Origin of the sequence: Galbibacter orientalis DSM 19592 (genome assembly GCF_000260115.1) — a bacterium.
Lineage (GTDB): Bacteria > Bacteroidota > Bacteroidia > Flavobacteriales > Flavobacteriaceae > Galbibacter > Galbibacter orientalis.
Window position 1 is genome coordinate 2,968,466 of record NZ_JH651379.1, and the last position, 115,343, is coordinate 3,083,808.

105 protein-coding genes, 2 rRNA genes and 1 riboswitch (1 of these 108 cut by a window edge) are annotated in these 115,343 nt (G+C 32.8%); of the genes, 64 read left to right on the forward strand and 43 right to left on the reverse strand.

Annotated features, from left to right (window positions below):
- Positions 1-92 precede the first annotated feature (92 nt).
- From JOOMADRAFT_RS13010 to JOOMADRAFT_RS13045, 7 genes are all read left to right on the forward strand, one after another.
- Positions 93-2,926: ribosomal RNA gene (locus tag JOOMADRAFT_RS13010) — 23S ribosomal RNA — on the forward strand.
- A 209-nt stretch (positions 2,927-3,135) separates the two neighbouring features.
- Positions 3,136-3,245, forward strand: a 5S ribosomal RNA gene (rrf, locus tag JOOMADRAFT_RS13015).
- A 653-nt stretch (positions 3,246-3,898) separates the two neighbouring features.
- On the forward strand, positions 3,899-5,713 hold the full coding sequence (locus tag JOOMADRAFT_RS13025; protein ID WP_008614087.1) for a serine hydrolase domain-containing protein: 1,815 nt from the start codon (positions 3,899-3,901) through the stop codon (positions 5,711-5,713).
- Between the two features lie 99 nt (positions 5,714-5,812).
- On the forward strand, positions 5,813-7,564 hold the full coding sequence (locus tag JOOMADRAFT_RS13030) for a LamG domain-containing protein (protein WP_008614088.1): 1,752 nt from the start codon (positions 5,813-5,815) through the stop codon (positions 7,562-7,564).
- 92 nt (positions 7,565-7,656) lie between these two features.
- Positions 7,657-9,003, forward strand: coding sequence for a Gfo/Idh/MocA family protein (locus JOOMADRAFT_RS13035; RefSeq protein WP_008614089.1), 1,347 nt, complete (start codon positions 7,657-7,659; stop codon positions 9,001-9,003).
- A gap of 10 nt (positions 9,004-9,013) precedes the next feature.
- On the forward strand, positions 9,014-9,751 hold the full coding sequence (locus JOOMADRAFT_RS13040) for a 3-keto-disaccharide hydrolase (RefSeq protein WP_008614090.1): 738 nt from the start codon (positions 9,014-9,016) through the stop codon (positions 9,749-9,751).
- Positions 9,748-10,344, forward strand: a complete 597-nt coding sequence (locus tag JOOMADRAFT_RS13045) for a 3-keto-disaccharide hydrolase (protein ID WP_008614092.1) — start codon at positions 9,748-9,750, stop codon at positions 10,342-10,344. Before JOOMADRAFT_RS13040 ends, JOOMADRAFT_RS13045 begins: the two co-directional genes overlap by 4 nt.
- 106 nt (positions 10,345-10,450) lie before the next feature.
- Here the strand turns inward: JOOMADRAFT_RS13045 and JOOMADRAFT_RS13050 are convergent, their stop codons facing one another.
- The 5 genes from JOOMADRAFT_RS13050 to JOOMADRAFT_RS13070 form a co-directional block, all read right to left on the reverse strand.
- Positions 10,451-10,678: a DUF6095 family protein gene (locus JOOMADRAFT_RS13050; RefSeq protein ID WP_008614095.1), complete on the reverse strand. Its 228-nt coding sequence runs from the start codon at positions 10,676-10,678 to the stop codon at positions 10,451-10,453.
- Complete coding sequence (gene murQ, locus JOOMADRAFT_RS13055; RefSeq protein WP_008614097.1) at positions 10,662-11,486, reverse strand: N-acetylmuramic acid 6-phosphate etherase; 825 nt, start codon at positions 11,484-11,486, stop codon at positions 10,662-10,664. Before murQ ends, JOOMADRAFT_RS13050 begins: the two co-directional genes overlap by 17 nt.
- A gap of 19 nt (positions 11,487-11,505) precedes the next feature.
- Positions 11,506-12,312, reverse strand: coding sequence for a DUF4249 domain-containing protein (locus tag JOOMADRAFT_RS13060; RefSeq protein WP_008614098.1), 807 nt, complete (start codon positions 12,310-12,312; stop codon positions 11,506-11,508).
- Between the two features lie 3 nt (positions 12,313-12,315).
- Positions 12,316-14,688 (reverse strand): TonB-dependent receptor, encoded by a 2,373-nt coding sequence (locus JOOMADRAFT_RS13065; protein ID WP_008614100.1) that lies wholly within the window; start codon positions 14,686-14,688, stop codon positions 12,316-12,318.
- A 332-nt stretch (positions 14,689-15,020) separates the two neighbouring features.
- On the reverse strand, positions 15,021-17,246 hold the full coding sequence (locus JOOMADRAFT_RS13070) for an NADP-dependent isocitrate dehydrogenase (RefSeq protein WP_008614102.1): 2,226 nt from the start codon (positions 17,244-17,246) through the stop codon (positions 15,021-15,023).
- 457 nt (positions 17,247-17,703) lie between these two features.
- On the opposite strand from JOOMADRAFT_RS13070, the gene JOOMADRAFT_RS20555 reads away from it, so the two are divergent.
- From JOOMADRAFT_RS20555 to JOOMADRAFT_RS13085, 4 genes are read left to right on the forward strand one after another with little or no spacing between them, the layout of a single operon-like run.
- Complete coding sequence (locus tag JOOMADRAFT_RS20555) at positions 17,704-18,066, forward strand: HD domain-containing protein (protein WP_050989696.1); 363 nt, start codon at positions 17,704-17,706, stop codon at positions 18,064-18,066.
- Positions 18,066-18,875: a Pycsar system effector family protein gene (locus tag JOOMADRAFT_RS13075; RefSeq protein WP_050989697.1), complete on the forward strand. Its 810-nt coding sequence runs from the start codon at positions 18,066-18,068 to the stop codon at positions 18,873-18,875. The genes JOOMADRAFT_RS20555 and JOOMADRAFT_RS13075 overlap by 1 nt, the downstream gene beginning before the upstream one ends.
- A gap of 1 nt (position 18,876) precedes the next feature.
- Complete coding sequence (locus JOOMADRAFT_RS13080) at positions 18,877-21,222, forward strand: hypothetical protein (RefSeq protein ID WP_008614105.1); 2,346 nt, start codon at positions 18,877-18,879, stop codon at positions 21,220-21,222.
- 19 nt (positions 21,223-21,241) lie between these two features.
- Positions 21,242-24,907: a metallophosphoesterase gene (locus JOOMADRAFT_RS13085; protein ID WP_008614106.1), complete on the forward strand. Its 3,666-nt coding sequence runs from the start codon at positions 21,242-21,244 to the stop codon at positions 24,905-24,907.
- Between the two features lie 496 nt (positions 24,908-25,403).
- Here JOOMADRAFT_RS13085 and rplS read toward each other — a convergent pair whose 3' ends face one another.
- The 7 genes from rplS to JOOMADRAFT_RS13120 form a co-directional block, all read right to left on the reverse strand.
- Positions 25,404-25,754, reverse strand: coding sequence for a 50S ribosomal protein L19 (gene rplS, locus JOOMADRAFT_RS13090; protein ID WP_008614107.1), 351 nt, complete (start codon positions 25,752-25,754; stop codon positions 25,404-25,406).
- Between the two features lie 836 nt (positions 25,755-26,590).
- The gene (gene trmD, locus JOOMADRAFT_RS13095) at positions 26,591-27,268 is read right to left on the reverse strand and encodes a tRNA (guanosine(37)-N1)-methyltransferase TrmD (protein ID WP_008614108.1); all 678 of its coding nucleotides are present in this window, start codon (positions 27,266-27,268) and stop codon (positions 26,591-26,593) included.
- A gap of 15 nt (positions 27,269-27,283) precedes the next feature.
- Positions 27,284-28,357, reverse strand: a complete 1,074-nt coding sequence (locus tag JOOMADRAFT_RS13100) for a DUF748 domain-containing protein (protein WP_008614109.1) — start codon at positions 28,355-28,357, stop codon at positions 27,284-27,286.
- A gap of 106 nt (positions 28,358-28,463) precedes the next feature.
- A complete protein-coding gene (locus JOOMADRAFT_RS13105) occupies positions 28,464-29,078 on the reverse strand; it encodes a tRNA (guanine-N1)-methyltransferase (RefSeq protein WP_157136685.1) in 615 nt (204 codons plus the stop codon).
- A gap of 558 nt (positions 29,079-29,636) precedes the next feature.
- Positions 29,637-30,437 (reverse strand): DUF2490 domain-containing protein, encoded by an 801-nt coding sequence (locus tag JOOMADRAFT_RS13110; protein WP_008614111.1) that lies wholly within the window; start codon positions 30,435-30,437, stop codon positions 29,637-29,639.
- A gap of 101 nt (positions 30,438-30,538) precedes the next feature.
- Entirely contained in the window at positions 30,539-31,990 is a 1,452-nt protein-coding gene (locus JOOMADRAFT_RS13115; RefSeq protein ID WP_008614112.1) for a glyceraldehyde-3-phosphate dehydrogenase, read from the reverse strand.
- A gap of 220 nt (positions 31,991-32,210) precedes the next feature.
- The gene (locus tag JOOMADRAFT_RS13120; RefSeq protein ID WP_008614113.1) at positions 32,211-33,620 is read right to left on the reverse strand and encodes a S1C family serine protease; all 1,410 of its coding nucleotides are present in this window, start codon (positions 33,618-33,620) and stop codon (positions 32,211-32,213) included.
- 189 nt (positions 33,621-33,809) lie between these two features.
- Here JOOMADRAFT_RS13120 and dapF point away from each other — a divergent pair, with 189 nt between their 5' ends.
- The 4 genes from dapF (at position 33,810) to JOOMADRAFT_RS13140 (ending at position 36,917) form a co-directional block, all read left to right on the forward strand.
- The gene (gene dapF, locus JOOMADRAFT_RS13125; RefSeq protein WP_040879746.1) at positions 33,810-34,586 is read left to right on the forward strand and encodes a diaminopimelate epimerase; all 777 of its coding nucleotides are present in this window, start codon (positions 33,810-33,812) and stop codon (positions 34,584-34,586) included.
- Positions 34,586-35,110, forward strand: coding sequence for a GNAT family N-acetyltransferase (locus JOOMADRAFT_RS13130; protein WP_008614115.1), 525 nt, complete (start codon positions 34,586-34,588; stop codon positions 35,108-35,110). The genes dapF and JOOMADRAFT_RS13130 overlap by 1 nt, the downstream gene beginning before the upstream one ends.
- Entirely contained in the window at positions 35,110-36,153 is a 1,044-nt protein-coding gene (gene mltG / locus JOOMADRAFT_RS13135; protein ID WP_008614116.1) for an endolytic transglycosylase MltG, read from the forward strand. Before JOOMADRAFT_RS13130 ends, mltG begins: the two co-directional genes overlap by 1 nt.
- A gap of 119 nt (positions 36,154-36,272) precedes the next feature.
- Positions 36,273-36,917: a lysozyme family protein gene (locus JOOMADRAFT_RS13140; RefSeq protein ID WP_008614117.1), complete on the forward strand. Its 645-nt coding sequence runs from the start codon at positions 36,273-36,275 to the stop codon at positions 36,915-36,917.
- 76 nt (positions 36,918-36,993) lie between these two features.
- Here the strand turns inward: JOOMADRAFT_RS13140 and JOOMADRAFT_RS13145 are convergent, their stop codons facing one another.
- From JOOMADRAFT_RS13145 to dnaA, 3 genes are read right to left on the reverse strand one after another with little or no spacing between them, the layout of a single operon-like run.
- Positions 36,994-37,719 carry an SAM-dependent methyltransferase gene (locus JOOMADRAFT_RS13145; RefSeq protein ID WP_008614118.1) on the reverse strand — a complete coding sequence of 242 codons (726 nt, stop codon included), beginning with the start codon at positions 37,717-37,719 and terminating at the stop codon, positions 36,994-36,996.
- Between the two features lie 31 nt (positions 37,720-37,750).
- The gene (locus JOOMADRAFT_RS13150; RefSeq protein WP_008614119.1) at positions 37,751-38,212 is read right to left on the reverse strand and encodes a low molecular weight protein-tyrosine-phosphatase; all 462 of its coding nucleotides are present in this window, start codon (positions 38,210-38,212) and stop codon (positions 37,751-37,753) included.
- Positions 38,212-39,639, reverse strand: a complete 1,428-nt coding sequence (gene dnaA / locus JOOMADRAFT_RS13155; protein ID WP_008614121.1) for a chromosomal replication initiator protein DnaA — start codon at positions 39,637-39,639, stop codon at positions 38,212-38,214. The genes JOOMADRAFT_RS13150 and dnaA overlap by 1 nt, the downstream gene beginning before the upstream one ends.
- Positions 39,640-39,838: 199 nt before the next feature.
- On the opposite strand from dnaA, the gene JOOMADRAFT_RS13160 reads away from it, so the two are divergent.
- Positions 39,839-40,234, forward strand: coding sequence for an acyl-CoA thioesterase (locus JOOMADRAFT_RS13160; RefSeq protein ID WP_008614122.1), 396 nt, complete (start codon positions 39,839-39,841; stop codon positions 40,232-40,234).
- 6 nt (positions 40,235-40,240) lie between these two features.
- Here JOOMADRAFT_RS13160 and JOOMADRAFT_RS13165 read toward each other — a convergent pair whose 3' ends face one another.
- From JOOMADRAFT_RS13165 to ribD, 3 genes are all read right to left on the reverse strand, one after another.
- Positions 40,241-40,849 carry an IMPACT family protein gene (locus tag JOOMADRAFT_RS13165; RefSeq protein WP_008614123.1) on the reverse strand — a complete coding sequence of 203 codons (609 nt, stop codon included), beginning with the start codon at positions 40,847-40,849 and terminating at the stop codon, positions 40,241-40,243.
- Positions 40,850-40,918: 69 nt separating this feature from the next.
- Positions 40,919-41,566, reverse strand: a complete 648-nt coding sequence (locus tag JOOMADRAFT_RS13170; RefSeq protein WP_008614124.1) for an HAD family hydrolase — start codon at positions 41,564-41,566, stop codon at positions 40,919-40,921.
- A 1-nt stretch (position 41,567) separates the two neighbouring features.
- Positions 41,568-42,620, reverse strand: coding sequence for a bifunctional diaminohydroxyphosphoribosylaminopyrimidine deaminase/5-amino-6-(5-phosphoribosylamino)uracil reductase RibD (gene ribD / locus JOOMADRAFT_RS13175; protein ID WP_008614125.1), 1,053 nt, complete (start codon positions 42,618-42,620; stop codon positions 41,568-41,570).
- A 48-nt stretch (positions 42,621-42,668) separates the two neighbouring features.
- Between ribD and JOOMADRAFT_RS13180 the strand changes: the two genes are divergently transcribed.
- The 5 genes from JOOMADRAFT_RS13180 to JOOMADRAFT_RS13200 all read left to right on the forward strand — a co-directional run bounded on the left by JOOMADRAFT_RS13180 (position 42,669) and on the right by JOOMADRAFT_RS13200 (position 48,590).
- The gene (locus tag JOOMADRAFT_RS13180; protein ID WP_008614126.1) at positions 42,669-43,148 is read left to right on the forward strand and encodes a GNAT family N-acetyltransferase; all 480 of its coding nucleotides are present in this window, start codon (positions 42,669-42,671) and stop codon (positions 43,146-43,148) included.
- Positions 43,149-43,293: 145 nt separating this feature from the next.
- Positions 43,294-44,157: a peptide chain release factor N(5)-glutamine methyltransferase gene (prmC, locus tag JOOMADRAFT_RS13185; protein WP_008614127.1), complete on the forward strand. Its 864-nt coding sequence runs from the start codon at positions 43,294-43,296 to the stop codon at positions 44,155-44,157.
- A 57-nt stretch (positions 44,158-44,214) separates the two neighbouring features.
- A riboswitch (Fluoride riboswitch) is annotated at positions 44,215-44,278 on the forward strand.
- Positions 44,279-44,317: 39 nt separating this feature from the next.
- On the forward strand, positions 44,318-45,622 hold the full coding sequence (locus tag JOOMADRAFT_RS13190) for a voltage-gated chloride channel family protein (RefSeq protein ID WP_008614128.1): 1,305 nt from the start codon (positions 44,318-44,320) through the stop codon (positions 45,620-45,622).
- Between the two features lie 302 nt (positions 45,623-45,924).
- The gene (ligA, locus tag JOOMADRAFT_RS13195; protein ID WP_008614129.1) at positions 45,925-47,919 is read left to right on the forward strand and encodes an NAD-dependent DNA ligase LigA; all 1,995 of its coding nucleotides are present in this window, start codon (positions 45,925-45,927) and stop codon (positions 47,917-47,919) included.
- Entirely contained in the window at positions 47,916-48,590 is a 675-nt protein-coding gene (locus JOOMADRAFT_RS13200) for a lysoplasmalogenase family protein (RefSeq protein ID WP_008614130.1), read from the forward strand. The genes ligA and JOOMADRAFT_RS13200 overlap by 4 nt, the downstream gene beginning before the upstream one ends.
- Here JOOMADRAFT_RS13200 and JOOMADRAFT_RS13205 read toward each other — a convergent pair.
- Complete coding sequence (locus JOOMADRAFT_RS13205) at positions 48,574-49,479, reverse strand: bifunctional metallophosphatase/5'-nucleotidase (protein ID WP_008614131.1); 906 nt, start codon at positions 49,477-49,479, stop codon at positions 48,574-48,576. The genes JOOMADRAFT_RS13200 and JOOMADRAFT_RS13205 overlap by 17 nt on opposite strands.
- A gap of 3 nt (positions 49,480-49,482) precedes the next feature.
- Complete coding sequence (locus JOOMADRAFT_RS13210; protein ID WP_008614132.1) at positions 49,483-50,247, reverse strand: 5'-nucleotidase C-terminal domain-containing protein; 765 nt, start codon at positions 50,245-50,247, stop codon at positions 49,483-49,485.
- A 67-nt stretch (positions 50,248-50,314) separates the two neighbouring features.
- On the opposite strand from JOOMADRAFT_RS13210, the gene JOOMADRAFT_RS13215 reads away from it, so the two are divergent.
- The 16 genes from JOOMADRAFT_RS13215 to JOOMADRAFT_RS13290 all read left to right on the forward strand — a co-directional run bounded on the left by JOOMADRAFT_RS13215 (position 50,315) and on the right by JOOMADRAFT_RS13290 (position 68,482).
- Positions 50,315-50,836, forward strand: a complete 522-nt coding sequence (locus tag JOOMADRAFT_RS13215; protein WP_008614133.1) for a DUF6913 domain-containing protein — start codon at positions 50,315-50,317, stop codon at positions 50,834-50,836.
- 2 nt (positions 50,837-50,838) lie between these two features.
- Complete coding sequence (gene dapA / locus JOOMADRAFT_RS13220; protein WP_008614134.1) at positions 50,839-51,732, forward strand: 4-hydroxy-tetrahydrodipicolinate synthase; 894 nt, start codon at positions 50,839-50,841, stop codon at positions 51,730-51,732.
- Positions 51,725-52,642: an ion channel gene (locus JOOMADRAFT_RS13225; protein ID WP_008614135.1), complete on the forward strand. Its 918-nt coding sequence runs from the start codon at positions 51,725-51,727 to the stop codon at positions 52,640-52,642. Before dapA ends, JOOMADRAFT_RS13225 begins: the two co-directional genes overlap by 8 nt.
- 140 nt (positions 52,643-52,782) lie before the next feature.
- Positions 52,783-53,601 carry an outer membrane protein assembly factor BamD gene (locus JOOMADRAFT_RS13230; RefSeq protein ID WP_008614136.1) on the forward strand — a complete coding sequence of 273 codons (819 nt, stop codon included), beginning with the start codon at positions 52,783-52,785 and terminating at the stop codon, positions 53,599-53,601.
- A gap of 12 nt (positions 53,602-53,613) precedes the next feature.
- Entirely contained in the window at positions 53,614-53,937 is a 324-nt protein-coding gene (locus JOOMADRAFT_RS13235; protein ID WP_008614137.1) for a DNA-directed RNA polymerase subunit omega, read from the forward strand.
- Between the two features lie 3 nt (positions 53,938-53,940).
- The gene (gene coaBC, locus JOOMADRAFT_RS13240) at positions 53,941-55,152 is read left to right on the forward strand and encodes a bifunctional phosphopantothenoylcysteine decarboxylase/phosphopantothenate--cysteine ligase CoaBC (protein ID WP_008614138.1); all 1,212 of its coding nucleotides are present in this window, start codon (positions 53,941-53,943) and stop codon (positions 55,150-55,152) included.
- Entirely contained in the window at positions 55,145-56,035 is an 891-nt protein-coding gene (porD, locus tag JOOMADRAFT_RS13245; protein ID WP_008614139.1) for a type IX secretion system protein PorD, read from the forward strand. The genes coaBC and porD overlap by 8 nt, the downstream gene beginning before the upstream one ends.
- Positions 56,036-56,092: 57 nt before the next feature.
- Complete coding sequence (recN, locus tag JOOMADRAFT_RS13250) at positions 56,093-57,754, forward strand: DNA repair protein RecN (RefSeq protein ID WP_008614140.1); 1,662 nt, start codon at positions 56,093-56,095, stop codon at positions 57,752-57,754.
- Positions 57,755-57,857: 103 nt separating this feature from the next.
- Entirely contained in the window at positions 57,858-58,676 is an 819-nt protein-coding gene (locus tag JOOMADRAFT_RS13255) for an enoyl-ACP reductase FabI (protein ID WP_008614142.1), read from the forward strand.
- A 98-nt stretch (positions 58,677-58,774) separates the two neighbouring features.
- Complete coding sequence (locus JOOMADRAFT_RS13260; RefSeq protein WP_008614144.1) at positions 58,775-59,776, forward strand: glycosyltransferase; 1,002 nt, start codon at positions 58,775-58,777, stop codon at positions 59,774-59,776.
- Positions 59,776-60,738, forward strand: coding sequence for a CdaR family protein (locus JOOMADRAFT_RS13265; RefSeq protein WP_008614145.1), 963 nt, complete (start codon positions 59,776-59,778; stop codon positions 60,736-60,738). The genes JOOMADRAFT_RS13260 and JOOMADRAFT_RS13265 overlap by 1 nt, the downstream gene beginning before the upstream one ends.
- Positions 60,739-60,741: 3 nt before the next feature.
- Entirely contained in the window at positions 60,742-61,326 is a 585-nt protein-coding gene (gene coaE / locus JOOMADRAFT_RS13270; RefSeq protein ID WP_008614146.1) for a dephospho-CoA kinase, read from the forward strand.
- A 78-nt stretch (positions 61,327-61,404) separates the two neighbouring features.
- Positions 61,405-62,976, forward strand: a complete 1,572-nt coding sequence (locus tag JOOMADRAFT_RS13275) for a sensor histidine kinase (RefSeq protein ID WP_008614147.1) — start codon at positions 61,405-61,407, stop codon at positions 62,974-62,976.
- Positions 62,977-62,980: 4 nt separating this feature from the next.
- The gene (locus JOOMADRAFT_RS13280) at positions 62,981-63,697 is read left to right on the forward strand and encodes a response regulator transcription factor (RefSeq protein ID WP_008614148.1); all 717 of its coding nucleotides are present in this window, start codon (positions 62,981-62,983) and stop codon (positions 63,695-63,697) included.
- A 218-nt stretch (positions 63,698-63,915) separates the two neighbouring features.
- Positions 63,916-67,083, forward strand: a complete 3,168-nt coding sequence (locus tag JOOMADRAFT_RS13285) for a SusC/RagA family TonB-linked outer membrane protein (RefSeq protein WP_008614149.1) — start codon at positions 63,916-63,918, stop codon at positions 67,081-67,083.
- 10 nt (positions 67,084-67,093) lie between these two features.
- Positions 67,094-68,482: a SusD/RagB family nutrient-binding outer membrane lipoprotein gene (locus tag JOOMADRAFT_RS13290; protein ID WP_008614150.1), complete on the forward strand. Its 1,389-nt coding sequence runs from the start codon at positions 67,094-67,096 to the stop codon at positions 68,480-68,482.
- Between the two features lie 386 nt (positions 68,483-68,868).
- Here the strand turns inward: JOOMADRAFT_RS13290 and JOOMADRAFT_RS13295 are convergent, their stop codons facing one another.
- The 6 genes from JOOMADRAFT_RS13295 to JOOMADRAFT_RS13320 all read right to left on the reverse strand — a co-directional run bounded on the left by JOOMADRAFT_RS13295 (position 68,869) and on the right by JOOMADRAFT_RS13320 (position 74,827).
- A complete protein-coding gene (locus tag JOOMADRAFT_RS13295) occupies positions 68,869-69,924 on the reverse strand; it encodes a PLP-dependent aminotransferase family protein (RefSeq protein WP_008614151.1) in 1,056 nt (351 codons plus the stop codon).
- A gap of 1 nt (position 69,925) precedes the next feature.
- Positions 69,926-70,936, reverse strand: coding sequence for a dipeptide epimerase (locus JOOMADRAFT_RS13300; protein WP_008614152.1), 1,011 nt, complete (start codon positions 70,934-70,936; stop codon positions 69,926-69,928).
- A gap of 164 nt (positions 70,937-71,100) precedes the next feature.
- Positions 71,101-71,802, reverse strand: coding sequence for a head GIN domain-containing protein (locus tag JOOMADRAFT_RS13305; protein ID WP_008614153.1), 702 nt, complete (start codon positions 71,800-71,802; stop codon positions 71,101-71,103).
- Positions 71,803-71,847: 45 nt separating this feature from the next.
- Positions 71,848-73,527: a PspC domain-containing protein gene (locus JOOMADRAFT_RS13310; protein WP_008614154.1), complete on the reverse strand. Its 1,680-nt coding sequence runs from the start codon at positions 73,525-73,527 to the stop codon at positions 71,848-71,850.
- Between the two features lie 11 nt (positions 73,528-73,538).
- Positions 73,539-73,862, reverse strand: coding sequence for a PadR family transcriptional regulator (locus JOOMADRAFT_RS13315; RefSeq protein WP_008614155.1), 324 nt, complete (start codon positions 73,860-73,862; stop codon positions 73,539-73,541).
- A 494-nt stretch (positions 73,863-74,356) separates the two neighbouring features.
- Positions 74,357-74,827, reverse strand: a complete 471-nt coding sequence (locus JOOMADRAFT_RS13320; RefSeq protein ID WP_008614156.1) for a DUF4870 domain-containing protein — start codon at positions 74,825-74,827, stop codon at positions 74,357-74,359.
- A 194-nt stretch (positions 74,828-75,021) separates the two neighbouring features.
- Here JOOMADRAFT_RS13320 and JOOMADRAFT_RS13325 point away from each other — a divergent pair, with 194 nt between their 5' ends.
- From JOOMADRAFT_RS13325 to rocD, 3 genes are all read left to right on the forward strand, one after another.
- A complete protein-coding gene (locus tag JOOMADRAFT_RS13325) occupies positions 75,022-75,477 on the forward strand; it encodes a DUF4442 domain-containing protein (RefSeq protein ID WP_008614158.1) in 456 nt (151 codons plus the stop codon).
- 123 nt (positions 75,478-75,600) lie between these two features.
- Positions 75,601-76,401 (forward strand): TIGR00266 family protein, encoded by an 801-nt coding sequence (locus JOOMADRAFT_RS13330; protein ID WP_008614167.1) that lies wholly within the window; start codon positions 75,601-75,603, stop codon positions 76,399-76,401.
- Between the two features lie 354 nt (positions 76,402-76,755).
- Positions 76,756-78,000 (forward strand): ornithine--oxo-acid transaminase, encoded by a 1,245-nt coding sequence (rocD, locus tag JOOMADRAFT_RS13335; protein ID WP_008614168.1) that lies wholly within the window; start codon positions 76,756-76,758, stop codon positions 77,998-78,000.
- A gap of 179 nt (positions 78,001-78,179) precedes the next feature.
- Here the strand turns inward: rocD and JOOMADRAFT_RS13340 are convergent, their stop codons facing one another.
- Entirely contained in the window at positions 78,180-78,503 is a 324-nt protein-coding gene (locus tag JOOMADRAFT_RS13340; RefSeq protein WP_008614169.1) for a CCC motif membrane protein, read from the reverse strand.
- Positions 78,504-78,518: 15 nt separating this feature from the next.
- The gene (locus JOOMADRAFT_RS13345; RefSeq protein WP_394358996.1) at positions 78,519-78,749 is read right to left on the reverse strand and encodes a DUF2752 domain-containing protein; all 231 of its coding nucleotides are present in this window, start codon (positions 78,747-78,749) and stop codon (positions 78,519-78,521) included.
- A gap of 172 nt (positions 78,750-78,921) precedes the next feature.
- Between JOOMADRAFT_RS13345 and JOOMADRAFT_RS13350 the strand changes: the two genes are divergently transcribed.
- Both JOOMADRAFT_RS13350 and JOOMADRAFT_RS13355 read left to right on the forward strand, forming a co-directional pair.
- The gene (locus tag JOOMADRAFT_RS13350; protein ID WP_008614172.1) at positions 78,922-79,149 is read left to right on the forward strand and encodes a hypothetical protein; all 228 of its coding nucleotides are present in this window, start codon (positions 78,922-78,924) and stop codon (positions 79,147-79,149) included.
- Position 79,150: 1 nt separating this feature from the next.
- A complete protein-coding gene (locus JOOMADRAFT_RS13355; RefSeq protein ID WP_008614173.1) occupies positions 79,151-79,693 on the forward strand; it encodes a Smr/MutS family protein in 543 nt (180 codons plus the stop codon).
- Positions 79,694-79,825: 132 nt separating this feature from the next.
- Here the strand turns inward: JOOMADRAFT_RS13355 and JOOMADRAFT_RS13360 are convergent, their stop codons facing one another.
- Positions 79,826-80,734: a hypothetical protein gene (locus JOOMADRAFT_RS13360; protein ID WP_008614174.1), complete on the reverse strand. Its 909-nt coding sequence runs from the start codon at positions 80,732-80,734 to the stop codon at positions 79,826-79,828.
- Between the two features lie 92 nt (positions 80,735-80,826).
- Between JOOMADRAFT_RS13360 and JOOMADRAFT_RS13365 the strand changes: the two genes are divergently transcribed.
- A complete protein-coding gene (locus JOOMADRAFT_RS13365) occupies positions 80,827-81,975 on the forward strand; it encodes a cysteine desulfurase family protein (protein ID WP_008614175.1) in 1,149 nt (382 codons plus the stop codon).
- Between the two features lie 72 nt (positions 81,976-82,047).
- Here the strand turns inward: JOOMADRAFT_RS13365 and JOOMADRAFT_RS13370 are convergent, their stop codons facing one another.
- The 7 genes from JOOMADRAFT_RS13370 to JOOMADRAFT_RS19725 form a co-directional block, all read right to left on the reverse strand.
- Complete coding sequence (locus JOOMADRAFT_RS13370; RefSeq protein WP_008614176.1) at positions 82,048-83,106, reverse strand: nucleoid-associated protein; 1,059 nt, start codon at positions 83,104-83,106, stop codon at positions 82,048-82,050.
- Positions 83,107-83,209: 103 nt separating this feature from the next.
- On the reverse strand, positions 83,210-83,722 hold the full coding sequence (locus JOOMADRAFT_RS13375; RefSeq protein ID WP_008614177.1) for an IS1096 element passenger TnpR family protein: 513 nt from the start codon (positions 83,720-83,722) through the stop codon (positions 83,210-83,212).
- A 116-nt stretch (positions 83,723-83,838) separates the two neighbouring features.
- Complete coding sequence (locus tag JOOMADRAFT_RS13380; RefSeq protein WP_008614178.1) at positions 83,839-84,885, reverse strand: COX15/CtaA family protein; 1,047 nt, start codon at positions 84,883-84,885, stop codon at positions 83,839-83,841.
- Positions 84,886-85,135: 250 nt separating this feature from the next.
- On the reverse strand, positions 85,136-86,566 hold the full coding sequence (locus tag JOOMADRAFT_RS13385; protein ID WP_008614179.1) for a CCA tRNA nucleotidyltransferase: 1,431 nt from the start codon (positions 86,564-86,566) through the stop codon (positions 85,136-85,138).
- 40 nt (positions 86,567-86,606) lie between these two features.
- Positions 86,607-86,981, reverse strand: a complete 375-nt coding sequence (locus JOOMADRAFT_RS13390; protein ID WP_008614185.1) for a GxxExxY protein — start codon at positions 86,979-86,981, stop codon at positions 86,607-86,609.
- A gap of 69 nt (positions 86,982-87,050) precedes the next feature.
- Entirely contained in the window at positions 87,051-87,611 is a 561-nt protein-coding gene (locus tag JOOMADRAFT_RS13395) for an L-threonylcarbamoyladenylate synthase (protein WP_008614207.1), read from the reverse strand.
- Between the two features lie 24 nt (positions 87,612-87,635).
- Positions 87,636-88,394, reverse strand: coding sequence for a glycosyltransferase family 32 protein (locus JOOMADRAFT_RS19725; RefSeq protein ID WP_008614208.1), 759 nt, complete (start codon positions 88,392-88,394; stop codon positions 87,636-87,638).
- Between the two features lie 82 nt (positions 88,395-88,476).
- On the opposite strand from JOOMADRAFT_RS19725, the gene JOOMADRAFT_RS13405 reads away from it, so the two are divergent.
- Both JOOMADRAFT_RS13405 and JOOMADRAFT_RS13410 read left to right on the forward strand, forming a co-directional pair.
- Positions 88,477-89,220, forward strand: coding sequence for a glycosyltransferase family 2 protein (locus tag JOOMADRAFT_RS13405; RefSeq protein WP_008614209.1), 744 nt, complete (start codon positions 88,477-88,479; stop codon positions 89,218-89,220).
- Entirely contained in the window at positions 89,220-90,161 is a 942-nt protein-coding gene (locus tag JOOMADRAFT_RS13410) for an NAD-dependent epimerase/dehydratase family protein (RefSeq protein ID WP_008614215.1), read from the forward strand. The genes JOOMADRAFT_RS13405 and JOOMADRAFT_RS13410 overlap by 1 nt, the downstream gene beginning before the upstream one ends.
- A gap of 4 nt (positions 90,162-90,165) precedes the next feature.
- Here the strand turns inward: JOOMADRAFT_RS13410 and JOOMADRAFT_RS13415 are convergent, their stop codons facing one another.
- Both JOOMADRAFT_RS13415 and JOOMADRAFT_RS13420 read right to left on the reverse strand, forming a co-directional pair.
- Complete coding sequence (locus tag JOOMADRAFT_RS13415) at positions 90,166-90,927, reverse strand: glycosyltransferase family 2 protein (RefSeq protein WP_008614225.1); 762 nt, start codon at positions 90,925-90,927, stop codon at positions 90,166-90,168.
- Positions 90,928-91,117: 190 nt separating this feature from the next.
- Positions 91,118-91,933, reverse strand: a complete 816-nt coding sequence (locus JOOMADRAFT_RS13420; RefSeq protein WP_008614226.1) for a 2,3,4,5-tetrahydropyridine-2,6-dicarboxylate N-succinyltransferase — start codon at positions 91,931-91,933, stop codon at positions 91,118-91,120.
- Between the two features lie 508 nt (positions 91,934-92,441).
- Between JOOMADRAFT_RS13420 and ruvX the strand changes: the two genes are divergently transcribed.
- The 12 genes from ruvX to JOOMADRAFT_RS13480 all read left to right on the forward strand — a co-directional run bounded on the left by ruvX (position 92,442) and on the right by JOOMADRAFT_RS13480 (position 100,660).
- The gene (gene ruvX / locus JOOMADRAFT_RS13425; protein WP_008614229.1) at positions 92,442-92,852 is read left to right on the forward strand and encodes a Holliday junction resolvase RuvX; all 411 of its coding nucleotides are present in this window, start codon (positions 92,442-92,444) and stop codon (positions 92,850-92,852) included.
- Between the two features lie 200 nt (positions 92,853-93,052).
- Positions 93,053-93,472 carry a T9SS type A sorting domain-containing protein gene (locus JOOMADRAFT_RS13430; RefSeq protein WP_008614231.1) on the forward strand — a complete coding sequence of 140 codons (420 nt, stop codon included), beginning with the start codon at positions 93,053-93,055 and terminating at the stop codon, positions 93,470-93,472.
- Between the two features lie 102 nt (positions 93,473-93,574).
- Positions 93,575-94,165 (forward strand): peptide deformylase, encoded by a 591-nt coding sequence (def, locus tag JOOMADRAFT_RS13435; protein ID WP_008614233.1) that lies wholly within the window; start codon positions 93,575-93,577, stop codon positions 94,163-94,165.
- A gap of 57 nt (positions 94,166-94,222) precedes the next feature.
- Positions 94,223-94,669: a DUF5606 family protein gene (locus JOOMADRAFT_RS13440; protein WP_008614235.1), complete on the forward strand. Its 447-nt coding sequence runs from the start codon at positions 94,223-94,225 to the stop codon at positions 94,667-94,669.
- Between the two features lie 126 nt (positions 94,670-94,795).
- On the forward strand, positions 94,796-95,305 hold the full coding sequence (locus JOOMADRAFT_RS13445; protein WP_008614249.1) for a hypothetical protein: 510 nt from the start codon (positions 94,796-94,798) through the stop codon (positions 95,303-95,305).
- Positions 95,293-95,985 (forward strand): NRDE family protein, encoded by a 693-nt coding sequence (locus JOOMADRAFT_RS13450; RefSeq protein WP_008614251.1) that lies wholly within the window; start codon positions 95,293-95,295, stop codon positions 95,983-95,985. Before JOOMADRAFT_RS13445 ends, JOOMADRAFT_RS13450 begins: the two co-directional genes overlap by 13 nt.
- A 42-nt stretch (positions 95,986-96,027) precedes the next feature.
- Positions 96,028-96,417, forward strand: coding sequence for a DoxX family protein (locus tag JOOMADRAFT_RS13455; RefSeq protein ID WP_008614266.1), 390 nt, complete (start codon positions 96,028-96,030; stop codon positions 96,415-96,417).
- A complete protein-coding gene (locus JOOMADRAFT_RS13460; protein ID WP_008614268.1) occupies positions 96,414-97,451 on the forward strand; it encodes an ATP-grasp domain-containing protein in 1,038 nt (345 codons plus the stop codon). Before JOOMADRAFT_RS13455 ends, JOOMADRAFT_RS13460 begins: the two co-directional genes overlap by 4 nt.
- Before the next feature lie 33 nt (positions 97,452-97,484).
- Positions 97,485-98,258 carry a nucleoside triphosphate pyrophosphohydrolase gene (gene mazG / locus JOOMADRAFT_RS13465; protein ID WP_008614271.1) on the forward strand — a complete coding sequence of 258 codons (774 nt, stop codon included), beginning with the start codon at positions 97,485-97,487 and terminating at the stop codon, positions 98,256-98,258.
- Positions 98,259-98,426: 168 nt separating this feature from the next.
- Entirely contained in the window at positions 98,427-99,806 is a 1,380-nt protein-coding gene (locus tag JOOMADRAFT_RS13470; protein ID WP_008614274.1) for an MATE family efflux transporter, read from the forward strand.
- Positions 99,807-99,859: 53 nt separating this feature from the next.
- Complete coding sequence (locus tag JOOMADRAFT_RS13475; protein ID WP_008614275.1) at positions 99,860-100,090, forward strand: hypothetical protein; 231 nt, start codon at positions 99,860-99,862, stop codon at positions 100,088-100,090.
- A gap of 3 nt (positions 100,091-100,093) precedes the next feature.
- Complete coding sequence (locus JOOMADRAFT_RS13480; RefSeq protein ID WP_008614278.1) at positions 100,094-100,660, forward strand: phosphatase PAP2 family protein; 567 nt, start codon at positions 100,094-100,096, stop codon at positions 100,658-100,660.
- 212 nt (positions 100,661-100,872) lie between these two features.
- Here JOOMADRAFT_RS13480 and msrB read toward each other — a convergent pair whose 3' ends face one another.
- The gene (msrB, locus tag JOOMADRAFT_RS13485; protein ID WP_008614280.1) at positions 100,873-101,370 is read right to left on the reverse strand and encodes a peptide-methionine (R)-S-oxide reductase MsrB; all 498 of its coding nucleotides are present in this window, start codon (positions 101,368-101,370) and stop codon (positions 100,873-100,875) included.
- A gap of 71 nt (positions 101,371-101,441) precedes the next feature.
- On the opposite strand from msrB, the gene JOOMADRAFT_RS13490 reads away from it, so the two are divergent.
- Positions 101,442-101,960, forward strand: coding sequence for a hypothetical protein (locus JOOMADRAFT_RS13490; protein ID WP_008614282.1), 519 nt, complete (start codon positions 101,442-101,444; stop codon positions 101,958-101,960).
- Positions 101,961-102,014: 54 nt separating this feature from the next.
- Here the strand turns inward: JOOMADRAFT_RS13490 and JOOMADRAFT_RS13495 are convergent, their stop codons facing one another.
- Together JOOMADRAFT_RS13495 and JOOMADRAFT_RS13500 are read right to left on the reverse strand one after the other, a co-directional pair.
- On the reverse strand, positions 102,015-102,518 hold the full coding sequence (locus tag JOOMADRAFT_RS13495; RefSeq protein WP_008614284.1) for a hypothetical protein: 504 nt from the start codon (positions 102,516-102,518) through the stop codon (positions 102,015-102,017).
- 310 nt (positions 102,519-102,828) lie between these two features.
- Positions 102,829-103,698 carry an alpha/beta hydrolase gene (locus JOOMADRAFT_RS13500; protein WP_008614292.1) on the reverse strand — a complete coding sequence of 290 codons (870 nt, stop codon included), beginning with the start codon at positions 103,696-103,698 and terminating at the stop codon, positions 102,829-102,831.
- Positions 103,699-103,843: 145 nt separating this feature from the next.
- Here JOOMADRAFT_RS13500 and glgB point away from each other — a divergent pair, with 145 nt between their 5' ends.
- The 4 genes from glgB to JOOMADRAFT_RS13520 all read left to right on the forward strand — a co-directional run bounded on the left by glgB (position 103,844) and on the right by JOOMADRAFT_RS13520 (position 110,613).
- A complete protein-coding gene (gene glgB / locus JOOMADRAFT_RS13505; protein ID WP_008614295.1) occupies positions 103,844-105,754 on the forward strand; it encodes a 1,4-alpha-glucan branching protein GlgB in 1,911 nt (636 codons plus the stop codon).
- A gap of 27 nt (positions 105,755-105,781) precedes the next feature.
- On the forward strand, positions 105,782-108,181 hold the full coding sequence (locus JOOMADRAFT_RS13510; RefSeq protein ID WP_008614297.1) for a glycoside hydrolase family 31 protein: 2,400 nt from the start codon (positions 105,782-105,784) through the stop codon (positions 108,179-108,181).
- Between the two features lie 79 nt (positions 108,182-108,260).
- Positions 108,261-109,079 (forward strand): M48 family metallopeptidase, encoded by an 819-nt coding sequence (locus tag JOOMADRAFT_RS13515; protein WP_008614299.1) that lies wholly within the window; start codon positions 108,261-108,263, stop codon positions 109,077-109,079.
- A 205-nt stretch (positions 109,080-109,284) separates the two neighbouring features.
- Positions 109,285-110,613: an MFS transporter gene (locus JOOMADRAFT_RS13520; RefSeq protein ID WP_008614301.1), complete on the forward strand. Its 1,329-nt coding sequence runs from the start codon at positions 109,285-109,287 to the stop codon at positions 110,611-110,613.
- Positions 110,614-110,950: 337 nt separating this feature from the next.
- Here JOOMADRAFT_RS13520 and JOOMADRAFT_RS13525 read toward each other — a convergent pair whose 3' ends face one another.
- Both JOOMADRAFT_RS13525 and clpB read right to left on the reverse strand, forming a co-directional pair.
- The gene (locus tag JOOMADRAFT_RS13525) at positions 110,951-111,544 is read right to left on the reverse strand and encodes a TetR/AcrR family transcriptional regulator (protein ID WP_008614303.1); all 594 of its coding nucleotides are present in this window, start codon (positions 111,542-111,544) and stop codon (positions 110,951-110,953) included.
- A gap of 375 nt (positions 111,545-111,919) precedes the next feature.
- Positions 111,920-114,526 carry an ATP-dependent chaperone ClpB gene (gene clpB / locus JOOMADRAFT_RS13530; RefSeq protein WP_008614305.1) on the reverse strand — a complete coding sequence of 869 codons (2,607 nt, stop codon included), beginning with the start codon at positions 114,524-114,526 and terminating at the stop codon, positions 111,920-111,922.
- A gap of 147 nt (positions 114,527-114,673) precedes the next feature.
- Between clpB and ytxJ the strand changes: the two genes are divergently transcribed.
- Both ytxJ and JOOMADRAFT_RS13540 read left to right on the forward strand, forming a co-directional pair.
- Positions 114,674-115,060 (forward strand): bacillithiol system redox-active protein YtxJ, encoded by a 387-nt coding sequence (gene ytxJ, locus JOOMADRAFT_RS13535; RefSeq protein WP_008614306.1) that lies wholly within the window; start codon positions 114,674-114,676, stop codon positions 115,058-115,060.
- A gap of 192 nt (positions 115,061-115,252) precedes the next feature.
- Positions 115,253-115,343, forward strand: partial view of a GNAT family N-acetyltransferase gene (locus JOOMADRAFT_RS13540; protein ID WP_008614307.1) — the beginning only. Its footprint extends 362 nt past the window's final position; 91 of the gene's 453 nt are visible here — the first part of the coding sequence; it begins with the start codon at positions 115,253-115,255; the stop codon falls past the right edge of the window.

A 115,343-nucleotide genomic window follows, 5' to 3' on the forward strand; every position in this document is an offset into this window, starting at 1 on the left:
AGTAGACTATAGAGAAAAGAATCTTATTATATAATTGATTGCACGATTGATTATATAAAAAAAATAGAATAGAATAAAAGAGCAAAAAGTACAATAAGCTATGTAAGGGCGTATGGGGAATGCCTAGGCTCTCAGAGGCGATGAAGGACGTGATAAGCTGCGAAAAGCTATGGGGAGTGGCACACACACAATGATCCATAGATATCCGAATGGGGCAACCCACTATACTGAAGGTATAGTACTCCGTAAGGAGGGTAAACCCGCTGAACTGAAACATCTAAGTAGGCGGAGGAGAAGAAAACAACAGTGATTCCGATAGTAGCGGCGAGCGAACTCGGATTAGCCCAAACCAAACTTGTTACGGCAATTTTGGGGTTGTAGGACTGCGATATTTGATGCGTTATGAATTAGAATTGTTTGGAAAGACAAACCATAGAGGGTGATAGTCCCGTATAAGTAAAGACCGTTATTGATAGCAGTATCCTGAGTAGTGCGGGGCACGTGAAACCCTGTATGAATCTGGCGGGACCATCCGCCAAGGCTAAATACTCCTGAGAGACCGATAGTGAACCAGTACCGTGAGGGAAAGGTGAAAAGTACCCTGAATAAGGGAGTGAAAAAGATCCTGAAACCATACGCTTACAAGCGGTCGGAGCCCTTTTTGGGTGACGGCGTGCCTTTTGCATAATGAGCCTACGAGTTACTTTTACTAGCGAGGTTAAGTGATTCAGTCACGCAGCCGTAGCGAAAGCGAGTCTGAATAGGGCGTTTTAGTTAGTAGTAGTAGACGCGAAACCGTGTGATCTACCCATGGGCAGGGTGAAGCTGTGGTAACACATAGTGGAGGCCCGAACCCGTTGACGTTGAAAAGTCTTGGGATGACCTGTGGGTAGGGGTGAAAGGCCAATCAAACTCGGAAATAGCTCGTACTCCCCGAAATGCATTTAGGTGCAGCGTTGGTTTATAGTTTTATAGAGGTAGAGCTACTGATTGGATGCGGGGGCTTCACCGCCTACCAATTCCTGACAAACTCCGAATGCTATAAAATGTTTACTGGCAGTGAGGGCATGGGTGCTAAGGTCCATGTCCGAAAGGGAAAGAACCCGGACCATCAGCTAAGGTCCCCAAGTGTATACTAAGTTGAAAAAACGCGGTTTGATTGCTTAGACAGCTAGGATGTTGGCTTGGAAGCAGCCATTCATTTAAAGAGTGCGTAACAGCTCACTAGTCGAGCGATCGAGCATGGATAATAATCGGGCATAAGTATACCACCGAAGCTATGGATTTGTACTTGGTACAAGTGGTAGGGGAGCATTCTAAACTGGGTAGAAGGTGATCTGTGAGGATTGCTGGACTGTTTAGAAAAGAAAATGTAGGCATAAGTAACGATAATGCGGGCGAGAAACCCGCACGCCGAAAAACCAAGGTTTCCTCAGCTATGCTAATCAGCTGAGGGTTAGTCAGGGCCTAACGCGAACCCGAAGGGGGTAGTGGATGGACAACAGGTTAATATTCCTGTACTTGCATATAGATAAAAGTGACGGAGGCGAATAGTTGGTGCGTGCTGACGGAATAGCACGTTGAAGGAGCTGGTAACACTCCGATAGTACACTAAGGCTTCGGCTGCGGTGATAATCCAGCGAATCGACTTCCAAGAAAAGCGACATATGCAACCTGTACCGTAAACCGACACAGGTGGTTGGGATGAGTATTCTAAGGCGCTCGAGAGATTCATGGCTAAGGAACTAGGCAAAATAGACCCGTAACTTCGGGAGAAGGGTCGCCCTTAATTTATTAAGGGCCGCAGTGAAAAGGTCCAGGCGACTGTTTATCAAAAACACAGGGCTCTGCTAAATCGAAAGATGATGTATAGGGCCTGACACCTGCCCGGTGCTGGAAGGTTAAGGGGAGATGTTAGCTTCGGCGACGCATTGAACTGAAGCCCCAGTAAACGGCGGCCGTAACTATAACGGTCCTAAGGTAGCGAAATTCCTTGTCGGGTAAGTTCCGACCTGCACGAATGGTGTAACGATCTGGACACTGTCTCGGCCATGAGCTCGGTGAAATTGTAGTATCGGTGAAGATGCCGATTACCCGCTGTGGGACGAAAAGACCCCGTGCACCTTTACTATAGCTTCGTATTGACTTTGGATAAGTGATGTGTAGGATAGGTGGGAGACTTTGATCATGTATCGCCAGGTATGTGTGAGTCATTGTTGAAATACCACCCTTTACTTATTTGAAGCCTAACTTCTTTCTAAGAAGGACAATGCGTGGTGGGTAGTTTGACTGGGGTGGTCGCCTCCAAAAGAGTAACGGAGGCTTCTAAAGGTTCCCTCAGCACGCTTGGTAACCGTGCGTAGAGTGCAATGGCACAAGGGAGCTTGACTGAGAGACCTACAAGTCGATCAGGTACGAAAGTAGAGCATAGTGATCCGGTGGTTCCGCATGGAAGGGCCATCGCTCAAAGGATAAAAGGTACGCCGGGGATAACAGGCTGATCTCCCCCAAGAGCTCACATCGACGGGGGGGTTTGGCACCTCGATGTCGGCTCGTCACATCCTGGGGCTGGAGAAGGTCCCAAGGGTTGGGCTGTTCGCCCATTAAAGTGGCACGCGAGCTGGGTTCAGAACGTCGTGAGACAGTTCGGTCTCTATCTACAGTGGGCGTTAGAAATTTGAGTGGATCTGACTCTAGTACGAGAGGACCGAGTTGGACTAACCGCTGGTGTAGCTGTTGTTCCGCCAGGAGCACTGCAGCGTAGCTATGTTGGGAAGGGATAAGCGCTGAAAGCATATAAGCGCGAAACCCGCCACAAGATGAGATTTCTTTAAAGGGTCGTGAGAGACGATCACGTTGATAGGCTATAGGTGTAAAGGCAGTAATGTCATAGCCGAGTAGTACTAATAACCCGTAAGCTTATGTACAGTAGTCCTCTTGCTTTTGCAAAGAGCAAGAGGGCGCAAACTCTTTTTACTTCTATCTTTCTTTTTTTTAGAATCTATGATCTAGTATTTTTTTATCTCCATATGTTAACTTATTAAAAGCCCCACCTAACCTCCCCTTTGGGGAGGGACAATGGGCAACATTAACCTAGCCCCCTCTTTGGAGGGGGTTGGGGGAGGCTTTAAGATTTAAGGTGGTTATAGCGACGGGGCTCACCTCTTCCCATTCCGAACAGAGCAGTTAAGCCCGCCAGCGCCGATGGTACTACGTTTTCGTGGGAGAGTAGGTCGCCGCCTTCTTTAGAATCCTCATCATTTATTTGATGAGGATTTTTTTTTGCCTTTTTTTAAGGAAGTACATTGAAAATTGAAGGATTGAAAGATTGAAGGATTGAAGGATTTTATCACTTTGCCACTTTGAAAAAAACCGTCTACCGTCTACCGCCTAATGCTTACTGCATATAGCTTCTTTGAACCTTTGAACCTTTTGAGTTAAAAAGTTATGCTGTTATGGAGTTACGATGTTACAAAGAAAAAATCGCCTACTGCCTACCGCATAATGCTTACTGCCCTTTGCCACTTTGATGGATTGAAGAATTCGGAAGTCGGAAGACATAATGCAATGTTCAGTAAGCGTACATTTTCAATCAAGAGTCAGGAATCAAGAGTCAAGAATGCAAAAAAAAAAAGTATTCTTATTCTTTTGAAAATCTTGTAAACTACAAACCATAAACAATAAACCAAAAACCTACTGCTTATTGAAGGATTGAAGAAAAAAACTGCCTACCGCCTATAGCCTAATGCTTACTGCCCTTTGAAACTGCTTACTGCATATAGCTTAAAGCATAAAGCCGTTCTGCTCCCCACTAACCCTAAAAACATCAGACAATCTATCAAGCTTTTATCAAATCTGAGGATATTATTTATTAAATTGCTTTTTCAAATTTTAATACATGAATATAAAGCATATACTTTCCTTTTTTTTAGCTGTTTTTTCTTTTTATATATTACACGCTCAAGATGAAAATGATTCTGATTCTTCTGCAACTCTTGTAAAGAATATTAATAATACTATACCTATTAAATCTCTCGATGTAAACAATATAGGGTTTATTAATCTCGATGCTGATAAATCTGAATTTAATACGGATGATTTTTTATTAAAGCTTAATCAGTACACTAGAATAAGTCGTGTTGAGAATTCTTTAAATGAATCTATTATAGGAGAAGTACAAGAACGCGATATAATTATAGCTGCTATTTCTTCTAAGAATATACATTGGAATACTTTATATAAACTTTCTAGTTTACTCTCAAAAACTAAATTAATTTTAGTTTCTTTTTTACCTCTTAAAGAAATTTCCTTTAACAATTATGTATTTAATGCTACTACAATAATTCAATTTCAATCTTACAATACAATAAATTCAGAAAGTGCTGCTGAAATTATATTTGGTGCTAAAACAACTAATGCTGTTTTAGAGGAGGATGTAAATAATAACTTTAAAAGTGGTTCAGGAATTTTATTAAACAAGACAATAAGAATGGGGTATACTTCTCCGTCTCAGGAAGGATTGGATGAGGATTTTATTAATCGGAAAGTAGATTCTATCATGAAAGAAGGGATTGAGCAACATGCTTTTCCTGGAGCTCAATTATTGGTTGCTAAAAATAATAATATCATTTACCATAAGTCTTTTGGTTACCATACATATGATAATATACAAAAAGTTTCAAACTATGATTTATATGATTTAGCTTCCGTTACAAAAGTTACGGGTCCCCTTCCTGTTATCATGCAGTTGGTAGATAAAGGAATTATAGATATTGATGAAAAGTTTAGTACTTATTGGAAGCCTTGGCGTAATGTTAAAAATAAAAAAGATCTTACTTTTAGGGAGATTCTTGCGCATCAAGCGGGTTTAGAGCCTTATTATATTTTTTTAAACGAAATTATAAAGAACAGAAAATTTGTTTCCAGATTTGTAAGTAATACTGAAAGTAATAAGTATTCAGTCAAAATATATAAAGATCTTTACCTAAACAAGCGTTTTGTGAAAAAGATGTATCGAATTATTAATCGAACAGAGGTTTCAGAGATTAAAAAGTATAAGTACTCTGGGCTTAGTTTTTTAATTTATCCTGAAATGATAAAACAGCTTACAGGGATTAATTATGAAAAATATGTAAGAGATAGTATATATAGGCCTTTGGGAGCTACTAATTTAATATTTAATCCAATTGGTAAATATCCTGAATCTTTAATTGTTCCAACAGAGCTAGATACAATTTATAGAAATGCATATGTAAAAGGATGGGTGCATGATGAGAATGCGAGTTTATTGGGTGGTGTATCAGGAAACGCAGGTTTGTTTGGAACGGCAAACGATTTAGCAAAATTGATTAAGATGTATCAAAATTTAGGAGAATATGGAGGGAAAAGATACATCTCTGAAAAAACAATGAAAGAATTTACACGTGTTCAGTATCCTGAAAATAATAATAAAAGAGGGCTAGGTTTTGATAAACCTTTATTAAATAATGCTACATTAGATATTTCTCATGCCTCTCCAGCTCCTGAAGTAAGTGCTCAAAGTTTTGGTCATGGTGGGTTTACTGGGACTTATGTGTGGGCAGATCCTGTTAATAATTTGATGTTTATATTTCTATCCAATAGAGTGTACCCTACTCGTAATAATAGAAATTTATATAATTTAAACATTAGGCCTTCCCTACAGCAGGTATTTTATCAGGCTAATCTTAACTAAAATACTGTTGTGATTTAATTTAAAGTGATGAAAAGCTTATAAAAGATAGTTTGTTCATTTGTTTTTTTTATTTTAGATGCATATGATTTTCCTAAGATTATGAATGCTAAAGTTTTTTTCGTCTTATTGATATTTTTATGTAGCAATATTATTATTGCTCAGGGATATGATATTATGGAGGAAAAACATTCTGTTACTGTAGAGATTGGGGGAAAAGCTTTAGAAGATGTAAAGTGGAAAGAAAACCCTGATCTTATTACAACAGGGGTTTTTGAAACAGGAAGTCTTAAATTATCTCCTCAAAAAAGAGGCTATAGATTTTCTCCAGATATTTTTAATTTTGATGATTATAACTCGAATACTCCAAAAATTTTTAGAGCATACAAATATAATCTCACAGACCGATTAAAGCTTTATTTACCATTTCAGAAGGAATTTATTTCTACAAAAGTCAATAATGAAAAGATAAATCAAATAGAAGTAACCTATCAAGAAAGTGGTAAAGGTGAAACTGCTTATTTTAATGGAGTATCTAGTTATATTGATTTTGGTTCCGATAATACTAATTTTAATGAACTAACAGTTGCAGTATGGTTAAAGCCAGAAAAGGTATCTGGAAGTAACAGTATAATAGGGAAAGGAGAAGTTTTTTCAGCTAAAATTTTTGATGGAAATCTTCAGTTTACAACTCCGGGAATAAAAGATCATATAAGTAATGTATTGTATGTGAATCCGAATGAGTGGGTGCATGTTGCTTTTGTTTTTATGCCGAATGATCAATTATTTTTCTATATGAATGGAACTTTAATAGATCAAATCAAAGCTTCAACCATAGCTAATACTGACCATTCTATTTTGATAGGGAGTAATTTGTGGGGACAATATTACAAAGGATTTATGAAAGATTTTGCTCTTTGGAATCGTGCATTGAGTAACGATGAAGTGTTTGAGGTCTATCAAGATGGCGTATTATTAAAAACAGAGAAACCAAAAGAGGCTTTTTTATGGTGGTGGCTCTTACTCTTAATTCCATTAGGAGGGATATTTTACTTTTTTTATGGATATAAAAGAGTGCTAAATAAAGTGTATGTTTCTGAAAGTTCAAAGTCTGTTGAAATAGTTAAGGATTATAATATTCGCTTTCTAGGCGGTTTTACTTTAATAGATACTGAAGGAAAAGAGTTTACCCATTTGCTTTCTCCAAAACGCAGGGAATTATTTTTACTTCTTTTTCTTTATACGATAAAAAATGGCGGAATTTCTTCCAAAAAAATGGGTGATATTCTGTGGCCTAATTTTAGTTATGAGAGCACTAAAAATAATAGAAGTACACAAATAAAAGAGCTCAGAAAAGTTTTTGAAGGAAGACTCCCTCTAGAAATTAATTTTATTGAGAAAAAATGGAAATTAAGTATTCCAGAATCAATATATACCGATGTAACACAATTAAATGAGTCAATTCCTCAACTGTTTTCTGGAAAACAAATTCACACGGAGAATAAATCGCATATTCAAATAGCGCAAATTGTTAAGAATGGAGCTCTTTTACCTCAAATAGAATTAGAATGGTTGGATAGTTTTAAGTCTGATTATGGAAATGCTATTTTGGATATTCTTACTCCATGTATAGATAAAGAACAGGAAGAACAATTTTCTAAAGATGAATTAATTTTGATTTGTGATGCAATTTTAGAGATAGATCCATTGTATGAGAATGCAGTTAGAACTAAATATTATTTGTTTACAAATGCAGGAAAGCATATGACTGCACAAAAATTAATTGAAAATTATAAACGGCTGTATGAGGCATTTTATAAGGAAGGTTATGATATAAATTCACTTCAAGTTTAATTTTTTTATTCTATTACCCCATTTATTACCCCTCTTAGTACATCCTAAATACTTAGATTAGAGCTATTAATAAACTAATACTAATTTTATTTATGGAAGAAAATAAAAGGAGAGGTTTCTTAAAGAAATTAGGAGTAACTGGTGTAGCAGCAGCAGTTTCTCCAATGGTCTTTGCTGAAGAAACTAAATCTCTTCATTACCTAAAAAGAGTTAACCCAACAATTAATTTAAGTACCATTAAAATTGCCTTAATCGGTGCAGGAGGAATGGGAACTGCAGATACAGAAACAGCATTACTTAACCCAAATATAGAGTTAGTTGCTGTATGCGATTTATATGATGCAAGAATAGAAAGTGCAAAAGAAAAATGGGGGAGTAATATATATACCACTAAAGACTACACCAAAATTCTTAGTAGAAAAGATGTTGATGCTGTAATTATAGGAACTCCAGATCATTGGCATAAACAGATAGGGATTGATGCCTTAAATGCAGGGAAGCATGTATATTGTGAAAAACCAATGGTACATTCTGTATCAGAGGGGAAAAGCCTAATAGATGCTTGGAAAAAATCTGGAAAGATATTTATGGTAGGTAGTCAAGGTTTATCTTCTTTAGGAAATGAAAAGGCTAAAGAACTTTTGGCAGCTGGAGCTATTGGAGATATTAATTATGCTGAAGGTTTTTGGGCGAGAAACTCTCCTCTTGGAGCATGGCAGTATCCAATTCCAAATGATGCTTCTACTAATACTGTTGATTGGAATCGTTATATAGCGAATACTAAAAAAAGAGATTTTGATCCTCTTCGATTTTTTAGATGGAGAAATTATTTAGATTACGGAACAGGAATGTCTGGAGATTTGTTTGTGCATTTATTTTCAAGTCTTCATTTTATAACGAATTCTTATGGTCCTAATAAAGTTTCTGCTACTGGCGGATTGAGATATTGGAAAGATGAACGTGAAGTTCCTGACGTTTTATTAGGAATGTTTGATTATCCTGAGTCCGATCAGCATCCAGGATTTAATTTATCGCTTCGTTGCAATTTTGTAGATGGTACCAGTGGAAGTACATATCTTAAAATAGTAGGAAGCAAAGGCTCTATGGATGTTAAATGGGAAGAAGTTGTTCTTAAGCGCAACGCCAATTCTTTTGATGACGATCCTTTTTTAGCTGAAAAAATGAAAGGGCAAAATGCACAATCTGATAGAAAAAGAATTGTAGCTCCATTAGAAACCGTATATACAGCAGAAAAAGGGTATAAAGGGGCTCATTACGACCATTTTGCAAACTTTTTCAATGCTATTAGAACAAATGGTAGCGTTGTAGAAGATCCTGAATTTGCATTTAGAGCCGCAGCTCCAGCTTTACTATGTAACGATAGCTATCAGCAGAATAAATTTATGGAGTGGGATCCAGTAAACATGAACCTTATTTAAAATAAAGAAAATGAAGAAAATATATTTTTTGGCTACAGCACTATTAATGGTGGTAGCTTGTAAATCTGAAGGGAAAAAGACCGAAACAGAAAAGGTTGAAAAAGAAGTTGTAATAGCTCAAGAGAAAAGTAACGATTGGATTTATTTATTCGATGGAACTTCTACTGATGGATGGAGAAGTTACAACGGAACTTCTTTGCCAGATGGATGGGTTTTAGAAGGAGATATGTTGAAATCTCTAGGAAAAGGCGGAGATATAGGTGGTGATATTATTTACAGCGAAGAGAAGTTTGGAGAATTTGAGCTTTCTATAGATTGGAAAATTTCTGAGGGAGGTAATAGTGGAGTATTCTACCATGTAGTTGAAGGCGAAAAATATGATGCACCGTATTATAATGCTCCAGAATACCAAATGATTGATCAGATAGGGTTTCCTCAAAAGTTAGAGCCTTGGCAGTCTTTAGGAGCAGATTATGGAATGTATAACCCAGATTATGAAGGAGCTATTAAAAAAGCAGGGGAGTGGAATAATACCCGAATTGTTTTTACAAATGATACTGTTGAATACTGGTTAAATGGAAAGAAAACAGTTTCGTTTGTTCCATGGAGTGAAGATTGGCAAAAAAGAAAAGAGGAAGGAAAATGGAAGGACTATCCAGATTATGGAGTAGCCAAAACAGGATACATCGGACTTCAAGATCATGGAAGCTTTATTTGGTTTAAAAATATAAAAGTTAGAAAATTATGAGATCATTATATTTTGGAATATTAACTGTTTTATTTCTTTGTGTAGGTTGTGGTTCTTCAACAGCATTATATAATGGGAAAGATCTTACAGGTTGGGATATTTATGGTACCGAAAAATGGTACGTAAATGATAAGGGTTTACTTATATCTGAAAGTGGGCCTGATGAGCAATATGGATATTTGGCTACAGAAAAGACCTATAAAGATTTTGAATTAACAGTTCAGTTTAAACAAGAAGCTAATGGAAACAGTGGTATTTTTTTTAGATCTGATATTGAAGGAACAAAAATTAGTGGTTGGCAAGCAGAAGTAGCTCCTCCAGGGCATGATACAGGAGGAATTTATGAGTCTTACGGCAGAGGGTGGCTTATAAAACCTGAACCAGCAAAAGATGCGTATTTAAAATTTGGAGAATGGAATAAAATGAAGGTACGTGTTGTAGGAAATCATGTTACTACTTGGTTAAATGGACAAGAGATGATAAGTTTTACAGACAGTAAAATAGGGGAGGCAACAGGTAAAATAGCTTTGCAAATTCATGACGGAGGCGGAATTAAAGTCTATTGGAAAAATATAAATATTAAAGAATTATAACCTAGTTTCTGTTTAGAAAGTAGATTGAAAATTCAATTTGTTAATTAATGCGACGGAGTCGGCTAGAAAGTCCCACACTTTTTATGTCGACTCTTTAGTTTTATAATTAGTTTTCTCCAAAGAAAGACTTCATTAGTACTCTTAGGCTATAAAACCCCATTATAATGGCGCTAATAGCTAATAAAATTCCAACTATTAAGACTGGCCAATACCAAGGGTGGGTTTGGTTTTTAAAAGCTTGATATATTACTGTGGGAGCCATAAACATAAGTGCTACTGTAAATGCAAAGTATTTAAGGCTTTTTAGGAGGAGTTCTCTATCCGTTCTTTTCATTATAATAAGCATTTACAGCATTACGAACACTTCCGTGTTTTTTTAATAATTCGGAGGCTTTATTATTTTCTACTGGAATTTCATCCATTATCATTCTAATTCCTCTATCAACAAGCTTTACATTGCTTAATTGCATGTCTACCATTTTGTTTCCTTGAACCTTTCCTAGGCGAATCATAGTAGCAGTAGAAATCATGTTAAGCACTAGTTTTTGTGCAGTACCAGCTTTCATTCTAGAACTTCCAGTAACAAATTCTGGACCTACAACAACTTCAATTGGATATTGTGCTTCTTTGGCAAGTGGACTATTTTTATTACAAGTAATACAGCCAGTAATGATATTGTTTTTATTACATTCTTTCAATGCGCCAATAACATAAGGTGTAGTTCCAGAAGCAGCAATTCCAATTACAATATCTTTATCGGAAATAATATACTCCTGTAAATCTTTCCATCCTTGTTCGGTACTGTCTTCTGCGTATTCAACGGCTTTTCTAATAGCAGTTTCCCCACCAGCAATAATACCAACTACTAGGTCGTGTGGAACCCCAAAAGTAGGAGGGCATTCTGAAGCATCTACAACGCCAAGTCTACCGCTTGTTCCGGCTCCCATATAGAAAAGTCGCCCTCCTTGTTCCAATTTAGGAACAATAACGTTTATTAAAGCCTCTATAGAAGCTATTTCGTTTCCTACGGCAGTTGGAACGGTATTATCTTCTTTATTTATATTAGTGAGTAGCTCTTTTACAGTCATCTTTTCAAGATGATTATAGTTAGACGCTTGCTCTGTAGTTCTTGTAAAATCCATGTGTCAAAAGTAAAAAATATTACTCAATAGTAAAGGTATAAGTATCGGTTTCTGAGAGTCTAAAATACCCAAAGGCAAAATTCTCTGGATTTGTAGTATTCACTATGTTTCCTCTAACGGTTGCGGGTTGCGTTTCAAAGGGGCCACCGCTTTCTCCAGTTTGAGAAAGTAAGGTATTTATATAGGTGAAATATCTTTTAGAAACACCATATAAATTGATTTCTACTTCATCGCCAGGTTTTAATTCTTCACTATTGAAATAAGCAAACATTTCATTTCCATTCACCAGTCTGTCTTCTTGTACATTTATAGTAGTATCATTTTCAGCATAAAAAGAATAGAAATAATAGTTCTCTTCCTCTACAGGATCATTAAAATAAGCTTTAATTTCAATATACTCTTCAGAAAAAATCTCACCGTTTTGCTGACTTACATATTCTAAATCGGAAACGGGAAGTAAAGTCTCTTCGGCAGTGTAGGTTTCTCCTTCAGTAATAACAGTTAAGTAGTAGGTTTTGTTTAACTGCGGAATAAAATTTTGGGTATAATAAAAACCAGAGTTTCCATCTTCTATAAAATCAAATTGATTTCCTTCGTCATCAGTAATAAAAACTTCAGCATTATTTACTGGCGGAATTTCTGTATCAAAATAGGGAGCAGTTGTAGAGAGTCTAACGAATTGTGACTGTCCTGAAGTTTCTTTTATCCAATTGATAGATGCTTCTATGACTAATCTTGGAGGGGCATCATCCAGATCAACCTCAATAACTTCTTCACAGGAAGTAAAGAAGAAAACAAGCAGACATATATTGATAATTTTTTTCATTTTTTAAAATTTAAAGTTGTACGTAATGGAAGGGATAATGCCATAAATAGATAATTTTACGGCTTCATTTCTCATTTCTTCGGTGTTTTCTCTAAAGCTTACCGAAGCAGCATTTTTCCGATTGTAAACATTATAGATACTAAAAACCCATTCGCTTTGCCATCCTTTAGTTTTCTTTGGTTTTGGGGTGTAGGTAGCAGATATATCTAATCGGTTGTAAGAAGGGAGTCTACTGTTATTTCTTTCGCCATAACTAGGAATAGTAATTCCTTCATATTCATATTGTCCATCTGGATAAGAGGCGGGTCTCCCAGTTTGGAAGATAAAATTCCCTCCAAAATTCCATTTTGGCGTTAAAGTGTAGGAAGCAGTTACAGAAATATCGTGGGTTTTATCATAGGGAGTATAATACCATTTTCCGTTATTAATTCCGGGTTCATCAGGAGTTCTTCCAGGGGTACGTTGTTTAGATTCTGATAAGGTATACGATAACCAGCCTTGAAGTTTTCCTTCATTTTTTCTGAATAAAACTTCCATTCCATAAGCTTTAGCCTCTCCATTTAAAACAACTTGTTCAATAGCATCATTGGCAATTAAATCTGCCCCATCGATATAATCAATTCTATTTTTTATGTTTTTGAAGAAGAGTTCTGTTTCTAATGAATACTTATTATCACTAATATTTTTAAAATAACCCACCGCATATTGATCGAGTAGTTGTGGCTTGATGAACGAACCGCTAGGCGCCCAAACATCTAATGGGGTGGGAGAGCTTGTATTGGTAATGAGATGTAAATATTGCGACATACGGTTGTAGCTAGCTTTAATAGACTGTGTTTCGTCTAATATATAGGAAGCAGCAATACGTGGCTCTAAGTTTGTATATGATTTAATAGACTTGCTTCTGCTGGCGCTAATAGTGTCTATTGGAGTAGCTTTTTCATAAATGCCGAGATCTGGATTGTAAACTACAGGGGTATTGTTTTGATAAACGTTAATTTCGTCTTGTCCAAACCTATCAAATCTACTAAGTCGCAAACCGTATTCAATAGCTAATTTGTTGGTAATTTGATGTTCAATATCTATGTATGCAGCCGCTTCATTAGCATATTTATCGGTGAGTTTAAAATAATTAATTCCAGAATCATCTCCTTCAGGTTCAATCTCTCCTGGATTAAATTTATAATACACATTATTTATTCCGTACTGCAATTTAAATTTATTGGAAATGTAATGTTTAAAATCGTATTTTAAATTGAAGTTGTTTATCCCACTATTCCAGTTAAAGCCTACAAAATTAAGAGTTAAACCATAGTAATAATCGCTATAAATTAGGGAGAGGTTGGAGAATAATTTATCTGAAAATAAATGATTCCATCTTAAGTTAACTACTGAATTTCCGTAGACATTATTAAAGCTATCGTTTATATCGAATACATCACGTCCAAAATATCCTGAAAAGTAAAGGTTGTTATTTTCATTTAACTTATAAGAAAGCTTTGTGTTTAAATCGTAAAAATATGCGGAGTTGTCATTATCGGTTAGTTTTAGAAATAAGTGGGCATAGGAGCTTCTACCACCAATAAGAAAAGAACCTTTGTTTTTAACAATAGGACCTTCAGCCAGAATTCTACTAGAAACAACCCCAATACCCCCCGTCATATGAAAGTTTTTGCTATTACCATCTTTTTGGTAAATGTCTAATACAGAAGAAATTCTACCTCCATATCTAGAAGGAATTCCTCCTTTATATAATTTTAAGTTTTTAATGGCATCTGGATTAAATACAGAAAAGAAACCGAAGAGATGAGAGGAGTTAAAAATAATGGCTTCGTCTAAGAGGATTAAATTTTGATCGGCAGATCCTCCTCGCACATTAAATCCAGACGAGGCTTCTCCTGCATTACTAACACCTGGTAATAATAAAATAGATTTTATAACATCGGCCTCTCCTAGAACCACGGGTATTTTTTTTATGGTAGCAGCGCTCATACTATTCACACTCATTTCGGGCTTTTTGATATTTATTCTCTCTATATCTTGTTCTACCACAACTTCATCAAGTTCTTCTGAGGAAGCTTTTAAACTGAAATCTTGTTTGGAACTTGTAGAGAGCTCTATCTGTTTGCTAATAGTATTAAATCCCAAATAACTTATTTGAACGGTATAATTTCCTTCTGGGATAGTTATTGAATAAAAGCCATATTCGTTGGTAGTTGTTCCAGTTTTAAGTTCAGGAAAGATAACATTTACTCCAATAAGTGTTTCGTTACTAGAAGCGTCTGTTATTGTTCCGCTTAAGGTTACTTGTTCTTGGGCAAAGGAAAATGAGATTCCGAAGAGAAGAAATAAGCATAACTTTAAAAAGTTGTTCATTCTTTTTTTTATTAAAAATAAAAGTAATTTTACTGTTATAGATAAAAAAAAGTAAGAACTTCTATAAAAATACAAGACCACTTCACAATAAGAACAAAGAACAAAGACTAAATATTAACTATCAGAAATAAGTTCTTTAAAGGAGTAACATTACTTAAACCCTCTTTTTATCATTTTTATTAATAGCAAGGGGTCTGTTTTGAAAACCTCATTTAAACCTTGGTATAAATTGAATCCAATAAATTCTGTTAACTTTTATTGGACTACAATAATAAAAAAATAAAGCCTTCTAAAAAAGAAGGCTTTATATATAAAAAGGTATGGTTGTAAACTTATATTTTAGCTAAAATGCTATTAAATGTTGCACTAGGCTGCATAGCTTGTTTTGTTTTCTCAACATTTGGCATGTAGTACCCATCTATATTGACAGGTTTTCCTTGTGCCTCGTTAAGCTCTTTAATAATAAGAGTTTCTTTTTCTGTAAGCTCAGCTGCAATAGGAGTGAAGGCTTCTTTTAATTCAGCATCTTCAGTTTGTTTTGCTAAGGCTTGAGCCCAATATAGCCCTAAATAAAAGTGACTACCTCTACTGTCTAATTCTCCTACTTTTCTAGAAGGCGATTTATCTTCTTCTAAAAACTTACCTGTAGCTTCATCTAAAGTGGTAGCTAATACCTTAGCTTTACTGTTATTATTAACATTTCCGTAGTGCTCTAGAGAAACGGCTAATGCTAAGAACTCTCCTAAAGAATCCCAACGTAAATGACCTTCTTCTAAAAATTGCTCAACGTGCTTTGGAGCAGAACCTCCAGCACCAGTTTCAAATAAACCTCCCCCATTCATTAAAGGAACAATAGAAAGCATTTTAGCACTAGTACCTACTTCTAAAATAGGGAAAAGGTCTGTTAAATAATCTCTTAAAACATTTCCGGTAACAGAAATAGTATCTTCTCCTTTTTTAATTCTAGCTAGTGTATAGTGAGTAGCTTCTTCTGGAGACATTATTTTTATTTCTAAGCCACTAGTATCGTGGTCTTTTAGATATAAATTTACCTTTTTGATTAACTCAGCATCATGAGCTCTATTTTTATCTAACCAAAAAATGGCTGGAGTATTAGTAGCTCTTGCGCGAGAAACAGCAAGTTTAACCCAGTCTTGAATAGGAAGGTCTTTTGCTTGGCACATTCTCCAAATATCTCCTTCTTCAACTTTATGCTCTATTATAACATTTCCTTCACCATTTAAAACTTGAACAACCCCATTTCCTGAGATTTCAAAAGTTTTATCATGAGAACCGTATTCTTCTGCTTTTTGAGCCATTAATCCTACATTAGGAACTGTTCCCATAGTAGTTGGATCAAAAGCTCCATTTTCTTTACAAAAATCTATAGTAGCTTGGTAAACACTAGAGTAGCTACTGTCTGGAATAACCGCTTTAGTATCTTGACTCTTACCTTCTGCATTCCACATTTGTCCTGAGTTACGAATCATTGCAGGCATAGAAGCATCAATAATTACATCACTAGGAACATGTAAGTTGGTAATTCCTTTGTCAGAATTTACCATAGCCAAATCTGGTTGTTCGTTTAAGATACTTTGAATGGTAGCTTTTACTTCTTGCTTTTCAGTTTCAGGTAACTCGTCAACTTTTTCTAATAAATCTCCAAGACCATTATTCTCTTCAACATTTATTTTTTCTAATAAAGCACCATGTTTATCAAACAACTCTTTAAAGAACACTTTTACGGTGTGGCCAAATATAATTGGATCCGACACTTTCATCATTGTGGCTTTTAAGTGTACAGAAAAGAGAACGTCTTTTTCTTTAGCGTCTTTAACTTCTTTTTCAAGGAAACTAACCAATGCTTTTTTACTTAAAACAGTAGCATCAATTACTTCTTTATCAATAACTTTTACTTGCTCTTTTAAAACTTCTTTATTTCCGTTATTGTCAACAAATTGAATTTTTAAACTTTGAGCGTTATCAATGGTTAATGATTTTTCGTTGGAACGAAAATCACCCTGATCCATGGTTGCAACATGAGATTTTGATGATGCACTCCATGCCCCCATTGAATGCGGATTTTTCTTTGCGTAATTTTTAACCGCTTTTGGAGCTCTTCTGTCAGAATTACCTTCTCTTAATACTGGGTTAACAGCACTTCCTTTAATACCGTCGTAACGGGTTTTAATTTCTTTTTCTGCATCTGTTTTTGGCTCATGCGGATAATCTGGAATATTAAACCCTTTAGCTTGCAATTCTTCAATAGCATTTTCTAATTGAGGAATTGACGCACTAATATTTGGAAGCTTTATAATATTTGCCTCTGGCGTTTTAGCTATTTCTCCAAGTTCTAATAAATCGTTAGGAACTTGTTGTTCTTTGGTAAGCATATCTGGAAATACTGCCAGAATTCTAGCAGCAAGAGAGATGTCTTTTGTTTCAATATCTATATTAGATGTTGCAGTGTATGCTTTAACAATAGAAAGCCAAGAATAAGTGGCTAATGCTGGAGCTTCGTCTGTTTTGGTATAAAGAATTTTAGGTTTATGTGACATTTATTTGAAGAACTATTTTTTAATTAAACTTCGCAAATATACAATTTTAAACATTTTTTCGGCAATAGAAAGCTAACCATTTAAGAGAAAATAGTTATAAATACTAATGTAGTAATAGTAGTTATGACCATTTTAGGTTTTTTTAATGCCTAATAGAGGATTTAATTTCCAAGAGATTGTTCTAAATTTGCCGATGAATTTTGCATCGAAATGAACTAAAATAGTGGATTACATACTATCTGCTCTTTAAGAAAAGAGAAATTAAATTTAACCGTAGTAGAAACATTCTCTTTGTTGTTAAAATTGATTTAAAATAAACTGAATAAAATTGATTTTACTTGAAAGTTTTATAAGACATATAAGACAGAGGTATGTGTTTAATTAAAATTGGATAGGCTAGCACCAATAACTCCTATTAATTCTTTATTTTTATATAATATTTAACAAAGCATTTCCTATGGAAGAGATTATCTTACAACAAGCAGCAACATTTGTTACTGACTTATTTGAAAATAAATTATCTCCAAAAAATTTATATCATAACATAGCACATACAGAAAGAGTTTTAGAGAATGTAACAAAGATTTCTAAACATGAAAATTGTAATGCGCATGACATTTTTTTGCTAAAATTGGCTGCATGGTTTCATGATACAGGTTATACTGTAGTTGAAGATGTGGGTCATGAATTTAAAAGTGTCGAAATAATAAAGCAGTTTTTTGACCAAATATCAATTTCAGAAGAAGATAAATTATTGGTAGAAAAATTAATATTGGTAACACAATCTAACTTACCCCTAAAACACATTTGGAGCAAATAATGAAAGATGCAGATTGTGCGCATGTTGCTTCAAACGATTTTTTTGATATTTCAGAACAACTTCGGTTGGAATTAATTTATAAAAAAGAGGAAGAAATTTTAGAGTTAGACTGGTTTTTAAAAAACAAACAGTTTCTAGAAAAGCATTCGTTTTATACAACATATGCAATTCAAAAACTTCAACCTCAAAAAGAAATTAATGAGTATCATTTAAATCAAAAGATTACTAAACTAGAAGAAAAGAGAGCTAATAAAAGTGCCAATAAAAAAACGGGGAGAGGTGTAGAAACGCTCTTTAGAGTTCAGTTAAAAAACCATATCGAGTTAAGTGCAATTGCAGATACTAAAGCCAATATTTTATTATCTGTAAACGCAATTATTATTTCGGTGGTGCTATCTAACTTGGTACCTAAGCTTGATAACGAATCGAATTTATTTTTAGTCTACCCAACTCTTATCCTATTAACTTTTAGTGTTATTTCTATTGTTTTGTCAGTGATATCTACTAGACCAAACATATCTAATGTTACAGTAACAAAAGAAATGATAGTAAATAATAGGACGAATATTCTGTTTTTTGGAAATTTCTATAAGATGAATTTGAAAGATTTTGAGTGGGGAATCGACTATTTAATTAGCAATGAAGACACGTTGTATAATTCGCTTACTAAAGATTTATATTATTTAGGACTTGTTTTAGAACGAAAATATAGATTGTTAAGAATTACTTACACAGTATTTATGATTGGGATAGTAATTTCGGCAATATCTTTTGTGGTAAGCTATAATTTTTTCATTAATATTTTTTAGCATGAAAAGGCATATCCCTACAGGGCCATTTAAACCTATTATTTCATTTAAAGTTTTGGCAGCAAAGCTTAAAGACTTATTGGCTTCATCTAATAGTATAGAGAGGTTTCAGGCGGAGCAAATCTTGGCTATTTTGGATAAAACTCCAGATTTAGTTAATGGAATGAGAGATTATAAGGTTTTTAACTCTTATAAAGAAGAAGTAGCACAATTAATGAGTGTTTTGTTTCCTTCAGCATTAAGTGGAAATGAAATTAAAGCAGCTGTTTTTCCGTTTTCAAATCAGTTTTTTTACGCATCTAAACGGTTTTTAGATATTTCTAAACAAACAACTACAGATATTGAAGAAGTTTTTAGAAAGCTATATCAGAAGAATGAAAATGTGGTGAATTTAAATCCATATGCTATTATTCTTAATCAATATTATGGGTATAATGTAGATTTTGAAAGACCAAAACATATAAAGTTAGAAGGCGTTAACGGAAAAACAAGAACATATAGAGTAGCTTTTAATGCCGACTTTATAGGGATGTATCCAAATGAAAATGCAATAGAGATTACACCTGAAATTCTTGATATTCTGCTTTCAAATGCAGACGATGAAGAGGTATGGCAAAGTTATTTTCCAAACGATTCTTGGATCATAGAAGGTTTTGGAATTTTAAATATGATAGATGTAACTCTAGACGATCAAATAGATACTTTTAAAACACATTTAATCCAGCCAAATAATAAGAGTTTTAAATATTTGTTAGAAGATATTCGAGCAATTTTTAATATTCCAAATTTACGCTTAGGGAGCTATAAAGTGGATCATAATAAAATTATTCCACCGTACGATAAAAATTTTGAGATGCTTACCTTGTCTTCAGAAGAAATTATTGAGACCTCCAATTATGCTTGTACGGAGATGAATAATCTATTGTTTGATGAGTGTAAACCAGCCATTATTGCAAATGTAGAAAACTACCATAAAAAAAATAATGGCAATAGATTGAGTAAGGCATTACTAGAACGCGGATTAAAAAGTGCCGCTTTATTGCCTATTTCTATTGAAGGAAAACTAAGTTTTATTATTGAATTAGCAACTCCTGAAATTAATCAGATCAATGCTATAAACATGGTAAAACTAGATAGTATTATTCCATTTATACTGAGTTATTCAAAGCGTTCTGTAAATGAATTTCAGAATGAAGTAAGTGCAGTAATTCAGCAGGAATGTACCTCTATCCATCCATCTGTAGAATGGCGATTTGAAGAAGAAGCTGCTCGGTATATTTATAGACGTAACATGGGGGAATCACCTTCATTTAAAGAAATTGCTTTTAAAGATGTGTATCCTTTATACGGGCAAGTGGATATTGTGGGGTCTTCTATAGCAAGGAATGAAGCTATTCGTGAAGATTTAACAAATCAATTAATGCAAAGTAGCGTATTGTTAGAGGCAAGAGTAAAGCATGATAAGCTTCCTTTTTACGAACAATTAATTTTTCAGATAGCTAAATATCTCAAAGAGCTTAATGAGAATTTTAATGCAAGCACAGAACAAGAGATAACTATCTTTTTTGAAAATCAATTATATCCATTATTTAAACACATACAAGCGTCTAAAAAAGCCTCTAAAGATATAGATGCATTTTTAGCACTGTTAGAAGAAGAGAATAAAACTTTCTATATAGCTCGAAAAGCTTATGATACTGCTGTAGATGCTATTAATAAACTCTTTTCAAATTTTATGGATAAGAAGCAGAAAGAAGCTCAGCAAATGTTTCCACATTATTTTGAAAAGTATAAAACTGATGGGCTAGAGCATAATATGTATGTAGGACAATCAATTGTGAAGCATTTAACGTATCATGACACTGTATTGTATAACCTACGTTTGTGGCAATTACAGGTTACTTGTGAGATGGAAGCAATGTATTATCAGCAACAAAAAGACTTCCCGTTGCCTTTAGAAGTAGCATCTCTTATACTAGCTTATGACATACCAATTACAATACAATATAGAATTGATGAAAAACATTTTGATGTAGATGGTGCGTACAATGTACGGTATGAAATGATTAAAAAGCGAATAGATAAAGCGCATATAAAAGGTACAAATGAGCGTTTAACACAACCTCATAAATTATGTGTAGTATTTTCTAGTACAGCAATAGAACGAGAATATTTGGCTTATTTTGAGTTTTTAAAATCTAAAAATTACATTGGAGAACATATAGAGATTTTAGAATTAGAGGAACTGCAAGGTGCAAGTGGAATAAAAGCTCTTAGAGCAGAATTAAATCCTAATTTACAAAAGGTTTCAGATGTTTTTACGGTGAAAGATTTGCAATCCGTTTAATTGTTTAAAAAAATAATTAATGATAAAAAAACTACCAATTAAATATTTATTCCTTTTAGTTTTCTTTACAGCCTGTGCTACTTTAGAATATGAAACTAATAAAGAGAATAATGCTGTTTTAAGCGGAATTAATAAAGAGACTATAAATGTTTTTTTAATTGGAGATGCTGGGAAATTAGGGGTTAATAATACTACTCCCAAAGCATTAGTAGCATTGCAAGAACAATTTAAAGAAGCAGATGCTAATGATATGTTATTTTTTTTAGGAGATAATATTTATCCATTAGGATTGCCTTCAGAAAAAAAGAAAGGTTATAAAGCGGCTAAACAAAACTTAGATGCACAATTAAAAGTTGCTAAGTCTTTTCCTGGGAGTGTTTATGTTATTCCAGGGAATCACGATTGGTATCATGGAATAAAAGGACTCAAGCGCCAAGAAAAATTGGTAGAAGAGGCGCTTGGTAAAAATACTTTTCAGCCAGAGGATGGATGTGGAATTGAAAAAATTAATATCAATGATGATACCGTATTGTTGCTTGTAGACTCGCAATGGTATATAACCGATTGGGACAAACAACCAACTATAAATGATGATTGTGAAATTAAAACCCGAGATCAATTTTTAGAAGAATTTCGTAGTGAAATTAAAAAAGCTAGAGGTAAAACAACACTTGTGGCTATTCATCATCCAATGTTTAGTAACGGCTCTCATGCTGGGCAATACACCATCAAAAGTAATATGAGTCCGCTGCCAGTTTTAGGAACCATAAAAAATGTTTTAAGAACTACAAGCGGAGCTTCTAATGCAGATATGTCGAATTGGTATTATAATGATTTAAGAAAAAAATTAATAGCTGCCGCACAAGAAAATAATAATGTGGTTTTTTTATCAGGGCACGAGCATAATTTACAGTTTATTCAATCAGATAATTTAACTCAAATAATAAGTGGATCAGGCTCTAAAATAACAGGAGTGCGTAAAAGAAATGGAAACGTTTTTGGAGCAAGTACAAATGGTTTTGCAGTGTTAAACATCAACAAAGACAAAACTTCGGATGTTCAATTTTTTGACGCAGCAACCAATAAGGTTATTTTTCGTTCAAAAGTTAATACAGAAAAAGGGAAATCTTTTATCAACTATCCTTCTCAGTTTCCAGATTCTATATCGGCTTCGGTTTATACTTTAGACGAAACAACCAAAAGCGGATTTTATAGTTGGTTATGGGGAGCGCGTTATCGAGACTATTTTAGCAAGCCTGTTTTGGCAAAAACCGTTAATCTGGACACATTATACGGCGGATTAAAACCTGTAAGAAAGGGGGGAGGAACTCAATCTAGATCTTTGCGTTTAGAAGCCAAAAATGGAGCACAGTATGTTATGCGAGCCGTTAAAAAAAGTGCAACGCAATACATACAAGCTTCGTTGTTTGACGATCAATATGTTGACGATCAGTTTGATGAAACTGCAGCCGAAGCTTTGTTAAAAGATGTTTTTACTGGCTCGCATCCATATGCTCCCTTGGCTATTGGAGAATTGTCTGATGCTGCAGGCGTATATCATTTAAATCCAAAGTTATATTACATACCAAAGCAAAATGCTTTGATGGGCTACAATAATGAGTTTGGAAATGAATTGTATTTATTAGAAGAGCATGCCTCAGAAGGACATCCAAGTTTAGCTGGCAAAAATTTTACAGGAGATATTGTTAGTACGTTAGATGTTATAGAAGAAATTCATTCAGATGAAGATGTAGTAATTGATCAAGAAAATTATGTACGTGCTAGATTATTTGATATGCTAATAGGCGATTGGGATCGGCATCAAGATCAATGGCGTTGGTTAGAATTTAAAGAGAACGGAAAAAAAGTATATCGTGCTTTACCAAGAGACCGAGATCAAGCATTTTCTAAAATGTCTGATGGCGCTATTTTGACTGCTGCAATAAATTTGTTGCCCGCTGCTAGAATTTTAAGACAGTATGATGAAGATTTGAAAGATGTAAAAGGGATTAATGTAGAGCCCTTTCCTTTGGATAAAACTTTTATTATAGATGTTGATAAATCTGTATGGGATGCACAAGTAAGATATATTCAACAGCATGTTACTGACGATGTTATTGATAAAGCTTTTGCTGAAATGCCTAAGGAAGTCCAAGATGAATCTATTGATAGGATAAAATATTTATTAAAATCTCGACGCAAAAATTTGCAAGATATTTCCGATCGATACTATAAGGTTGTTAATAAATTAGCTATAGTTACAGGAACCAATAAAGATGATTATTTTTCTATAAAAGCCTATAAAGATGGGAGTGTTAAAGTGTCCACTCTTAGAAAGAAAGATGATACTATTAAAGATCAATTTCATCATAGGGTATACAATCCAAAAGAGACGAAAGAGATATGGATTTATGGTTTAGATGATACCGATACTTTTGAGATGTTTAATAAAAGTAGGAAAATAAAAATCAAACTTATAGGAGGACAAAATAATGATGAATACATTATACCACATGGTAAGAATGTAGTTATTTATGATTATAAGTCAAAGAAAAACACACTTGATAATGTAAAATCTGCCAATATTAAGCTCACAGATAGGTATAAAACAAATGTTTACAATTATAAAAAGTTCAAAAATAACACCAATCAGATAATTCCAGTTATAGGAGCAAATCCAGATGATGGTTTGAAAATAGGCGTTTCAAATACATATACAACTTATGGTTTTGAGAGAAATCCGTTTACAACGCAGCATCATATAAATGCGGCTTATTATTTTGCTACCAACGGATATGAGGTATTATATCAAGGAGAGTTTGCCAATGTAATTGGAGGGTTGAACTTTCGTTTGGAAGCAGGGTTTCAAAGTCCAAATTACTCTTTAAACTTTTTTGGCTACGGAAATAAAACAGCAAATAATGATGATGATTTAGGTCTTGATTACAATAGAGTAAAAGTTCGAAGTGTTGGTATTGCTCCAAGTATGGTATGGAAATCAAGGAGAAGCTCAGTAACTTTTGGAGCTTATTATGAGTCGGTAGAAGTAAATGATACCGATAACAGATTTGTTCAGGAGAACAATAATATTTTGCCTAGTTATGTTTTTGATGAGGTACAGTTTGCTGGCGTAAAAACGTCGTTTAGTTATTCTAATTACGATAATAAGGCTTATCCAACGGTAGGGTTAAGATTTTCTATGCTTGCTGGGTATAGTGCTAATTTAGATATTAATAGTCGCCAATATGGTTATTTTATTCCAGCCTTGGGGATTGCGCATAAATTAAATCATTCTGGGCGCTTAGTTTTAGCTTCAAACATAAAAGCCCATTTAAATATAGGAGATGATTATGAATTTTATCAGGCTGCAACAATAGGAGGGATAGGTGGACTCCGAGGATTTAGAAATCAGCGTTTTACAGGGAAAACTTCTTTCTATCAAAATACAGATCTGCGTTATAGTTTTTCAAATATTAAGACACCTTTAATTCCTATAAAATTAGGGTTGTATGGAAGTTTTGATTATGGGCGCGTATGGTTTACAGAAAATGAAGGGAGTAAGTGGCACAACTCTTATGGAGGAGGAATGTTTATTAATGGCGCTGAATTAATTTCTGCTAATTTGGGAGTTTTTGATTCGGTAGACGGGATACGTGTTGCCTTTGGTTTAGGTTTTGGATTTTAAGAGTAAAAATTCTTTAAAAACAAAAGCCATATCAATACATTATATGTTTTGATATGGCTTTCTTAGAAATAGGTACTTAAATTTTCGTATTTTCTATAAAAGAACGCTACTACTAATAGTTCGCTATTTCTATGAAACATCTAGTTTTCTCAATAATTTAATCAAGACCTAACTTTAATGCTTCAAATTTGTTTTTAATTCCTAATTGAATTTCAGTATAAAACTTCCACTCTTTTGGCAATGATTTAGTATGATCTACTAAATTCAAACTTTCTCTTTGATTTAACTTTTTAAATTAAATAGTGAAGAGACTCATTAAGAACAAATGTTTTAAGAATTAATCTTTCTTAAAACTCTATTGTAAATATAAGGTAAATGTATGCTGATTACAATTTTTTAACACATTATTAATCAACACTTTATAAACATGACTTATTAACAATTGTTCATAAAAAAAGCCTGCATATAGCAGGCTTTTTGTGTTATGGTAAATAGGTTAAGATCTAACCTCTTTAATTCTTGCTTTTTTACCAGTAAGACCTCTAAAGTAGTATATACGTGATCTACGTACTTTACCTTTTTTGTTGATCTCTACTTTTTGTAATGCAGGCATGTTGATTGGGAAAATTCTTTCTACCCCAACAGTTCCAGACATTTTTCTAATAGTAAACGTTTCTGAAGAACCTGTTCCTCTTCTTTGGATAACTACTCCTCTAAAGAACTGAGTACGTGTTTTTTCTCCCTCTTTAATTTCATAGTATACAGTAATTGTATCTCCTGCTGAAAACTCAGGGAACTCTTTTCTTTCTACAAACTCGTCTTGTACAAATTTTACTAAAGCTTCCATTGTGCTATATTTATAATGTGTTGATTCAGAGTAACATTCACGATTATCGTCAGAGGTTAATCCGAATTTGGGTGCAAAAATAATTATTATTAATTAAAATACAACCTTTTACAGTTTATTTTTTGTTATAATTATATTATTGTCCGATAAAAGCAGACAATGTTTATTGCATTCTACATATATCAAGGGTTAATAGAGTTTTTTAAAATAGCCTCCTTGCTATTAAGAAAAATGAATAAAAAGAGGAGCTTAGTAATGTTGTTTCTTTAAGCTACTCATGTTGTAATAGTTAAGATTTAGTCTTTGTTCTTTTCTCTTGCAGCGAAGCGGTCTTGTATTTTTACTCGGACATAAATGTTATAATTATATTATTGTCCGATAAAAGCAGACAATGTTTATTGCATTCTACATATATCAAGGGTTAATAGAGTTTTTTAAAATAGCCCCCTTGCTATTAATAAAAATGAATAAAAAGAGGAGCTTAGTAATATTGTTTCTTTAAGCTGCTCATGTTGTAATAGTTAAGATTTAGTCTTTGTTCTTTTCTCTTGCAGCGAAGCGGTCTTGTATTTTTACTCGGACATAAATGTTATAATTATATTATTGTCCGATAAAAGCAGACAATGTTTATTGCATTCTACATATATCAAGGGTTAATAGAGTTTTTTAAAATAGCCTCCTTGCTATTAATAAAAATGAATAAAAAGAGGAGCTTAGTAATATTGTTTCTTTAAGCTGCTCATGTTGTAATAGTTAAGATTTAGTCTTTGTTCTTTTCTCTTGCAGCGAAGCGGTCTTGTATTTTTACTCGGACACTAATGTTATAATTACTAGATTTATTCATCTAATAAATCAGGTCTGCGCTCTTTTGTTCTCTTATAAGCCTGTTCTTCACGCCATTTTTCAATTTTAGGAAAATTACCACTCAATAAAATTTCAGGTACTTTATGTCCGTTATAATCTGAGGGTCTAGTATAAACTGGTGGCGCCAATAAATCGTCTTGAAAGGAATCGGTTAGGGCAGAGGTTTCATCATTTAAAACACCTGGAATAAGGCGGATAATAGAATCGCATAGTACAGCGGCTCCCAACTCTCCTCCAGAAAGTACATAATCTCCTATTGATATTTCTTTGGTTACAAAAATATCACGTACCCGTTGATCTACTCCTTTATAATGGCCACATAAAATAATAAGATTCCTTTTTAATGAAAGCTGATTTGCAATGCCTTGATTGAGGGTTTCCCCATCTGGAGTCATATAAATAACTTCATCATAGCTTCTCTCTGCTTTTAATCCGCTAATACATTTATCAATGGGTTCAATCATCATTACCATTCCAGCTCCGCCACCAAATTGATAATCATCTACAGTTTTGTAATTATTTGTAGTATAATCTCTTAAATTATGTAAATGTATTTCTACATGCCCTTTATCAATTGCTCTTTTTAAAATAGAAGCTTCAAAAGGACTTGTAAGTAGCTCTGGTAGTACTGTAATTATATCTATCCGCATTTTATAAATAGAATTTTATTCTTCTTTTTTAGCATCTTTAAACATTACCGACTCATCTATTTCTCCTTTATAGGCTTTTATAAATGCATTTTTAAAGATTCCTGCAATAGTACTAAAAATGTTTGAATCTACATTGTTAAGGTCGCCTTCAATAGGGATTTTAGTAGCTAAAGAGTCTTGTTTTTGATTTTTAAAGATAAATTTAAAAAATCCAACAAATCCTTCCCATGCTTTTTTAAAGATACTACTGTTTTCTTTGCCAAAAGAATCTACAATTTTTACATCCGTTAAAATAGGCTTAAAATATCCTTTTAAATAACCATTGTTTATTACAAGCTCACTAAAAAGGTCAAAATTTCCTTTTTCAAAGTCTATTCCTACATAAGCAAGGGTGAATGAGTTTAGAGCTTTGACAGCTGCTTTTTCAAGTGAAAAATTAAAATCAACATCTGGAATTTGTTGTACTAAATCCATTTCTCCATCAAGTTTTACATTTCCGCCACCAATGCTAACTCCTGTTAAATGAAGTGAGGAAGGGAGCTTTTGTTCTTTGTTTTCTACATTTCTTAAATTGGTGGCTACTAACTCTATTTGGTCAATATATAAATCTACATCGGGACTCTTATTAAATTCAATAAATCCTACTTTTCCTTCAGTAATTGTAAGTTTATTAATGTCTATGGGAACAAGATCTGTTAGTGCTTTACTCCAATCGTTGTTAGAAGTTTTTACAGAATCATTTACTTGTTCTTCAAAAATATAAGTGATTTTAGGTCTGTATAAGTCGATTTTGCTTACAATTTCTCCGTCAAAAAGCGATTTCCATTGAATGGAGATGTCGGATTTCTCAAAATTTAAAAAAGGAATGCTACTTTCTCCATTCATCTTATCTAATTTTAATTGATGAATAACATAAGCACCTCGGTACAAATTAATGTCTATATCTTCTACATGTCCCCAATAGCTTGGTATTTCTTGTAAAGTATTGTTTACATATCTCTTTACAATAGTGGGAAGTAATAACCGTACTATAACTAATAAAAGTATAATAACTACAACTATGTAAGTTGCTTTTTTTCTTTTTGACATGGATGGTTTTTAATTGGTAAGATAAAAAAACTCCCCTTAAGGGGAGTTTAATAGAATCATAATTTATCCCCATAAATGGGATTTATATCTTAAAAAAGTTAAAACCTTACTTAGTTTTAGTAAGTTTTTGCTTATTTATTTCGTCTTGTAATTGTCTTCTAGCTTTCTGCTCTCGCTCTAAAGCTTTTCTGCGGTGTTCTTCATATTCTTCTTCCAATTCCGCTAAAGATTTTTGAGCTTCTTGAGTTACTGTATTGGCATTTTTAAATTTATAAACAAAGAAACCTAGAATTAAAGCTAGGATAGCAACAATTCCCCACATAATACCTTTGTAGGCAGGTTTGTTAATAAGGGCTCCAAAAAAAGAAATGCTATCCTTCTCTTCAGTAACTGTTGCAAGTTGTTGATTTGTAGAAGCTAATTCTTTGTTTAAATTATCAATTTTTGATTTCTGTGTACTCGTTAGTTGCTCCGATGTTGCAAGCTCTTTTTCTAACCTAGCTACAGAATCTAGCGTGTTTTTCTTTAGAAGTAAAAGCCAGTTTTTCTTTACTACTTTATAATCTTGATAATTGTTGGCCTTTTGAAAGATGTATTCAAACTGATTGTCGATACTCCCTTCTGTTAAAGACAATTCTTTTTTATCACTTTCTTGTGCAATGACAGTGAAAATTGAAAATAGAATTAAGGATGTTGCTGTTAATAGGTTCTTTCTCGTCATCTTCATTCGTTAAAATGTTAATTCCACTACGTGGTTTTAATTCCTCGATTCTTACTTCGATTCTTTATCGAAATCCATTTAGCTAGAACCGAAGTAGGTTAATTATTCGTTTTAATTTCTCATAAAGAGTTTAATCCATTGACAATATATGTCAAAATGAATTAATTTATTCTTTTTGAATATCACATATTTAGGCTTAAAGCAGATGGATGATTCAAAAAAATCTATGTAGTAGCAATATTTAGGGTTGCAAAGTTACGTTTTTACTGCAAACGATTACAATATTAAGTTATTGTTTTCATTTAATAAAAAAGTTTTACATTTTATTATATTGTTGTCCAATAAAAGTTTAACGGAATTTATTGGACTCCATTTATATGATAGTTCAAATGGGGTTTTCAAAATGGAAGCTTTGCTATTAATAAGAATGAATGAAAAAAGGATTTTAGTAATGCGTTTTCTTTAAACTACTTATTTTGTGGTATTTAAGATTTAGTTTTGTCCTTTATTCTTATAGCGAAGCGATCTAGTATTTTTACTCGGACATTAATAATTTTATTATAATTCATGTGGGTCTTTAACTAAGCGTAAAGGAAATGTTTTGTATACTCTTAATTGAAAGATAATATCATTAGTTCGAACTAAGTTTTCAAATTCTTGTTTAGTGTAATGATAACCAATGCTGAATTGTGCTTTAAAACTAGGATTGAATACATAGCCTATTCCAGGAGTGATTCTAATAACATCGTTAATTTGTTTAGATTTTTTAATATTGAAGAAAAACTCAACATCAGCAGGGATGTAAAAGCCTTTTGACTTATCCGCAAATAAGTCTGACAAATTAATAATACCAGATATTTTATATCGTAATCGTAATCCAAAAGAGCTGTTTTCTTCTCTGAAAAGATTGGTAAAACGTTCTTCTAAACGAAGGTATTGATTAAATTTTGTTCTTTTGGTAAAGTTAAAACCAAGACTATATCCTTGGTATATCCTATATTCAAATGCGTTAACGGCATTAAAATTATTGATATAAAAATACCCGATACCTCCAGTTACCGCATGGTTAAATTTTAAATTCTTTAGATTGAGTTGTTTTAATTGGTATTGGATTTCAGCTTTGGAGACAAATCTTTCTCCATTTTTTGGTTCGTTAGTTCTATAGCTAATATCTGTATTTAGACGGGTGCGTTCACTCAATTTCCAAGATGGTTTTAATTCAAACCATAATTGTCTGGTAAAATCATGATCCGCAATACTGTCATTTTGAGAGTAGCTGAATGAAAAATTCAAAAAAATAAAAATAACAATAACAAGAATTACCTTAAAGGAAGCATATTCTTTGTTAGGTATTTCCATGAGTTATTTAATATGAGTTAAATAACTAAAATAGTTAATAATTGTGAAATTAAAAAAGCCTTATTCTTAATTATGAGTCAAGAATAAGGCTTATTTTATTATTAATAGTAAGTAAAACGTCTAACTTTAGCAATATACTTTGCAAGTCTCATTACTTGGTGGCTATAGCCGTACTCATTGTCATACCAAATATATAAAACAACGTTTTTTCCGTCTGGAGAAACAATAGTAGCATTACTATCGTAAATAGAAGGGGCGGAGGTGCCTATAATGTCCGAGGAAACCAATTCGTTATTTAAGGAATATTTTATTTGCTCTACCAAATCTCCTTCTAATGCATATTTTTTTATAATGGTATTAATGCCTGCTTTTGTTGTTCCTTTTTCAATATCTAAATTTAAAACAACTAGGGAGCCATTTGGAACAGGAACTCTAATGGCATTGGAGGTTAATTTTCCTTCTAAATTAGGGAGCGCTTTTGCTACAGCTTTTCCTGCTCCAGTTTCGGTAATAACCATATTTAATGCTGCAGCCCTTCCTCTTCTATATTTTCCATGCATATTATCCACCAAATTTTGGTCGTTTGTATAGGCATGAATAGTTTCTAGGTGTCCTTTTATAATCCCTAAAGAGTCTTCAATAGCTTTGAGAATTGGTGTAATAGCATTTGTGGTGCAGGATGCGGCAGAAAATATAGTTTCTTTATCAGGATTGTATTCTTTGTGGTTTACACCATATACAATATTAGGAATGTTTTTTCCTGGAGCTGTAAGAAGTACTTTTTTTACACCTTTCGATTTTAAATGACGTGCTAGCTCTTTATCATCTCTATAAACCCCTGTGTTATCTATTACTAACGCATCTTTAATTCCGTAGGCAGTATAATCAATGTTTTCTGGATTGGATGCATTAATTAAATAAACAGTAGTTCCATTTATTATTAATGCTTTTTTCTCCACATCAATAGCAACTGTTCCTGAAAAGAAACCATGAATAGAATCGTTTTCTAATAATGAAGCTCTTTTTTTTAGAACTTCTTCTGTAATTTCACCTCTGGTAACAATTGCTCTTAATCTAAGTTGTGATCCAACTCCAGTTTTTGCCATTAATTCTCTAGCTAAGAGCCTACCAATTCTTCCAAACCCGTATAAAATAACGTCTTTAGGTTTTATCCCATTTGTTTTATTAGCATCTTTTAATTTATTGATAACAAATGAAGCGGTATCTGTATGCTGAGAATCTTCTACATGAAACTCATAGGTAAGTTTTCCTATGTCGATTTTTGAAGGAGGTAGATTCATATTTTTTATGGCATTTGCAATGTCTACCGAATCGAAAATTGATATTGGTTTCTGTACAAATTCTCCTGCATATTTGTGTAAGTTCATTATTTCACTAACACTTTTGTCTATCAACTGATTTCTAAAAAGTACTAGTTCAACGGAGTTATCATACCAAAGATCACTTACAATTTTAATAAACTCTACGGTTGCTCTTCTTCTGTCTGCCTGAAAAGCAAGTTCTTTCTCATAGGTTTCATTTGTTACTTTCATTCTTGTGTTGTTTTGTTTGTAGTGCTTTTTTAATCCCCTATTAGGGTTTTGTTTTTTTGAGGCTACCCTCTTTTTTAAAATATTTTTAACTTCTCCTTCATTTATTATCTACTGAAGGTTTTTTTTCGCAAAAGTATATATTTCAAACGTTTTCGTGAAGCTTTTTTGATAAAAAAAAGAGCTTCATTTCGAAGCTCTTTTAAGTGTGCATTATACGCTTTTAATTTCTGAAAACTAAACGCTCTCTTTCACCATGTTCATTTAAAATAACAAGACTCATCATTCCATATTCTTTAGCTTTTGCAACGGCTTTTTTAGCATCATCAATAGTTTCTATTTTATCGTCGTTGATGCCAACTAATAATTTTCCATCTAAACCTAATCTTCTATTGTAGTCGTTAGTACTATATATTACAACACCTTCTTGATTGTTGTATCTATCTTTATCCGACTTTGTTTGTGCTTGGATGGAAATTCCAACTTCTTCAATAGTATATGTGTAGGAGGTATTATCTATTAATGTTACAGGAAGTTCCATATTTTCATCATCTCTTAGGATGGTTAAATTAACCAAATCATTAGGTCTTTTACTTCTTAAATAGCCTGTTAAATCAGAAAACTTAGATATTTTAATATTATCAATTTTTTTAATGATATCTCCCGATTTTAGTCCAGCTTTATATGCCCCCGATTTTTTAAATACTTCAGCAACTAAAACCCCTTCAGATTCGTTAATTCCTTCAACTCGACCATTAAGAACAGCTAAATCTTGACCTTTAATTCCTAAAGTTCCCATTTGTACATTTCCAAATTCCATAATATCGTCAACTACTTTTTTTGCAATATTACTTGGTACAGCAAAAGAATATCCAATGTACGACCCAGTTTGAGAGGTAATAGCGGTATTTATACCTATTAACTCTCCATTAGTATTTACTAAGGCACCTCCGCTATTTCCTGGGTTTACGGCAGCATCTGTCTGAATAAAGGATTGAAAAACCCCATCTTGTTCATTTAAATCTCTAGCTTTAGCACTAATAATTCCCGCAGTAACTGTAGAAGTTAAATTAAAAGGGTTTCCTACAGCTAATACCCATTCGCCAATTTTTGAATAATCGGAATCTCCAAAAGCTAAATAAGGCAAATCACTCTCAGCATCAATTTTAATAAGAGCAATGTCTGTTTCAGGGTCGGTTCCAATTAATTCGGCGCTATAGGTTTTATTATTATTAAGAGTTACCTGTAGCCTAGTAGCGTTTGCTATAACATGGTTGTTGGTAACAATATAGCCATCAGGAGAAATAATTACTCCAGAACCAGTTCCTACTTGAGTTCTTGGCTGACTACTTCCAGATCCATAAAAGTATTCCATTATACTTGTAGGACCTTTGCTTACCGTTAGATTTTTAACGTGAACTACCGCATGAACTGTTTTGTCTGCAGCCTCAGTAAAATTGATATTTTCTGCTGCTTCTAAGGTTGATGGATTGTAACTAGCAGTTACAAATTTAGATTGATTTTCTTGGTTTTCTATTAAAGGAATTTGCTTTTCAAAAGCAAATTTATAAATGCCTAAAGTAATGGCACCCCCTAGTATAGATACGAGTAAAAGACTTAAAAATTTCTTCATCACTTTTAAACTAATTTATTTTAATTAACACTTAAAATTACTTGATAATTATATTCCATATTTCAATTTTAACGCACTTTAACAATGAAATAAACGTTTGCTTTATTGTATATTTGTGAATCGGTTAGAAGACTGTTAATTTTTAACAAAGCCTTCAGAATTCTAATAGATACAAGTATAAATTTTACTATGGAACTTAATTTTTATAAATACCAAGGTACTGGAAACGATTTCGTTATGATTGATAATCGTCAGGATATCTTTCCCAAAAATGATACCAAACTCGTTAATTTTTTATGCGATAGAAAATTTGGAATTGGAGCTGATGGATTAATTCTTTTAGAGAATGATGATGCTACAGATTTTAAAATGGTGTATTATAATGCAGATGGAAACGAAAGTTCTATGTGTGGTAATGGAGGGAGATGTTTAGTGGCATTTGCAAAATTTCTAAATGTAATAGAAGATAATTGTTCTTTTATAGCCGTTGATGGTTTACATACCGCAAGCGTAGCAGATGGAATTGTTAGTTTGGCAATGCAAAATGTAGAAAAAATAGATGTTTTTGATACCTATACTTTTCTAAATACTGGCTCTCCACACCATGTGCAGTTAGTAGAGAATTTAATGCATTTAGATGTAAAAGAAAATGGAGCCAAGCTACGTTATGGTAAATATGGGAGTAAAGGGAGTAATATAAATTTTGTAGCTCAAGAGGGAGACACAACTTTTAGTGTACGAACTTATGAGCGTGGAGTGGAAGATGAAACGTTATCATGTGGTACAGGAGTAACAGCGGTTGCTATTGCTATGTATGAAACAGCAAAGACAACAAGTAATAAAATTACATTAAAAACCCCTGGCGGAGAACTTAAAGTTTCATTCGAAAAGAATGGAGTGGGGTATAAAAATATTCATTTAGTAGGGCCAGCAACGCAGGTTTTTTCAGGAATAATAAAAGTATAATGATAACACTCTCTGGAAATACAATTTATTTAAGGGCTTTGGAACCAGAAGACCTAGACTTTCTTTACACTTTGGAAAACGATGAGAAAGTTTGGGAGGTAAGTGAAACTTTAGCACCTTATTCTAAATTTATTTTGAAAGAGTATTTAGCAAATAGTCACAAAGATATTTTTGAAGTTAAGCAACTTAGATTGGCAATTTCCAATTACAATAATAAATTACTTGGTTTTATAGATATCTTCGATTTTAATCCTAAAAATAAAAGAGCAGGAGTTGGGATTGTAGTTTTAGAAGAAGCTAATAGAAATAAAGGAGTAGGGCGTGAAGCGTTGTCTTTATTAATAGATTATGCTTTTAATCATTTAGATCTTCATCAATTATATGCCAATATTTCTGAAAGCAACAAACCTAGTATTCATCTCTTTTCAAATTTAGGTTTCGAAAGAATTGGAATTAAAAAAGATTGGAACTATACTTCGGGAAAATTTCAAAACGAAATTCTTTATCAAAAGATTAATAAATAATGTATATAAGAAAAATTTTAGTAGCGATAGCGCTTCTGGGTGCCATTGTAGGCTTTGTATTTGTGTATTATGTTTATAATGCCGTATTCTCTCCAAACACAGCTTTTCAGAATGAAGAAGCGTATGTTTATATTAAATCGGATGCTGGATTTAATGATGTAAAAGAGCAATTAGATCCTTTGTTGGAAAACATGGCTACTTTTGAAAAGGTAGCAACTCAAAAAGGATATACAGCTAACATTAAAGCAGGAAAGTACGCTATTAAAAAAGGAATGAATAATAACGAAATTATTAATTCTTTAAGGAGTAAAAACGTACCTATTTCACTTTCTTTTAATAATCAAGAGTCGCTTACTAAACTTGCAGGCAGAATTGCTACACAGATAGAAGCCGATAGTGTTTCTCTGTATACTAGTTTTACTGATAGTAGTTTTTTAAGCAGTAGTAACTTTAATGAAGATACTGCCTTGGCAATGTATGTGCCAAATAGTTATGAATTTTTCTGGAATACTTCTGCCGATAGTTTTAGAGATAGAATGCTGAAGGAATACAATCGTTTTTGGAATGAAACTCGTCTAAAAAGAGCAGAAGCTATTGGTTTGTCGCCATTGGAAGTAGTAACCTTAGCATCTATTGTTCATAAAGAAACAGCTATGGTTGATGAGAGACCAAGAGTAGCAGGTGTTTATATGAATAGGTTAAATAGGAATATGCTTTTACAGGCAGATCCAACTATAATTTATGCAATAAGAAAGCATACTGGAGATGAGGATAAAGTAATTAAAAGAGTTCTTTATAAAGATTTAGAATTGGACTCTCCATATAACACTTATAAGTATGCTGGACTTCCTCCTGGTCCGATAGCAATGCCAGATATTTCTGCTATAGATGCAGTGTTAAATTATGAAAAAAATGACTATCTGTATTTTGTAGCAAATGTTAAAGATTTTGGATATCATAAATTTGCCAAAACGCTTTCACAGCATAATGCAAACAAGCAAGAGTATGTAAAATGGCTTAATTCGCAGGCTATAAAACGTTAATTTAAACTTTAAGATTACTTTAACTTACTGATTTTCTGTTTATTAAAAAAGTTGTATATTTGCACGCTCAATTTTAAGTAATCATTTCGATGATGTAAAGCTTAAAGAAATATACTTATATGAGAAAACAAATATTAAAATTTAATGTTTTAGTAGCTGTTTTAGTTTTAGTAATCGTGGTAAGTTTAGGTTTTACTTCAACAAAAAAAACCGAAGAAAACGTTCATAACATTAATAGAGTAACGAAGCCTTTAGCGTATTCGGTTTCTTTAGAAGATGAAGATGTTGAAGACATTATTAGAACACCCTTTTTAGGAAAGTCTTTTAATGGTTTCAAAGAAGCATTAGCTTTTAAAGAATCAAGAGGGGATTATTTTACTGTAAACCCTTTAGGATATATGGGCAAATATCAATTTGGAGCATCTACTCTTAAAACAATAGGAGTGAGTTCTAGTTCAGATTTTCTTAATAATCCAGAATTGCAGGAAAGAGCTTTTATAGCCAATCTTGAAAGAAACAAATGGGTTTTAAGGAAAGATATCGAATGGTATGTTGGTCGTGTATTTAATGGTGTTAAAGTTACAGAGTCGGGAATTTTAGCTGCTGCACATTTAGCAGGCCCTGGTAATGTAAAACGCTATTTACGCACCCATGGAGTTTCTGGTTTTGCTGATGCAAATGGAGCTTCTGTCCGTTATTATATGCGTAAATTTTCAGGATACGATGTATCTCATGTAAAGGCTAATAAAGCTGCTAGAATATAGTAGGCTTAAAATGATCTTAATAAAAAAGCCCGAAAACATAAATGTTTTCGGGCTTTTTGTGTTTTATAGTTTTGTTTTATTGCGCATGTAAAATAAATATGGTTGGCCTTTTGTGTAAGTCTATATTAGCACCCTTCCATTGAGATACAGATTGTGTTTTAATATATTCCGTATTTAAAGTAATATCGGTAGCTACACAAAGCTGAGTATTAGCAGCTAAGATAGTTGTTAAATCGGCTAATAGTTTATCATTTCTGTAGGGAGTTTCCATAAAAATTTGCGACTGGTCTAGTTCTTTAGATCTCTTCTCTAAGTCTTTTAAGGCTTTCTTTTTCTCAGCTTTATCGATAGGGAGGTAGCCATTAAATGCAAAACTCTGACCGTTCATTCCGCTTCCCATTAAAGCGAGTAAAATGGAGGAGGGACCTACTAAAGGAACTACCTGTACGCCTTTGTCGTGTGCAATTGCAACTACATCTGCTCCTGGGTCTGCAACTCCAGGGCAACCAGCTTCAGAAATAATTCCAACGTCATACCCATTTAAGCAGGGTGTAATAAAAGTTGGAATTTCTTCTGGTAAAGTGTATTTGTTTAAAACTTGAATTTTTAAACTTGGTTGTGACTTTTTAGGACTTATCCGCTTAATAAAACGACGGACTGTTTTTTCGTTTTCAACAATATAAAAATCAAGATTTTCAATAACTCTTTTTATGGAAAGTGGGAGTACCTCAAGAGGTTCTACTTCACCTAATGTTGTTGGGATTAAGTATAGTTTTCCCTTAGTGTTACTTTCTGAAGTCATGAGCAAATTTTGGCTCTAAGATACAAAGAAACTATAAAATAGAAATTTCTTTTACAATAACATCAGTAGCTTCATCGAGCATTTTGTAGACATTTTCAAACCCCATTACTCCGCCATAATATGGATCGGGAACATCTAGGTCTTCTTCTGGAGTTAATTTATTGAGGATAAGATGAACTTTCTCTTTATCAGTTTCATTTTTTGCTTGCTGGACAATGTTTTTATAATTACTGGTGTCCATGGCAAAGATCAAATCAAAATCCTCAAAATCTTTCTGGGTAAATTGTCTTCCACGTTGATTGGTAATATCGATATTGTATTTGGCAGCAATTTGAATAGATCTTGGGTCTGGAGAGCTTCCAATATGGTAATTAGAAGTTCCTGCGGAATCCACAAAAACTTTGTTTGGATCCACTTTAGCTTTTAAAATACCTTCTGCTAATGGAGATCTGCAAATATTCCCTAAGCAAACCATGAGTACTTTTACACGCATTATTGGGCAAACTTTTTACTTAAGTCGTCTATGTATTTTCTAAATTGTTTATCGGTTTCTGCTAAGTTATCAACAGTTTTACAGGCGTGTAAAACGGTGGCATGGTCTCTTTTTCCAATTTGAGAACCAATGCTAGCCAAAGAGGCTTTGGTGTATTTCTTAGCAAAAAACATGGCTAATTGTCTAGCTTGAACAATATGACGCTTTCTAGTTTTAGACTGAAGTGTTTCTACGTCCATTTGGAAATAATCTGAAATTACTTTTTGAATGTAGTCTATAGAAACTTCACGTTTGGTGTTTTTAACGAACTTTTCAACAATTTGATTAGCAAGTTCAATTGTTACTTCTTTTTTATTGAAAGAAGACTGAGCTATCAAAGAGATGATGGCGCCTTCTAATTCTCTAACATTTGTTTTAATATTTCTTGCAACACATTCTATAATCTCCTCTGGCATTTCAACACCATCTCGGTAGAGTCTATTTTTTAGGATAGAAATACGTGTTTCGAAATCAGGATTTTGTAATTCCGCAGATAATCCCCATTTAAACCTAGATAATAAGCGTTGCTCAATATCTTGCATATCTACAGGAGCTTTGTCTGAAGTAAGAATTACTTGTTTTCCGTTTTGATGTAAATGGTTGAAAATATGAAAGAATACATCTTGTGTTCCAGATTTTCCTGAGAAAAACTGAACATCGTCAATAATTAAAACATCAATAAGTTGATAGAAATGAATAAAATCGTTTCTAGTATTCTTTTTAACAGACTCAATATATTGTTGCGTAAACTTTTCAGCAGAAATATATAAAACTGTTTTTTCTGGATATTTGTCTTTTATTTCAACACCAATAGCATGCGCTAAGTGAGTTTTTCCAAGTCCAACCCCTCCAAATATAAGTAATGGGTTGAAAGAGGTTCCGCCGGGCTTGTTTGCAACTGCTAATCCAGCAGAACGTGCCAATCGGTTAGAATCGCCCTCTAAGAAATTGTCAAAACTATAATTTGGATTTAATTGAGATTCTATTTTGATATTTCGAATTCCAGGAATAACAAAAGGATTTTTTAATTCTGGATTCTTGTGTTTTACAGGAACGTCAAGTTCTTGTGGTTGCATAGTTGCTCTGTTGGAACTCGGGATACTTTCTGTAAACGGTTGTTTGTTGCCGTAGGTGTTTTCCATTCTAATAACATACACCAACTTTGCGTTTTCTCCTAACTCTTTGGTTAAAGCTACTTTAAGGAGTTTTACGTAATGTTCTTCCAACCATTCGTAAAAAAACTTACTCGGAACCTGGATACTCAAAGCATTATCCGTTAACTTTACAGACTTTATGGGTTCAAACCAAGTTTTATATGCTTGAGGTTGTATGTTGTCTTTTATAAAGTGTAGACAATTTTCCCATACGGATTCCGCAGTTACGTTCATTCTTTGATATTATTTTAATAGTTAGTCAGGTTTGATAGTGAATAGAATTTTAGAAATCAACTATCGTAAAAGATTAAACAAATATGTGAACAAAAAATTGAAAAAAAAAATGAAAGTAGGTTGAATTTATTCTTTTTTTTTCGCATGCTTGTTAACTTTCTGTTCATAATTTCTTAACACTCGTAAAATACATTTTTATATGGAGAAAACAAATAAAATTAACATAAGAGTTCGATATAGTGAAACCGATAAAATGGGGGTGGTATACCATGGTAATTATGCTCAATATCTTGAAATTGCGAGAGTTGAATGGTTGCGAGCACTTGGGGTCTCCTATCGTTGGATGGAGGAAAATGGGGTAATGCTCCCTGTAGTGTCTCTACAGCTTAATTATAAGAAATCTGCAAAGTATGACGATTTATTAACAGTAGAAGCTAGATTGAAAAAAACACCTACGGTTAAGATTGAATTTGATTATACAATTTTTGACGAAGTAGGAGATATTATTGCTGAAGGGAACACAATTTTGGCATTTATTAATAGTGAAACTTTAAGACCTATGCGCTGCCCAGATTATATCCTAAATAAATTATGAGAAATACTACAACTCGGTTAATTTAATCTCATAAAAAGGTTCGAAGGAAATAGGGACTTGTGCTGCTTGACTTTCTCTAATACTAACAACGATTTCACAAGATAGATTCATTGTTTGACTTTCAATGTTTAAATTCTTCTCCTTTATAATTCGCATTACTGTGTTCATGTGCTTGTATTCAAAGGTAATTTTATAGTGAATATCAATTGTTTTTTCTATAATATCTGCTGCTTCCAAGCACATTTGAGCGGTAGTTTTATAGGCGTTTATAAGTCCGCCAACACCTAGTTTTACGCCTCCAAAATAACGTACAACAATTATTAATGCATTGGTAATATCAAAAGATTGTAGTTGTCCGTAAATTGGCATTCCAGCAGTATTGGATGGTTCTCCATCGTCATTGGCTCGGTACTGAATTTTGTCTTTTTCGGTTCCTATTTGCCATGCGTAGCAATGATGGCGTGCACTGCTGTGTTTATTTTTTATTTCTTCTAAAAAATATTTTATATCTTCTTCATTCTCAACAGGGAAAGCATATCCAAAAAACTTACTTCCTTTATCTTTAAAAAGGACTTCACTTGTTGGTTTAACTAGGGTTTTATATAAATCTTCCAAAGTAATTTGATTTCTTAGGATGCAAACTTATAAAATGTTAACAATTCAAGATAGGAGTTACTAACATAATTAATCCTTGAACGGATAATCTTTGCTAAATAATTCTGTTATATCTTCTTTTCCAGGAATTAAATTCCAAGTATGAAATCCCATTTGTTTAGCAGTATTGATGTGCTCTAAAGTGTCGTCAATAAAAAGGGTTTCTCCTGGAGTGATATTATTATCGTTTAAAACAAATTCAAAAATATCTCTATTGGGTTTTCTGAATTTGATTTCATGAGAAAGATAGAATTTATTAAAACAATTTTTAAAACGATGGTAGCTTTTTAAACCGTTATTTTTTATTACTTGCTCTATATGAAGCTCATTTGTATTGCTAAGCAAAAATAGCTCATAATTGCCTTTTTGCGATAGTTCTTCAATAAAAGCTAATCTATGTGTAGGGATTTTTAAGATAATAGCATTCCATATTTCTTTTAACCTTTCATCTGAAATATTAGGAAGCGATTTTTTATAAGATTCTATAAAATTTGTTGTGGAGATTATGCCTTTTTCATACTCATTATTAGTATTAATTATATCCTGATTTAAAGTAAACTCAGGAAATTCTTTATGAATTAATCTCATGGAAGCCAATTTGTCCAAGTCTATAAAAATATCGCCAAAATCAAATACAATATTCTTAATGGTATTTTTCTTTGCATTTGTTTCTAGCATTTTAATAGTTTTTATAAATTTTTAAAGAATCAGAACCAAGGGTTTTCTTTGTAATTAAGGTAGATGGGGTTAATTTGGGTGCTTTAGTACCTTCTTTAAAAATTGCATTGCCTTCAAAAACACGTGCTTCATCCCACAAATTAGAATTTATAAATGTTTGTAGGGTTTTACTTCCTCCTTCAATAATAATACTTTGGATATTGTTTTTATAAAGAACAGCTATAATTTCCTCGGCTAAATTATTTTTAAAGTTAATCGTCTCAAAAGTGGTGTTTTTGTATCCTTTTTTGGGAGCATCTGTGGTATTATCAATAATAAAAATGGTGCTTTGAGAATCGTCCCAAACATTAGATTCTCTTTGAATTTTTAATTCTTTATCTATAATGATGCGTGTAGGAGAATTGCCTTTCCAATGGCGAGTATTTAATTTAGGATTGTCTTTAATAACTGTGGTTGTTCCCGCTAAAATAGCATGTTCTTCAGCTCGCCACTTATGTACTAATTGCCTTGAAATTTCTTCTGTAATCCATACAGGTTTTCTTTCATCAGTTTGTATCGGACTTACAAATCCATCGCTGCTTTCTGCCCATTTTAAAATTATATATGGACGCTTCTTTTCATGGAAAGTAAAAAAACGTTTATTAATTTCTTTACATTCGTCTTCTAATACACCAATAGTAACATTACACCCTGCTTCTAGAAGCTTTTTTACACCACGACCACAAACTTTTTCATTGGTGTCTAGAGTTCCAATAACTACATTTGGAATTTTATTTTCAATAATTAAATCGGCACATGGAGGCGTTTTTCCAAAGTGAGAACATGGTTCTAGCGTAACATATATAGTTGCTTCTTTTAACAAAGTGGTGTCTTTAACAGCTTGGATAGCATTTACTTCTGCATGGTTTTTCCCAGCAGGACTTGTGTAACCTTCTCCAATTATTTTTCCGTTAGCAACAATAACACAGCCAACCATGGGGTTTGGGTAGGTGGTTCCTAATCCATTTTTAGCAAGTTCGATGCATCTTTTTATGTAGAAATCGTGTATATTCATCCCGAAATTTATCAAGGCAAAAATACTATTAAAACATTGTAATATTTCATGAATATAAGAGAAATTCAGCTAAAAGATAATGAAAGAATGGCTGAGATTGTAAGAGAAGTAATTGTAGAGATGGGAGCTCCAAAAGTAGGAACGGCTTATGAAGATAAAGCGCTAGAGAATTTATATGAAACTTATAATAAGGAAAGGGCTTGTTATTTTGTAATTGAGGTTGAAGGGGAAGTTGTTGGAGGTGCTGGAATTGCACATTTAGCAAATGAGGCTGAAACAGTTTGTGAACTTCAAAAAATGTATTTTTTGGGAAGTACACGTGGAAAAGGATTAGGAATGAAAATGATGCATACTTGTTTGAGCAAGGCTCAGGAGTTTAGGTATGAGCAATGTTATATTGAAACGATGCCTTATATGACAGACGCACAAAAATTATATAAAAAAGCGGGATTTCAATATCTGGACGCTCCAATGGGAAATACGGGTCATTATTCTTGCCCAGTATGGATGTTGAAAAAATTCATTTGATAAGACTCCTTTTTTTTGTTTCGTTTCTTTTGGGCGAGCAAAAAAATAAGGAGCATGAAGTCACTGGCATTTGGATTGGTATTAAAGCTAACAAATAATCAACGTAATTCTAAACTAGAGCTATTTAAACAATATTTTATTGGTAATGAAGTTAGGAGAAATAAAAAAGTTATATCAAAACGAATTAGAGGCTTTGTATCCTTTAGAGGAAATAAAAACTTTTTTTAATTGGCTTTGCGAGGCGTATTTACAATTAAAACCTTTTCAGATACAGCAGGATTTAGATCTAGTTATAGAAGCTAACAGTTTATTAAAATTTCAGTCAGCTTTAAATGCTTTAAAAGTAGAAAAGCCAATACAGTATATTCTAGGGAGTGCTCATTTTTATGGTATGGAATTTATGGTAAATGAGCACACCTTAATTCCGCGCCCAGAAACCGAAGAGTTGGTTTCATGGATTTTAAAAGATGTTTCAAAAAGCGATAATTTAAACATTCTTGACATTGGAACTGGAACGGGCTGTATTCCAATCGCTATTGCTAAAAACTTACCAAATGCAAGGGTGTATGCGTTGGATGTTTCTGTGGAAGCTCTAAAAATAGCAAAGAGGAATGCTGAAAGTAATAATGTAAAAGTTACATTTTCGGAAGTAGATATTCTTAAGTGTTCAGATTTGTCAATTATTTTTCCTGAAGTAAGCCGATTTGATGTTATAGTTTCAAATCCACCATATGTTCGGAATCTTGAAAAGAAGGAAATGAATACGAATGTTTTAGCATACGAGCCTGAAACAGCTTTGTTTGTAGCAGATGATAATGCGCTACTTTTTTATGAAATAATAGCTGTATTAGCTTCGAGTAATTTAAAAGAAGGTGGGAAGTTGTATTTTGAAATTAATCAATATTTAGGGAAGGAAATGCTGGAACTAATGGAGAAATATAAATTCAGCAATAATCAACTTAAAAAGGATCTTTTTGGAAATAACAGGATGATGAAGGGAGAGAAGTAGTAGCCTGTTTTTATCTGTTTTTCATCTTCTATAAGAAAGCTTTTTTACTATATTTGCATCACATTTGGCAATGAGGTCTGCCTTTAACCGCTCAAAATGAGCTGATGACTTCTACTGATAATGGCTTATGCCAGTGTAGAATCATTATATATATGTCAAAATGAATATCAAAACAATCAAAGATTATTTGTTCTCACTAGAGCAAATTCCCACATTATTTTATCTTTTTAAATGGATTTTAATTTGTGCTTTAATAGGAAGCATTGTAGGGAGTGTCTCTGCTTTTTTTCTATTAAGTTTAGAATGGGCAACAAATTGGAGAGAAACTCATTTGTGGATTATTGCGTTACTTCCATTAGGAGGGTTTATTATTGGACTGTCCTATCATTTATATGGAAATAGTGTAGTTAAAGGAAATAATTTGTTGTTGGAAGAGTTTCATACCCCAAAAAAGGTAATTCCTTTCCGTATGGCGCCTTTGGTGCTTTTTGGTACTATTGTTACTCATTTATTTGGAGGTTCGGCAGGACGAGAGGGAACTGCAGTACAAATAGGGGGAGCTATAGCAGATAGGTTTACAAAGTTGTTGAAACTATCTAATCGAGATAGGAGAATTGTTTTAATTGTAGGGATTAGCGCTGGTTTTGCTTCTGTATTTGGAACGCCCTTGGCAGGAGGGATTTTTGCATTGGAAGTTTTAATATTGGGTAGAATTCGTTTGGATGCTATTATTCCAAGTTTTATGGGAGCTGTTTTTGCAAATTATTTTTGTGAAGTTTGGAATGTATCTCATACACATTATCATATTTCTTCTGTGGCAGAGATGAATCCTGTAAACCTTTTATGGGCATTATTAGCAGGAATTATTTTCGGATTGGTAGCTATGTTATTTTCAAAATCTACCCATTTTTGGAGTAATTTATTTAAAAAACACATAAAATATCCTCCTTTAAGACCTTTTGTAGGAGGGATAGTTTTGGCTATTGCTGTTTATGCAATAGGAACCACAAAATATATAGGATTAGGAATTCCAACAATTGTAGATTCTTTTAATGAGAATTTAAATTCTTACGATTTTTTACTAAAACTTTTATTTACTTCCTTCACTTTAGGCGCAGGTTTTAAAGGGGGTGAGGTAACTCCTTTATTTTACATCGGAGCAGCATTAGGAAATGTGCTAATTTGGTTTATCCCGTTGCCAATGGGGTTATTGGCAGGAATGGGATTTGTAGCTGTTTTTGCTGGAGCAACAAATACTCCTATAGCATGTACTGTTATGGGGATAGAATTATTTGGAATTGAAGCAGGGGTTTTTATTGCATTGGCTTGTAGTACGGCTTATTTATTCTCTGGTCATACAGGGGTGTATTCTTCTCAGATAATTGGGAGTCCTAAAAACACTTCTTTTTTAAGGGAAAAAGGCTTGCATCTATCGGATATCAAAAATAAAAGACAGAAAAAATAAGGAAGTCTATTGCAGTAAGAATATGCTCGATACGGGAGCGTTTAACTATTTTTTAGATCAAATTTGTTTCCGAATTATTAGAGTTTTGCATTTTTGAGCCTTATGGATTCTAGATCTTTCTGGAAGTATGAGAATGAATTAAAAAAGCCGATAGATTAAGTTGTGAAATAAAATCTGTTTTTTTTAGATCTATTGTTGGTTTAAATATGTAGGATTAATTAGCGGCTCAGATTATAAAAATATCCTTCATTAACCTATATTTGTGATATCAGAAAAGAACGCACTCTTACTTTATTATTTTCATGGATATAGCAAAAAAAATTGAATCGCTACGTCAGGAATTGTCTCAGCATAATTATAATTATTATGTATTAGATACTCCTGAAATTTCAGATTATGAGTTTGATATTAAACTTAAAGAACTGCAAGAATTAGAAGCTAAACATCCCGAATTTTTTGATGCAAATTCTCCTACAGTTCGCGTAGGAGGAATGGTTAGTAAAAACTTCGAAACTATTGCGCATGAGCATCGGATGTATTCTTTAGATAATTCGTATTCAAAAGAAGATTTAGAAGATTGGGAAAAACGTATCCAACGTATTTTAGGAGATGTAGAGGTTGCTTTTACATGCGAATTAAAGTATGATGGAGCATCTATTAGCCTTACGTATGAAGATGGAGTTTTAGAAAAGGCAGTAACCCGTGGAGACGGATTTCAGGGGGATAATGTTACTAATAATATAAGAACAATTCGTTCTGTTCCTTTAAAATTAAAAGGTAGTTTCCCACAGAAATTTGATATCCGTGGAGAAATTGTTTTACCGTTGGAAGGGTTTGCAAAGATGAATCAGGAGCGTTTGGAAGCTGGAGAAGAAGCTTATATGAATCCTAGAAATACAGCCAGCGGAAGTTTAAAACTTCAGGACAGTGCTGAAGTGGCAAAACGTCCATTAGAGTGTTTACTTTATAATATTACGGGAGAAAATTTAGGAATTTCAAGTCAGTTTGAAAGTTTACAAAAAGCAAAAGAATGGGGTTTTAAGGTTCCTGAAGTTGCTAAACTTTGTAAAACAACTGCTGAAGTGATGGATTTTGTGAATTATTGGGATGTCCATAGGCATGAACTTCCTTATGAAATTGATGGGGTAGTGGTAAAGGTTAATAGTTTTCAGCATCAAGATGAGTTGGGTTATACAGCCAAAGCACCTCGTTGGGCAATGGCATATAAATTTAAAGCAGAGCAGGTATCTACTACTTTAGAAAGTATAACGTACCAAGTTGGTCGAACGGGAGCTATTACACCAGTAGCCAATTTAAAACCAGTCCTTTTGGCGGGAACTACTGTAAAAAGAGCTTCTTTACACAATGCAGACCAAATAGAAAAATTAGATGTTCGAGAAGGGGATGAGGTTTTTGTTGAAAAAGGAGGGGAGATTATTCCAAAAATTGTTGGGATAGATTTTACCAAACGAGCTCTTGATGCAGAGCCACATCATTATATTGAAAATTGCCCTGAATGTGGTACCGAATTAATTAGAAATGAAGGGGAGGCGCAACACTATTGTCCAAATACCTACGGTTGTCCGCCACAAATAACAGGACGGATACAGCATTTTATTTCTCGAAAAGCAATGGATATAGAAGGTCTTGGAGGAGAAACAGTAGAGTTGCTCTTTAAAGAAGGACTTATAAATAATTATGCCGATTTATATACGCTTAAAAAGGAAGATGTTATTCCTTTAGAGCGAATGGCAGAAAAATCTGCTGATAATCTCATTCAGGGAGTTGAAAAATCTAAAGAGATCCCTTTTGAACGAGTTTTATTTGCGCTTGGGATTCGTTTTGTAGGGGAGACAGTGGCAAAAAAGTTGGCTAAAGAGTACAAATCTATCGAGGCTTTAATGAATGCTTCCGTGGAAGAACTGGTGCAAGTAGATGAGATTGGAATAAGAATAGCAGAAAGTGTAGTCGATTTCTTTCAGAATGAAAAGAATTTAACCATTGTTAGTCGTTTAAAAGAATATGGCGTTCAACTGGAGATTTCTGCAGATAAGCTTGAAAATATTACAGATAAGTTCAAAGGAATTACATTTGTAGTGTCTGGTGTTTTTGAGAAAGTTTCAAGGAATGAACTTAAAAAACTAATTGAAGATAACAGCGGAAAAGTAGCTTCGTCTATTTCTTCAAAAACAACTTATGTGGTTGCTGGAGATAAAATGGGACCTAGCAAAAAGGAAAAGGCAGAAAAACTAGGTGTTACCATTATTTCTGAAGATGAATTTTTGGACATGTTATGAACAGCAAACAAATTTTGACGCTTTATTTTATTTTCAGTGCTGTATTCCTAATAGCATCACTTCTTCATGTAAAATTAGTAGCCAATATTGCTAAAGTTTCTTTAATTCCATTGGTGTTTTTTAATTACTATTTCTATAAAAATAAGTTGGAGTTAATTCCAATGTTATTGTTAATTTTTTGCTTCTTAGGAGATGTTTTTATGTTAGGTTTTAACAGGTATACCTCCCGTTTGTATTTGGTTACTTTTGGAATTCATCATTTAGTTTTTGCATTGGTTTGCTACAGAGCTATCCAAGATTTTAATGCTAAAAAGCTTATATTTTCTGCGCTACCAGTAATTACACTTTGGTTTGTATATTTTAATTATTCCATAAAAGACATCTTCGGTAGTCAGATGGGAGATTTGTATCCTTTTGTTTTGGCTTATTCTATTGTTTTGAGTGCTTTTACAATTATTTCCCTAGTTAATTATTTTAATAATGAAACAAAAGTAAATTTCTACCCAGTTATGGTAGCTGTTTGTTTTTTAATTGGAGATATTATAATGGCAATAGATAATTACCTTTTTGAATTATTCTTTTTTGATTTTACAGTGGTAGTAGTTAAAGTAATAGGTTATTTCTTTCTTCTGAAATTTATTAAGAGCTATAATTTTATACGTTTATACTAATTCCATCTGAAGATTTTTCTTTTTCGTCAAAATAAAAATCGATTCTCCCTAAATAAATTCCATAGCAACCAACTTGGTTAATAAGTACTTTTTGTCCTTTTCTGTTGATTTCTACTACTGGTTTGTCTAAAAAAGTATGTGTATGCCCACCAATAATTAAATCGATGTTTTCCGTGTTTTGTGCCAAAACAATATCAGAAACAGTGTTATCTTGGTATTTAAAACCTAAATGTGATAAACAAATAACAAGGTCGCATTTTTGTTCTTTTTTTAGTTCTCTGGTTAAATCTTGTGCAATTTCAATTGGATCGAGATATTTGGTTTCTTTATAGAGTCCTTTAGTAACAAGACCTTCCAGCTCAACCCCTAACCCAAAAACTCCAATTTTAAGACCGTCTTTAGTAAAAATTTTATAGGGCTTTATTTGTCCATCCATAATGGTGTTGGAAAAATCGTAATTACCGTTTATAATTTCGAACTTTGCATTTGGAAGCTGAGAAAGCAAGCCGTCAATACCATTATCAAAATCGTGATTTCCAAGGGTAGCAGCATCGTATTTTAGCATGCTCATTAACTTAAATTCAATTTCACCTCCGTAGAAATTAAAATAAGGAGTACCTTGAAAAATATCTCCAGCATCCAATAAAAGTGTATTTGGATTTTCTGTTCTTATTTGTTCAATTAAAGTAGCTCGTCTAGCCACTCCTCCTTGGTTAGGGTTTCTGGCATCGGTGGCAGGGAATGGGTCTATATGACTGTGCACATCGTTGGTGTGGAGTATTGTAATATGTTTTTTTCTTTCCGTAGAACAAGAAGTTAACGAAAGTCCGCCAGCTGTTATGAATGCAGTACTTGCTACTGTATTGTTTATAAATTGTCTTCTTTTCATTACTTACTTTTTTATAAATCTGTTATCGGTACTCGCTTTAATAGTGTCTACTTTTTCAAAATAATCTATCAATTCGTTTCGTAATAAATAATTAATATCTATAGTTTGAATTGGATTCTTAAAAAAGTTCATATGGTCTCCGCCCGTTGCAAGAAAATCTGAAGTTGCTACAAAATAGGTTCTATTGTCTTCAATAGGTTTTCCGTTTATGGTGCTACTTTTTACAGAGCTATCCCTGTTTAGAATTATTTGTAATTGTTTACTAATGGGGTGAGCAGTTTGCTTTTCAGCTAAAAAAGAAATAAGTTCTTTTACCTTTTCTGCGGACAATTCTAGCACATAAGTTTCATTTTTAAAAGGCATAATTTCGTATGCTGTTCTTCGGCTAACTTTTCCTTTTGACATTGCTGCGCGAATTCCTCCGTGATTCAAAAGCACAAAATCTATGTTATTTCCTGTACGTTTATTAAAAATTGGATTAGATTGTTCGTAAGTAATATCTGCCATCAAATTTCCGATAGAAGAGTTTAATTTACCATCATTTTTAGACAAATTAGTAGGATTATACGCTAATTGTGCGTCTAAAACTTCTTCAATATGCTCGCGATAAGGTGTTATAAATTGATCTATACTATCCACGCTAGCTATAGAATCTGTTATATTTATTCTTTTTCCTGTAATACTACTGGGGGCGTTAATCCCTTGATTACAAGAGATGAAACCTGTGATTGTTATAAATATAACAAAATGTTTAGTTTTAAGAGGCATAAGATTCTTAATTTTAATATCAGGAACTATTGAAAGTTTTACATTTGCAAAAATAACGGAAATGTAAATGATTTTTAAGGGCCTTAAAGAAAAATCAATAAAAAAAGCAATTCAGAAGTCAGTTCTAAACCAAGTTCAGTCTGCTGGAGACACTGGTGTTGTGCGTTCGCTTGCTATTGTTATTAATTATGACAAGCTGGTAGATTACAAACCACTTATGGATATAGCAAAAGCTATAAATATAAGTAATGAAGACGTTTATATTATTGGGTATGTAAATAAGTTTTATAAGAATGTAAATTATTTGATACCTGTTTTTACAGATAATTCCTTCGGTATGAAGGGGAAAATTAAAAGTGAAGAAGTAAGCGAGTTTTTAAAGCGGGATTATGATATTGTGATTAATTATTATACAGAACCGAATATTTATTTAACGCTAGTTTCAGCTTTAATTAAAAGTGAGTTAAAAGTAGGGATTACTAGCGAAGGAGAAGTAATAAACAATTTAGTATTGAAGACAGATGAAAAGGATTTTTCTCAGTTTAATAATGAACTAGTTAAATACCTTTCTATTTTAAAAAAGATATGATTATGTCAAAGTTTTTAGGAACGGGAGTTGCATTAGTAACACCTTTCAGAGAAGATTTAAGTGTTGATGTGGATGCATTAATCAACATTGTAAACCATGCAATTAATGGGGGAGTAGAATATTTGGTGGTTTTAGGAACTACTGCAGAATCTGCTACACTTACTAAGGAGGAAAAAGAACTTGTAAAACATACAATAGTAAAAGCTAATAGTGGACGTGTTCCTTTGGTTGTTGGTGTTGGAGGTAATAATACTGCTGAGGTAGTAAACGAACTTCAAACAAGCGATCTTAGTGCTTTTGATGCAATTTTATCAGTATCGCCTTACTATAATAAACCTACACAAGAAGGAATTTATCAGCATTTTAAAGCAATAGCAGAGGTTTCTCCGTTGCCAATAATTTTATACAACGTTCCTGGAAGAACAGGTTCTAATGTATTGCCAAAAACAATTATTCGTCTTGCAACCGATTTTAAAAATATTATTGGAGTAAAAGAAGCAGCAGGAGATATTGTTCAAGCTATGCGTTTAATTAAAGACAAACCTAAAGACTTTTTAGTAATTTCTGGGGATGATATGATTACGTTACCGATGATTCTTGCTGGTGGAGCTGGTGTTATTTCTGTTATTGGGCAAGGGTTGCCAAAAGAATTTTCTTTAATGGTACGTTATGCTTTAAGAGGTAATTTGGATGATGCAAATAATATCCATTTCCAATTAATGGATATTATAGATTATATTTTTGAAGAAGGAAATCCAGCTGGAATTAAAGCTGTGTTTGAGAATTTAGGATTAAGCACTGGGAAAGTGAGACTTCCTTTAATGGAGGCAACAGCTGCACTAAAACAGAAGATAAATAGTTTTCCTATTTTAGCCACAAATAAAATTAATGGTTAAAAGACTTAAGGATATTGGGTTTGGATTAAATGCCACTAAAAATGTAAAAAGATTTATTACAGAAGACGGGCGGTTTAATACAAGCCATATTAATAAAAAAAGCATATTTGAATCCACGTATTCCTATTTAATTAGGATTTCGTGGATTTCTTTTTTTTGTTATGTTTTATTAGCATACATTTTAATAAATGTTCTTTTTGCGTTAGGGTATGTTTTTATTGGTGTTAATGATATTTCTGCTTATGAATCGCCTTATTTTATAGATAACTTCCTTAATGCTTTTCTATTTTCATCACAAACAATAACAACCGTAGGTTACGGGGTTATGTCGCCTTCTGGAACAGCATCTGGCATTCTGGCAAGCTTTGAAGCTTTGGTAGGTTTGTTGAGTTTTTCTTTTACAACAGGATTGTTATATGGGCGTTTTTCTAAACCTAAAACTCTTATTTCTTTCAGCAAAAATTTTGTAGTCCGCCCTTTTAGAAATAAAAGAGCCTTGATGATTAAAGTAATGAATACAAGTAGAAATATTCTTATTAAACCAAAGGTGGATGTTACTTTAATCTTACATAAATTGGTTAATGGGTATTTTCAGCCCGAATATTTTAATCTAAAATTAGAGCGTAAAACCATTACATATTTGCCAACAACGTGGACTATTGTGCATGAAATAGATGAAGAAAGTCCTTTTTTTAATCTAACAAAAGAAAAAATTGAAGAATATAAAGCAGAGATAGTAGTATTATTTTCTTATTATGATGATGCCTTTAATAATGAAATTTACGATGTAAAATCTTATTTATATAGGGATTTAATTATAGATAAAAAGTTTACGAAGTCCTATGGATATGGAGAAGAAGGGAGGCTTGTAATAGATCATTCCATGCTTCATGATATTGAAAACTTATAAATAAAGTGTTGCAACAAGTTAAACTTTTAATAAAAATTAAACGAAGTATTGCCAATTACTTTTGAAGTGCTTTTCTTCACACTTTAAAATAGTTTTTTAAATTACATATATTTAACTAATTTTGCCGGATGATTAAAAATATGAAGTATACATATTTAGCAGTTCTTTTAGTTGTATTATTTACAAGTTGTAGTGAATATCAAAAAGTACTAAAAGATAGTGATGTTAAGAAGAAATATGATATGGCCGAAAAGCTTTATAATGAAGGAGATTATAAGCGAGCTATTAGACTTTTTGAACAAATAGTTCCTCAATATGTTGGGAAACCACAAGGAGAGCGTTTAATCTATTTTTATGCGAATTCTTATTATCAAACAGGCGACTATTATTTAGCAGCTTATCAATTTGAGAGATTTTCAAAATCATATCCACGAAGTGATAAAGCTGAAGAAGCTGCTTTTTTAGGCGCTAAGAGTCAGTATTTAACATCGCCTAGATATAGTTTAGACCAAACGGAAACGGACAAAGCTATTAGTAAGGTTCAGGTGTTTATTAACACGCATCCAGAATCGGAATATATGGATGAAGCCAATGAAATGGCAGCAGATTTAAGAGCAAAGAAAGAAAAGAAAGCTTTTGAAATAGCAAAGCAATATAATAGAATATCAGATTACCACGCCTCTATAAAGTCTTTTGAGTTATTCTTTAAAGAGTTCCCTGGATCTGTTTATAAAGAGGATGCTTTATATTACGATTATTTAGCGAAATACAACCTAGCAGTAAATAGTATTTATTCTAAAAGAGAAGAGCGTATAGGGCAAGCAAAAGAAGCATATACTAAATTGATTAGTGAATTCAGCGATACTGAATATAAGAATAAAGCCGAAAGAATGAATGCAGATTTGGATACAGAATTGCAAGAATTCAAAGAATTATTAGAGAAATACGAAATACAGTAAATAAGAAAAGTTATGAGCGAATTAAGAAATTCCGAAGCACCAGTTTCTACAGTAACTTACGATAGAAATGAGATAGATGAGCCTACAAACAATATTTATGAGGCTATATCTGTTATTGCTAAGCGTGCAAATCAAATTAATGGGGATATTAAGAAGGAGTTGATTGAAAAATTGGAAGAGTTTGCTACTTACACAGATAGTCTTGAAGAGATTTTCGAAAATAAAGAGCAGATAGAAGTTTCTAAATTTTACGAAAAATTACCTAAACCTCACGCAATTGCTGTAGAAGAGTGGTTGAAAGATAAGGTTTATTACAGAAACACAGAAAAAGAGTAAGGCATGTCCATACTTAGCGGCAAAAAAGTTTTACTTGGTATTACAGGAGGTATTGCCGCTTATAAATCGGCTTTTTTAATACGTTTATTTATTAAAGCTGGAGCAAGCGTTAAAGTTGTAATGACAGAATCTGCTAAAGATTTCGTTACTCCTTTAACGCTTTCTACGTTGTCTAAAAACAAGGTTTATTCTTCTTTTACAGATGAAGAAGAGGAGAATGAACTTTGGAATAATCATGTAGATTTAGGGTTGTGGGCAGATGTTATGGTAATTGCTCCTGCAACGGCAAATACCTTGTCTAAAATGGCATCTGGAACCTCAGATAATTTTCTGTTGGCAACCTATCTGTCTGCTAAATGTCCGGTATATTTTGCGCCAGCAATGGATCTGGATATGTATAAACACCCATCTACAATTGCTACTTTTGAAACTCTAAAATCTTTTGGAAATATAATGATTGCTGCTGGACATGGAGAATTGGCTAGCGGACTTGTAGGCGAAGGGAGAATGGCAGAACCAGAAGAAATAGTATCTTTTATATCAAAAGATATTCTTTCTAAACTTCCTTTGAAAGGGAAGAGGGTGTTAATAACTGCCGGGCCTACTTATGAGGCTATAGATCCAGTTCGTTTTATAGGAAATCATTCAAGCGGGAGAATGGGGTATGCTTTGGCAGAAAAAGCTGCAAATTTAGGAGCAGAAGTTTTCTTGATTTCGGGACCTACACATTTAACTATTTCACATTCTTATATAAAATTGGTCAGAGTTACCTCCGCAGAAGAAATGTACAATGCTACACATCAGGTTTTTAATCAAGTTGATATAGCCATACTTTCTGCTGCTGTGGCAGATTACCGCCCAGCTACCATTGCAGATAAGAAAATAAAGAAAAAAATGGCGACAATGAAGATAGATTTGGAGCCAACACAAGATATTCTAGCTTCTTTAGGAAGAAATAAAGAAAAACAGTTTTTAGTAGGGTTTGCTTTAGAGACTAACAACGAACTAGAAAATGCAAAAAAGAAGCTTTCTGCAAAGAATTTAGATGCTATTGTTTTAAATTCGTTAAACGATAAAGGTGCAGGTTTTGGAAAAACCACAAATAAAGTTACTTTTATAGATAAGAATCTAAATAGTATTCCGTTTCCATTAAAATCAAAAACGGAAGTAGCAAATGATATCTTTAACGAAATCTTGAATCGCCTGAATGATTAAAAAGCTTTTTTTACTCGTAATTTTATGCTCACTACAAGTTGCAGTTGCACAAGAATTGAGCTGTACTGTTATTGTTAATTCCGACCAAGTAAATCAAACAAACAAGCAAATATTTAAAACCCTAGAGAAGTCGCTTAACGATTATGTAAACCAAACAAAGTGGACAAATCGTACCTTTTCAGTAAAAGAAAGAATAGAATGTAGTATGATGATTACCATTAATAAGTACGAAAACAGTGCTTTTAGTGGAACAATTCAAGTGCAATCTAATCGTCCAGTTTTTAATTCTACTTACCAATCTCCAGTATTTAATTATCAAGACAAGCGTTTTACATTTAATTATGTGGAGTTTGCACCTTTATATTTTAACCCTAATGTTTTTGAGTCTAATTTAACTTCGGTTATAACTTACTACGTATATATTATTTTAGGAATAGATGCCGATACTTTTGTAAAAGAAGGCGGTACGCCATACTTTAAACAGGCGCAAAATATTGTAAACTTGTCGCAAGGAAGCGGGTATGCAGGTTGGCAACAAACAGATGGCAATAGAACACGTTGGGAGTTGGTAGATAACCTTTTGTCTAATACCTTTAAGGAATATCGTTTGGCATTGTATAATTACCATCGATTAGGGCTTGATAATTTAGTTGATAATGCAAGTTTAGCAAAGCAATCGATAGCAGGCTCCATGAAACTTTTTGACAAATTGAATAACGTCCGACCTAATTCTTTTGTGCTTCAGGCGTTTTTTGATGCAAAATCTGAAGAAATAGCAAATGTTTTTTCAGACGGACCAAAAGTAGATATTGTAAAGCTCAAAGAAACACTAAATGAGATTGCACCACTTTATTCCGATACTTGGTCTCGTATAAAATACTAACATTATTTTATTCCGCTTGAAATAACAATTATCTTTGATAAATAAAATTAGATAGCATTGTTAGTAACACTTACAATTAAAAATTTCGCGTTAATAGATAACCTTCAAGTTTCTTTTAAAGATGGATTAACAGCCATAACTGGAGAAACTGGAGCAGGAAAATCCATTCTTTTAGGTGGAATCTCTTTGATATTAGGAAAACGAGCCGATTTAAGTAGTATTAAAAATAGTGATGAAAAATGTGTCATTGAGGCTAGTTTCGCTATTAATAATTACAATTTAGAAGGTTTTTTTAAGGCGAATGACCTCGATTTTGAAAAGCAAACCATCATCCGAAGAGAAATACTTCCAAGTGGGAAATCGCGTGCCTTTATTAATGATACTCCTGTAACCTTAGATGTGTTATCGAGTTTGGGGGTACAACTTATAGATATTCATTCGCAACATCAAACACTGCAACTTACCGACAATAATTTTCAGTTTCAAGTGGTAGATGCTGTGGCAGGGAATGGTGTTGTTTTAAATGATTATTCTGAAAAACTTTCTAAATATCATCATACAAAAAAGGAATTAAAAAAGTTAATCGATTTCCAACAAGAAGCAGATAAAGAGTATGATTACAATTCTTTTTTATTGCAAGAATTGCAGTCGGTAAACTTAAAAGAAGGAATGCTTGAGGAATTGGAAGCTGCTTATGAAAAACTCAATAATGTAGAAGAAATTACCGAAAATGTTTCTCATGCACTTCAGGTTTTAGGAGAAGAGCAGATAGGGACTTTAAGTGGTTTAAATGAGCTTAAAAATATTTTTAATAAGCTTTCTCATTTTGGAGAATCCTACAAAGAACTATCAACTAGAGTACAATCTGTTTTAATTGAGTTGGACGATATTTACGTGGAAATACAGCGGATAGAGGAGAACTTAGAAGCCGATCCACAGCAGTTGGAAGAAGTAAATACTAAGTTGCAGCTCTTGTACAGTCTTCAGAAAAAGCATAATGTTTTAGAAATAAATGAGCTCTTGCAGGTGCAAGAAGAGCTAGCCGAAAAAGTTTCTAAAACTGAAAATTTGGAAGCTGAAATAAAAGAGCGTCAGTTAAAATTATTAAAGCAAGAAGAAGAACTAGATGCTCTTGCTACAAAAATTCATCAGCAAAGAGAAAAATCAATTCCTGCTTTAAAAACTCATTTAGAGAATGTGCTTTCGGAAGTAGGAATGCCAAATGCACAGTTTAAGCTAGATTTAGTTGCCACCAACAAGTATTTTGTGAACGGAAAAGACGAACTTCACTTTTTGTTTTCAGCAAATAAAGGAGGCAGTTTTAACGAATTGAAAAAAGTAGCTTCTGGAGGAGAGTTGTCTAGAATTATGTTGGCCATAAAATCTCTTTTAGCGCAGTATATGCAATTACCAACCATCATGTTTGACGAGATAGACACAGGAGTTTCTGGAGAAGTATCTACAAAAATGGGTGGAATTATGCATGAAATGAGTAAAACGATGCAGGTTTTTACAATAACCCATTTACCACAAGTAGCTGCCAAAGGAGATGTACAGTTTAAAGTATTTAAAGAAGATAAAGGAGGAATTACAGCTTCTCAGATTAAACAACTCACTGAGGACGAACGTGTTCAAGAAATAGCGGAAATGTTAGGAGGGAAGGATGTTTCTAGTTCTGCAATGGCTCATGCTAAAGAATTATTGTTAAAGAAAGTGTAATTGTAACTTAATAGAAGTATCAAAGTAAAAAAATAGACTTTTTTACAAATAATTTGAATATTTTTGAGGCTTCAAACGAAAATAAGCAATTAACCAAAAGGATATGTCATATAATTTATTAAAAGGAAAGAAAGGGATAATCTTCGGAGCGTTAGACGAGAATTCAATAGCATGGAAAACGGCTATTAAAGCGCACGAAGAAGGAGCTACATTTGTTTTAACTAATGCGCCAATTGCCATGAGAATGGGACAAATTAAAGAATTGGCAGAAAAAACAGGTTCTGAAATTATTCCTGCGGATGCAACTAATGTAGAAGACTTAGAAAACCTTGTTGAAAAAGCAATGGAAATTCTAGGAGGAAAAATCGACTTTGTATTGCATTCAATTGGGATGTCTATAAACGTTAGAAAAGGAAGACATTATACAGATCAGAAATACGATTTTACCGACAAAGGGTGGGATGTTTCTGCATTATCTTTCCATAAAGTATGTCAGACATTGTATCAAAAAGATGCAATGAACGAATGGGGAAGTATTGTAGCATTAACTTACATGGCTGCACAACGTGTATTCCCAGACTACAATGATATGGCAGATAATAAGGCATACTTAGAGTCTATTGCTAGAAGTTTTGGATATTTCTATGGAAAACAAAAAAATGTACGTGTAAATACTATTTCTCAATCTCCAACCCCAACAACAGCGGGACAAGGAGTAAAAGGTTTTGACGGATTTATTGCTTATGCAGATAAAATGTCTCCTTTAGGAAATGCTACTGCTCAAGAATGTGCAGATTACACTATTAGTTTGTTTTCGGATCTTACTAAAAAGGTAACAATGCAAAACTTATTTCACGACGGAGGTTTCTCTAATACAGGAGTTAGTAATGAAGTGATGGAGAAGTTTATGACTGAAGAATAATTAGTTAATAAAATATATTAAGCTGTTTGAAAAGTGAAAATGGAATTTTATAAATCGCTTTTTAAACAGCTTTCTTGTTTCTAAAAAGAGTGAAGTAGATGGCGCTTAATTTTTCGTTTATAATTCCTGTTTTTAACAGGCCAGAAGAAGTTAAAGAGTTACTTGTAAGTATGAATTTGCTTACAGGGGAGATCCCTTTTGAAATTGTAATTGTAGAAGACGGTTCTACAATTTCTTCGGAAGAAATTGTAAATGATTTTAAAGACACGCTAAACATCTCTTATTATTTCAAAGAGAATTCTGGGCCTGGAGATTCTCGTAATTTTGGAATGCAAAAAGCAAAAGGAAACTATTTTATTATTTTAGATTCCGATTGTATTTTACCTCCACAGTACTTAGAGGAAGCTCAAAATGCACTAGCTCAAAACTATATAGATTGTTATGGAGGTCCAGATGCAGCTCATAAATCGTTTTCCGATCTTCAAAAGGCTATAAATTATAGTATGACTTCCATTCTTACCACAGGAGGAATACGTGGCGGAAAAAAAGCGGTAAATAAATTTCAGCCTAGAAGTTTTAATATGGGACTTTCTAAAAAGGCTTTTGAAGTAACAGGCGGATTTGGAAAAATTCACCCAGGAGAAGATCCAGATTTAACAATAAGATTATGGAAAGCAGGGTTTGAAACTGTTTTAATCCCACAAGCATTTGTATATCATAAGCGGAGGATATCTTGGGAGAAGTTTTACCTACAGGTTCAAAAATTTGGTCTTACTAGGCCTATTTTAAATAAATGGCATCCAGAGACTAAAAAAATAACCTATTGGTTTCCTACATTTTTTGTATTCGGACTAGCATTCTCTTTATTGATGTGGTTTGCAGGTGTTTCTATATTTTTAAAAATCTATGGATTGTATTTTCTAGCTATTTTTATTGATGCACTTTTAAAAAATAAAAGTCTTAAAATTGCGTTTTTAGCTGTTTATGCAGTAATTATACAGTTTTTTGGATATGGATTAGCTTTTGTGAAATCTACAATTTTGATTACCTTTTCCAATAAAAAACCAGAACAGATTTTTCCAAAACTTTTTTTTAGTTAATGGCAGGAAAATTTTTAGAATATATTAAAAGTGTGCTAAAGAAGCCAAAGGCATCAATTTTTTTGATGTTTCTTGTGATTTCTTTTTTTATTTGGTTTCTAATATCCCTTTCAGATACCTACACTTCGCATGTAAGTTTTAAGTTGAATTATAGTGGGATTCCTGAGGATAAACTAATTCTTGGAAAACCTAAAACTTCTTTAACTACCAATATTGAAACCTCAGGATTTAAGATTTTAAATTATCGAATTTTCAGAAGGGATATTTTTTTAAATCTAACAGATTTTAAAAAGGAAGGAAATAAATATTATTTGTTACCAGATGCTATTGAAGAGGTAATTAATATTCAGCATAAATCGGTGAATATAAGAAGAGTAGCTGTGGATTCTTTAATTTTAAAACTGGGAGTTAACGAAAAAAAATATGTCAAGGTAATTCCTAAGATTCATATATCTTATGCAGAAGATTATCAGTTAAGAGATTCTTTAAAAATAACTCCCGATAGTATTTGGGTTAGAGGTCCAGAAGATGTTGTAAAAACGATTACAGCTATAGAAACAGAAGACATGGAGTATAAGAATGTACGTAGTGATTTTAATTATACTGTACCTTTAAATATTCCTGATTCTGTTGAAAACATAGAATTTCAAACTAAAAAAGTTTCTGTAGAAGCAGTAGTAGAGCGCTATTCAGAAAAAATAATTTTAGTTCCAGTACAAGTAGAGAATTTACCAGAAAACATTAGTTTAAGAATATATCCTGAAAAAATTAAATTGCTTTGTAAAGCTCCGATTTCAGAATTGAAACGAATTAATGAAAACGCTTTCAAAGTTGTTTGTAATTACAACGAAATTTCGGAGGAAACCACCTACTTAATTCCGCAGTTAATTGAGCAGCCAAAGTTTCTTTCTTCAGTAAAAATATTGGACAGAAAAGTTGAGTTCCTCATAAAAAAGCAGTAAATTATGATAGTAGGTTTGACAGGAGGTATTGGAAGCGGGAAATCTACAGTAGCTAAATTCTTTAAAGAATTAGGAGTCCCAGTTTATATTGCAGATTTAGAGGCCAAAAAGCTAATGGAAACTAATGATGATATTAGAAGGGATATCATTAGTATTTTTGGAGCTGATGCTTATGAAAATAATCTTCCGAATCGTAAGTATCTGGCTGAAATTGTTTTTGAAAACCCCGAAAAGTTAGAACAATTAAATGCAATAATTCACCCTGCTGTTGGAAAACATTTTGAGGAATGGTATCAGCAGCAAAAAGTTCCTTATGTTATTAAAGAGGTAGCTATTCTTTTTGAAAATGGAGGAGATAAACAATGTGATTTAGTAATTACAGTTACAGCTCCAAAAGAAATTAGAATAGAAAGGGTGTTAAAAAGAGATCAAACTACACGTAAAGCCATTGAAGCTAGAATGCAGAATCAATGGAGCGATAAAGAGAAAATTAAGAAATCTGACTTTGTTATAGAAAACATAGTTATAGATAATACCCACCAAATAGTTGAGGAGTTACACCGAATGATACTTAAAAAAAGCATTTGAAGCAAAAATTTTAACATTTTTGTTAACGTTAGGTTAAATGCTTAACATACCTTATTACAATGTCTTAATTTTGACAAAATGAGTAGACGCTTATTTGTACTTTTGGTAATATTGATGAGTTTATCCCTGATGGGGATTATATTCGTTCAAGGTTACTGGATTAAAACCGCAGTAGACGATAAGGAAGAACAATTTTCTAATACAATTTCTCTGGCATTGCATTCTGTTTCAGACAAAATTCAGAAAAGAGAAATGAGAGATTATTTTGACGAGTATGCTAACTTAAAAGATAGTGTAGGAGAGTTAAAAGAATCTAATGTAAAAGAGTTTTTCTTTGTTGAAAGGGATAAGAGTAGTAATGAAACATTGATTTACTCTCACGGAATTTTAGAAGAAGATTACGGAATCTCTTCCACGTTCTTTGATAATAATAGTACTGATTCTTCAACAATTAAAAATTATACGAGTAAGAGAACTACGCAAATTTTTAAAGAAGAATATGGTATTGATGGTAAGGTTTATTCTCCTGTAGAACGGATTGAAAAAATAGGTGGGTTTTCAGCTATGGATAAAGCACTTTTTGAAGATGTATTTATGGTGTCTGCAAAACGTGTTCCAATTCATAAACGGGTTACCAACCAAGAAATAGAATTATTACTTCAACAAGCTCTAAAAGACAGAGGGATAAAATTGAACTTTGAATATGGAGTTTATAGTAAAGGATTGGCAACAAAAGTCCGTTCGAGTAATAAAATTCAACTTGCAGAGTCTAGATATAAAACTCCATTATTTATAGATAGCGATGGAAAAAGTAATTATGATTTGGTAGTTAGTTTTCCTGAAAAGAAAAAATTCTTGATATCTTCCATAATGGAAATGGCCATATTATCAATAATATTTACATTGATAATTTTAATAGCCTATTCAAGTGCATTGTATCAATTGATAAAACAAAAACAAATCTCTGAGATTAAAACAGATTTTATCAATAATATGACGCATGAGTTTAAAACGCCTATTGCTACAATTAATTTGGCATTAGATTCATTAAAAAATCCAAAAGCATTTGATGATACTGATAAAGTAAAAAGGTATTTACAAATGATAAGGGATGAAAATAAGCGAATGCATGCTCAGGTTGAAAATGTACTAAGAATATCTAAATTAGAGAAAAATCAGCTTGATATTAGTAAAGATAAGGTTGATGTTCATGAAATTATAGATGAAGCAATAGCACATGTAGAATTGATGGTAGAAAACCGTGGAGGGTATGTAAAAACACATTTAGATGCCACCAGAAATGAAATTTTAGGAAACGATTTTCACCTTACCAATATATTAGTTAACATTTTGGATAATGCTAATAAGTATTCTCCAAATGCTCCAGAAATAAATGTTTATACTGAAGTTGTAAAAAACAGTATTGTTATTAAAATAACAGACAATGGAGCAGGAATGAGTAAAGCAGTATTAAAAAGAATATTTGAAAAATTTTATAGAGAATCTACTGGAAATATACACAATATAAAAGGCCATGGTTTAGGATTGGCATATGTAAAAAGTATAGTAGAGGACCATCAAGGCGAAGTATACGCCGAAAGTGAAAAAGATAAAGGAAGTACCTTTTTTGTGAAGTTACCTTTAATATAAAAACATGGAAACAGTAAATAAAAAGATTTTATTAGTAGAAGATGATCCTAATTTTGGTATCGTACTGAAAGATTATTTATCAATGAATGATTTTGATGTAACCTTAGCTAAGAATGGGATGGAAGGGTATGAGAAATTCAGAAAAGATCATTACGATTTATGTATTTTAGATGTAATGATGCCCTATAAAGATGGATTTACTTTGGCTAAAGAAATAAGAGAAAAGGATGAAAACATTCCGATTATCTTTTTAACTGCCAAAACAATGAAAGAAGATGTATTGAAAGGTTATAAGGTTGGTGCAGATGACTACTTAAACAAGCCTTTTGATTCTGAAGTTTTATTGTTTAAAATTAAAGCCATCATTCAAAGAAAATCAACAGAATCTTTGGCAGATAGTAAGCAATTTGAATTTGAAATAGGAAACTTTCATTTAAATTCAAAGCTTAGATTTCTTACTTATAAGGAAGAGGAGCCAATTAAACTCTCTCCAAAAGAGAACGAATTATTACGTTTGTTAGCGCTTCATGAAAATGATTTGATGCCAAGAGAATTAGCATTGACTAAAATATGGAGAGACGATAATTATTTTACATCGCGTAGTATGGATGTTTACATAGCAAAGCTTCGTAAATATTTAAAGAAAGATGATGAAGTAGAAATTCTAAATATACACGGAGAAGGCTTTAGATTAGTAGTTAAAAGCGAAGCTAATAATTAGGCTGGCTCCAAAATAATATAATTTATATCGATTTTAAAAAGGGATAACTGTAATACAGTTATCCCTTTTTTGTTGCAGGATTTATATTATTTTTTGAAATTGGCTCAATATCTAATTTTTAAGAATACGTTGTGTTAAGTTTAACAAAAGTGTTTTCTTGTGTTAAATTTATATGTATTTTTAATGATAAACAACCTAATTTAACTTAATATTCAATCATGAAAAGACTATTATTAACCATGTCTTTGTTATTGTGTTGTACTATGGTATTCTCTCAGACCATTACAGGTACAGTAACAGATTCGCAAGGAACTCCTTTGCCCGGAGTTTCCATTGTTGTTGATCAAACAGCAAAAGGAACATCAACAGATTTTGATGGTAATTACACAATTAATGCAACATCTAGTCAAGTATTAGTATTTACTTATGTAGGTATGAAAACGCTAAAAAAAAGCGTAGGCTCTGACAGTGTAATAGATGTTGTTTTAACTGAAGACGCTCAGAGTTTAGATGAAGTTGTGGTAACAGCTTTAGGTATTTCAAGAGATAAAAAATCTTTAGGATATGCTACTCAAGAAGTAGATGGAGAAGATTTTAATTTAACTAATGAACAAAATGTTCTTGGATCACTATCAGGTCGTGTTGCAGGGGTTCAAGTAACAGGTGCTTCTGGAGCTAGTATGGGGGGAACTCAAAAAATTAAAATCAGAGGAGTTAATTCTATTAGTGGAGGAGATCAACCACTTATAGTAATTGATGGAACCCCAATATCTAATGCTAATTTTTCAGGGAGTGATCAAGCTGATTACGGAAATTTAGCGCAAGATATTAATCCTAATGACATAGCAGAAGTAAATGTTCTTAAAGGACCTGCAGCATCTGCATTATATGGAATACGTGGACAATTTGGTGTAATAATGATAACTACTAAAAAGGGTAAAAAAGGACCTCGAAAAGTAGATGTGCAGTTATCATCGTCATTTTCTATGGAATCTGCGTATAATTTTATTCCGTTACAAAACATGTATGGAGGTGGATCTAGTCAGACATTTCGAACACTTCCAAACGGCGATCCATACGTAGATATGAGTGTTGATGAAAGTTGGGGACCAAAAATGGATGGAACTCCAGTGCGTCAGGTATTTAGTTTTTATCCTCAAGACCCTCAATATGGACAGCTAACACCTTTTGTTGCGCATCCAAATAATGTTGAAGATTATTATAAAACAGGAACAACATTTAATAATAGTATTACAATAACAGGGGGAAATGAAAATACTTCTATTCGTTTAAGCGCTAATGATACTAGAGTGGAAGGGGTGGTTCCTAATACTTCTTTAAACAGAAATAATGTTGGCTTGAGCGCAAGTTTAAACCTTACCGATAACTTGGTGGTTTCTAGTAATATTAATTATGCAGGAAATGAAGGGCAGCGTCCATCTCAAGGATCTGAATATGGAGGTGCATACATGGTTCAATGGTTTCAAAGAAATTTAGATATGAACCGTTTAAGAGATTATAAATATAACGACGGAACCTTTCTTCATTGGAACTTAGGAAGACCAGATTCAAGTACTGGTGAAATATCAGATTTTGAACCGTTGTATTGGAACAATCCATATTTTGAAGCTTATGAAAATTTAAGTAATGATAGTCGAGATAGATTTTTTGGAGATATAGGGATGTCTTATAAAATTATTCCTGAGCTAGAAGTTAGCGGATTCATACGTACGGATATGTATACACAAAATATAGAACAGCGTCAAGCTTTTGGAGGGACACGTTTACCTTCTTATTCGGTTGGGAAGTATCAAAACAAAGAATTTAACTACGAACTTTTAGCACAATATAAAAATACATGGGATAAATTTTCTTTAGATGCTACTGTAGGAGGAAATATTTATGATAGAGACTATAGTTATTTAAGTCAAAGTACAGTAGGAGGTTTATCTTCTCCTGGGTTTTATAATATTGCTGCTTCAATAGATCGTCCCGATACTAAATCTTACAAACTAAGAAAGAAGATTAGAAGTTTTTATAGTTTAGTTTCTTTAGGTTATGACGGAACATATTTTATAGATGCTTCTATAAGAAATGACAACTCTTCTGCATTGCCAAAGGATAACAACTCTTATTGGTACCCTTCTGTTTCTGGAAGTGTTGTGTTTAGTGAGCTTATAGATTGGACTCCTCTGTCATTTGGTAAAATTAGAGCTAGTTATGCACAAGCTGGTTCAGATTTAAGCCCGTATCAAACAAGTTTAAATTATGGAGTAGGAACTGTTTATAACGGAACTAATACTTTATATGTTCCAGATGAACTTAATAATCCAAATATAGAACCTTCTTTTTCTAATTCATTTGAAGCTGGTTTAGAGTTAAACTTTTTCAGTAATCGTTTAGGGTTTGATTTTACATATTATCAGCAAAAAAATAAAAACCAAATACTTAATCTAGATGTATCAGGAACAAGTGGTTATAGCTCAAGTATAATTAATGCAGGTTTAATTGAGAATGATGGATTTGAATTGTCTATTAATGCAACACCAATTCGCTCAGAGGATTTTTCATGGGACTTTACTTTTAATATTAATAAGAACAATAGTGAAGTTGTTGAGTTGGCTCCTGGAATAGATGTTTATACTTATGATTCTACAACTTATTCAAGTGTGTCTAGCTATTTGAATTCATATGAAGGTGAACCTTTCGGAAGTTTAGTAGGGCAAGCCTATGAAAGAGACGAGGCTACAGGAGAAATTCTTTTAGATGATAATAACATGCCATTGTATACAGACGCTACTCACAATTTTGGAACTGTTCTACCAGATTTCAATGGAGGTTTTCAGAATACCTTTAGAATAGGTCAATTTACAGTAACAGGAATGATTGATTTCCAAGGTGGAGGTCAGTTTTTTAGTAGATCAAAAATGTTAGCAGTACGTACAGGTCAAGATGCACTTACCGTAGCCACCAATGATAATGGGATGAATGTTAGAGATCCTCTAGATCAAGGCGGAGGAGTTAAAGTAACAGGAATTTCTGCCAGCACTGGAGAGGATGTTACAGCGTATGTAGATGCTAGATCGTATTATAGAAATACATTAGGTAGAAGAATTTATGAAGAATGGTTGTACGACGCTTCTTATGTGAAATTGAGAGAGCTTAGAGTTCAATATAATTTAGGGAAGAATATTATGGACAAACTTCCTTTTGAAACAATGAGTTTTGCTTTGATAGCTAGAAATCCTATCATGATTTGGCAAGAAGCTCCTAAAGGAATTAATCCTTCAGAAATATCAACAGGAGCACAGTCTATCAGTTGGTACGAATCAGGACAATTACCTTCTGTTAGATCTTATGGTATAAATTTAAATGTTACATTTTAATTAAAGGAAGATGAAAAACATATATATAAATACATTACTTATAGCTTTATTTATAACGAGTTGTAGTAATTTTGATGAGGATATTAATACAAATCCGAATGTTCCTAGTCAGGCTTCTGGTATGCAATTAATAGCACAAGCAGAGTTGTCGTTACCAGGTTTGAGTTCTTCCCCTCAAGGAGAGTTTATGTCACAATATTTAGCAGAAACTCAATATGTAGGGACATCTCTTTATCCACAGCAAAGTACAAGTTTCTATGGATGGTATCAAGGACCATTAGCCGATTTACAGGCCGTAATTACATCTGATAACTTAACAGGTACTGAAGGTCCTATAGAAAATCAAATAGCAGTAGCTAAAATATTAAAGGCTTATTATTTTTGGAATTTAACAGACAGATGGGGAGATATTCCATACAGTGAAGCTTTGAAAGGACAAGAAGATTTTACTCCTATTTATGATTCTCAAGAATCTATATACAAAGATTTATTTGCTGAATTGAAAGAAGCTTCAAATATGATTGTTACTGGTAATTTAAGTAATGATATTATTTATGATGGAGATATTAGTAAATGGAAGAAGTTTTCTAATACTGTTAGAATGTTAATGGCGCTTCGTTTATCCGAAGTAGATCCTGCAACTGCACAAGCAGAGTTTGTAAGCGCTATTGATGATGGGGTTTTTACCTCTAATGATGATAATTTGTTTTTTCAGCATTTAGCTGATGCAAATAATCAGAATTACTGGTATGGGCAAATAGTAAATCAAAATAGAGAATGGTGGGCTCTTACTGAAGGATTAGTAGATCAAATGAAGCCTGTAAACGACCCACGATTACCAATTTATGGAAATCCAGCTAGAGATAGTGGGGAGTATGTAGGAATGCTTTATGGGGATGAAGTAAATTTAGGGACTCAAGAATATTCTTTACTGGGAGATGCAATTTATGCGCAAGATGCACCCGTATATTTAGTAACATATGCTCAGGTTCTTTTTGCAATGGCAGAAGCTTCTCAACGTGGTTGGATTGCAGGTGATACAGCATCTTTTTATGAAAGTGCTATTGAAAGTTCAATTTTACAGTGGACAGGTAATACAGATACAGTAGCAGATTTTATGATGGAGCCTGGGATTGCCTTTAATGATGCTATAGGCATTGAGCAGATAGCAACTCAACGTTGGGTACATTTATTTATGTTTGGATATGAGGCATGGGCAGAGTGGAGAAGAACAGGTTTTCCAAATATGATGGTTTCTCCTAATGGAGCAGCTGTACCAGCTCGTTTAAGTTATCCAGATAATGAAGCTTTTAATAATGAAGTTAATTATAACGAAGCTTTAGATAGACAGTTTGGAGGTGAAGATTCTATTTACGGCCAATTATGGTGGGATGAATAGCGTTTTAATTCAATAAAATTAAACAGAGCCACTCTTTTTAGGGTGGTTCTTTTATTTATATGAATTATTGTTGTCCGAGAAAAAATACAAGACCGCTTCGCTATAAGAAAAAAGAGCAAAGACTAAATATTAACTATCATAAAATGATTAGTTTAAAGAAATAACATTACTAAAATCTTCTTTTTATTCATTTTTATTAATAGCAAGGGGTCTATTTTTAAAACTCCAATCAGCTACCTCGGGGTAAGCCCGCTAGGTATTCAAAGGAAACAAATTTAACTCATTTCGACGCAGAGCCCTTCGGCAAACTCAGTACAGGCTCTGGGGAATTAGACCCTCTATGAGGGATTTAAACCTTGATATAAGTGGAGTCCAATAAATTTCCGTTAACTTTTATCGGACAACAATATATATGAATCAATAATTTTAACTAAAACATCTAAATCTTTCTTGGTATGATGTGCACTCACTACAATTCTACTCATTAGTGGGGAATTCTTTTCTGGATAGTTAAAACTGGTTACTAAAATGTTGTTTTTAAATAGATATTCGGTAAGCTTTTCATCCATAAAGGTGAAAGTAGGGTGATTTCCTGCTTTGGTGAAGAGCGAATAATTTGATAGTTTCTTACTTAGGTAATTATTATTTTCAAAGAGTTTTTTTCTCTGAATGGTATAAATAGCTTCAGCTTCTAAAAGAGTAGCAAGAGATGCAGGACTGGCAGGAGAAGCACCACCAAAAAAGGACGTATTTGTAAGAGCTTTAATTCTTTTGGAGGAACCAAATATAACTCCAGCTTGAATAGCAAACCCTTTTCCTAACGAACCACATACAATAAGTTCTTTTGCATTTAATTGCTTAAGTATTTTAAAAATACCTTCTCCTTGCGCACCTAAAACACCTAATCCATGGGAATCGTCAACTACTAAAATAGTTGTGGATAAATCCATTTTTTTTAACGAATTAAAGTCTGGATAATTATTTCCAATAAAATCAATGGAATCTAAAAGTACTATTGGAATTGTGTTTTTAGGATTTTTATTTAAATCTTCTTGTAGCTGCTCATAGCTTTCATAGAACTGTTGTTCAGCTTGAAATAAAGATGCGTGGGTAAGAGGAGTATGGTAGCATGTATATTCTTCCGAAGTAAAAAAACGACTTACTAACTGAGAAGCCATATATCCAGAGGAAAGCGTTACACAACTTTCACTGCCAACCAGCTTTGAAAGATACTGCTCCACTTTTTCATAAATGGAAAAGCGTATATTGGACTTTCTAGACGCCCCGTAATTAGTTCCATATTTTTTTATATTATCAATAAAAAGCTCTTGAAACTCAAGCTGGGTTTGTAAGCCTAGGTATGCTGTTCCGCCAAAGTAAAGAAATTCTCCTTTGTCGGTTTTAATTATTCTTCCAGGAAATTCTTCAACAAAATGTGTCATTTTAAAGAAGTGTTACTCCAGAGCCGCCAAGAGTTGGGAAAACAAGTTTTCCATCCTCTAAAATCTCAATACCCTTGGCAATATCATGTTTTAGCAGCATGGCTCCATCCATGTCTACATAGTCCAATTGGGGGGTAAGTTGAGCAATAGCAGAAATTCCAACCGAAGATTCTGTCATACAGCCAACCATTACTTTTAAGTTGAGTTCTCTTGCTCTTTTTATCATTCGCAATGCTGGGGTTAGTCCCCCACACTTGGTTAATTTAATATTGATTCCAGTAAAATGGCCAGCACATTTATCAACATCTTCTTCTACAATACAGCTTTCATCAGCTATAATCGGCAATACACAAGTATCTACTATTTCTTTGTATCCAGCTAGATTATCTGCTGGGAGTGGTTGCTCTAAAAATTCAACTCCAAGTTCTTTGAGTTGTGGGGCAAACTCCAAGGTTTGTTCTGGAGTCCAAGCATTATTAGCATCTATTCTAAAGATAGCGTCTGTATTTTTTCGGAGCTGTTTAACAATCTCAATATCGTTATCTGTTCCTAATTTTACTTTATAAAGAGGCCATGGTTTTTCTATCATTTTTGCCACCATTTTGTCTACGGTGTCAATACCAATAGTATAATTAGTAATAGGGTAATTCTCTGGGGTAGTGCCCCAAATTTTATAAAGTGGCTTTCCAAGAAGTTTTCCATATAGGTCATGACACGCTAAATCAAGCGCACAGATAGCAAAATTGCTAAGCCCTTTTTCTTTTAAAAATGCATGGAAATCTTCTGGTTTTTCAAGATTGTAATTATTTATTTCAGTTTCAATAGCCTTAATTTCCTTCATCATAGAATCTACCGTAATTTTATAATATGGATTGGCTGTTGCTTCTCCATAACCAGTTTTTCCGTTGAGAGATAAACCAACTACTAAACTGTCTTGAAAATCGTGAGACTCCCTAGAAATACTAAAGGTATGCTCTAGTTCTAAAACATATTTTTTTAAAGAAATTTCCATCTGAAATAATTTTTTACGAAGATATAAAATGCTTTACGAATCCTTCTTTTTGCAATCTAAAATTGAAGTTAAAAATAAAGTCAGCTGTAAAAAATTACAACTGACTTCTAGTTATTAGGTTGGCTTTAAATGATTTAATTCTTTAGTTGTGTTTAAAATTATTTTTAATCAATTTTTACTTTTTCCACTCTTTTAGGATTCCCTTTGTAACCAACATCACCACCAGAACTTTTGTGGATAGCAATTTCTTCAGAAGCATTTACATCTATATCGGCACCGCTACTTGCATGCGCTTCAACCGTATGTGCTTTTAATCTTTCAGCTTTAATATCACTACCACTACTGGCACGCGCTATTAAAATATTGGTTACTCCGTATAGTTCAATATCGGCACCACTACTAGCGTTTGTGGTAACTTCATCGGCTTGTAGTTCAACAATAAGATCGCTCCCACTGCTAGCTTCCAAGGTAATATTATTGGCATTTAGGGTTCCCATACTATTTAAGTTAGCGCCACTGGTAGTTTCTAAATTACTAATATTTGGGAGGGTAACATATACTTTTTTAGCGGAAACTCTTCCTATTTGCTCTCTGCATTCAATAAGTAATTTACCATTGTTAACTTTGGTTTCAATAAGGTCGATTACATTTTCATCTGCTTCTACTTTTATGGAAGTTTTTGCTCCTTGGGCTACAAAAACATCAATTCCTTCTGTAGCTTTAATTGTTTCAAAAGTTTGGTTAACCTCTCGGTCCTGACTTATCACATTCCCATTTCCAGTAACTCCGTTTTGGAAATTGAAGTTACAGGAAGTAAAAAAAATGGAGATTACTAGGGCAACAATTACTTTAATTAATGTGTTCATAATATTCGTTTTTTATTGATTGATTGGCCACATTGCGGCATTTATTTAGTTAATATGAGTGCTATCTATTTTAATTTCATAGTTAAGAGTATCTATTTCTTCTGAAGGAATACTATCTTCAATTACATCATCATTAGCATCTTCTAAATTTTCTTCAACAGGACAGTCCATACAATTTAAAACTCCATGATTATCCATTTTCCAAGTATGATTTGCTAAATCATTGCTATAGTAGTTTAGATTGTTTTTAATATTTCCTTCCATATGATAACGAGTAGAATTATGAAGCTTTACAAATGTATTTTCAGGAACATAAATAATAATTTCAATTTCTTGATCTCTAAATTTATTGTCGTAATCTGTTGTTAAATAATTATTTAAATATACAATATTGTTTTCTACACTAAACTCATAATCTACATTTTCAGCTCTTTTGAAAGCATCTTTATAGTTACTTCCTTGCGATTTCTTTTCAATTTCAATACGAGCTTCGTTATTAGGAGATTGTTTTATAAAAAACTCCATGTCTTCTCGGTAGATCATTTTTTCATCACCATCTACTACAATATCAAAATCAGAATCGTGATAATATCTATTTTTTAGATTTTGAGCTTCCATAACTCTAATCTCTAAAGTATCTTTTTGAACTATATTTAATACTTCTGTTTCTGTTGCCATTGCATCAAAAGAGTAATCTGTAGCAGTTCTGATTCCTAAAATTGTAAGTCCTATTACAGAAAGTAACCATATTCCTAGTAAAGAAAATTTCGCAAAGTTTCCAATAGATTTTAAATTGTTTACCAATATTTTTAGTCCTAAATAGAACAAGAAAAAGAATGGTATTCCAACAGCAAAAAATGAAAGGAGAGAAATAAGCCACACTGGAGCATCTACGGTAATGTCTACAAATTCTCTCCATGGTTGCGCTCCCCATAAATCAATCGTTCCTGCTGTAAAGAGACCTATTAATAAACTTATTAAAACAGTTGCTGCAAAAATTAAAACTATAATTCCAATAAGCTTTGCTACTACTTTAAAAAGGAATAGAATAACTGCTAGGATCGAATCAAAAAAATTTTTGGAATTTTTTTTTACCGATTGTCCCATTTTATCGTAATCTACACTTTTCACTTTTTCAGTAACTTCATCGAAACCCTCTTTAATTTTTTTTTCGATGTTACTAATATTAACAGGCTCTCCCGTCATGGCTATTTTTTGAGCTGTGGTAGCTGCTTCTGGAACCAAAATCCAAAATAAAATGTATACTAAAATTCCGAAACCAGATAATAGTGTTGTTAAAATAAATAACAATCGTACCCAAAGCGCATCAATTCCTAAATAATAACTCAATCCAGCACATACACCACCAATATATTTATGGTCGGTATCTCTAAATAATTGCTTGTGAGGTTTTCTGGTATTCGATTTACTAGACTTAGGTTCGTCTTCAAAAATTTCTTCATCTACCAAATAGTCTTCTGGTTGTCCCATAATTGTAATAACCTCGTCTACTTCTTTAGTAGTAATAACTTGTCTTTCGTGCAGTAATCTTTCAGTAAAAAGCTCTGCAATTCGCGCTTCGATATCGGCAATAATTTCAGATTTCCCTTGAGAATCTGTAAAGGAGCGTTTAATAGCGTCCAAATAGCGCTGTAATTTTATATAGGCGTCTTCATCTATGTGGAAGAAGGTATTTGCCAAATTTATGTTGATAGTCTTATTCATAGTTAGTGTTTTTATTTTGTTACCAGGTTAACTGCGTTTCTTAGTTCGTCCCAAGTGGTGTTGAGTTCTTTTAAAAATAGTTTGCCATTCTCGGTTAGGGTGTAATACTTACGTGGAGGTCCGGATGTGGACTCCTCCCAACGGTAACTTAATAACCCTGCGTTTTTCAGTCTTGTTAATAGCGGATAAATAGTTCCTTCTACTACAAGCATTTTTGCGTCTTTTAAGGTCTCAAGAATTTCTGAAGCATATTTATCCTCATTTTCTATGATGGATAAAATACAGTATTCCAAAACCCCTTTTCGCATTTGTGCTTTTGTGTTCTCTATATTCATGGTTTCATGATACTTTTTGTTAAACTGTTCGTTTTTTGATTGCCCACAAAGTGGGGTTTGATTGATTTGATTGATGACTCACAATGTGAGGTTTTTTTTTTTAGGTTCAAAGGGGCAAAGATTAAATGATTGAAAGATTGAAAGATTGAATGATTGAATGATTGAAAGATTGAAAGATTTTGTCATGTCTCCTGTCTCTTATCTCCTGTTTCTTGTTTCTTGTCTCTTATCTCTTATCTCTTGTCTATTGTCTATTGTCTCCTGTCTTCTGTCTTCTGTCTCCTGTCTTCTGTCTCCTGTCTTCTGTCTTCTGTCTCTTGTCTCTTGTTTCTTGTTTCTTGTCTCTTGTTTCTTGTCTCTTGTCTCTTATCTCCTGTCTCTTGTCTCTTATCTCTTATCTCTTGTTTCTTGTTTCTTGTCTCCTGTCTCTTGTCTCTTGTCTCTTGTCTCTTGTCTCTTGTCTCCTGTCTCTTATCTCTTGTCTACAAAAAAACTTACTTTATAAATTTTATAGTTAATGGGTAATTATATACTAAGCCGTCATTAGCTCTTATGGTTGCAATAATTGTACAAAACACATCCATAAGTAAGAGTCCTATTCCAAGCATTGCAATAATACTTATGAGCCCAGCGTTCCATCCGAAACTAGAAATATGATCAAAATTAAAATCTACATTATGACTATTGTGCTCTAAAATATTTGTAAAGCCAATAAACTCCCATGCAGTAAATAATGCAATCGGGATCATTACTATTCCTAATATAATACTGTAAAGCAAAATACTTATTTGAAAGTTTATAGCTTCTTTTCCATTCTCATCTATAAACTCCCATTTGTCTTTATTAGAAGTCCAAATAAGTAGGGGAATAATAAAATTTCCAAAAGGAATAAAATACTTTGAGAAGGTAGACAGATGAATAACTGCCGATACGTTCTTTTGATGTTTGCTTATGGATGTATCCATGTTCGTTTTTTTTTGATTGATTGATGATGAATTTTAGTAAGAAATATATAACCTACTAATTTCTATTACAAATATATGGCTAAAAAAAGGTATTATGCAAAACATAGTACTAATATTTAACAAAAATTTAAGAATGTTAAATTATGTGGAAATTGATTTTTAATGAATAAATTACAACTCTAAATTAGATTTAAATGAAGTTAACACCATCACAATTAAATAAATTTTCAATGGTAAAGCTCCCGTCTGCTTGGTTTTGCGGGGTTAGGGTAGTAGCAATTAACGATACCTCATGTACAACTACAGTAAAACACAGATGGATTAATCAGAATCCTTTTAATTCTATGTTTTGGGCAGTACAAGGAATGGCAGCAGAATTAGCTACTGGAGCAATTGTAATTGGGAAGATTAAAGAAGAGCAAGCTAAAATTTCAATGCTAGTAGCCAATAACAAAGCTAATTTTTCAAAAAAAGCAAAAGGAAGAATAACTTTTGTATGTAATGATGGTCATTTAATAGATGAAGCAATAAAAAATACCTTAGCTACAGGAGAAGGGCAAACTTTTTGGATGCAATCTGTAGGAAAAGATGAGGCTGGAGATATTGTTTCTACTTTTGATTTTGAATGGACGGTTAGAGTTAAGAGTTAAAAAGTAGAAAAGTAAAAAAGTAAAAAGTGAAGAAGTTAACTTTTATGAGTGTATTTATAGTTTTTAAGATGTAACAAAATTGCTTTTAGAACTACCTATTAATAAACCAAAAACTTATTTATTATGACAGCACACGAAATAGATTATCAGATTTACGGAGAAGAAATGCAATATGTGGAAATAGAACTAGATCCACAAGAAGCAGTAGTTGCCGAGGCAGGTAGTTTTATGATGATGGACAGCGGACTCCAAATGGATACTATTTTTGGAGACGGTTCTAACCAAGATAGAGGCGTTCTAGGAAAGTTATTTTCCGCTGGAAAACGATTGTTAACAGGGGAAAGTTTGTTTATGACTGCTTTTTTAAATACGGATTTAGGTAAAAGAAAAGTAAGCTTTGCGTCTCCTTATCCTGGAAAAATAATTCCTATTGATTTAACTAAATATAGAGGAAAGTTTATTTGTCAAAAAGATGCTTTTTTATGTGCTGCGAAAGGTGTTTCTGTGGGAATTGAATTCTCTCGAAAACTAGGGCGTGGATTCTTTGGAGGAGAAGGTTTTATTATGCAAAAGCTAGAAGGAGATGGAATGGCATTTGTACACGCTGGAGGAACACTAGCCAGAAGAGAATTGGCTGCTGGAGAAGTTCTGAAAGTAGATACGGGTTGTATTGTAGGTTTTACTAAAGATATAGATTATGATATCGAGTTTATAGGAGGAATTAAAAATACCGTTTTTGGAGGAGAAGGTTTATTTTTTGCAAGTCTTAGAGGTCCAGGAGTTGTGTATATTCAATCCTTACCTTTTAGCAGGTTAGCTAGTCGTGTGTTTGCTGCAGCGCCCCGACAAGGAGGGAAAGATAGAGGCGAAGGGAGTATACTTGGAGGTCTTGGAGATATTTTAGATGGCGATAATAGATTTTAGTTACTAACTGTACAATTTAGATTAGAGAAATAACGTTCGATTATTCCACTATTTCGAAGAAGGATTTTGAAAATTAAATCCTTTATAATGGAGTTAAATCCCTCATTGAGGGTTTTATTCCCCAAAGCCTGTCCAGAGTTTACCGAAAGGTTCTACGTCGAAATGGATTAAAATATTTTTCCTTTGAATACCCGTAGGCTTGCATCGAAGTAGTTGATTATCGATTATCTAGTAAAATAGAGGCGCTCTTTTGAGAATCCTTTAAATATTTTGTAATTTGCAGCCACTGCATGGATGATTTCTCTCCGTAAGAAGGAATTGTATAGTTTCACATTTTTAAATTTCGATTTCAGAATGGCAGTTTTGGAAAAATTAACTTCGCAAGATGCAATTGCATTAGAGAACAAGTATGGCGCACACAATTATCATCCGCTTCCTGTGGTATTAAGCAGAGGAGAAGGGGTATTTATGTGGGATGCCGAAGACAAAAAATATTACGACTTTCTATCGGCTTACTCTGCCGTAAATCAAGGTCATTGTCATCCACGAATTATAAATGCTATGATGGAGCAAGCAAAAACACTTACGCTTACTTCTCGTGCTTTTTATAATGATGTTTTGGGTGTTTTTGAAAAGTATGCAACGTCATATTTTGGTTTTGATAAGCTTTTACCTATGAATACAGGTGCGGAAGCTGTAGAGACTGCTATAAAAATATGTAGAAAATGGGCATATGAGAAAAAAGGAATAGCGGAAGAGAAGGCTCAGATTATTGTTTGTGAAAATAATTTTCATGGGAGAACAACCACAATTATATCTTTTTCAAATGATGAAGATGCACGTAAGAATTTTGGGCCTTATACTCCAGGATTTATTAAAATTCCTTATGATAATACAGAGGCGTTAGAAAAAGCTTTAAAAGAAAATACTAACATCGCAGGTTTTTTAGTAGAACCAATTCAAGGAGAAGCTGGAGTTTACGTTCCTTCTGAAGGGTATCTAACAAAAGCAAAAGCACTTTGTAAAGAGCATGGGGTTTTATTTATTGCTGATGAAATTCAGACTGGAATTGCAAGAACTGGGAAATTGTTGGCGGTAGATCATGAAAATGTAAAACCAGACATGCTTATTCTAGGAAAAGCAATTAGTGGTGGCGTATATCCTGTGAGTGCTGTATTGGCAAACGATGACGTAATGGGTGTTATAAAACCGGGTCAGCACGGAAGTACATTTGGAGGAAATCCTGTGGCTGCAGTTGTAGCTATGGAAGCTCTGGAAGTAGTGAAAGATGAAGGACTAGCTAAAAATGCTGAGACATTAGGAACGTTATTCAGAAGTGAACTTCAAAAATATATTGATAATAGCACTATTGTTAAGTTAGTTAGAGGAAAAGGATTATTAAACGCTATTGTAATTAACGATAGTGAAGATAGTTCTACCGCATGGGATATTTGTATGTCCTTAAAAGAAAATGGCCTTTTAGCAAAACCAACGCATGGTAATATTATTCGTTTTGCACCACCTTTGGTAATGACAGAAGAGCAATTACACGATTGTATTTCTATTATTACAAAAACTTTGAAGGAGTTCGAAAAATAAAGTTGTGTGTAAACAAGGTATAAAAAAATCCCCGCGATAGCGGGGATTTTTTAGTTCTAATTAATTACTTCGGGGGCAAGTCCACGAAGCATCTTTAACTTATTTCAACGCAGAGCCTTTGATATACTCAGAACAGGCTCTGGGGAATTAGATACTCTATAAGGAATTAAATAAGGATTTTATTGCTCAATTCCCCATTGTTCCAATATTTCTTGTTGTTGTAACTGTATTTCATCCCAACCTATAGTAGCTATTCGATAGATAGTAACAGCTAAATATAGAAGGTTTATTATAAGAACAACAAGAGCCACAGTTTTTGCTGTTTGCATAGCTTTTATATTGTCGTAATTTTCAGGATTTAATTGTGCTTGTTTAATTTTACTGTTTGCCATAAAAAAAGCAATACCTGCAGGGATAAACCCTAATCCTGCAAAGCAGCAGCATAAAAAACCTAAAATTGATAAAACATAATGTAAGGTTGGATTTAGTCTTTGTTTTTCCATAAAATTTAATTAATGTTAATTGATTATTTTTATAATATAGCTAATTATTATAGTAGAAATAGTAATAATTGCAAATCCATATTTTAACCTTTCTATAAGCTTGATATTTGTAAAAGTAGAAGCAATTATAAACCCAATAAACATTATTAAAGGATATATAGCGGGGTACATTTTAAAAGCTGCTACAAACTCTCCCTGAAACAATAATGCCACAGAGCGTTGTAAACCGCATCCTAAACATTCCATCCCAAAAAGTTTTTTATTCAGGCATGGCAGCATAAAGTCTTCTGCTTTGGTAAATAATAAAAAGGTCATTGTGTGTAATACTAAAAACTATTGTAAACTTATTAAAAACTTATTAAACCTAACTTGTTTCAATATATTATTTTTGTAGCTTAATGTATTAAATGATTATGAAATGAAGTTAGTTTCTCTATTATGTATTGTGGCTGGCGCCATATTAGTTTTTATGTTTAACGACCAATCGGAATATGATAAATACCTGAAAATACTAGGCTTTATTCTATTAATGTTTGGATTGTATCAATCAACTAAACTATGGGTGAAAGACAATCCTAAAGAAGATAAAAAGGAAGATAAAAAAGAAGATGAAAAAAGCTTAGAAGATCATTTAAAAGATAATTAAAATGAAATTTCAAGTAGGAGATACTGTTGAGGTTTTAGATGATGCTATTAAGGGAAAGGTAACTAAACTAGTAGGAACCTCTGTGTTTATTGATACAGAAGATGGTTTCCCGATGGAATTTCAAGAAAATGAGTTGGTAAAAATTAGTGCTTCCAACGAATTGAAGGTTAGTAATATTGACGTTTACCGAGCAGTTAAAGAAAAGAAAAAAGGAGAGAAAAAGTTTAAGAAATCGGTTAAAGTGGAAAGGGTAATGCCTCCTATGGAGGTTGATTTGCATATTCATAAACTTACCGAGTCCACAAGGGGAATGACTAATTTTGACATGCTAAATCTTCAAGTGGATACTGCAAAGCACAAGTTGGAATTTGCTATTCAGAATAGAATTCAGAAAATAGTTTTTATTCACGGTATAGGAGAAGGTGTGCTTCGTACAGAGTTAGAATATTTATTTGGACGTTATAGCAATATAACCTATTACGATGCCGATTATAGAACCTATGGTTTAGGAGCCACCGAAGTTTATATTTATCAAAATAAATAAATTTATTGAGCCCAATATTGGTTAAAAAATTACAATTATTTTGTAAGCTAGCTTATAAATTCTAACCACAAATTCGTGGCAAGCAGATTTTTCAGATTGCTACAAACTCTAATACTTTATGTGTAGAGTGGTTTATTCTTCGGTTTGGGTAACTTTAGTTTCAATGATACCGTATAAATATTCTTCTACATCAAATTTAATTTCTTCATCTCCATTTTGTAATTTGAAACCATCAATAATCATAATTTCACTACTGTAAATAGATTGGTATTCATTTTTCTTTAATCCAAATACATCTGTAGTAGCAGTAGCTGCAGTTGTGGTAAGATAATTAGGAACTTTCTGACCTTCAATTTCAGTAGTATCGTTTGCTGGATTTCCGTCTCCATTTAAATCTTCATCAATTGTAAGAATTCCATCATCATCATCATCGTTATCTAAATAATTAGGAATACCATCTCCATCAGTATCTGTAAATATTACTTGATTTAAGTCGTCAAAATCTATTTCGTCTTTTGTAAACACGTTATCATTATCATCATCTCGGTCTATATAATCTGGGATACCATCGCCATCACTATCTCTAGAAGCTTCTTTATTTACAGTGCCATCTTCATTATAAACTACTCCTTCTTGAGCGGTTGGTACACCATCTTGATCATCATCTTCAAGGGTAGTAACAATTCTTATAGTTCCGCTAGGCGCATACCATTCTTCTGTAACAAGAGGTGTTGTTGGCGGTACAGTTTGGCAGAAGTATGAACTTTTAACTTCAGCATCAAAAATTCTGTATAAAACTTGGTTTGACGTATTATTAATTGGGAATTCTAGAGTGTCTACTTCTTTGAAATTAACAGTACTGGAAGTTATTTTTACGATAAGGGCTTCAGTTCCGTTTTCAGAGATTTTAAATAATGTAGTATTGCTACAAGGATTATTAATTTCTGTGTCGTCAAATTCGAGACGTTCGATTATAAAATCCCCATCATCACAACTACTTAGCATTATTGATATAAAAACAAAAAAGAAGACTCTTTTCATACTTAAAATTTTAAAACTTAAACAAATGTAAAACATACAAAGTTATAACGAAATTTATTGCGAATAATTTTAATTAAAAGTACTTTTGCGGCATGCAAAAAGTGTATTTAGACAGTGCTGCTACAACGCAGGTGAGAGCGGAAGTGATTGAGAAAATGCAGGAAGCATTGGCAACATTCTACGGAAATCCGTCTTCTACTCATAGTTTTGGTAGATCCGCTAAAACTCAAATAGAAAAAGCACGTAAAACAATAGCAAAACGACTTAATGCGAGTCCGTCTGAAATTATATTCACTTCTGGAGGTACGGAAGCTGATAATATGATTTTACGTTGTGCTGTTCGAGATTTAGAAATAAAACATATTATAACCTCTAAAATTGAGCATCATGCGGTTTTACATACCGTAGAACAACTTGAAGAGGAATATGGAGTAAAAGTTTCGTATGTAAAATTGAACGAATGTGGAGCGCCAAGTTTAGAGGATTTAGAGACTTTACTTAAAGAAAATTCTGAAAAGACATTAGTGAGTTTAATGCATGTAAATAACGAAATTGGAAACATGATCGATATTGATGCATTTGCAGATAAGTGTAAAGAGTATAATGCTTTATTCCATTCAGACAGTGTCCAATCTATTGGGCATTGGGAGTGGGATGTACAAAAAACAAAAGTCGACTTTTTAACGGCAGCGGCTCATAAATTTCATGGACCTAAAGGAATAGGTTTTGCATTTATCAGAAAAAATATACCCTTAAAGCAATTAATTCACGGAGGATCTCAGGAACGAGGATTTAGAGCAGGAACAGAGCCTTTTCATAATATTGTTGGTTTAGAGGAAGCTTTTATACAGGCCTATGATCATTTAGATGAAGAACGTACTTATGTTACCGAGCTAAAAGAGTATTTTATGAAAGAACTCTCTAATGCAATGCCTGGTGTTAAGTATAATGGAAATTGTGCAGATAATGAAAAAAGTACTTATACTTTAGTAAATGCATGTTTGCCATTAAGTGCCGATAAAGGAGCTTTACTTTTATTTCAACTAGATATTAAAGGTATTGCATGCTCTAAAGGAAGTGCTTGTCAAAGTGGAAGCGCTGCAGGTTCTCATGTGCTTACTGAAATTTTAAATGAAGAAGATTCTCAAAGACCTTCTGTAAGATTTTCATTTTCTAAATACAATACAAAGGAAGAATTAGATTACGTTGTTGCTTGTTTAAAGGAATTTGCCAATAGCTAATACAAGTAAAAAGAAGAATATAAAAAAAACGTTCCTCAATGAGGAACGTTTTTTTTATATTCTATTGTAATATTAACTTTTCTGTTCTTTATTGAAGTAAACAAGGTAGTAATACATTTGTTTTTCTTCGTCCCATCCTTTTTCTACAAATTTCTCAGCAGACTCTGGATTGATAAAGTCCATTTTTATCTGAATGTTAGTGTCTAAATTAATTACATTCTTAATTTTTTTACGAGCATCAGAAACGGCTTTGTTTGCAATAGGAAATGAAGATACATCTTCAATACTATATTTTGGACCTTTTTCTGTTTTGTAATTTTTAAATTCAGGAATCAAATCTGGATTATCCATTACTTCGTTTAAGAAGCTAGTTTCTTCAAAATCATCGTTTTTTGCAAAATGATTCACAGCACGATTCATAAACATAACTTCTTCTTTTTTGTCTTCTGCTGGTAAAACAACATCTTTGGCAAAGTCTTGACAAAACTTAAGGTATTTTTTGGTAAAAAAAGTTTCATCTGTAAGCGCATCAACATTTAAAAAGTTTTCTAGCCAATATTTAGTATCGTAACGGTTACTGTCTACAGATAAAATTTTAAAGCCTTCTTCTTTATTTTTATTGATAATAAGGCACCCTTTGTCAAGTTTGTTAATATTAATACCATGGCGGATTAATATTTCAAGGTTAGTTCCTTTTTCTTCAAACTCTAGAAAATCATGTTTTAACTCTGATTTAAAAACACCAATAGCATCAATCTTCTCATTATCAATTACAACATCCGAGAGGTAGGTTACATATACTTCTCCGCTTTTTATATGCGGATGGTTGGATTGATCGTATAAATGTGTTGCTATACTTTTTGATACTTTATGAATACTGGCTGGATCTTCAAAAACCTCGGTAGCCATAGTGTATAATTCATTGTATTCTAAATCAACCTCATGGTCAAAACGGTAATAATTTTCTTCTTTTTCACGAAAAGGCTTAAAAAAATATTCTTTTAATAAACCAGTAATTTCGTCGTTTAAGCGGTAAGGTTCTTCTGAAAAGAAAGTACCTTCATTTTTACTTTTATTTCCAATTCTATGAATGGAAAGACTTTCAATTTGTGTAAGATATAAATTGATCATTTAATAAGTTAAAAGTTAAATTGTTAGATTAAAAGTCTGAGAAAAAAGAAAATTTTTAATGTATTCTTTTTGTATTTTTTATTTTAAATCCCTTCTAAAAGGATTAATTCCAATGTTCGTCAAAATTGAAATCATCTAAATTATCCAAGTCGTAATCGTCGTCCATATTGTCCTCATCTTCTGATAAGTCTTCTGCTTCGAACTTTTTTACTGGAGGCGCATCTGGTAATTGCCCATGTACATATAGGAGATTAGGATAAATTGCTCCATCTTCTTTCTCGGCTATTTCGGCTAATTCAACAAAAAATGTCCACATACTAAAAAAGTCGTACACATATATTAGGTTTCTGTTGTTTTCATTTAAAATATCCTCAATAATAGTTTCAGACATCAGTCTTACCTCACTTCCAGAATCGCTCATATCAAAAAGGGCGATTTCTTCTCCTTGATTCCATTCTTCATCACTTACATAAAATGACGCCATTTCAGTTCCATCAAAACCAAAAGCTTGAGAAACTGCATTATGAAAATCTTCAAGTGTGCTATTTCCTTCAACTTCTATATCTCGAAAAACATCTTCCTCTAAGTCGAGTATAATTCTAAATTTATAAATCATTAATTCTAGTTTTTTCAGCGTGGTGCAAGTTACAAAGTTTTGTGTTGAATTCCACTAAGTCTTCATGATTTCCGTAGACAATTATTGTTGAAAATACATTGTTTTATACCGTTCAATTAGCTTATGTTCTTGCTTTGAGGGACTTGGTTTTTATTTGTTTTTGCCTCAAGAAGTAAATAAAATTGAATCCCAAATAAAATAGAAGCAATGACTAAATGTAATGCCTGGCTACCAAAAGGAAAATGGAAGTAGAACATCCCAATTCCTGTTAATATTTCTATAATAATAAATGCTAAAACCCAATTTACTTTTGAAAATCCAAGGTTTAACTTTTTATTTCTGAGGAATAAAAATATGTTTACTAAAAAGACTAATACGGATAAAGACCGGTGGATGTAAAAATCGATTTCAGGATTTGCTAACCATTGATTCTTTGCCATTGTTCCATAAACATCAGTTTGTTCATCTATAAATTGTCGAACCTGTGTTCCTAAAACTATTTGTATAAGTGTAAGGATTAAAGCTGCTACTAAGATGCTTGAAAACAGACTATTTGATTTAAGAGTTTTATTTTTTTCTTTAGTCTGATAGATAATAATAAGAATAAAAGCAACAATTACAAGAGCCATAACCATATGTAATGTAATCCTAATTGGCGCTAAAACTGAATATACCACTGTAGCACCAAGCCAAGCTTGGAAGCCCATTCCAAAAACTGTAAGCCATGCCAGAATAGGAATCCATTTATTTTTTTTCCAATAAGAAAACGAAGCAAATGCTAAAATAAGTGTAGCAAAACCAGCTAAGGCACCAAACAATCGGTTTATATATTCCACCCAAGTATGCGACGGATTGAAAACAGCGTAATCATGTTTTGTATACGTCTCCCAATGAGATTCTGTATAGGTGTTTCCAGTAGTGAAGTCTTCTTTAGCTACTTTTAACGTTTTATCTATAATAATAACTTGCCCTTTTTTGAATTCTCTTTTAGGCTGCCATTCTAGTTGAGAAATTTCAGTAGGAGGAATGTAATACCCAAAACACTTTGGCCAATCTGGACACCCCATACCACTACCTGTCATACGCACCACAGCTCCAGCTATAATTACTAGATACACTAATACAAGTGTGATTTTTGCTATTTTTCTAAAATTGTTTTTCACTTTTTAAGGTTTAAAGGTTTAAAGGTTCAAAGGTTCAGAGGTTCAAAGGTTCAAAGGTTCAAAGGTTCAAAGGTTCAAAGGTTCAAAGGTTTCAAAAGATTCAAAGGTTCAAAGGTTTCAAAAGATTCAGAGGTTCAGAGACTCAAAAGATTAAAAATATTCAAAGGTTTTTTGTTTTTATTTCTACACAAACTAAATACATTTACTTTGCCACTTTGCCACTTTGCCACTTTGCCACTTTGCCACTTTGCTATTTCTCAACAGGTGTTAATCCAAGTTTTTCTCCTCTTTTTAACATGAATTCGAAAGCAGCATCATGTTCATTCGGAATTTCGCCTTCTAAAATTGCTTCTTTAATAGCCTCTTTTATAATTCCAATTTCTTTTGAAGGTTTGATATTAAAAGTTTCCATTATTTCTGCACCATCAACTGGAGGTTGGAAATTTCGTACATGATCTCTTTCTTCAACTTCAGCTATTTTCTGACGAACAATTTTAAAGTTGTTGTTGTATTTTTTAAAACGTTTAGGATTTTTAGTAGTAATATCAGCCTCACAAAGAGTCATTAAATCTTCTACGTGGTTTCCAGCATCAAAAATTAATCGTCTTACAGCCGAATCGGTTACTATATCCTGAGCCAATACAATTGGTCGAGAACTCATTAAAACGAGCTTTTGTACCAGTTTCATTTTATCATTTAGAGGCATATGCAGGCGTTTAAATAGTTTATAAACCATTTTAGAGCCTACAAATTCGTGTCCGTGAAAGGTCCAGCCAATTTTTTCATCAAAACGCTTAGTAGGTGCTTTTCCGATATCGTGTAATAATGCAGCCCATCGCAACCAAAGGTCATCTGTGTTTTTAGCAATATTATCTACTACCTCAAGCGTATGCCAGAAATTGTCTTTATGCTTTTGTCCTTCCTTCTCTTCAATGCCTTGAAGGTTTGTTAATTCGGGCATAATAATAGGTAATAATCCTGTTTTGAATAATAGAGAAAAGCCAATAGAAGGTTTTTTACTAAGTAATATTTTATTTAGTTCATCTACAATACGCTCGTTTGAGATGATTTTTATTCGTTCTCTATTTTTTTTAATTGCTTGAAGCGATTTATTCTCAATAATGAAATCAAGCTGTGAGGCAAATCTTATAGCGCGCATCATTCTTAACGGATCATCAGAATACGTAATATCTGGATCCAATGGGGTTCTAATAATTTTATTTTCAAGGTCAGAAATCCCATTAAAGGGATCTAGAAGTTCTCCATAGCTTTCTTTGTTTAAAGAAATAGCCAGTGCATTAATTGTGAAATCTCTTCTATTTTGGTCGTCTTCTAAAGTACCGTTTTCAACAACTGGTTTCCTACTATCAAAGTGGTAGCTTTCCTTCCGAGCTCCTACAAATTCTACTTCTAAATCTTCAAAACGAATCATGGCCGTTCCGAAGTTTTTAAAAACAGAAATCTTAGTCTTCTTTTCTATATTTGAAGCCACTTCTTTTGCTAAATCAATTCCGCTACCAAGCGCTACAACATCAATATCTTTTGGAATTCCTCTTTCTAGTAGAAAATCGCGTACAAAACCACCAATAACATAGCTTTTTAGGTTTAAAGAAGCAGATGCTTTTTCGATAATTTCAAAAATTGGATTTTGAATCGCGGTAATGATCTTTTTATTTGACATTCATTTCTTTTTTTGCCACAAATTCACTAATATTTTATAATTAGTTAATAATTCTCCTGTGGTCTAATAAATCTTTATGGAAATTAGCCAATAATGCTAATTTTAATTTTGAAACTTTTAAGTAATTTAAACATTGAGCAAAATGTTTATCATGCAAATTATCACATGATTTAACTTCTAAGATAATTTTATCAAAAACAACAAAATCTGTATAGAATTTATGAGGTAAAATAATATTTTTATATGAAACTTTAAACTCTTTTTCTCTTTCGAAAGGAATATTTAAAGACTTAAACTCATACTCTAATGCATCTTTATATACAATTTCAGAAAAACCACTTCCTAACTGATTATAAATTTCAAAAAGCACCCCTACAATACTATAACTTTCATCTTTATAAATTAATGTGCTCATTATAAATTTGTGTATTAGTGGCTTTTCAATTTATGAATTACCAGATTAGAACTGATACTGCCTACTATATTACTTCCGAATAATCTTAACAGTAGCATCATTTCCTATTTTTATAATAGAAGAAGGGCGACTGTTAGTTTTTTCGCGGTGCAAATTTACCACATAGTCAACACCTTTTAAAATTTCCTTAGCTATTTCTGAAAAGCTTTTTGGTGTAGGCATACCACTTATGTTGGCAGAAGTAGAAATAATAGGTCGCTTGAATTGCCTAATTAATTTCTGGCAAAACTCATCTGATGCTACACGAATGGCAAGTGTGTTGTCTTCAGGAATTAGATTTTTAGCAACATTAATTGGTCTATCATATATAATAGTGGTGGGTCTATCTGCTAATTCAACAATATCAAAAGCAGCATCAGGGATTTCATAAACATATTTTTGAAGCATTCTAATATCAGAAACTAGAGAAATTAATGCCTTACTATCGTCTCTTTTTTTTAATTCATACACTTTTTTGATAGCCTCTTCATTGGTAGCGTCGCAACCAATCCCCCAAACGGTATCGGTAGGGTAGAGTATAAGCCCACCTTTATTAAGGATTTCAAGGGTGTTTTGGATTTCTTGATTCATAGTTATTATTAGTGTTCCTTTTAATTATAGTTTGTCTATGTAAAAAAAGTTCTTTTTAAAAAAAGTATATTTAATAGAGTCTAATAGCATTATAGGTAGTTTTTTAAGTTTTCTATAACCGCTATCTAAAATATAACTGAGCCCTTTTTTCTTATTTTTCCATGAATCTTCCCACCAATGAATGCAAATAGTATTATTTGTTACACATTCTGGATAGAATTTTTCTTGCCATGAAAAAGGGTAGAAATACTCTGAGGTAACTACCAAAACATCTTTTATATGTTGATTTTTGTAGGTTTCTAATCCATAGTTTTTAAGAATATAAGACGCTATAGGAGGTCCTCCCATGGCATTAAATTGTGTTCTTTGCTTTCTTTCGGTTTCTTTTATACAGTCTAGAATAAACTCATTCTTAGCTTGAGCTCCTAATACTGCTGAATTTATTGGAAATTTTTCGTTTTCAAATTTCCCTTGGAAACCAATAAAAGCTTTTTCATTTAAAAAAGAATCGAAAGTTTTTACCATTTCAATATCCGTATCTAAATAAATTCCCCCTTCTGTATAAATAGAATAAAGCCTTATGTAGTCTGTAATAAAAGACCACTTTTTTTGATCATATAATTTTTGTAGGAAAGGGAGTTTTTCAAATGGAGTGTTACTTTCATCCCATCTTTTTATTTCATATTCAGGCATTTTTTCTTTCCAAGAAGAAATGCATTTTTTGATGGTATCGTTTTGAATACCATTCCCATACCAACAATAATGGATTTTTTTAGGAATCATTTAAAAAAGCTTTATTAAAGTGAATGCGTACAAAAATATATTAATATTGATGATTTTAGTATTTTTATCGAAAATTTAATAAATGGAAATTAGCGGTTTAGTTATTACTTTCAATGAAGAGACATGGATTGGTGGTTGTATTGAAGACATGTTTAGGGTTTGTGATGAAGTTATAGTAATAGATTCATATAGCAAAGATAGAACGGTTGAGATAGCCAAGGAGAAAGGAGCTAAAGTAATTCAGCAAGAATTTTTAGGCGATGGACCGCAAAGAATACATGGTTTACAATTTTGTAAGAATAATTGGATATTGAATTTAGATGCTGATGAAAGACTTGAGGAAGATTCTTATCAATTTATAAAATCTGGAAAGTTTTTTGAAGATTTATATGATGGCTATAGATTTAGAAGAAATACTTATTTTAGAGATGAGCTTATTAATTTTTCAGGTTGGTATCCCGATTATGCTTGTCGCTTTTTTGATAAGAGAACAGCTAAACCAGAGACAACAATTGTACATCAGGATGTAAAAGGTAAAAATATTTTAAAATCCAAAATGCATTTACGTCATTATAGTTGGAATAGTTTTAATCAGATTATTTCTAAAAAAAATCAATATACAGATTGGCAAGTTCAGGAGTATGTAGAAAAAGGAAAAAAAGCTTCTTCATTTGCACCATTGATTCACGGATGGGTTTCTTTTTTTAAATGTTACATCTTTAAAAAGGGGATGTTCCATGGATTAGATGGATTTACTTTTGCATTGATTCAAGCTTTTTTTTCATATATGAAATATGCCAAATTAATTAAAGAAAATAAAAAGTAATGAAAATATTAGTAACTGGAGCAGCTGGGTTTATTGGTTCTCACACAGCAGAATTTTTTGCAAATGAAGGACACCAAGTATATGGAATCGATAATTTTTCTTCGTATTACAATCCAGCATTGAAGAAATTAAATTTAGCAGATGTAGAGAAAGCTGGAGTTACTTTTATTGAAGCTGATATAATCAGCAATTTAAAAGAAAAGCTGCCTACAGACTTCGACTATGTTTTTCATTTTGCTGCACAGCCTGGTATTTCTGCTACAACAAGTTTGGAGGAGTATGTTCAGAATAATATTTTCGCGACACAAAATTTATTAGATTGGGTGAAAGAAACTTCTCCTAATCTCAAACTGTTTGTAAACATAGCAACTTCTTCTATTTACGGAAAAGAGGCAACGCTACCAGAAACAGCCTTACCTAAGCCAGTTTCTTTTTATGGAACTACCAAATTAGCAGCAGAACAATTGGCTTTAGGAGAACAAAGAGCAGGGAAATTAAATGCCTGTTCTTTACGCTTATATTCGGTTTATGGACCTAGAGAACGTCCAGAGAAGTTGTATACAAAGTTGATAAAGTCGATATACGATCAAACCGAATTCCCACTATTTGAGGGGAGCGAAAAGCATTCTCGGAGCTTTACGTATGTAGGCGATATTGTGAAAGGAATGGCGGCAGTAATAGGTAAGGAGCGTAAAATCAATGGAGAAATAATTAATATAGGCTCGGATGTGGAATATACTACACAACAGGGAATCGAATTGATAGAAAAAATTATAGGACTTAAAGCAAAAATAAAAGTTACTCCGCCACGACCAGGCGACCAATTACGTACGACGGCTTTAATTGATAAAGCCAGAAAATTATTAAGTTATGAGCCAGAAACTTCTTTTGAAGTTGGACTGGAAAAACAAGTAGATTGGTATAGGGAGAAATTTTTATAAAATATTATTCGCTTTGTAATTTTTTAAGTTCTCTAAAACGTTCATAAACTCCTAATGCATTTAAATAACAAATAGTAACTCCTTTAGCACCATCTAGAATGCCAAGTCTAATAATATAATGATTAAAAAATTTCCAAGTAGGACGTAAATATTGCTGAAGGACATTCCATTTTTTTCCTTTTAAAAAAGACTCTTTGGCTTTTAATTGCCCGTATTTGAGCATTTTACCTTTATAGTCTTCATAGTTTTTATAAGAGTAATGAATTAATTTTTCTTTTAGAATTCCTTCAGTTCCGTTAACTTTTAAGGTTTCATGAACAATCCTTTCATTTATAAATTCGCATGAATTCTTTTTAAATAAGCGGTAGACTTTATCGGTTTGCCAACCACTAAAATAGAGTCGCTTATTTTTAAACATAAAGGTTCTGTAATTCCAATAAGCATCTTTAGCAGTTGGATTATTTATGGTGAGAATTATTTCCTTTTCGAGTTTTGGAGTTACACGTTCATCAGCATCAAAAAAATAGACCCAGTTATATTGAGCACAACTTAAAGCATAGGATTTCTGCTTGGTAAAATTCTCAAAAGGATGTTGTATGGCAGTAATTTTAGGATGATTTTGAAGATATTCCCAAGTACCATCAGTACTAAAGGAATCGACTACAATAATTTCATCAGCAAAAAGAATACTTTCAATACAATCTTTAATATAATCCACCTCATTATATGTAATAATTACTGCGGATAACTTTGCTTTTGTGCTCAAATTTCTATTTTTTGTAAAGGTATTGCCTTCCGTCAAAATAAAAAAATCCGAAAGACACTAGTGTCCATCGGATTTTACTCGATAATCGAGTTTTGAGTATTTTAGCGCTTGTATAGAAATACTATTTGTTTTTCCTTCTAATACTTTGGTAGGTTATACCAAGAAAGCGTTAACTATAATTTTTTTAGGATTATACAGCAACATCGTATTCACGAAGTGCATCGTTTAAAGATGTTTTCTTATTAGTACTTTCCTTACGTTTCCCTATAATTAAAGCACAAGGAACATTAAATTCTCCTGCAGGAAATTTTTTGGTATAACTTCCAGGAATAACCACCGATCTGGCTGGCACATATCCTTTAATTTCTACAGGTTCGTCTCCGGTAACATCAATTATTTTGGTAGAACCTGTTAGTACTACATTAGCACCTAAAACAGCTTCTTTTTCAACGCGAATTCCTTCAACTACAATACATCTTGAACCAATAAATGCATTGTCTTCTATAATTACGGGAGCAGCTTGTAATGGCTCTAAAACTCCTCCAATTCCAACACCCCCGCTAAGGTGAACATTCTTACCTATTTGAGCGCAACTTCCTACAGTAGCCCATGTGTCTACCATAGTTCCTTCATCAACATACGCCCCTATATTTACATAACTAGGCATTAAAATAGTACCTGCCGAAATATAAGCTCCATGTCTGGCAACCGCAGCAGGAACAACGCGGATTCCTTTTTCAGCATAATTTCTTTTTAATGGAATTTTGTCATGGAATTCAAGTGGTCCAACTTCTAAAGTTTCCATTTTCTGGATTGGGAAGTATAAAACAACTGCTTTTTTAACCCATTCGTTTACTTGCCAGCCGTTTTCTGTAGGCTCAGCTACCCGAAGTTTACCTTCATCTAATAAAGAAACAACTTCTCTAATAGTATTTACAGTATTTTCGTCTTTAAGTAATTCCCTGTTCTCCCAGGCATTCTCTATGATTGTACGTATCTCGTTCATCTAAATTAAAATTTTTACAAATATAAAACTGTTCAACTTATTTAACCTACTATTTTACAACTATAACATTTTATAACATTTTGTTTAAAATAATACAATAATTTAGAAGTTGGTTAATTTCTTATAAACGTTTTAAAAAGTTTACTTTTGTAAAAAGTATTATTGTTGTCCGATAAAAGTTAACGGAATTTATTGAACTCCACTTACATCAAGGTTTAAATTCCTCATAGGGGGTTTAATTACCCAGAGCCTGTACTGAGTTTGCCGAAGTACTCTGCGTCGAAATGAGTTAAATTTGTTTCCTTTGAATACCTCGCGGACTTGCCCCGAGGTAGTTGATTGGAGTTTTAAAAATAGACCCCTTGCTATTAGTAAAAATGAATAAAAAAGAGAATTTTTGAAATGTAGTCTTTTTAAGCTGCTTATTTTGTGGTAGTTAAGGCTTATTTTTTTCTTATAGCGAAGCGGTCTTGTGTTTTACTCGGACATTAATGAAAAAGTATATAAAATGGGAAGAATATTAGCAATAGATTTTGGAGAGAAAAGAACAGGAATAGCAGTTACAGATGAGCTCCAAATTATAGCGTCTGGGCTTACTACAGTAGCTACTACAACGCTTTTGTCTTTTTTAAAAGAATACATAGCTAAGGAAAATGTAGAATTAATTGTTGTAGGACAGCCAAAGCGTTTAAATAACGATTTTTCGGACGTAGAGCAAGTAATTCTTACCTACATTGAAAAACTAAAAGCTGCATTTCCGGAACTCCCTATAGAACGTGTTGATGAACGATTTACTTCGAAAATAGCTTTTCAAAGCATGATAGATAGCGGGGTTAAGAAAAAACAACGCCGTAGTAAAGAGCTGTTAGATGAAGTAAGCGCTACAGTAATTTTACAATCTTATTTATATAACAAATAATTATTTCTTTCTTAATACTTTGAATCCCTCGTAGGCTTGCCTCGAGGTAGTTGATTATTTTCAGTTTTATTGAAAAAAAGTTACTTATATGTAGGAACACCCTATTTTTGTATGGGATTTTTTTTAACTTTGTATTTGATAACTAGTTTGTTAAATAGTATAGTGCTATTTATAAATTATTAAAAAATATAGTGAATGAAATGAGAATTACCCTACTTTTATGCTTATTTATTCAATTTGTTTTTCCGTTTTCGGTAAACAATGAAACAATGATTGTGCCCCACACTAAATCATTAACCACGAACCCTCTCACTCCTCCAAAAGCCCCTCTTTGGTCTTTGGAAAGTATGTTATCTTTTTACCCTGATCATTCAGTTCAAAACGATTCTTTAAAAGTGTATCCCAACCCTATTAATCAGAAAGATATGTTGAATATCTCAATGGTAGAGGCAGGGAAGAAACGATTAACTTTTTATGATATTACTGGAAAAATGGTAAAAGTTATAGAAACAGAACGTAAATCTTTTGCTTTTAGTATTTCAGATATTGGAACTGGCGTGTACATATTGAATGTATCATCAGTAAATTTTCAAACAACAAAAAAGGTAATTGTAAAGTAAGAATTTACTTTATTTCCTTACTTATTTAAGTATCTTTTGCTACTTTCCATAGCATTATTAGAATTACTTTGTATTTTTGCAACCTTAATTTTAATAATTATTATGATATTACCAATTGTAGCATATGGTGATCCCGTTCTGAGGAAGGTAGCAAAAGATATTCCTAAAGATTATCCAAAACTGGATGTTCTTATTGAGAATATGTTTGAAACTATGTATAATGCATATGGAGTTGGTTTAGCAGCGCCACAAATAGGATTACCAATACGTCTTTTTGTTATAGATGCCACCGCTTTTGCAGATGATGATGAGCTTTCGGAAAAAGAAAAGGAACAATTAACAGGTTTTAAAAAGGTATTTATTAACCCTACAATTATAGAAGAAACAGGTGAAGAATGGACCTTTAATGAGGGTTGTTTAAGCATACCAGATATTCGAGAAGATGTTACTAGAAATGCTATTATTAAAATTGAATATTACGATGCCGATTTTAATAAACACATTGAAGAATTTGATGGATTAGCAGCTCGTGTAATTCAGCATGAATACGACCATATTGAAGGGGTTTTGTTTACAGATAAGTTGTCCTCATTAAAAAAGAGACTCTTAAAAAGGAAACTTACCAGTATCTCCAAAGGGAAAATAAAAATAGATTACAAAATGCGTTTTCCAGATGCTAAAAAAGCACGTTAAACGTTTTGAAAATATAATCAAAGCATAGATATTTGCGATCTCAAAAAAATAAAATTTATGGGCTTAGATAAAATATTAGCCATTTCGGGAAAACCTGGACTTTATGAATTAAAAGCACAAACTAGATCTGGTTTTGTTGCTGAATCCTTATTAGATGGAAAAAAAATAAGCGTAGGTTTAAGAAATAATGTTAGCCTACTTTCTGAAATAGCCATTTATACACTTACAGAAGAAGTTCCGCTCCGAGAGGTTTTAAATAAAATTAAGGAGAAGGAAAATGGAGGAAAAACAAGTATTAGTCATAAAGATTCTAAAATTAAACTAGAAGAATACTTTTTTGAAGTACTTCCAGATTATGATGAAGATAAAGTATATCCTAGTGATATTAAGAAAGTAATACAATGGTATAACTTACTTCATGATAAGGGAATTACTACTTTTGAAGCAGAAGAGAATACGGAAACGAAAGAGGAAGAAGTTACTTCTGAAAAGGAAGAGAAATAGAATATTTTTCATAAAATGTTAATAAAAAGGAAGCCTGCTCATTGTAGCAGGCTTCCTTTTTTTAGTAAATTTATAATGTAAGGAAGTTATTATTTAAGCTACTTATATTTTGATATAGATTTACTTATGATTCAAAACACCACAAACACTACTTTAAATCAGCTTAAAGATATTATAAAAGTTCTTTCTTCCGAACAATTTTCTACTCCTTTAATTATCTTAAATAATTCTTCCGTAGGAATGCATGTAAGGCATATTCTAGAATTTTATCAATGTTTACTTGATGGAATCGAAACTGGAATTGTTAATTACGATATGCGTAAGCGTAATGTAAAATTGGAAACCCAGCCAACGTATTGCATTGAAGTTATTAATGAGATTCTGACATATTTAAAAAAGAATCAAGAGAATATAGAGTTGTGCTTAAAAGGTTGTTACTGCCATACAGAAGAAACAAAACAAATAGAAGTCAAAACAAGTTTAGATAGAGAGTTAATCTATAATATAGAACATACTGTTCATCATTTAGCTATTATAAGAATAGGAATTAATGCAATTGACAGCTCAATTACTTTAAATGATTCTGTAGGAATAGCTTCTTCAACCATCAGAAATAAAAATATATGTGCACAGTAAGTTATATTCCTACAAAAGACGGGTTTTACCTAACTTCAAATCGTGATGAAGACCCATTGAGGGAAACATTACCGCCAAAAAGTGTTGATATTAATACTGGAGTTACTTTAATAGCACCAATTGATAAAGAAAAAGGAGGAAGTTGGATTGCAACAGATTCTATATCTAGAGCTGCTTGTTTGTTAAATGGAGGTTTTGAAAAGCATAAACGAAAACTTCCCTATGCAAAAAGTAGGGGATATATGGTTTTTGATGCTTTTAAATATACTAATTTTCAAACCTTTATAGAAGACGTTAATCTTGAAAATATAGAGCCCTTTACCTTAATTTTAATTGATGATTTTTTGCAGGTTTTAGTTTGGGATGGCAATAAAAAACATATTCAATTTCTAAGTAAAACAATCCCGCATCTATGGTCGTCTGCCACTTTATATGATGAAGATACACATAACAAAAAAATAGCTGTATTTAATGTTTTTTTGAAAAATAATACTATTTCTTCGGAGGCTATTTTAACGCTTCATGGAGTTAAAAGTGATACTGAATTTGTGTTGAATTTTCCAGAAGTTAAAACTGTAAGCACTACACAAATACTTAAAAAAGGAGAAAATACTGAGATGACTTATTATCAAAAAAAGAATGTAGATAAGGATGAATATAAGGTTACAAATATTTGTTAGTTTTTAAAATGAAAAATTAATTTTTACTAAAAAAGTGAAATAATGAAAAACAAAAAGTTTTATATTGAAAGGGTTGCTGCTTTAATTGCTGCCATACTATTACTACAGAGTTTGTACTATAAATTTACAGCGCATCCAGATAGTATTAAACTTTTTACGGAGCTTGGTGCAGAGCCAGTTGGTAGAATCGGACTAGGCTGTATTGAGTTGGTTACGGGTATTCTTCTGATTTATAGAAAAACGTCACACCTTGGAGCATTAATTGGTGTTGGATTAATGATAGGTGCTATTATTTCTCATCTTGCCGTTGTTGGAATTAATTTTAATAATGATGGCGGAACTTTATTTTCTTTAGCCTGCATTATTTTAATTTGCTGTGTAACCGTTTTAATAGTTAAGGATACAAAAATTCCTTTTATAGCTAAAAGATGAAGTTAAAACAATGGTATATAAAATTAAGTTCATGGGAATATTGGCCCATGTGGATTTTATATGTACCTGTGTTTATTCAGCATTTTTATTTGTCAATTCGTGCCAGAAGTTTATTCTTTTTTTTGAAAGTTAATCCTGCAATAACCGAAGGCTTTATTTTAAGTGACGAAAAACATACTACTCTAAAGTTAGTTCCTGAGAGTTTAAAACCAAAAGGGTTTATAATAAGTAAAAACAGCTCTTTGAGTGCTATAAAAACGTTGTTAGACAAACACTCAATTCTATTTCCTATTATTGTAAAACCTAATGTAGGTTTTAGAGGACTTTCCGTTCATCGTTGTGAAAATGAAGAGGAACTCTCTAAAATTGATTTTGAAAAGGCTACGTATCTTGTTCAAGAGTATATTGATTATCCTGTAGAAGTAGGAATCTTTTATTATCGATATCCGAATGAAGAAAGAGGGGTAATCCCTTCCATCACTTTAAAAGAATTTCTTTCAATTAAATCAGATGGAACCCATACACTATCGGAACTTATTAAAGAGAAACCTCGTGCTTTTCTTCATTATAAAAAGTTAAAAGAAAAGTTCTCTAAACAGTGGGATGTAATATTTCCAGATGGAGAAGAAATTGTTCTAGAAGTAATAGGAAACCATAATAGGGGGACTAAATTTATTAATGCAAATGCTATTTTAGATGAATCGCTTCTCAAAACATTTGATGAGTTAAATACAAAAATGGAAGGTTTTTACTACGGAAGATTTGATATTAAAACAAAATCTATTGAAGATTTAAAACAGGGTAAAAACTTCAAAATTCTTGAAGTAAATGGCGTAGGAGCGGAGCCAACACATATTTACGATCCTAATTATAAACTTATTGATGCATGGAAGGAGTTGCTTTTTTTGTGGAAAGTAACCTATAAAATAGCTCTTGAGAATAAGAAAAAAGGGGAGGAGTTTCCTGTTTTTTCTGATGCAAAAAAGCGTTATTTGCACTATAAAAATTATAAAAAAATAGCATTAACTCATTAATTAGATGCTATTCACTACATTTAAAATTCTTTTATGAATAGTAGAACTTCACAATTAGAAGCAATAGATAGACTCCTAACTATTATGGACGAGCTCCGAGAAAAATGTCCGTGGGATAAAAAGCAAACCCTACAAACACTCCGACATTTAACCATAGAAGAAACTTATGAACTTGGAGATGCTATTTTAGATAATAATTTAGAGGAAGTGAAAAAAGAGTTGGGAGATTTATTACTTCATATAGTTTTTTATTCTAAAATAGGGAGTGAAACCAACGATTTTGATATTGCGGATGTTGCAAATGGAATTTCGGAAAAGTTAATTCATCGTCATCCACATATTTATGGAGATGTAGACGTTTCTAATGAAGAAGAAGTTAAGCAGAATTGGGAAAAACTAAAGCTTAAAGAAGGGAAAAAAAGTGTTTTGGAAGGAGTTCCTAAAAGTCTTCCAGCGTTGGTTAAAGCTAGTAGAATTCAAGATAAAGTAGCTGGCGTAGGCTTTGATTGGGAAGAACCACAGCAGGTATTTGAAAAACTACAGGAAGAGTTAGGAGAATTTCAGGAGGAAGTTAATAAACGCGACCAAGATAAGATGGAAGCGGAATTTGGAGATGTGCTTTTTTCTATGATTAATTATGCTCGTTTTTTAAAAATAAACCCTGAAGATGCGCTAGAAAGAACCAATAAAAAATTTATTAGTCGCTTTCAATACCTAGAATCTAAAGCTAAAAACATGGGGAAATCTTTAGGAGATATGACTTTAGCAGAAATGGATGTTTTTTGGGAAGAGGCTAAAAAGCAATAGGTAATAGAGGTGTGGAGTTTACAGTTTAATAATTTTCTTCTTAAAACTTTATCTTCGCTTATAGCGTCCTAAAATATTTAGAACAGGATTGACCTTCATTCAAAAACCAAAGTTTAGGCTAGGAGAACAAAAGGGTAAAATGTATCTTTGCGCTTTCAAAAATACTTCATGGTTTTAGAACAGTACACTAAAGAATTTGCATATAATTTAAAATTATCTTTCCCCGTTATTTTAGGTATGTTAGGACATACTTTTGTGGCTTTTGCAGATAATGTAATGGTTGGGCAATTAGGAACCGCAGAATTAGCGGCAGTATCCTTAGGGAATAGTTTTATTTTTATAGCAATGTCTTTAGGAATAGGTTTTTCTACAGCAATTACTCCTTTAGTGGCCGAAGCCGATGGGGCTGGAGATATAGAAAGTGGAAGATCTTCTTTAAAACACGGACTCTTTTTAAGTACCATTATTGGATTGGCTTTATTTGTAGTATTATTATTTGCAAAACCCTTGATGTACTTAATGGAACAGCCGAGAGAAGTGGTTGAAATAGCGCTTCCTTACTTAGATTTAGTAGCTTTTTCATTAGTGCCACTTATTATGTTTCAGGCATTGAAACAATTTTCAGATGGTTTGTCGGAAACAAAATATCCAATGTATGCAACCATTGTAGCCAATGTGGTAAATATTGTTTTAAATTACTTTTTTATCTTCGGAAAGTTTGGATTTCCAGAGCTTGGAATTATAGGAGCTGCAATTGGTACATTGGTATCAAGATTCATGATGGTTATTTTCTTGTGGTGGCTATTTAAAAAGAATAGCAGAATAAAACAATATGTAACTAATTTTAAATGGAAGGTTATAGAGCAGAAAATGATTAAGAAAATCATAAACTTAGGACTTCCATCGGCTTTGCAAATGTTTTTTGAAGTTGCCATTTTTACTTCTGCGGTATGGCTAAGTGGAGTTTTAGGTAAAAATCCGCAAGCAGCAAACCAAATAGCGCTCAATCTTTCGAGTATGACGTATATGGTTGGAGTAGGCTTGAGTGTTGCTGCAATGGTAAGAGTTGGAAATCAGAAGGGATTAAAGAATTTTAAAGAGCTTCGAAGAATAGCAATATCTGTATTTTTCTTGACTTTTTTAATTGAAGTAATTTTTGCACTTTTCTTCATTTTATTTAGACATTGGTTACCTACTATTTATTTAGATCAAAACGATATGATAAATTTAACCGATAACACCGAGGTAATCTTAGTAGCGTCGCAATTATTACTAATTGCTGCATTTTTTCAAATTTCCGACGGACTCCAAGTTACATTTTTAGGAGCTTTACGGGGTTTGCAGGATGTTAAAATTCCAACACTTATAACATTTGTAGCCTATTGGATTATAGGTTTTCCTATCTCTTATTTTTTGGGACTCAAAACAAGTTTAGGAAATATGGGAATCTGGATTGGATTACTTTCTGGACTTACTATAGCCGCAATATTTTTGTATTTTAGATTTAATTATCTGACAAAAAAATTAATTGTGTCAAAAGTAAATTAAAAGTTATTACAGTTAAGAATAACTTTAACTATTAACTAACAACGAAGAATAAAATGGAATTACCAAAGTTTATATTAGGCGATAACACAGATTATCCGAATGCAATTTTTATTATTCATACAGAATATCCTCAATTCATTATTAATTTAGAAAATGATGAAGTTGAATGGCTAGAAGATTTTTCTGCTGAAGATGAAAAAGAACTTGCAACAGAAGCAGAAAACCTTATCCAAGCTGCAAATGAATTTTACGACCGGGAGGTAAGTAGATATGATGAAGCTTAATATATGGATACTTTAATAGATTACGATCAGCAGTTATTTTTATATTTAAACGGATTAGGAAGCCAATCATACGATGCTTTTTGGATGTTTATGACAAATAAATGGGCTTCAATTCCGTTATATGTCTTTTTACTAATACTATGTATTCGTACTTTAAAATGGAAAAAAACACTTGTGCTACTTGTTATTGTAGCACTTATGATTGGGGTAACCGACCAATTGGCAAATGCCTTTAAATATGGTTTTGAGCGACTACGTCCGTGTCATGAAGAGAATATTATGCCATATATGCGCTTAGTAAAATCCTATTGCGGTGGACAGTTTGGCTATTTTTCAGCCCATGCATCAAATTCTTTAGCGGTAGTTACTTTCTTTTCTATACTGCTTTCTAAAAATTATAAATGGCTTCCATTTCTTTTAGTTATTTGGGGAATAACGGTAGCTTATAGTAGAATTTATATTGGGGTACACTATCCTTTAGATGTAATTACGGGGATGTCTATTGGAATAATTTTGGGATTCTTTTTCTCAAAGCTTTTTAGATTTGTATTGAAGCGTTTCAGTATATAAAACAAAACTATTATTTAATACTAAGAGTATCATATTAATTCAAAAACAAAGTTTTCAATCAAATAATTTAGTCATTTCGACTGAAAGGAGAAATCACATCTCGGTTATTTAACTCATAAGTTTTTCGAGTGATGAGATGCCTCCCGTTGGTCGACATGACTGTGACTATTATCAGTTTCCGCTAAACCAGTTTTGATTTTGAATTAATATGCTTAATTCTCATCTGGGATAAAATTTAAAGCGATTCCATTTACACAATGTCTTTTTCCAGTTGTGTTACTAGGACCATCATCAAAAACATGACCTAAATGCCCGCCGCATTTTGCACAATGCTCTTCATCTCTAGGAACTCCAATTTTATTATCAACACCATATCCAACATTTCCTTCTATAGCTCTATCAAAACTCGGCCATCCTGTTCCCGATTTAAATTTATGTTCACTTCTAAATAAGGGAGTAGCACAGGCAGCACAAACATAAGTCCCTGCTTCTTTAATTTCTAAAAGATCACTAGAAAATGGGCGTTCTGTACCAGCTTTTCTTAACACATAATATTCACTTTCAGATAACTCACTTTTCCACTCAGCATCCGTTTTGGAAATGGGAAATTTAGATTTTTTGGAGTCTGTAGTTTCTTTTTGATTATTTTGTGCTTTGGTATTACAACTAAAGAGTAGTATACAAAAAAATGATAAGATTATATTTTTCATAAGAAAGAATGTATATTTTTAAGTTAATTACGAAATTTTAGTCGGATTAGTTTTTAATTCCTTGCATTATTATGTCCACAACAAATACGGTAGTATTACGACCTCGGTTTAAAAAGAATTTACCATTTCATAATGAAACAATTTTAAAAGCTTTTGAGAATTCTAATAAAGACAACATAGATTTTGTAGTTACTCGTATAGACGACCATGTGTTTATTAAATACCCAAAAGCCAAACAACATTTTTGGTCTCCACAATTACATCTAGAAATTAATGAGCAACCAGAAAAGGATTCCTGTTTGCTTTATGGATTATTTGGACCTAATCCTACAGTTTGGAGCATGTTTATGTTTTTACATTTTATGGTTGGGACTCTATTTTTAGCAATTGGGGTATGGGCATATAGTAATTGGAGTATAGACAATCCTTATAAAGTGCAATTATTAATTATGGGAGTGCTAGTACTTATTTGGGTTGCTTTATATTTTATAGGAAGCATTGGTAAATATTCAAGTAAGGAAGAAATGCAAGCGCTCTATAATTTTATGAATGTACTAATTGAGAATGAAAAAATTAGAGATAAAAAATAGCCCGATGAAATTATCATCGGGCTATTTAAAATAATATATGTATTTAAAAATACTTTAGTTTAATTTTTGAATGGATTTAATATTGGCAGCTTTCATAACTTGATCCATATTACTTAAATCCATATTTTTTGCTTGATAAGATGGAATAATAGCAATTCTAAAAACCTGATTTTGAGTATCTCCAGGTAGTAATGTGTTTAAATCGAAGTCTGCAGCTTCAAGAAATAAATTTACATCTGCTATGGTATAATCAAAATTATATATTAAATCACCTTGATCTAATTGTCTCGTTTGAGGGAGTGCTCTCCAAATATCATTTCCATTATTATCTTGTCCCCATAATAAATATACCTGAAGAACATCAAAATCTGAAATTTCTATATTATCAGGAATAGGAATTAGTTGGGAAAATTCGTTTGCACTATTAAAATTTACTGTAGTTTCAAAAAATTCCGCAACAGCTCCATCATATCCTGGAGGTCCCGGAGGTCCTTCCGGTCCTTCGCAAGAAGTAAATACAAGTGTTGCTACAAATAAAAGTGTGATTATTTTTTTCATAATAGTTTTGTTTTTTTAAAATAACGCAAATGCTATGCCAATATTTTTTACTGTTAGTTTTTAAATTTAAAATTACTACTTTTTTACATTGTTGCCCTATAAAAGTAGATAGAATTTATCAAGCTTTAGTTATATCAAGCTTTCAAGAGGTTTTCAAAATAGTCTCTTGCTCTTAAAGAGGATAAACAGAAAGTGGGCTTTAATAACGATTTTTTTATAAATTACTTATTTTTTGATAGTTAATGTTTAGTCTTAATCTTTTTTCTTGTAGTGGAGCGGTCTTTTATCTTTCCTCTAACTTTACTATATTTCATGAATATTCTTTTATAAAATCTATAAGCTTTAAAATAACTTTATCATCGCCTAGTATTTTTCGGTGTCCGAGTCCTTCAGTTATTATTAATTCTGAATTCTTTAATTTTTCATGAATATTTTCAGAAGAAGAAAGAGGCGAGTCTAAATCATTTTTATCATGAAATAATAGAGCAGGAATTTTAACATCTTCCGCAGCAATACTTGCAGAATAATTATTAACATCTTCCATGGCAATTTTATCAAACCCCATTTTTATAGAATCTCCAATTTTTTCCTTTAAACCTAGCTTATTTGTAAAATCGTAAATTATATCATCTATCTTATCGCCACTTCCTATTAAAACCATAGCATTGGTTTTAAAGCCTCTACTAGCAGCGTTTACAAGAGTCATACTCCCTAAGGAATGCCCTATTGCAGCTTCAAATGGACCATATTTTTTATTTACTTCAAAAACGGTATCAATAAATTCAAGCATATTGGTAGTCTTTCCAGTAGAGCGCCCATGTGCAGGGCCATCAAAACTTATAGTACTGTATCCTATTTTTAGCAAAGAATCGGCTATTTTTGAAAGTTGTGTGCCTCTACCGCTCCATCCATGTACAAGTAGAATTTTCTTTTTACTTTCTCCATACTCATAAATAACTACTTCTTTTTTTATGGATGAAATTAAAAGTCGCTCTTTCTTTGCTTCATGCTCCATTTTATGCTCTCTTTTTGGAGTGGGATGTTTTATTGGAGTTGCAAAAAGTTTGGCAACATATTTACTAGCCAACTTAGGAGAAATAAACTGTAATGTCTTAGCAGAAAAAGTAATTGGTTCAGGGATTTTTACCGATTGTTGATAGTTTTCTTTCTTAGAAGCCATTATTTAATATGAATTAGAAGTTGCAATGTATTAATTTTAAATCCTTTTTTTATACATTTAAGAAGCATAATAATTCTAAATCCTATCAGATGAGAAAAGCTTATTTTAATGATTCAAATTGTATTTTTAATAACTATGGGAAAATATGATGAATGTTATTCCACATAGTTTGTTCACAGATTTTGATATCGATTTATTTAAAGCAGGAAATCATTATAGGCTTTATGAAAAGTTGGGAGCGCATATTATTGAAAAGGACGGTGTAAAGGGCTGTTATTTTGCAGTATGGGCACCAACGGCAAAATCGGTTTCTGTAATTGGCGATTTTAATTATTGGCAAAAAGAGGAACATCCGCTTTTTGTTCGCTGGGATGAATCGGGGATTTGGGAAGGATTTATACCAAACATTACCCATGGTACAAGGTATAAGTATAAAATAGTATCCAATAATCAAGATATTCAAACTGAAAAAGCCGATCCATTTGCTTTTTATAGTGAGAAATCTCCAAATACAGCTTCTATTGTTTGGGATGCTTCTTATAAATGGAAGGATACCAAGTGGATGGAAACTCGAAAAGAAATTAATAGTTTAGATAAACCTTTTTCGGTATATGAAGTTCATATGGGGTCTTGGAGAAGGAAGTTGGAAGACGCAGGGAGGTCTCTTAATTATTTAGAATTGGCAGAAGAACTTGTTTCTTATGTTAAAGAAATGCACTTTACACACGTAGAGTTTATGCCTGTTATGGAGTTTCCGTATGATCCTTCTTGGGGATATCAAATTACAGGTTATTACGCACCAACATCTCGTTTTGGGGAACCAGAAGAGTTAATGGTGCTAATAGATAAATTGCATCAAGCAGGAATTGGAGTTATTTTAGATTGGGTGCCTTCTCATTTTCCAGATGATGCGCATGGATTAGGATTTTTTGATGGATCACATTTATATGAACATCCCGATAGAAAAAAAGGATATCATCCAGATTGGAAGAGTCTTATTTTTAATTATGGTAGAAATGAAGTCCGTGCTTTCTTAATTAGTAATGCTATTTTTTGGTTAGATAAATACCATATTGACGGACTTAGGGTAGACGCTGTTGCTTCGATGTTGTATTTAGATTATTCTCGAGAAGAGGGAGAATGGGATCCTAATATATATGGAGGGAGAGAGAATTTGGAAGCAATTTCATTTATTAAAGAAATGAACGAAGCTGTATATGCTAATTTTGAAGGGATACAGACCATAGCCGAAGAGTCGACTTCATTTTCAATGGTTTCAAAACCTGTATATCTTGGTGGTTTAGGCTTTGGAATGAAATGGATGATGGGATGGATGCACGATACTTTAGAGTATTTTAAAAAAGGGCCTGTTCATAGAAAGCATCATCAAAACGATCTTACTTTTAGTATGACCTATGCTTTTTCAGAAAACTTTATGCTTCCTTTAAGTCATGATGAAGTAGTACACGGGAAAAGCTCTATTTTTGGTAGAATGCCTGGCGATGAATGGCAGCGATTTGCAAACCTTAGGTTGCTATATGGATATATGTATACGCATCCTGGAGCGAATTTAATGTTTATGGGAAATGAATTTGCGCAATCTGATGAGTGGAATTTTCAAACAAGTTTAGATTGGCATTTGTTGCAATATGAAGGTCATAAAGGAATAAAAACTTTTATAGCAGATTTAAATAGACTTTATAAGGAAGAACCAGCTCTTCATGAAAAACAATTTAGTAACGAAGGTTTTGAATGGATAAATTATGGAGATGCAGATAATTCTGTTTTATCATATGTAAGAAAAGGTCATTATATAGAAAACGATTTGGTGGTGATTTGTAATTTCACTCCAGTAGTTAGAGAGGATTACCGAATTGGTATTCCAAGAGATGGAACGCTTAAGCAAGTTTTTAATAGTGATGAAAAAAAGTATTATGGAAGTGATGTTAGAAATAAAGAGGAAATTTCTGTAGAAGCAATTCCATACAACGGGAAAGATTTTTCTGTAGCCATTACATTGTCGCCTCTAGCGGTGATAGTGTTTAAAATAATATAATTTATAAGTTAAAGCTCATATTTTGATATGATAACTAATACTGAATTAGAATACAAAGGAAATTTATTTCCCAATCAAATTATATCTCATAAAAAGGAAGTTGATAAAATAACTTTTTATGCACGTAATAATGTGGCGTTACAAATTTCTTTTTTAAGAGATAGTGTATTACGATTTAGATATGCCGTAGAACAAGATTTTGAGCCCGATTTTTCGTATGCTATTTCCGAGGATGCTACTTATGGGTATAATCATCTTGAAATAAAAGAACTAGATGGGCATTTTAGTATGTATACTTCAAAATTAGAGGTGCGTGTTTCTAAATCAGACTTAAGACTAGCAATTTTAGATTTAGATGGTAATATTTTAAATGAAGATGAACTTGGCTTCCATTGGGAAGAAAGTTATGAACATGGAGGGAACATAGTAAAAATGAGTAAGTTTTCACAGGAGTCTGAAAGTTTTTATGGAATGGGAGATAAGCCCTCACAATTAAATCTTCGGGGGAAACGTATTCATAATTGGGCAACCGACCAATATGCATTTGGCAAGGATAGAAATCCATTGTACAAAAGTGTTCCATTCTATATTGGCATGCATCATAAAACCGCCTATGGAATCTTCTTTGATAATACCTTTAAAACTCATTTTGATTTTTGTAATGAACGAAGAAATATAACTAGTTTTTGGGCAGATGGAGGAGAAATGAATTATTATTTTATCTATGGGCCTTCCATTTCTCAAGTGGTAGTTGGATATACAGATCTTACAGGAAAACCAGAACTGCCGCCATTGTGGGTTTTAGGTTTTCATCAATGTAAATGGAGCTATTATCCAGAGAGTAAAGTAAAAGAAATAGCAAACAAATTTAGAGAATTAAGTATTCCATGTGATGCCATTTATTTAGACATCGATTATATGGATGGCTTTAGGTGTTTTACATGGAATAAAGAGTATTTTCCAGAGCCCAAAAGAATGGTAGAGGAACTTGCTGAAGATGGTTTTAAAACTGTTGTAATTATAGATCCAGGGATTAAAATTGATAAAAAATATTGGGTTTACAATGAAGCTGTAGAAAACGATTATTTCTGCAAAAGAGCAGATGGTCCTTTTATGAAAGGTAAAGTTTGGCCTGGAGAATGTAATTTTCCAGATTATACAAACCCGAAAGTAAGAGAATGGTGGGCAGGTCTTTTTAAAGAATTAATTGCAGATATTGGAGTAAAAGGGGTGTGGAATGATATGAATGAGCCAGCCGTAATGGAAGTGCCCGGAAAAACTTTTCCAGATGATGTTCGACATAATTACGATGGCCACCATTGCAGCCATAGAAAAGCACATAATATCTATGGAATGCAAATGGCACGAGCTACTTATGAAGGAGTAAAAAGGTTTTCATTTCCTAAACGTCCATTTGTAATAACTAGATCGGCATATTCTGGGGCGCAACGTTATACTTCTTCATGGACAGGAGATAATGTAGCTACTTGGGAGCATCTTTGGGTAGCAAATGTTCAAGTGCAAAGAATGGCAATGAGCGGAATGTCTTTTACTGGAAGCGATATTGGTGGGTTTGCAGAGCAACCTTCTGGAGAACTTTTTGCTAGATGGATTCAATTAGGGGTGTTTCATCCATTTTGTAGAGTGCATTCTAGCGGAGATCATGGGCATCAAGAACCTTGGTCGTTTGATGAGGAAGTAACCAATATTACTAGAAAATTTATAGAAATTAGATATCAATTACTTCCATATCTGTATACCATGTTTTATGAATATACAGAAAATGGAATACCAATGTTGAAATCCTTAATGTATTATGATCAAGATGATTTACATACGCATTATAGAAATGATGAATTTATCTTCGGAAACCATATCCTAGTTTGCCCTATTTTAGAACCAAACTCCAAAGGGAGACGTATGTATATTCCAAGAGGAAATTGGTATAATTACTGGGGAGGAGAAATTACCAAAGGAGGAAAAGAATGTTGGGTAGAAGCCGATATCGATAAGATTCCTATTTTTATAAAAGAGGGAGCTATTATTCCAAAATATCCTATTCAGCAATATGTAGGTGAAAAAGAAATTACAGAACTTACATTAGAGGTGTATTATAAAAATGGAAAAGAAGAATCTCAAGTTTTTGAAGATGCAGGAGATGGTTATGATTATAAAAAAGGAAGATACAGCCTAAGAACATTTAGACTTACAGGAAAAGAAAATGAACTTATTATTCAGCAATTTAAAGAAGGTAAATATGAAACATCTTATGAAACTTTTAAAGTAAATTTAATAGGATTGCCATTTAAAGTACAATCTATTCAGCTAGATAATGTAGAGATTCCAATCCATGAAATTATTCTAAATGGAGATACTAATATGACGATTAAAAAAGAATTTACAGAACTGCATATAATAGGATTGTAATATTTTAATTATTTTCGTATTGTATATGCACATCAATTTGTAGGTATATTAACTGATTTTAAAAATAATAGATTGTAATATGAAAAAATATGTTTCAATAGGAGTATTTATTTTGTTGATAATATCTTGTTCAACAAATCCTTTTACAGGAAAAAGCACTTTGAATTTTCAGTCAAATGATCAAATTTTCCCGACAGCTTTTGCGGAATACGACCAATTTTTACAGCAAAATAAAGTAGTAACGGGAACTGCAGATGCCGAAGCTATAAAACGAGTAGGGCAACGTATTGCAAATGCTGCGGAGCGTTGGTTTAATGCTAATGGGTATGAGGGCTATTTAAAAGATTACCGTTGGGAATACAATTTAGTGCAAGACGAAACTGTAAACGCTTGGTGTATGCCTGGAGGGAAAATAGTTTTTTATACAGGAATTCTTCCGATTACTCAAACAGATACTGGTATTGCAGTAGTAATGGGCCATGAAGTGGCACACGCCTTAGTAAACCATGGGGCACAGCGTATGAGTGCTTCTACATTACAACAATATGGAGCGCTTGCAGGAAATTTAGCGCTTGGAATGGGAGGTAGCAGTGCACAAACAATAGATTTATTTAATCAAGCATATGGTGTTGGGTCTCAAGTAGGAGTTATGTTACCTTTTAGTAGAAGTCACGAAACAGAAGCCGATGCTATTGGATTGCGTTTAATGGCAATTGCTGGTTATAATCCAGATGAAGCTGCTAAACTTTGGGAACGAATGAGTGCTCAAGGAGGGGAGCAGCCATCAGAGATTATGAGCACGCACCCATCAAATCAAAGTAGAATTCAAAATCTTAAACAATTAGCGCCAGCAGCGAAGCAAGAAGCGGCTAAATTTGGTGTTACTACGTTTAAGTAATCTTTTTTTAATGTAGCAAGTTTATTAATTAAGTATATTTGAAAGCAAGACATCAATTTTATGTCTTGCTTTTTTATTTAATCTATTACTAAACCAACTAGTTCATAAACCATCAATGAAATGCCCATTAACAAATTTAGAAACCAACCGATATGATTCTAAAGGGCATTACATCTGACTATTGAAAAACCATACATATTAACAAATGAAATCATTACAAAAAGGAAGTAAAAAATTATTAAATGCATGGGCATTTTATGATTGGGCAAATTCAGTATATAGTTTAACCATAGCTTCTGCCATTTTTCCGCTCTTTTATGGGGCGCTTTTTAGAGAAGCTGGAATTGAAAAAATTGAAATTTTTGGTGGAGAAATTGCTCGTGGTCCTTTAATAACGTATGTCACTTCTTTTGCCTTTTTGGTGGTTTCCTTTTTAACTCCGCTATTGTCTGGAATTGCAGATTATGTAGGTAATAAAAAAGTGTTTTTAAAATTTTTCTGCTATTTAGGTTCCATTTCAAGTATAGGATTGTATTGGTTTAGCCTTGATGCAATTTATTTAAGCTTAACTATATATTTTTTTGGGTTGATAGGTTTTTGGGGGAGTTTAGTTTTTTATAATTCTTATTTGCCAGATGTGGCATTCCCAGAACAACAAGATAGAATAAGTGCCAAAGGATATTCATTAGGATATATTGGTAGTGTATTTTTGTTATTGCTGAATTTAGCCATGATTATGAAATATGAATGGTTTGGATTTGAAGGGGCTGGGGAGCCTACAAAAATATCATTTATATTAGTTGGGATTTGGTGGGCTTTATTCAGTCAGTATTCATTTTATTATTTGCCTAAAGGAAATGATAATACTGGAAAAATTAGTAAAAAAGTCTTGCTGAATGGCTTTCGTGAGCTCAAAAAAGTATGGAATAGGTTAGGAGATAACCTCCGATTAAAAAGATATTTAATAGCCTTTTTTGTATATAGCATGGCGGTACAAACAGTAATGCTAGTAGCTTCCTATTTTGCAGAAGAAGAATTGGCGTGGGAAAGCGATAGTCAGCGTACAACAGGTTTAATTATAAGTATTCTTTTAATACAATTAGTTGCTGTAGCTGGAGCATTACTAACCTCTCGAATTTCTGAAAAAATTGGAAATATAAAAACATTAATAGCTATTAATATTATATGGGTAATTATATGTTGCTACGCTTATTTTGTAATTACTCCAGAGCAATTTTATGTAACTGCTGCTTTTGTTGGTTTGGTAATGGGAGGAATTCAGGCTTTATCTCGTTCCACCTATTCTAAATTTTTACCAGAAACAAAAGACACAGCTTCTTTCTTTAGTTTTTATGATGTAGCTGAAAAAATAGGAATTGTTATCGGGATGTTTTTATACGGATTTATGGCGCAAATAACAGGAAGTATGAGAACTTCTATTGTCCTTTTAGGATTGATATTTTTAATTGGAGTAGTTTTATTGCTGAAAGTAGAAAAGTCAGGAGTCGGAAGTCGGAAGTCCGAAGGTAAGTAAGCAGTTTTTTGTCTAGAACTTTGTTATAACCTAATCTTTCAATAAAAAAGGAAGTGTTCAGTAAGCAGAGGCAGTTTTTAGTTGAAAGTAAAAAAAGTTATCGAGTTATGTTGTTATGATGTTTCAGAAAAGTTTTTTTTCGCCTAGAGCCTAGAGCCTAGAGCCTAGAGCCTAGAGCCTAGAGCCTAGAGCCTAGAGCCTTTCGACTTTTTTCATTTCCACATTTACATCTTTGCCACTTTTAGTTGAAAGTAAAAAAAAGTTATCGAGTTATGTTGTTATGATGTTTTCAGAAAAGTTTTTTTTCGCCTAGAGCCTAGAGCCTAGAGCCTATTACCTACTTAAATCGCTGATTGATGGTGTCTAATATTACATTCATGCAATCTGTTGTGTATGATTTATCATCTGTAGTCTGACTCATAAAAACGGCGCCTTGGATTAAACTGAAAAAGCGTTTCCCATAAACATCTCCAATAATAGTTTTTCTAATTTCGCCAATTCTTTTACCATCTTCAATTTCGGTACTAATATATCCTTCTATTTTTTTTATAGTTTCCTGAACCTTTTCTGAAAGTTCAGGATGCATATTTTTTGCGTCAACTCCCGTATTTATAATAGGGCAACCTCCAAAATTGTTGGTAAAATCAATATAGTTTTTATAAAACCTCACAAAATATATAAGTCGTTCTAAAGGAGTTTCCCCTTTATCCATATAAGCTTCGATTTTAGAGAGAATCATATCGGTATTATAATCAAATGCATGGAGTGCTAATGTTTCTTTGTTCTCAAAGTTTCCATAGATAGCTCCTTTTGTAAGACCTGTAGCTTTTGTAATATCATTTAAACTTGTGGCAGTATAGCCTTTCTTGTTAAAAATAGGAGCTACTGTTTTTATAATAAATTGACTCGTTTTTTCAGCTTTGGTTGTCATGAGTTTATAGATATACTCAAATATATAAAATAATACTGAAAGGTATCTTTTGTTTTATTGGCTATATTATAGTTTTACTCACTAAGGGAAATTGAAGGAGTCCGCAGTTGGGAGTCAGAAGATAAAAAGTTTAGAGTTGAGAGTTGAAAGTTTAGAGCTGAAAAGTTTTTAAAGTAGAAAAGTAGAAAGTTGATGAGTTAAGAAAAGATATTTTAAAAAAACACCCATGATTTTTAATCATGGGTGCCTTAACTAACCAACCAACTTAAAACTAAATAATTCTTACGAACTATTTAACTTAGCTTTAAATATTATAATACATCAACTAACATACATTCAGTCGGTTATAGTGTTTAAGACTTACATTTTTGTCTGTTAATTTTCTATTAAATCTGATTGATTCCTAAAAACTAATTCGCCGTCAAATTCATCAATCAAAATAATACTATCGGCATTGACTTTTCCGCTAAGAATCTCTTTAGAAAGTTTGTTTAAAACCTCCTTCTGGAGTACTCTTTTAACGGGTCTAGCTCCATATTGTGGATCGTAGCCTATTTTTGCTAAATGTGTTATAGCTTGTTCAGTTGCATCTATAGTGATGTTTTGTTTAGCTACCATTTTTGTAATTCCTTTAAGTTGTAGCTTAACAATATCTTTTATGTTTGCTTCTGTAAGTGGCGTAAACATAACAATGTCGTCAATACGATTTATAAATTCTGGTCTTACACTTTGTTTTAATAAACCTAGTACTTCAACTTTAGCAGCTTGTGTTGCACTGTCTATATCTTCGGTAGCTTCAAATTTTTCTTGAATAATATGGCTTCCAATATTACTAGTCATTATAATAATAGTGTTTTTAAAATCCGCAAGACGTCCTTTATTGTCTGTTAACCTTCCTTCATCTAACACCTGTAATAAAATATTAAAGGTATCTGGATGTGCTTTTTCAATCTCATCTAGTAATACTACAGAATAGGGTCTGCGTCTTACAGCTTCTGTAAGTTGTCCTCCTTCATCGTAACCAACATATCCTGGAGGCGCTCCAACTAATCTACTCACAGAATGACGCTCTTGGTATTCGCTCATATCAATACGAGTCATAGCGCTTTCATCATCAAAAAGATAATCAGCTAATGCTTTAGCTAGCTCTGTTTTACCAACCCCAGTAGTTCCTAGAAAAAGAAAAGAACCAATTGGGCGGTTGGCATCTTGCAAGCCAGCGCGACTTCTTCTGATAGCATCCGATACAGATTCTATAGCTTCTTCTTGTCCTACTACTCTTCGGTGTAATTCGTCTTCAAGATTAAGAAGCTTTTCACGCTCGCTTTGGAGCATTTTAGTAACAGGAATGCCAGTCCATTTTGCAACTACTTCAGCAATATCGTCATTAGTAACTTCTTCTTTTATTAAATTACTTCCTCCAGCTTGTTGCTCTTCTAATTGTTTTTGAAGCGTTTCTAGTTTCTCTTGTGCTTCTTTAATTTTTCCATATCTAATTTCAGCAACTTTACCATAATCGCCATCACGTTCGGCACGCTCAGCTTCTATTTTAAATTGTTCGATGTTTTCTTTTGTTGTCTGAATGGCGTCTACAATATCTTTTTCGCCTTTCCATTTCGCATAAATATCATGTCGCTCTTCCTTAAGATTTGCAATATCCGAATTAAGCGATTTTAATTTAGTTTCATCGTTTTCTCTCTTAATTGCTGCAATTTCAATTTCTAATTGCATTATTTTTCTATCCAAAACATCAAGCTCTTCAGGTTTTGAATTTATTTCCATCCTAATTTTAGAAGCAGCTTCATCCATTAAGTCAATTGCCTTATCTGGTAAAAAACGATTGGTAATGTAGCGTTGAGAAAGTTCTACAGCCGCAATAATAGCTTCGTCTTTTATTCTAACTTTATGATGCGTTTCATACTTTTCCTTAATGCCTCGTAAAATAGAAATAGCACTTTCGGTATCTGGCTCGTCTACAATAACTTTTTGGAATCTACGCTCCAAGGCTTTGTCTTTTTCAAAGTACTTTTGATATTCGTCCAATGTTGTTGCTCCAATAGCTCGGAGCTCTCCTCTTGCTAATGCTGGCTTTAAAATGTTTGCTGCATCCATAGCTCCTTGTCCGCCACCAGCGCCTACTAAAGTGTGGATTTCATCAATAAAGAGTACGATATCTCCATCGGAGGTAGTTACTTCTTTAATAACAGCTTTTAAGCGTTCTTCAAACTCCCCCTTGTATTTTGCTCCTGCAATAAGCGCTCCCATATCTAAGGAAAAAATTTGCTTGTCTTTTAAGTTTTCAGGAACATCGCCTTGAATAATTCTGTGTGCTAAACCTTCAGCAATAGCTGTTTTACCAACTCCAGGTTCTCCAACTAGCATCGGGTTATTTTTTGTTCTACGTGAAAGAATTTGTAAAACACGACGAATTTCCTCGTCTCTTCCAATAACAGGATCCAATTTACCATCGTTGGCAAGTTGGTTGAGGTTTTTTGCAAATTTATTTAAAGAATTATATGTATCCTCGGCACTTGCAGAAGTTACTCTATCTCCTTTTCTCAATTCTTCAATAGCGGCTTTTAATCCTTTTTCAGTAACACCTTGGTCTTTTAAAATCTGTGCTATTTTGCTTTTAGATTTAAATGTAGCTACTATTAAATGCTCAATAGAAACAAACTCATCGTTCATTTTCTTAGCTATAATACTCGCTTCGTTTAACATGCTTCCTGCATCTCTAGAAAGCATTAATTCTCCGCCTTCAACTTTAGTAAAACTATTTAGCGTACTGTCTAAAACCTGTTTAAGTAAGGTAATATTTACATTTAGCTTTTTTAAAATGAAGGGAAGTACATTCTCATCAACCTCAAATAAGGCTTTGAAAATGTGCTCGTTTTCAATTTGTTGATGGCCATATCCCTGAGCAATTTGTTGTGCTTGTTGGATAGCCTCTTGTGATTTTATTGTAAAATTGTTTAAGTTCATTATATTTCAAAGTTTATTATCGATATTTGTTTAGCAATTAGTATTCCGTTTCTGTTTTATGACTTTTTGACAGTATAAGTGAGAATTTATACTGACGTTTAGTCATTTATAAAGATTAGGGGGGTACTGAATTTTATATATAAAGTTATGAATTTTTTAAAGTCAATCTTCGGTGGAAGTGAAGAAAATAAAGAGAGTTCCTTGGATTGGAATGCTTTAAATGATGTTTCTCAGTTTGAGAAAATTAAAGAAGAGTCTAAGTCTATCTGTGTTGTGGTTTTTAAGCATAGCACCCGTTGTGGAATTAGTAGGTTTGCACTAAATAACTTTGAGGCGACATATAAAATTCCGACTGATGATGCTAAATTGTATTTTCTAGATATTTTAAATCACAGAGATGTGTCTAATGCTGTAGCTAAAGAGTTTGGTGTGATACATGAAAGTCCGCAATTATTAATTATTAAAAACGGAAAAGTTGTATATAATGAGTCTCATGGGCAAATTGATGCTGAAGAAATAGCAAAGTTTATTTAATCCGAGGGTTGACAAAGATATTTTCAAGAACAGTACTCCTTTGTTATTTAAAAATAGAAAAGCGGAATATTAAAGATTTTATAGTGATAATAATTCAGTTTTTACGCTATTTTCTTGTAATGAAGCAGTCTTTATTTTTGTCCAAATACTATTATTCTACCTATAAATTCAAGCCTAAGAAAGTTAATATAAATGATAACATTACTTCGAACGAACTCTTCTCATCCAGATTTTAAAAGTTTAGTACAATATTTAGATGTGTATTTAGCAGAAATGGATGGAG

Coding starts and splice junctions, on each gene's coding strand:
- JOOMADRAFT_RS13025 (WP_008614087.1), top strand. CDS start 3,899: ATGAATATAAAGCATATACTTTCCTTTTTTTTAGCTGTTTTTTCTTTT.
- JOOMADRAFT_RS13030 (WP_008614088.1), top strand. CDS start 5,813: ATGAATGCTAAAGTTTTTTTCGTCTTATTGATATTTTTATGTAGCAAT.
- JOOMADRAFT_RS13035 (WP_008614089.1), top strand. CDS start 7,657: ATGGAAGAAAATAAAAGGAGAGGTTTCTTAAAGAAATTAGGAGTAACT.
- JOOMADRAFT_RS13040 (WP_008614090.1), top strand. CDS start 9,014: ATGAAGAAAATATATTTTTTGGCTACAGCACTATTAATGGTGGTAGCT.
- JOOMADRAFT_RS13045 (WP_008614092.1), top strand. CDS start 9,748: ATGAGATCATTATATTTTGGAATATTAACTGTTTTATTTCTTTGTGTA.
- JOOMADRAFT_RS13050 (WP_008614095.1), bottom strand. CDS start 10,678: ATGAAAAGAACGGATAGAGAACTCCTCCTAAAAAGCCTTAAATACTTT.
- murQ (WP_008614097.1), bottom strand. CDS start 11,486: ATGGATTTTACAAGAACTACAGAGCAAGCGTCTAACTATAATCATCTT.
- JOOMADRAFT_RS13060 (WP_008614098.1), bottom strand. CDS start 12,312: ATGAAAAAAATTATCAATATATGTCTGCTTGTTTTCTTCTTTACTTCC.
- JOOMADRAFT_RS13065 (WP_008614100.1), bottom strand. CDS start 14,688: ATGAACAACTTTTTAAAGTTATGCTTATTTCTTCTCTTCGGAATCTCA.
- JOOMADRAFT_RS13070 (WP_008614102.1), bottom strand. CDS start 17,246: ATGTCACATAAACCTAAAATTCTTTATACCAAAACAGACGAAGCTCCA.
- JOOMADRAFT_RS20555 (WP_050989696.1), top strand. CDS start 17,704: ATGGAAGAGATTATCTTACAACAAGCAGCAACATTTGTTACTGACTTA.
- JOOMADRAFT_RS13075 (WP_050989697.1), top strand. CDS start 18,066: ATGAAAGATGCAGATTGTGCGCATGTTGCTTCAAACGATTTTTTTGAT.
- JOOMADRAFT_RS13080 (WP_008614105.1), top strand. CDS start 18,877: ATGAAAAGGCATATCCCTACAGGGCCATTTAAACCTATTATTTCATTT.
- JOOMADRAFT_RS13085 (WP_008614106.1), top strand. CDS start 21,242: ATGATAAAAAAACTACCAATTAAATATTTATTCCTTTTAGTTTTCTTT.
- rplS (WP_008614107.1), bottom strand. CDS start 25,754: ATGGAAGCTTTAGTAAAATTTGTACAAGACGAGTTTGTAGAAAGAAAA.
- trmD (WP_008614108.1), bottom strand. CDS start 27,268: ATGCGGATAGATATAATTACAGTACTACCAGAGCTACTTACAAGTCCT.
- JOOMADRAFT_RS13100 (WP_008614109.1), bottom strand. CDS start 28,357: ATGTCAAAAAGAAAAAAAGCAACTTACATAGTTGTAGTTATTATACTT.
- JOOMADRAFT_RS13105 (WP_157136685.1), bottom strand. CDS start 29,078: ATGACGAGAAAGAACCTATTAACAGCAACATCCTTAATTCTATTTTCA.
- JOOMADRAFT_RS13110 (WP_008614111.1), bottom strand. CDS start 30,437: ATGGAAATACCTAACAAAGAATATGCTTCCTTTAAGGTAATTCTTGTT.
- JOOMADRAFT_RS13115 (WP_008614112.1), bottom strand. CDS start 31,990: ATGAAAGTAACAAATGAAACCTATGAGAAAGAACTTGCTTTTCAGGCA.
- JOOMADRAFT_RS13120 (WP_008614113.1), bottom strand. CDS start 33,620: ATGAAGAAATTTTTAAGTCTTTTACTCGTATCTATACTAGGGGGTGCC.
- dapF (WP_040879746.1), top strand. CDS start 33,810: ATGGAACTTAATTTTTATAAATACCAAGGTACTGGAAACGATTTCGTT.
- JOOMADRAFT_RS13130 (WP_008614115.1), top strand. CDS start 34,586: ATGATAACACTCTCTGGAAATACAATTTATTTAAGGGCTTTGGAACCA.
- mltG (WP_008614116.1), top strand. CDS start 35,110: ATGTATATAAGAAAAATTTTAGTAGCGATAGCGCTTCTGGGTGCCATT.
- JOOMADRAFT_RS13140 (WP_008614117.1), top strand. CDS start 36,273: ATGAGAAAACAAATATTAAAATTTAATGTTTTAGTAGCTGTTTTAGTT.
- JOOMADRAFT_RS13145 (WP_008614118.1), bottom strand. CDS start 37,719: ATGACTTCAGAAAGTAACACTAAGGGAAAACTATACTTAATCCCAACA.
- JOOMADRAFT_RS13150 (WP_008614119.1), bottom strand. CDS start 38,212: ATGCGTGTAAAAGTACTCATGGTTTGCTTAGGGAATATTTGCAGATCT.
- dnaA (WP_008614121.1), bottom strand. CDS start 39,639: ATGAACGTAACTGCGGAATCCGTATGGGAAAATTGTCTACACTTTATA.
- JOOMADRAFT_RS13160 (WP_008614122.1), top strand. CDS start 39,839: ATGGAGAAAACAAATAAAATTAACATAAGAGTTCGATATAGTGAAACC.
- JOOMADRAFT_RS13170 (WP_008614124.1), bottom strand. CDS start 41,566: ATGCTAGAAACAAATGCAAAGAAAAATACCATTAAGAATATTGTATTT.
- ribD (WP_008614125.1), bottom strand. CDS start 42,620: ATGAATATACACGATTTCTACATAAAAAGATGCATCGAACTTGCTAAA.
- JOOMADRAFT_RS13180 (WP_008614126.1), top strand. CDS start 42,669: ATGAATATAAGAGAAATTCAGCTAAAAGATAATGAAAGAATGGCTGAG.
- prmC (WP_008614127.1), top strand. CDS start 43,294: ATGAAGTTAGGAGAAATAAAAAAGTTATATCAAAACGAATTAGAGGCT.
- JOOMADRAFT_RS13190 (WP_008614128.1), top strand. CDS start 44,318: ATGAATATCAAAACAATCAAAGATTATTTGTTCTCACTAGAGCAAATT.
- ligA (WP_008614129.1), top strand. CDS start 45,925: ATGGATATAGCAAAAAAAATTGAATCGCTACGTCAGGAATTGTCTCAG.
- JOOMADRAFT_RS13200 (WP_008614130.1), top strand. CDS start 47,916: ATGAACAGCAAACAAATTTTGACGCTTTATTTTATTTTCAGTGCTGTA.
- JOOMADRAFT_RS13205 (WP_008614131.1), bottom strand. CDS start 49,479: ATGAAAAGAAGACAATTTATAAACAATACAGTAGCAAGTACTGCATTC.
- JOOMADRAFT_RS13210 (WP_008614132.1), bottom strand. CDS start 50,247: ATGCCTCTTAAAACTAAACATTTTGTTATATTTATAACAATCACAGGT.
- JOOMADRAFT_RS13215 (WP_008614133.1), top strand. CDS start 50,315: ATGATTTTTAAGGGCCTTAAAGAAAAATCAATAAAAAAAGCAATTCAG.
- dapA (WP_008614134.1), top strand. CDS start 50,839: ATGTCAAAGTTTTTAGGAACGGGAGTTGCATTAGTAACACCTTTCAGA.
- JOOMADRAFT_RS13225 (WP_008614135.1), top strand. CDS start 51,725: ATGGTTAAAAGACTTAAGGATATTGGGTTTGGATTAAATGCCACTAAA.
- JOOMADRAFT_RS13230 (WP_008614136.1), top strand. CDS start 52,783: ATGAAGTATACATATTTAGCAGTTCTTTTAGTTGTATTATTTACAAGT.
- JOOMADRAFT_RS13235 (WP_008614137.1), top strand. CDS start 53,614: ATGAGCGAATTAAGAAATTCCGAAGCACCAGTTTCTACAGTAACTTAC.
- coaBC (WP_008614138.1), top strand. CDS start 53,941: ATGTCCATACTTAGCGGCAAAAAAGTTTTACTTGGTATTACAGGAGGT.
- porD (WP_008614139.1), top strand. CDS start 55,145: ATGATTAAAAAGCTTTTTTTACTCGTAATTTTATGCTCACTACAAGTT.
- JOOMADRAFT_RS13255 (WP_008614142.1), top strand. CDS start 57,858: ATGTCATATAATTTATTAAAAGGAAAGAAAGGGATAATCTTCGGAGCG.
- JOOMADRAFT_RS13260 (WP_008614144.1), top strand. CDS start 58,775: ATGGCGCTTAATTTTTCGTTTATAATTCCTGTTTTTAACAGGCCAGAA.
- JOOMADRAFT_RS13265 (WP_008614145.1), top strand. CDS start 59,776: ATGGCAGGAAAATTTTTAGAATATATTAAAAGTGTGCTAAAGAAGCCA.
- coaE (WP_008614146.1), top strand. CDS start 60,742: ATGATAGTAGGTTTGACAGGAGGTATTGGAAGCGGGAAATCTACAGTA.
- JOOMADRAFT_RS13275 (WP_008614147.1), top strand. CDS start 61,405: ATGAGTAGACGCTTATTTGTACTTTTGGTAATATTGATGAGTTTATCC.
- JOOMADRAFT_RS13280 (WP_008614148.1), top strand. CDS start 62,981: ATGGAAACAGTAAATAAAAAGATTTTATTAGTAGAAGATGATCCTAAT.
- JOOMADRAFT_RS13285 (WP_008614149.1), top strand. CDS start 63,916: ATGAAAAGACTATTATTAACCATGTCTTTGTTATTGTGTTGTACTATG.
- JOOMADRAFT_RS13290 (WP_008614150.1), top strand. CDS start 67,094: ATGAAAAACATATATATAAATACATTACTTATAGCTTTATTTATAACG.
- JOOMADRAFT_RS13295 (WP_008614151.1), bottom strand. CDS start 69,924: ATGACACATTTTGTTGAAGAATTTCCTGGAAGAATAATTAAAACCGAC.
- JOOMADRAFT_RS13300 (WP_008614152.1), bottom strand. CDS start 70,936: ATGGAAATTTCTTTAAAAAAATATGTTTTAGAACTAGAGCATACCTTT.
- JOOMADRAFT_RS13305 (WP_008614153.1), bottom strand. CDS start 71,802: ATGAACACATTAATTAAAGTAATTGTTGCCCTAGTAATCTCCATTTTT.
- JOOMADRAFT_RS13310 (WP_008614154.1), bottom strand. CDS start 73,527: ATGAATAAGACTATCAACATAAATTTGGCAAATACCTTCTTCCACATA.
- JOOMADRAFT_RS13315 (WP_008614155.1), bottom strand. CDS start 73,862: ATGAATATAGAGAACACAAAAGCACAAATGCGAAAAGGGGTTTTGGAA.
- JOOMADRAFT_RS13320 (WP_008614156.1), bottom strand. CDS start 74,827: ATGGATACATCCATAAGCAAACATCAAAAGAACGTATCGGCAGTTATT.
- JOOMADRAFT_RS13325 (WP_008614158.1), top strand. CDS start 75,022: ATGAAGTTAACACCATCACAATTAAATAAATTTTCAATGGTAAAGCTC.
- JOOMADRAFT_RS13330 (WP_008614167.1), top strand. CDS start 75,601: ATGACAGCACACGAAATAGATTATCAGATTTACGGAGAAGAAATGCAA.
- rocD (WP_008614168.1), top strand. CDS start 76,756: ATGGCAGTTTTGGAAAAATTAACTTCGCAAGATGCAATTGCATTAGAG.
- JOOMADRAFT_RS13340 (WP_008614169.1), bottom strand. CDS start 78,503: ATGGAAAAACAAAGACTAAATCCAACCTTACATTATGTTTTATCAATT.
- JOOMADRAFT_RS13345 (WP_394358996.1), bottom strand. CDS start 78,749: ATGGAATGTTTAGGATGCGGTTTACAACGCTCTGTGGCATTATTGTTT.
- JOOMADRAFT_RS13350 (WP_008614172.1), top strand. CDS start 78,922: ATGAAGTTAGTTTCTCTATTATGTATTGTGGCTGGCGCCATATTAGTT.
- JOOMADRAFT_RS13355 (WP_008614173.1), top strand. CDS start 79,151: ATGAAATTTCAAGTAGGAGATACTGTTGAGGTTTTAGATGATGCTATT.
- JOOMADRAFT_RS13360 (WP_008614174.1), bottom strand. CDS start 80,734: ATGAAAAGAGTCTTCTTTTTTGTTTTTATATCAATAATGCTAAGTAGT.
- JOOMADRAFT_RS13365 (WP_008614175.1), top strand. CDS start 80,827: ATGCAAAAAGTGTATTTAGACAGTGCTGCTACAACGCAGGTGAGAGCG.
- JOOMADRAFT_RS13370 (WP_008614176.1), bottom strand. CDS start 83,106: ATGATCAATTTATATCTTACACAAATTGAAAGTCTTTCCATTCATAGA.
- JOOMADRAFT_RS13375 (WP_008614177.1), bottom strand. CDS start 83,722: ATGATTTATAAATTTAGAATTATACTCGACTTAGAGGAAGATGTTTTT.
- JOOMADRAFT_RS13385 (WP_008614179.1), bottom strand. CDS start 86,566: ATGTCAAATAAAAAGATCATTACCGCGATTCAAAATCCAATTTTTGAA.
- JOOMADRAFT_RS13390 (WP_008614185.1), bottom strand. CDS start 86,981: ATGAGCACATTAATTTATAAAGATGAAAGTTATAGTATTGTAGGGGTG.
- JOOMADRAFT_RS13395 (WP_008614207.1), bottom strand. CDS start 87,611: ATGAATCAAGAAATCCAAAACACCCTTGAAATCCTTAATAAAGGTGGG.
- JOOMADRAFT_RS19725 (WP_008614208.1), bottom strand. CDS start 88,394: ATGATTCCTAAAAAAATCCATTATTGTTGGTATGGGAATGGTATTCAA.
- JOOMADRAFT_RS13405 (WP_008614209.1), top strand. CDS start 88,477: ATGGAAATTAGCGGTTTAGTTATTACTTTCAATGAAGAGACATGGATT.
- JOOMADRAFT_RS13410 (WP_008614215.1), top strand. CDS start 89,220: ATGAAAATATTAGTAACTGGAGCAGCTGGGTTTATTGGTTCTCACACA.
- JOOMADRAFT_RS13420 (WP_008614226.1), bottom strand. CDS start 91,933: ATGAACGAGATACGTACAATCATAGAGAATGCCTGGGAGAACAGGGAA.
- ruvX (WP_008614229.1), top strand. CDS start 92,442: ATGGGAAGAATATTAGCAATAGATTTTGGAGAGAAAAGAACAGGAATA.
- JOOMADRAFT_RS13430 (WP_008614231.1), top strand. CDS start 93,053: ATGAGAATTACCCTACTTTTATGCTTATTTATTCAATTTGTTTTTCCG.
- def (WP_008614233.1), top strand. CDS start 93,575: ATGATATTACCAATTGTAGCATATGGTGATCCCGTTCTGAGGAAGGTA.
- JOOMADRAFT_RS13440 (WP_008614235.1), top strand. CDS start 94,223: ATGGGCTTAGATAAAATATTAGCCATTTCGGGAAAACCTGGACTTTAT.
- JOOMADRAFT_RS13445 (WP_008614249.1), top strand. CDS start 94,796: ATGATTCAAAACACCACAAACACTACTTTAAATCAGCTTAAAGATATT.
- JOOMADRAFT_RS13450 (WP_008614251.1), top strand. CDS start 95,293: ATGTGCACAGTAAGTTATATTCCTACAAAAGACGGGTTTTACCTAACT.
- JOOMADRAFT_RS13455 (WP_008614266.1), top strand. CDS start 96,028: ATGAAAAACAAAAAGTTTTATATTGAAAGGGTTGCTGCTTTAATTGCT.
- JOOMADRAFT_RS13460 (WP_008614268.1), top strand. CDS start 96,414: ATGAAGTTAAAACAATGGTATATAAAATTAAGTTCATGGGAATATTGG.
- mazG (WP_008614271.1), top strand. CDS start 97,485: ATGAATAGTAGAACTTCACAATTAGAAGCAATAGATAGACTCCTAACT.
- JOOMADRAFT_RS13470 (WP_008614274.1), top strand. CDS start 98,427: ATGGTTTTAGAACAGTACACTAAAGAATTTGCATATAATTTAAAATTA.
- JOOMADRAFT_RS13475 (WP_008614275.1), top strand. CDS start 99,860: ATGGAATTACCAAAGTTTATATTAGGCGATAACACAGATTATCCGAAT.
- JOOMADRAFT_RS13480 (WP_008614278.1), top strand. CDS start 100,094: ATGGATACTTTAATAGATTACGATCAGCAGTTATTTTTATATTTAAAC.
- msrB (WP_008614280.1), bottom strand. CDS start 101,370: ATGAAAAATATAATCTTATCATTTTTTTGTATACTACTCTTTAGTTGT.
- JOOMADRAFT_RS13490 (WP_008614282.1), top strand. CDS start 101,442: ATGTCCACAACAAATACGGTAGTATTACGACCTCGGTTTAAAAAGAAT.
- JOOMADRAFT_RS13495 (WP_008614284.1), bottom strand. CDS start 102,518: ATGAAAAAAATAATCACACTTTTATTTGTAGCAACACTTGTATTTACT.
- JOOMADRAFT_RS13500 (WP_008614292.1), bottom strand. CDS start 103,698: ATGGCTTCTAAGAAAGAAAACTATCAACAATCGGTAAAAATCCCTGAA.
- glgB (WP_008614295.1), top strand. CDS start 103,844: ATGATGAATGTTATTCCACATAGTTTGTTCACAGATTTTGATATCGAT.
- JOOMADRAFT_RS13510 (WP_008614297.1), top strand. CDS start 105,782: ATGATAACTAATACTGAATTAGAATACAAAGGAAATTTATTTCCCAAT.
- JOOMADRAFT_RS13515 (WP_008614299.1), top strand. CDS start 108,261: ATGAAAAAATATGTTTCAATAGGAGTATTTATTTTGTTGATAATATCT.
- JOOMADRAFT_RS13520 (WP_008614301.1), top strand. CDS start 109,285: ATGAAATCATTACAAAAAGGAAGTAAAAAATTATTAAATGCATGGGCA.
- JOOMADRAFT_RS13525 (WP_008614303.1), bottom strand. CDS start 111,544: ATGACAACCAAAGCTGAAAAAACGAGTCAATTTATTATAAAAACAGTA.
- clpB (WP_008614305.1), bottom strand. CDS start 114,526: ATGAACTTAAACAATTTTACAATAAAATCACAAGAGGCTATCCAACAA.
- ytxJ (WP_008614306.1), top strand. CDS start 114,674: ATGAATTTTTTAAAGTCAATCTTCGGTGGAAGTGAAGAAAATAAAGAG.